This window comes from Rhizobium sp. N731 (assembly GCF_001664145.1).
Classification (GTDB): Bacteria; Pseudomonadota; Alphaproteobacteria; order Rhizobiales; family Rhizobiaceae; genus Rhizobium; species Rhizobium esperanzae.
Genome location: NZ_CP013601.1, coordinates 3590172 through 3702396, shown reverse-complemented (window position 1 = coordinate 3702396; position 112225 = coordinate 3590172). Strand labels below are relative to the sequence as shown.

Genomic DNA, 112225 nt, shown 5'->3' with positions numbered 1-112225 from the left:
GTCGCCGCAGTATAAACGAGCTCGTCGTTGATGGTGCTGTCGGTGGGATAATCGCGCCATATGACGCCGCCGATCATGGTTCCGACCAGATTGTCGCGCAGCTGGTGGGTGACCGTCGTCGTCAGCGCATGCGAGACGTAGCCGCTCTCGCCGGCGGTGGTCGAGGGCTGGATGCTCGTCTGCAGGTCGAGATTGACGTCGGTGCCGCGGATCGGCGACCAAAGCAGGCTCGCATCGAGCGTGGCCGTATCGATCGAGGCGAGCCGGCTGTCTTCGAAATCCGCCCTTTCGTAGCCGACGCCGACTTCACCCTTCAGCTTTTCGCCGAGGTCGACTTCGACGCCGGCCTTGGCGCCATAACTGTGGCCTGAACGCTCGTAACCGGCGGAATCGCGCGTCTCGTCATAGATCGTACGGCCGATCGTGGCCTCGATGAAGGGGATGAGCGCGGGCGACAACTCGTAGCCGACGCGACCGCGCAACGTACCGGTCGTCTGATTGCGATCGCTCAACGCCACGGTCGTGCCGTTCGCAAGCGTGGCGTCGGAATACATCGAACGGTTCAGTGCCAGCGCCGTCGTGCCGCGCAGGATGCCGAAATCGCGCTGGACGGAGGCGCCGGCGGTGAACTCCTGCACATCGGACTGCTGTGTGGCATCGGCGATGGCGTCGGGATCGTCCGTATCCTCGCGGTAGAAATTGTAGCCGGCCGTGAGGTGCGCCACCGTGTCGTCGGGAAGGTCCAGCCGGAGATGGCCGTTGACCTTGAAAGACGGCTGCTCCTCGCCTTCGCCGCTGATATTCCTCTGCCAGGCGCCTTCCGAGGTCACGGTCAGCTGGTGTCGTCCCCAGTCGGAGGTGAGCGTCGCGGCTGCGTCCGTTTCGAGGAAAGCGCGCCGCTGCCTGGTATTGCCGTCCTTGGTGGTCTCGGTGTTGATGCTTTGGGTCACGCTCGGACGGAGCACGAAGGTGCCGATCGGAATGCCGGGTGTTTCTGCCGTCGAGGCACTTTCGCCAGCCCTGCGGACCGGCGGCGTCTCGTCGATCCGCGCTTCACGGGTGTTCAGTCGGCGCATGTCCTCATCGAGGATGGAGCCGGTAATGTCGTCGCCGGATTGCGCGTCCGGTATGGCGGGCCTCTGGGCATCGTCCGCGTTTGCGGCCGCACTGTTTGCGGCCGGCGTGGCCGAACCGTCGCTCTCGTCATCGAGGCCGGTTTCGGATGCCGCGCCGGTCGTCGCGCGATTGTTCTCGGAGGATACCGCGCGGCTGGTCGCCGACTGCAACGTGGCGGACTGTGCGAGTGCCGCAGTCTGGCCGAACAGCAGTGTGCCGAACGCAGTAAAGCAGACGACACGCCTCATCGCGCGGAGCGGCGTCACACTGCTCGTCTGTTTTGGCTGGCCCATTCACTCGCCTGACATGCTTTCGGTTCTTACTCAAAGGTAAAGCCTTGTGGTTAATCATTCGTTGCTCGCGGCGGGCGCTGTTCACAATTCGGAAATGGTGCGGGGTGGACTTGGAAAGTGAAAAGGTCTAACGCATCTCCATGAACAGAAGAGCGATCAAACTCGTTGAAAACAGCGTGCTCGAATCGGCAAAACGCACGATAGAGACCGAGAAACGCGGTCTTGAAGCGCTCGAACAGGCCTTTGACAACGGACTGGCCGGTCCTTTCACCCGCGCCGTCGAGATCATCGGCGACATCTCCGGGCGGGTCATCGTTACCGGCGTCGGCAAGAGCGGCCATATCGGTACCAAGCTCGCGGCGACATTCGCCTCGACCGGCACCCCCGCCTTTTTCGTGCATGCGGCCGAAGCCAATCATGGCGATCTCGGCATGATCGCGCGCGATGACGTCGTCTTGGCGATTTCCAAGGGCGGCGAGAGCGCCGAGCTCAAGAGCATCATCTCCTACACGCGGCGCTTCTCCATTCCGCTGATCGCAATCACCTGCAGCGAACGTTCTTCGCTTGCTACGGCCGCCGATATCGTCCTTCTGGTGCCGAACGAGCAGGAGGCCTGCCCCAACGGCTTGGCGCCGACGACGTCGACGCTGATGCAGCTTGCGCTCGGCGATGCCCTGGCGGTGGCGCTTCTGGAGGCGCGGGGCTTTACCGCCACCGATTTCCACGTCTTCCATCCCGGCGGCAAGCTGGGTGCGAGCCTGATGCATGTCGCCGATATCATGCATATCGGCGAGAAGCTGCCGCTCGTTGCCAAGGGCACGCCGATGCCGGAGGCGATCACGGTGCTGTCGCGCAAGCATTTCGGCTGCGTCGGTGTGCTCGACGAGAACGGACGGCTCTGCGGCATCGTCACCGAAGGTGACATGGCGCGCAACCTGACGCGCAATCTTGCCAATCTTGCCGTCGACGACATCATGACGAAGACGCCGAAGACGGTGAAACCGACGATGCTGGCGACGGCGGCCCTGGCGCTGCTCAACCAGCACCACATTGGCGCCCTGATCGTCATCGACGAGGACAGCCGGCCGATCGGGCTGGTGCACTTCCATGACCTGCTGCGGATCGGCGTCGCCTGATCAGACCGGTTCGACCCGCAGGTCGCGGCCGTGACACGAGATCACCTTCACCTGTGTTCCAACGGGCAAATCAGGCCCCATTACCTGCCATAGCGTATCGTCGAGGCGGATGCGGCCGCGGCCCTCGCGGATCGGCTCCTGCAGCGTGGCGGTGCGTCCGACAAGACTTGCGCCGCGCTGATTGAGGAAGGGCTCGTCGGTCTCGGCGTTGCGCAGCGTCAGTCGGCGGCCGGCAAAGGTCGTGGCCACGGCCAGAAGCGCAAAAAGGATCGCCTGGATTTCCCAGATCCAGAAGGCGCTGTCCCAGAAGAGCAGCGACAGTGCGCCGACGATCAAGGCCGCGAGGCCGATCCAGACCAGGAAGAAACCGGGCACGATCATTTCGGCGGCGAGCAGCACGAGGCCTGCAACCCACCAGTTCCATGGGCCGAGTTCCGCGATGATCTTCGCCAGCATGGCTTATCGCTCCTGATCCGGATTGAAAGGATTGGGGGTCGGCGGATTGATTGGCGGCGTAGAGCGGATCGGCGCGGGACGCGGACGCGGCGGGGGAGGCGGTGGCGGATTGCCCGCGTCACCGAAGACTTCGCGGGCGATGGCGCCGATGCCGCCGAGCGAGCTCAGGATGGAAGAGGCTTCCATCGGCATCAGCACGATCTTGGAATTGGGCGCCGAGCCGACCGAGGCGAGCGCTTCGGTGTATTTCTGGGCGACGAAATAGTTGATCGCCTGAACGTCACCGGCGGCAATCGCTTCGGAGACCATCTTCGTCGCCTTGGCTTCGGCCTCGGCCAGTCGCTCGCGGGCTTCGGCATTGCGGAAGGCGGCTTCGCGCTGGCCTTCTGCCTGGAGGATCGCCGATTGCTTGGCTCCTTCGGCCCTGAGGATCTGCGCATTGCGCGCGCCTTCGGCCTCGAGAACCTGGGCGCGCTTTTCGCGCTCGGCCTTCATCTGGCGCGCCATCGCATCGACGAGGTCGCGTGGCGGCTGGATGTCCTTGATTTCGACGCGGGTGACCTTGATGCCCCAGGGCTGTACCGCCTCGTCGACGACGCGCAGCAGCCGGTCGTTGATCGCATCGCGGTTGGAGAGCAGTTCATCGAGATCCATGGAGCCCATGACCGAGCGGATGTTGGTCATGGTGAGGTTGAGGATGGCGTTTTCGAGGTGGGAGACCTGATAGGCGGCCTGGGCGGCATTCAGCACCTGAAAGAAGGCGACGGCATCGGCCGAAACCGAGGCATTGTCCTTGGTGATCACCTCCTGGGTCGGCACGTTCAGCACCTGCTCCATCACGTTCATGCGGGCGCCGAGACGCTCGATAAAGGGGGTGATGAGATTGAGGCCGGGCTCCAGCGTGCGGGTATAGCGGCCAAAGCGCTCAATGGTGTAGCGATAGCCCTGCGGCACGGTTTTGATCCCGGCAAAGAGTACCAGGATGACGAAGATGACCAGCACGATCACGACGATATCGAAACCGCCCAACAGCATGAAGAATTCCTCCCATCGGCGCATGCGCCCATACACTGATGTGGTGAGTTAGCATGTTCTTCGCGCGGAAGAAATGACCCACGGATGCACCACCTCCGAGGGAAAAGGCAGGTGGCGTCTCGGCAAGATTCTTCGGGCGAACCGGCGGGCGGGAAGGTCTGTCAGACCCAGCCCTGCAATTCGCGGCGGACGACCTTTTCCAGCACCTTCATGCCGTCCTCGCCGTCATTGAGGCAGGGGATATGCGTAAACTTCTCGCCGCCGTTCTCGTGGAAGGAATGGGCAGCCTGTTCGGCGATTTCCTCCAGCGTCTCCAGACAGTCGGAAACGAAGCCGGGATTGATGACGGCGATGCGCTTGATGCCGTCGTGAGCGAGCTTTTCCACTGTCTTGTCGGTGTAGGGTTGCAGCCATTCTTCCGGCCCGAAGCGGGACTGGAAGGTGACCATGAAGTTTTCCTGGGTCAGTCCGAGCCGTTCGCGCAGGAGCCGGCCGGTCTTTTGGCATTGACAGTAATAGGGGTCCCCCTGCTTGAAATAGGACATCGGGATGCCGTGGAAGGAGGCGAGCAGCATGTCCGGCTTCCAGTCGAGCGTCGCAAGATGCCTTTCGACGGACTGGGCGAGCGCCTCGATATAGGTCTCGTCGTCATGATAGTCCGGCACGGTACGCAGCGCCGGCTGCCAGCGCATCGAGAGCAGCTTCTGGAAGGCCTTGTCGTTCACGGTCGCGGTCGTCGCTGCCGCATATTGCGGATAGAGCGGAAAGAGCACGATGCGGTCACAGCCTTCCTCCTTCAGCGTCTCGATGCGTGAAGCGATCGACGGCGTGCCATAACGCATCGCCCAGTCGACCTTGACGTTGGCAAGATCGTGCAGGCGCTTGGCCATCAGTTCCGACTGGTTGCGCGTGTAGGTGCGGAGATAACTTTCGTTCTTCTCCTTGTTCCAGATCAGTTCGTAAGCCTTGCCGACCTTCTGCGGACGGGTGTTGAGCACGATGCCAAAGAGGATCGGATACCATTTCCAGGGCGACCATTCGATGACGCGGCGATCGGTCAGGAACTCCTTGAGATAGCGGCGCATCGAGGTGTAGTCGGTGCCGTCGGGCGTGCCGAGATTGACCAGCAGGACGCCGATCTTGCCTGATTTGATGGCTGGATGATCTGCCGGACGGAGTGAAATATCTGCTGTCATTCTGGCCCCAACGGTCGTTGTCTCGTCGGCTGATACGCAGCCTCGAGAACATGGTTCACCCTATAGAAAGAAAAGCCGGCCCGGGAAACCCCGAGCCGGCCGATGGTGTCGAGACAAATCGTCTTACTTTGCAGGAACCTGGATCTCCTTGCCAACCGTCAGGTGGCGCGGGTTCGGCTTGCCGTTGGCCTCCGAAAGCTTCCGCCACAGCGTGCCGTCACCATAGAAGGTCACAGCCAGATCCCAGAAAGTGTCGCCGGCCGCGATGACGTGAGTGGAAGGTGTTGTTGCGGCGGGTGCGGAGGCCGCCGGAGCCGGTTCCGTCGCGGGCGCGGGAGCTGCCGGTGTTGCCGGGGCTGGCGCGGCCGGGGCAGGCTCGGTGGCTGGTGCGGGTGCGGCCGGGGCAGGCTCGGCAGCCGGAGCGGGTGCAGCCGGGGCCGCCGGGGCAGGAGCTGGCTCAGTGGCCGGTGCAGGTGCCGCCGGCGCGGGAGCCGCCGGTTCGGCAGCGGGCGCCTGTGCCACGGTCGCGCCGATTTCGGTGACGCGGCCATCGGTATAGGGCTTATAAGGCGAATGCGCGGCGACGTAGTCGGCGGTCACGTCGGCAAGATCCGGGCCGTAATCGTAAGCATTCTTGCCTTCCTTGAAGATCGAATAGCCATCGCCGCCTGATCGCATGAAGTTGTTGGTGGCGATCTTGTAGGTCTTGGCCGGATCGATCGGCGCGAAATTGTCGCCCTCCTTCACCTGAACATCGCTGACGCGGCTGCCGACAGGCTTCGACTGGTCGAACGAGAACTTCAGGCCGGCGACCTGCGGGAAGCGGCCGGCGCCCTGATCGATCTGGCTGACGCCGTTTTCGAGCGCCTTGACGACGTCCGCGCCTGTGGCTTCGAAAGTGGCGAGGGTGTTCTGGAAAGGCAGCACGGTGATGACTTCGCCCTGGGTGACATCGCCGCCGTCGATAGACGCGCGCAGGCCGCCGCCGTTCTGAATGGCGATGGTGACACCCTGGTTCCTCGTGCGGTCAAGCATGGCGTCGGCCACCAGATTGCCCATCGAGCACTCCTTGACGCGGCAGACCTTGCGGTCGCCCTCGATAGGACTTTCGGAGGAGCCGATCACCTTTTTCCGCAGTTCCTCGATCGGTTTTGCCAGTTCGGCGACGCGAGCGACGACGGCCGGATCGGGTGTAAAGGACGAGTCGATCAGGATCGGGTCGCCCTTGGCATCCTTGACGACGCCATTATCGTCGAAATTGACGACGATTTCGCCGAGGTACTTGCTGTAAGAGGCGGCCTGGACGACCGGCACCTTATAGCCGCCGGGGTTGTCGACCATCGTCGGATACGGGCCTTCAGCCTTCGGGTCGGTATTGGAGAGCAGACTATGGGAGTGGCCGCCGACGACGACGTCGACATCCGGAATCTTGGCGATGAAAGCGAGATCACGGGGATAGCCGACATGGGTCAGCGCAATGATCTTGTTGACGCCCTGGCCCTTCAGGTCCTGGACGGCTGATGTGATCGTCTGAACGTCATCTTCGATCGTGACATTCGGGCCGGGGGAGGAGAGCTCTGGCGTATCGTTGGTGACGGCGCCGACGATGCCGATCTTCTGGCCTCCGACATCGAGCACCAGCGAAGGCTTGATGCGGTCGCCGAGCTTGGAGACGGCGCTCGCCTTGACGTTCGCCGTCACGACGGGGAATTGCACCTTGTCGAGGAAAGTCGCAAGCCCGTCCTCGCTGTCGTCGAATTCATGGTTGCCGACGGTCATGGCGTCGAACTTCATCAGGTTCAAAAATTCTGCTTCAGCCGCGCCCTTATAGGTGGTGTAGAACAGCGAGCCCTGGAAATTGTCGCCGGCATTCAGGAGAAGGACATTCTTGCCCGATAGCGCCTGGCGGCGCTGGTCGATCGCGGTCTTCAGGCGGGCGGCGCCGCCGAAGCATTCCTTCTTGCCTTCCTCCTCGGCCGAGCAGGTGGAATCGAATTTGTTGATTGACTCGATGCGTGAATGGAAATCGTTGATGTGAAGAATATTGAGTTCGTAATCGGCAAAGGCGGCGCCCGCGCTCAGCGCCAGCATGGACGCGGTCAAAAGACCGAAGCTGAAAGACTTCGTCATCCCTGTTCTCCTGATTGAGGCGAGAGATCCCCCTGATCCTCGCCGATCCCTATAGTGGTGCCAGGCGGTTTCCCGCGTGCCGATGTTTCAACAAACGACGCATGGCCGCAAGAGGGAAGCTGGGTTTGCAGCGGCGCTTTCCAAGAGGCCGCAAAACAAAAAAGCTCCCGAGTGGGAGCTTTCGCAGGGCCATATTGAAGCATTACAAACGACGTGTAAGCGTGAACTGCGAATTCGTTGCAGTCGTACAATTCAGCTGACTCATGCCGCTCAAGGCGCAATTAACAAGGGAAGTCGTCCGCTTAACATTCGAGTAAAGGTTTATCTGAATGATTCCGTCGGGGGTGGTTGTATATGTTCCCGACGCCATCTGCGTGTTCGTTCCGTCGCTGGTGCGGGTTACGAATTGTCCATTCGTGAAGGCGGAGGTCAAGCCGTTGGCATCCGTCCATTCGCCTTCAACAGAATTTGTTGCAGGCGGCGCGACTGCGATCGGTCGCTGTTGCGGTCCTGATGAAACGCAGGCGGCAAGAGTGGCCGCTGCACCGACAAGAACGAGACCAGTTCTGATTTTCATAAGGCTTCTCCCGGCGAATCGGCGTGGCGGTCACCCGCCAAGTTCGCGCAAAACATGGCGTGCGTCCGCCATGATGGCAAGGCTTGGAGCAGCGGGGGGCGGCATTTATACAGCCAGCGTTACAAAAATGCCCGCCTTGCGGCGGGCATTGTCAAAATCCTGTGAGGACGATTTTCAGCGAACGAGGACGTTCCTGAACTGCCAGGGATCCTTGGTGTCGATATCCTCGGGGAAGAGGCCAGGACGTCCGTCGAGCGGCGTCCAGTCGGTGTAGTGGCCTTCGACCGGGCCGAGATAGGGCATCTGCACTTCGAGGCAGCGCTTGTAATCGATCTCGTCGGCCTCGACGATGCCGGCCTTCGGATTTTCCAGCGCCCAGACCATGCCGGCGAGAACGGCGGAGGTCACCTGTAAGCCGGTGGCGTTCTGGTAGGGCGCGATGCGGCGGGTTTCTTCCAGCGACAGGCGCGAACCATACCAGTAGGCATTCTTCTCATGACCGTAGAGCAGGACGCCGAGTTCGTCGATGCCGTCCTCGAGCTCGTCCTCGTCAAGTACGTGGTGGACCGGCTGCGGGGTGCCGCCGTTGCCGAACATCTCATGCAGCGAGAGCACGGCGTCGTTGGCCGGATGGTAGGCATAGTGGCAGGTCGGACGGAAGGTGACTTCGCCCTCCTTGTCGCGGACCGTGAAATAATCGGCGATCGAGATCGACTCGTTGTGGGTGACGAGGAAGCCGTATTGCGGGCCGGGGGTCGGGCACCAGGTGCGCACGCGGGTGTTGGCGCCCGGCTGCTCCAGGTAGATCGCCGCCTTGTTGCCCTTCTTGTGCTTCTTGGCGTTCTTCGGCATCCACTGCTCGTGCGTGCCCCAGCCGAGTTCGGCCGGCTGCATGCCTTCGGAGATGAAGCCTTCGACGGACCAGGTGTTCCAGAAGACGTTGAGCGGCTTCGGATGCTTGGTGCGCTGGGTGTCGCGCTCGGCGATGTGGACGCCCTTGACGCCGACCTTCTTCATCAGCTTGGCCCAGCCTTCGCGATCGTGCTGGTCCGGTTCGTCGAATTTAACGCCGGTATCATGGGCGAGGTTGACGAGCGCCTGCTTCACGAACCAGGAGACCATGCCCGGGTTGGCGCCGCAGGTGGAGACGGCGGTGGCGCCGCCGGGGTTTTTCGCCTTTTCCTTGCGCACTGTCTCGCGCAGCGCATAGTTGGTGCGGTCGGCATTGCTCATGCCCTTGTCGAAATAGAAGCCGAGCCAGGGCTCGACGACCGTATCGATATAGAGAACGTCGAGCTTGCGGCAGAGCTTGATGATGTCGAGCGAGGAGGTGTCGACCGAGAGGTTGACGCAGAAACCCTGGCCTTCGCCTTTCGTCAGCAGGGGCTTCAGCAGCTCCTTGTAATTGTCCTTGGTGACATATTCCTGAATGTGGCGAACGCCGTGTTTCTTCAGGATCTCCATGTCGGAGGGTTCTTCACGCGGGTCGATGACGACCATCCGGCTTTTGTCGAATTTGAAGTGGCGCTCGATCAGCGGCAGGGTGCCGCGGCCGATGGAGCCAAAGCCGATCATTACGATCGGACCGGTAATTTCGGCATATACCGGGTGGTTCTTGTCCGTCATTCTTTTCTCCTGTGGAAGGGGACGAAGGCGATCAGCCTGAAGAATTCTTTTGAAATTGCCGCAGAAATTGCGAGGTGACCGGCTCTAACCACAAAACGGCGTCACAATAAAGAGTGTTGACCGGGAAAGGTCAAATATCGGGCGGGTGAGGCCGGCAGGCGACGGATCATCCGCCCCGCCTCTGCCAAAATCAGCGTTTCAGGATTTCCAGCCCTTCGACCGTCGTCGTCACCGCAAGCTCGGTGATGTCGTATTCGGCGACGCCGTGGATGGTGAAGGGATCGGCGGCGACATAGGCCTCGATTTCGGCGCGGTCGCCGATGGCGAGGATCGCGCCGCCGGTGCGCGGCACCTTGCGGCCGGAGGCGAGGAACCAGCCCTTGGCATAGCCCTCCTTCACCCAGGCCAGATGCGGCTCCATGTGCCTGTCGGCTTCGTCATTGGATTTGCGATAGGTGAGGGAGAGAATGAACATGATCAATTCCTGAGGAGATTGGCGCGGATCAGTCCGCGCAGCGAGTTGCCGACATAAAGCGTGCCGGCATCGAGATCGGCAAGTGTCACATGGCCGACGCGAGCCTTGCGCGCGCAAATGAGCTCGGTGCGCAGCACGCCAGCAAGCAGGCCGCAGGAGATCGGCGGAGTGCGCAGCATACCGGTCCCGTCATCCAGGAAGACGGAGGTGATGGTGCCCTCGCAGACCTCGCCGCGCTCGTTCAACAGGATGACTTCATCGGCCTCGTCGGGCCCATATTCGGCGCGCGCCGTCTCGTAGACGGCGCGGCGCGTGGTCTTGTGGCGCAGCAGCCTGTCGGTGGAAACGAGGCGGGTCTCGGCGATGCGGACCGTCCAGACAGCCTCCGGCGCCAGCGGCACGAAAGCCGCGCTCATTACCTCGATGCGGCCCTGCGCGTCGAAGGTCAGTCGGATGCGCAGCGGACCGGTAGATCGTGCAACGCCGTCCTCGAGCTTGGCAGCCGCCTCGACCGGCTGCGGAAAACCGAGGCGACGGGCGGAGCGGGAAAGCCGGGCCAGATGCAGGCGCAGACGGATGAAGCCTTCGCCGGGCTGCCAGCGCAACGTCTCGATCAGCGAGAAATCGGTCATCGCGCGATCCATTGGTCGCCCACGGCAAAGCGGGCCTTGAGCAGGCATTCCTCATATTCGGCTTCGGCGGTGGAATCGAAGACGATGCCGCCGCCGACATTGAAGACCGCCCTGCCACCGCCGAAAAGCGTGACGGTGCGGATGACGACGGAAAAACGCATGGCGCCGGTCGGCGAGATCATGCCGATCGCCCCACAATAGGCGTCGCGTGGGTCATCTTCGAGGGCGTGCAGGATTTCCATCGCCCGTATCTTCGGGGCGCCGGTGATCGACCCGCAGGGGAAGAGGGCGGCAAATATGTCGCGGATCGATAGGCCGGATCGAAGTCTGGCCTGCACATGGCTCACCATCTGGTGGACGGTCGGATAGGTCTCGACGTCGAAGAGCTTCGGGACATCGAGCGTGCCGACCTCGGTGATGCGGGAGATATCGTTGCGCAGGAGATCGACGATCATGCGGTTTTCCGCCTGCGTCTTGATATCAGCCCGCATGGCCGCGATGATTTCGGCATCCTCGGCGGCAGTAGCGCCGCGCTTTGCCGTGCCTTTCATCGGATGGGTTTCGATCCAGCCCTGTTCATCTGTGCGGAAGAAGAGTTCGGGTGAACGCGACAGGATGACCGGACCGCCGAGATCGACCAGTGCGCCGTATTTCACCGGCTGGCGTTCGATCAGCGACCAGAAGGCGGCACGGGGATCGCCGCTCCAGCGGGCTTCGATCGGCATGGTGAGGTTCGCCTGATAGGCGTCGCCGAGCCGCAGGTGCTGGTGAAGGCGGTCGAAACGCTCTTTATATATAGGGAAATCCCAGGCCGCCTTCGGGGCGGTGAGGAATTCCTCGTTTTCGAGACGCTGTTTCGGCTGGGCAAGTGGATGCGTGTCCGGCTGCGGTGCGTCGAAGACGCCGAAACAGAGGAGCGGCGTTTCCCGACCTTCTGCGGCAAAGGACGCGAGTTTTTCCTCGAAGAGATATCCGGCCTCGTAGGCCATGTAACCGGCAAGCCATTTTCCGTCGGCCCTGGCCTCTTCCATACGGGCGAGGCCGGCGAAGAATTCGCTGCGCGTCCGGGCAATGATGATCTCAGCCGGCTCGGCGAAAAGCATCACCTGGCCGGTCGCGTCGTCGCGGAAGAGGATATAGGGTTGATCGGCCACGCAACGCTTTCGGTTTGTTCTGCTCCTCATCACTCAAGATGCGATTGGGAGGGCGAGGTATTTTCTCTTCTCCCCACGGGGGAGAAGATGCCCGAAAGGCAGATGAGGGGGAGGAGCGAAGCGACGTCCTGAGCATATGCGAAGGACGGGTTCTGCTATGTCGTCCCCTCATCCGCCTGCCGGCACCTTCTCCCCTGTGGGGAGAAGGGACTCGTTGCCGCCTCTCCGCTCCTGGCGACGAGAATTCACGCTTTATCTAACGCTTCCAGCTCATCGATCAGGCCCTCGATCATCGACAGGCCCTGGCTCCAGAACGACGGATTGGTGGCGTCGAGGCCGAAAGGCTTCAAGAGTTCGGAGTGATGCTTGGTGCCGCCGGCCTTCAGCAGTTCGAAATACTTCTCCTGAAAGCCCTTCCCGGCCTTCTGGTAGACGGCATAGAGCGAATTGACCAGGCAATCGCCGAAGGCATAGGCGTAGACATAGAAGGGCGAATGGATGAAGTGGGGGATATAGGCCCAATAGGTCTCGTAGCCTTCTGAGATATTGATCGCCGGCCCGAGGCTTTCCGACTGGACGGAGAGCCAGAGCTCGCCGATGTCGTCGGCGGTGAGTTCGCCAGCCTTGCGAGCGGTGTGCAGCTTGCGCTCGAATTCGTAGAAGGCGATCTGGCGCACGACCGTGTTGATCATGTCCTCGACCTTCTGGGCAAGCATCGCCTTGCGCTCGCGTCTGTCGGTGGTCTTTTCCAGGAGCGCGCGGAAGGTCAGCATCTCGCCGAAGACGGATGCGGTTTCGGCAAGTGTCAGCGGCGTCTGGCACATCAGCGCGCCCTGCGCGCCGGCGAGAACCTGATGGACGCCGTGGCCGAGTTCGTGGGCAAGCGTCATGACATCGCGCGGCTTGCCCATATAATTGACGAGCACGTAGGGGTGAGCCGAGGGAACCGTCGGATGAGCGAAGGCGCCGGGCGCCTTGCCTGGGCGAACCGGGGCATCGATCCATTGCTCGTCGAAGAAGCGGCTGGCGATATCGGCCATCTCGGCGGCGAAATTGCCGTAAGCCGAGAGCACCGTGTCCTTCGCGTCCGACCAGGAGATCACGGCGCTCGACGTTTCCGGAAGGGGCGCGTTGCGGTCCCAGAAATTCATCTGCTCCATGCCGAGCCATTTCGCCTTCATTTTATAATAGCGGTGCGAAAGGCGCGGATAGGCTTCCCGGACGGCGGCGGCCAAGGCGTCGACAACCTCTCGCTCGACACGGTTTGCCAGATGCCTGGAGTCGGCGATATCCTCGAAGCCGCGCCAGCGGTCGGAGATATCCTTGTCCTTGGCAAGCGTATTGGTGATCAGCGTGAAGATGCGGATATTCGCCTTGAAGGTTTCGGCAAGCGCCATGGCCGCCTTGCGGCGCACGTCGGGATCCTTCTCCTGCAGCATGTTCAGCGCCACCTCGAGCGGCACTTTCTCGCCATCGATCTCATAGCGAAGTTCCGCCATGGTTTCGTCGAAGAGGCGATTGAAGGCGGAGGCCGATGTCATCGACTTCTCGAGGAAGAGCTGCTCCAGCCTGTCATCGAGCTGATAGGGCTTATCTTTCCTGAGGTCGATCAGCCAGGGGCGATAATGGCCGGCATCGGGGTCCTTGGCCATGCAAGTGTCGATGACGGCGTCGTCGATCCGGTTCAGCTCGAGCGCGAAGAACAGGAGATGACCGGAGAATTCGGTGATCTTTGCCTGGACGTCGCCGTAGAGCTTGCCGTTTGCCGGATTGGTGGTGTCGGAGAAATAAGTGAGGCCGGCAAAGGAGCCGAGGCGGCCCATGATATCGTCAAGCGCCTCATATTCCTTCAGCGCCGCGCCGATGCCTTCGGTGCCGGTCTTCGCTGCCGCTTCGGCGAGTTTGCCCTTCCACTTTTCTTCGAAAGCGATCGCGGCCTTGCCTGCCTTTTCCATGTCGGCGACGAAGGCGGTCGACGTGGCGGAGGGATAAAGATCCTGCAGCTTCCAGACCGGCAGGTCGCCGAGCGCCGGATCGGCCGCCGCCCCGGCTGGCGCTGCTGGCGAGAAAAAAAAGCCGGCGTGCAGGGGCTCGATTTTCATGGGCGCAATTCCTCTCCACTTTATCTCAGGTCTGTTTGAATAAGCGCGAGAAGGCCCCGCATCAAGGGGCTTTCGGCGCATAAAAGGCCTCGCTTCGGCACGAAATCGGCCCATCGTAATCGTTAAAATGCAATTATTTCTCAAAACTGGATGTTCAAGCCTTTCTGCCAGAGTGCGCTTCATGGTTTCGCATGAAGTGGAGCGACAATGACCGGTTACAATGAGCTCAAAGGAGCAGGGCAAATCCTCGTGGTCGAGGACGACCCGGTGCAGCGCCGTCTGCTCAAGAACGCTATCGAGCGTCACGGCCATGTCGTGCACCAGGCGGAAAACGGCCGGATCGGCCTGGAAATGGTCAAGCGCGACAGCACCCTTTTCAACGTCATCGTGCTCGACCTGATGATGCCGGAGATGACCGGCCTCGAATTCCTCGATGCACTGCACGAATTCGGCACGCAGATCCCCGTCATCGTGCAGACGGGTCAAGGCGGCATCGAGACCGTCGTGCAGGCGATGCGCGCCGGCGCCTTCGATTTCGTCGTCAAGCCGGTTTCGCCCGAACGCATCGCTACCTCGATCTCGAACGCGATGAAGCTCGACCAGCGCGAGGTGAAGGCGCGGGCCGGACGCCGGTCGCGCTCGGGCTCCGTCGGTTTCGACGACATCGTATCGGCCAGCCCGGCGATGATCCGTGTCATCGACCTCGCCCAGCGGGCGGCGCAATCCAACATCCCTGTCGTGCTCGAAGGCGAATCCGGCGTCGGCAAGGAGTTGGTGGCGCGCGCCATCCAGTCCGGCGGCGACCGCTCCAACAAGCCGTTTGTCACCGTCAATTGCGGGGCGATCCCGCATAACCTCGTCGAAAGCATTCTCTTCGGCCATGAGAAGGGCGCCTTCACTGGCGCGACCGAACGTCACATCGGCAAATTCATGGAAGCCGACGGCGGCACCATCTTCCTCGATGAGATCGGCGACCTGCCGCTCGAAGTGCAGGTGAAGCTGCTGCGCGCCGTGCAGCAGGGCGAGATCGAGACGGTCGGCGCGCGCACCGCGCATAAGGTCAATGTCCGGCTGATCTCGGCGACCAACAAGGATCTGATCGAAGAGGTCAAGAACGGCCATTTCCGCGAGGATCTCTACTATCGCCTCAACGTCTTCCCGATTACCATTCCGGCGCTGCGCAAGCGCAAGGAAGACATCCCGCATCTGGTGCGCGTCTTTACCGACCGCTTCTCCAGCGAACAGAAGAACGGCCGCCGCATGACCGTGAATTCAGGCACGCTGGCGCTGCTGACCGCCTATGACTGGCCGGGCAACATCCGCCAGCTCGAAAACGCGATCTTCCGTGCGGTCGTTCTCGCCGAAGGGCCGGAGCTGACGGAGGCGGATTTCCCGCAGATCGCCGCCCAGCTTCCGGAATATGAAGTGGTGGATCACCTGGCGCTCGTGGCCGACAATACCGGCCTCGACCCGGACGAGGCATATAGCGAAGAATACCGCACGCCGCCGGAGGTTCACCATCACCGCCTGTCCGAGGCCTCCGATAATGCAATCGCCAGCGTCAACCCCTCAGGCGACGTGCGCAAGCTTGCCGATGTCGAGGAGGAGCTCATCCGATTCGCGCTCAAATTCTATCGCGGACAGATGAGTCAAGTGGCGCGCAAGCTTGGCATCGGCCGATCCACACTTTATCGCAAACTCAAAGATTACGGCATAGACCCCGATAATCCCCAGAAAGATGCGGCTTAAGCCCTATTTATTAAGACTCAGGCAACCACGATTTGTTACTGATCATAAACCACTTGTTAGTGGCTCGTTCACTATGTAAAGAAAAGGTTGATCATGTGTGGCATTTTTGCCATCGTGTGACCGCATTTGACAGTCATCTGAGACAGTACGGGACATTGTCTGTCTGACGGGGATCGAGTTGCCGAATCTGAATGGGATTTCCAAGCCTTCGCGCTTGAGCTGGCGTTCTTTGTGCGCCGACATCTGCGGAAAGGCAGTGAGGACGGCGGCGGCCGCCCTTCTTGCGCTTGCGGTTTCCTCGCCGGTATTCGTTAGTACGCCTTCCGAGGCCGCGGGCGAAACCCGCAGCCTCAAGCTCTATTTCATCCATACCGGCGAAAAGGCCGTCATCACCTATAAGCGTAACGGCAAGTTCGACCCCAAGGGTCTGGAGCAGCTGAACCGCTTCCTCCGTGACTGGCGCAAGAACCAGCCGACGAAGATGGATCCGCGCCTGTTCGACCTGATCTGGGAAGTCTATCGCCAGAGCGGTTCACGGGACTACATCAATGTCGTCTGCGGCTTCCGCTCGCCGGCGACCAACGAGATGCTGCGCGGCCGCTCGCGCAATTCCGGCGTCGCCGAAAAGAGCCAGCACATGCTCGGCAAGGCGATGGACTTCTTCATTCCCGACGTCAAGCTTGCGACGCTCAGGGCCATCGGCATGAAGATGCAGATCGGCGGCGTCGGCTTCTATCCGAAATCCGGCTCGCCCTTCGTGCACATGGATGTCGGCGGCGTTCGCGCCTGGCCGCGCATGAGCCGCGACGAGCTCGTCCGACTTTTCCCGAACGGCAACACCATTCATATTCCAGCCGACGGCAAGCCGCTGCCCGGCTATCAGCAGGCGATGGCCGATTACAAGCGCCGCGTCAGTGGCACGCAGATCGAGATCGCCAGCGCTTCCGAATCGGCGCCGAAGCACAAGACGCTGTTTGCGGCGCTCTTCGGCGGCGGCGCGGACGAGCAGGAAGACGATACCGACGATTCGGCCCCGGTCGCCGTCGCCAAGGCAACGCCGCCGAAGGCCGAACCTGCTCCGGCCGAACCGCAGCAGGCCGAGGTCGCAGCCCTGAACGCGCCGGTGCCGCAGGTTCGCCCGGCCTTCAGCAACCAGCCGGCCGGCAGCGAAATGGCCAGCGCACTGGTGGCGCCGTCTTCGGGTAACGCCGCGCAGCAGGCCCTTGCCGCGGCGCTTCCGGCCGATCAGGCCCAGCCGCAGCAATTCGCCGATCTCAGCGCCTACAGTATTCCCGTTCCCTCGCTTCTCGGCCAGCGCCGCGCGCCGGGTGACGCCGAGGTCGCGTCGGTCGATCCGAATATGCAGAACGGAATGCCGGTTCCCACTCCGGTCGAGCGCCCTGCCGTTGCCGAAAATCTGCTTGCGGCGGCGGATGCCGATCCGGAAGCGGAGGCAGACGAGGCCGATCAGGATGGCGGCCTGTCTCCTGCCATCGCCGACGCGCTCGAACAGCAGAACAAGGATACGGAAAGCCAAGTCGCCTCGCATGAGCCTCAAATGAGCGTCGAGCAGGCAATCGCCGCCGCGATGCCGCAAAAGGCGGCCGCCGAAAAGCCGTCATTGCAGCTCGCTGCCTTGGCGCCGGCGACGAAATCGGCGAGCTTCGGTGACGCTTTCGATGCCCCGGCTGCCGAGAGCCCCGCGCCGCAGCCCCTTCCGGTCAAGGGCGGGCGCCCGACGCAGAAGGAAGCCGCAGCAGCCGATGCCAGCCGCACGACAGTGCGTACCGAGCCGAAGCTGACGCAGAAGATGATCTCGCAGTGGGCGCTGACCAATGCCCGTCTCGAAATGGCGTCCAAGCAGGTCAAGGCGCCGCGCTTCGTCAGCCAGACGATGCGCGCCCAACCGACCGCTGTCTATGCCGAGGGCTTCAACGTCAAGACCGCCTCGGTTGATCCGGCCCGCTTCAGCGGCACGGCCGTTAACTTCATGGAAGTGCACAAGTTCAACACGAACTGAGCCTGCCGATCTCGTCAGACCGAAAACCGCCGGAGTGATCCGGCAGTTTTTCTTCTGACTGTTTGAGCGGTTGGACAGTCAGTTGGACGGCCAGCAGGATCCGGCGTAAAAGAAAAGCCGCCGGAAGATCCGACGGCTTTTCGAAAGCAGCGATGTTGCCGAATCAGCCTTCCGGCGGCGCCTCGATCATGCCGAGTGCGTGCAGATAGGTGTCGAGGATTGCTTCCTCCTCCATGCGCTCCTGCTCGTCCTTCTTGCGCAGCGCCACGACCTTCTTCAGGATCTTGGTATCGAAGCCCATTCCCTTGGCTTCGCCATAGACGTCCTTGATGTCGTCGGCGATGGTCTTCTTTTCTTCTTCCAGCCGTTCAATGCGCTCGATGAAAGCGCGAAGCTGATCGCGGGCGACGCCATGAGCATCAGACATCGTGTTCTCCTGATTTTTCGGTGATCAATTCGGGATGCACGTGACTGCCGCGAAGCGGCGTCACGGTCAAGCCTGTTAAAGGCCAAGCGGACTATTTGTGTGGCTTGTTCAGCTCAAATGCCGCCTTTTGCACAGGTGAGGCCTCCTTCTGGTGGAGGTTCTTCCAGTCCTCATAGGGCATGCCGTAGATCATCTCGCGCGATTCGTCCCGGCTGACCGGAACGCCCTCCGCCTCGGCGGCCTCGCGGTACCAGTTCGACAGGCAGTTGCGGCAGAAGCCGGCCAGGTTCATCAGATCGATGTTCTGGACGTCACTGCGGTTACGAAGATGCGCGACCAGACGACGGAAGGCGGCGGCTTCGAATTCGGTCTGTTGTTCCTTGCTGAGCGCGGTCATCTCGCTCTCCTTTCATTCCGTGGGCGTCAGTAGGGGCCGGTGCGCGACGGATGGACGTCGTATTCGTGCAGGCCCGGATCGGCATTCATCGCTGTAAAAATCGGCGCCAGGCGCTCCGCCCATGCCGATATGCCGGCTTCATCCGCGATCAAATCCTGACGCACTTCGAGCAGGGCATGCGGGATGCCTGTCACCATGCAATGGCGGTACATGGTATCGCCCTTCAGAGCGCCGTCATAGGGTTCGTTGTCACCGACGACGAGATCGGGATCGGCGCGCAGCTTGTCGATCAGCGGGCCGACGGCGCGCCGGTCGCTGTCCCAAAGAACGGCGGCGTGCCAGGGTCGGGGAATGCTCTTCCACGCCGGCGTGAAAGAATGCAGCGACAGCACCAGCGGTGCCTTGCCGGTGCTATTTGCCACCGTGTCGATCGTGCCTGCGACGGCATCGTGGTAGGGGCGATGAAAGGCTTCGATCCGGTAATTCCATTCCTGCGGCGTGATCGGGTGATTGCCTGATATGACGGCGCCGTCCGAGATCTTCATGATCAGCGTCGGGTCATCCTCCCCGCGGTTCGGGTCGATCAGCAGGCGCGAGAAACCGCCGAGCACTGCCGGTATGCCGAGCCTCGCCGAAAGCTGTCGCGTCAGGCCCTCGATGCCGATATCGTAGGCGATGTGGCGGGCAAAGGCAGACTCGGGCAGGCCGAGCCTTTCATACCGGGCGGGAAGGCGGTTCATCGCGTGATCGGCGAGGATCACCATGCCTTTGTCATGTTTTCCAGGTAGGATTTCGAAGGATTGAAAGTCGTCCATGAAGGAATTTGCCGTTGGCCGTTGCGCAGTCGCGCCCAGTGATTGCATGCGCCCGCGACCGGTTCAAGCGCGACAGGCGAAGAGAGCGGATATGAGCCTCCGCGGGCAGTTATGAAAGGGAATATAATCGATTAGCATTGCGTTGACTTTCGGATGAGGGCGGCGCAAGAAGACACGGACATGAATAACCGTGGAGCTATTTGGGAGCCGTGTTGATTCAAGCCGCGCCAAGTTTCCTCACGCGGTCCGGACCGCTGGTCCGACTCGCCCTGTTTGCTCTTGCAGCCGCCATGCCGTTCTTCATCGCAGATGCCGCACGCGCCGATTTTCGCGTCTGCAACGGAACGCAAAATCTGGTTGGGGTGGCAATCGGATACAGGGCCAAGGACGGCTGGATCACGGAGGGCTGGTGGCAGGTGCCGGCAACGACCTGCGCCACGCTGATCGAGGGAGAATTGCAGTCGCGCTATTATTACCTCTACGCAGAGGACGCCGCCCGGGGAGGACGGTGGACGGGGGACGTGCAGATGTGCGTGGCGGAAAACGAGTTCAAGATCTCGGGTGTGCAGGATTGTTATGCCCGGGGTTACCAGAAGATGGGATTCAAGGAATATGACACGGGCCGCCAGGGCAGCTGGATGGTTCAACTCTCCGACACCCCAGGGACGCAAGAAAGTCAGAATTGATGAAGCGTAATCGCAAAATTAAAATCCTCGCCACCCTCGGGCCCGCCTCCGCCGAGGAATCGATGATCGAGAAGCTGCACCAAGCCGGTGCCGACGTCTTCCGCATCAATATGAGCCATGCGAGCCACGACCTGATGCGAACGCTCATCCAGCGCATCCGCTCGGTCGAGGCGCGCTCAGGCCGGCCTATTGGCATTCTCGCCGATCTGCAGGGACCGAAGCTGCGCGTCGGCAAGTTTACCGACAGCAAGGTCGACCTGAAACCCGGCCAGACCTTCACGCTCGACAACAATGAAGCGCTCGGCGACCAGAACCGCGTCTATCTGCCGCATCCCGAGATCCTGGAATCGGTGCAGCCCGGCCACCGCCTGTTGATCGACGACGGCAAGCTCGCCCTGCGCGCAGAAAAATGCGACGGCAAGAGCATCGTCACGACAGTTATTTCCGGCACGCGCATCTCCGACCGCAAGGGGGTCAGCCTTCCGGACACGCTGCTTGGCGTTGGTGCGCTGACCGACAAGGACCGGTCCGATCTCGACGCCGTGCTCGCGACTGACGATGTCGACTGGGTGGCACTGTCCTTCGTCCAGCGTCCGGATGACCTTGCCGAAGTGCGCAAGATCGCCCGCGGCCGCGTTGGTCTGATGTCGAAGATCGAAAAACCGCAGGCTCTCGAGCGCATCGAAGAGATCATCGAGCTTTCCGATGCTTTGATGGTCGCCCGCGGCGATCTCGGCGTCGAAATGCCGCTCGAATCGGTTCCCGGCATTCAGAAGCAGCTGATCCGCGCCTGCCGCCGTTCGGGCAAGCCGGTGGTCGTGGCCACGCAGATGCTGGAATCGATGATTTCGGCGCCGGTGCCGACGCGCGCCGAAGTCTCGGACGTCGCGACCGCCGTCTTCGAAGGCGCGGATGCCGTCATGCTCTCGGCCGAATCGGCCTCGGGCGATTATCCGGTCGAAGCCGTCTCGACCATGGCCTCGATTGCCACGGCCATCGAGCGCGAGCCGCATTATCCCGGCATTATCTATGCCCAGCGCGCCCAGCCGGAAGCAACCGGCGCCGATGCGATCTCGCTTGCCGCCCGACAGATCGCCGAGACGCTGAAGCTGTCGGCGATCGTCTGCTACACCTCGTCCGGCACGACGGGGCTTCGCGCGTCGCGCGAGCGCCCGCAGGTGCCGATCCTGGCATTGTCGCCGATCATCAAGACGGCGCGCCGGCTTGCCATCGTCTGGGGCTTGCATTGCGTCGTCACCCATGATGCGACCGATCTCGACGACATGGTTAACCGCGCCTGCCGCATCGTTGCCGACGAAGGGTTCGGCAAGCCGGGCGATCGCATCATCATCTCGGCCGGCGTGCCGCTCGGCACGCCCGGCGCCACCAACATGCTCCGCATTGCCTATATCGGTTCGGACGGCCAGAGCGGCATCTGATCCGATCGCATCCGTGATAAGGCCGCTGCCCAAAAGGCGGCGGGCTTTTTTCGTTCATGTGACGAGGCATTGCCAAGGGATGCGGCGCATGCAAGTCTTGATCCCGGGTTTGGAGGGATCACCATGGATGTCGTCACTCTTTTGGCCTTTGCGGCCGTTTCCTTCGTCGGTATCGCGACGCCGGGGCCGACAGTGCTGCTGGCGTTGACAAATGGTTCTCGGCATGGGCTGCGCCGCGCGATCGCCGGCATGGTCGGCGCGGTACTTTCGGATTTCGTTCTGATCGGCGCTGTGGCTGTCGGACTCGGCGCGCTGCTTGCGGCATCGGAATTCTGGTTCTCGATGCTGAAATGGGCGGGGGCTGCCTATCTCGCCTTTCTCGGCATCATGCTCTTGAGTTCGAAGGGCGCGATCGATGCGGCACTGAAATCCGATGAGGCCGCCATGAGATCGTCCTTTTCGATCGGGCTGAAGAGTTTCATGGTCGCGGCGACGAACCCGAAGGGCTATCTCTTCTTCTCCGCCTTTCTGCCGCAGTTCATCGATCCCGCCCAGCCGCAGACGGCGCAGTATATGCTGCTCGCCCTCGTCTTCGCTGCGCTCGATTTCATCATCATGTTCGGCTACGCTTTCTTCGGCTCGCAGGCGGTCCGTTTCCTGAAAACGTCAGGCGCCTTGTGGCTGGAACGGGCCTGCGGCGGCGCGCTGCTCGCCCTTGCCGGGTCGCTTGCCTTCTACCGCCGGGCAACGGCCTGATTCAAGGCCGAGGCAGGGATAGATGGCCGACTCGATAGGCCTGCGTATGCCTGCCGATCTCGGAAATCTCCCGCCATAGCCTGAAGCGGACGCGCGTCCATGTCGTCGGTTCGAAGCCGGAGATGGAGGCAAGTGCGCCTCTCGCCAGATCGGCTTCGGTTTCAGCGCTTTCGGCCCGGCGGAGATCGGCAAGCGACGCATAGTCTTGCGTCCGAAGGATATCGCGCGTGGCAAACCGGGACGCCGCAATGTCGGGCGAGACTTCCGCCTGCCACACAATCCAGGTACTCACCTCAGGCCAGCCGAAGGCGCCGGTGACTGCCTCGAAGCCCGGGCCGCAGAGGAAGTCGCTTGCTCCCTCCGGTCTCTGCCAGAGATAGAAAGGCGCGTAAAGATTGTCGCGGCTGCCGATCTCGTTCTTGCGGGCGCTGAGATAGGCCTTGAAGCCGAGATTGGGAAAGCCGTCGAGCAGCGGTCCTTTTTCGCGGATGCGGCGCTCGATGATCGACATGTCGTAATCGGCTGGCAGGGTGAAGCCGTATTGCATGGCCATCATGAGCGTTTCTCCACTGCACGCAGTCGCCAGTCCGGATCGGTCATCTGGGCGATGCCGACGCCGAAGGACCAGTCCTCAGACGCGCTGGTGCTGACGACGACCATTACGTCTTCTGACCGCAGGCCTGGCGATTGGGCCAGCAGCTCGGCAAGCCGCCGATACAGCGCTGCCTTCATCTCCGCCGTTCGCGGCCGGCCTATGGTGATCGAGATATAGACGAAATCGTCCGAGCGCGGGCCGGCGAGATAGCTGCGGTCGAAGATCAGCTCATTCTCGTCATGCTGATGGATGGCCTGGAAGCGGTCGTTCTCGGGCACATCGAAGGTCTCGACCAGTGCGCGCTGGACGTTGTCGGCAAGCGCTGCGAGATATTCTTGCGACTTGCCTTTGCGAAGAGAGATGCGGACGAAGGGCATTGGGATCTCCATGGTTCGGGCCGTCCGACGGCCTTGACAGCAGCATCATCGCAGCACACGATGATGCTGAAAATCAGAATTTCATGGATCAACTGTCCCAAAAAATGGAATGATACGATGCGGCGGACGATTTTCGATCTCGATGTGCTTCGGACCTTTTCGACCGGCATGGAACTCGGCAATTTCGCCAAGGCGGCGGAAAAACTCGGGCGTTCGACGTCAGCGGTCAGCGCGCAGCTGAAGAAGCTGGAGGAGCAGGCGGGCACGCCTATCTTCCGCAAGGCGGGCCGCGGGCTGGCGCTGACCGACGCCGGCGAAACGATGCTCGGTTATGCCAGACGGTTGCTGGATCTCAATGACGAGGCGGCGGCGGCCGTGCACAGCGGCGAGCTGGAAGGCTGGGTGCGGCTCGGTCTGCAGGAGGATTTCGGCGAGACCTTGTTGCCTGAGGTGCTCGGCCGTTTCGCGCGCGCCCACCCGAAGGTCCGCATCGAGGCGCGGGTGGTGCGCAATACCGAACTGCTCGAGCGGGTCACCTCAGGCAAGCTCGATCTGGCGCTTGCCTGGAGCGACGGGACGCTTTCGGCGCATTGCGAGCGCATCGGCGAGGTGCCGATGTGCTGGATCGGGCCTGCCGAGGGACAGCCCGGCTGGCATGTGGCAAGCGGCGAGCCGATGCCGCTTGCCTCGCTGGAGGCGCCGTGCCTGTTGCGCAGTGCGGCGACCAGGGCGCTCGACGCGGCGGGAATCTCCTGGCGGCTCGCCTTCGTCAGCCCCAGTCTCGGCGGCCTCTGGGCAGCGACGGCGGCCGGCCTCGGCTTGACTATCCGCACACCGATCGGCCTGCCGGCGAAGGTCCGGGCGCTCGCGCCAGAGGCAATCGGCCTGCCTGAGCTACCAAAGCTCGGTCTGGTGCTGCACAGAGCCGAAGCCGAGCTGCAACCGGCTGCGGCGCGGCTTGGCGCGCTGGTTCTACAGTCCGTGCATGGCGTGCTGCACGGGACGGCAGGCTGATATCTCGATTATCCCGCGAGCGCAGGGCCCGATCACCATGAAGCCGCTCTGATACTCAGCCGAAGCGTTCCAACGCCATGGCGAAGATGTCGGTATCGACATTGCCGCCGGAGGTGACGGCGACGACGGTATCGCTTTCCAGCGCCTCGCCATGGAAAAGAGCGGCGGCCAGCGCCACGGCGCCGCCCGGCTCGACGACGATCTTCAGCCTGACGAAGGCGAGCGCCATGGCGCGCAGCGCCTCGTCGTCGGTGACGACGATGCCGGCGCCGGCGAGGCGCTTCAAGATCGGAAAGGTGATGTTGCCGGGCTGCGGCGTGATGATAGCATCGCAGATCGAACCCGACATCGAGGCGTTGCGCTCGATCCTGCCGGAGGCGAGCGAGCGGGTGGTATCGTCGAAGTCCCTGGGCTCGCAGGGACGGACGCGAAAGCCGGGGGCGCTGGCTTCGAGGGCGAGCGCGATGCCGGACGTCAGTCCGCCGCCGCCGCAGGGAACGAGCACCTCGGCTTCCGTTACACCTTCTTCTTCCGCCTGTTCGGAGATTTCGAGGCCAGTCGTGCCTTGGCCGGCAATGACAAGCGGTTCGTCGAAAGGCTTGATCAGCGTCAGGCCGCGCTCGGCGGAGAGCCGGGCGCCGATTTCGTCGCGATCCTCATTGGCGCGGTCGTAGAGCACGACTTCGGCGCCGAAGGCGCGGGTGTTGGCGATCTTCAGCTTCGGCGCATCGCTCGGCATGATGATGACGGCGGGCACGCCGTGCAGCTTGGCGGCAAGGGCGACGCCCTGCGCATGATTGCCCGAGGAGAAGGCGATGACGCCGCGCGTGCGTACGGCCGAGTCGAGGCCGGAGACGGCAGACCAGCCGCCGCGAAACTTGAAGGAACCCGAATGCTGCAGGCATTCCGCCTTCACGAACAGGCGCCGGCCGGCGATCTCGTTCAGGAAGGGGGAGGAGAGAAGCGGCGTTCGGCGCGCGCGACCGCGCAGTCGAGCGCGGGCGGCAACAATCATTTCAATGCTGACCATTCGAGAATCGTCCTGCTTGCGGCGTCGCTCCTGCATAGGACGGGGCAAACGGTTTGTGAACGGTGACTTTGTCACCGTGACATGAATGACCATTGCGCCTATGCCCGGCGGCTCGCCGACCGTCAATAGCCGCCCGCCGAGCCTTCCGTCGCGCGGGCGTCCATAGCGCCGTTGTAACGAGCGCCGCCGCCCTTTTCGATGGTGGCAAGGCTTTTGCCGCCGACGAGGATGCCGGCGGCCTGACCCCAGAGCGGCGCATCGTTGCCGCCGTCGAAGCTATAGCCCATCGCCGCAAGCATCTTTTCCGTATCCGGCGAAAGCGCATAGGGCTCGAGATAGACCTTGTCTGGCTGCCATTGGTGATGAAACCGCGGCGCGTTGACGGCCTGGCTGATATCCATGCCGAAGTCGACGATATTCAAAATCGCCTCCAGCGTGATGGTGATGATGCGCGAGCCGCCGGGGCTGCCGATCACCATGAAGGGCTTGCCATCGCGGGTGACGATCGTCGGGCTCATCGAGGAGAGCGGCGTCTTCTTCGGAGCGATGGCATTGGCTTCGCCCTGAACGAGGCCATAAAGGTTCGGCACACCCGGTTTGGAAGTGAAATCGTCCATCTCGTTGTTGAGCAGAACGCCGGTGCCGGGTGCCACGACCGCCGCGCCGAAGGAGCCGTTCAGCGTATAAGTGACGGCAACCGCATTGCCCTCGTCGTCGATGATCGAATAATGGGTCGTCTCGTTGCTTTCCTTGCCGCCGAGCGGTTTCAGGTTGGCCGAAGTCCCGGCCTTGTAGGGATCGATCTTTGCTGCGATCTCCTTGGCGTAGCTCTTGTCGAGCATTTTCTCGACCGGGTTCTCGACGAAATCGGGATCGCCGAGCGCGGCGTTGCGGTCGACATAGGCGTAGCGCATCGCCTCGACCATCACATGCACGGTTTCAGCCGAGGCGTAGCCGAGATAGGAGAGCGGATAACCTTCGAGGACGTTGAGGATCTCGCAGATGATGACGCCGCCGGAGGAGGGTGGTGGCGAGGAGATGATGTCGTAGCCGCGGTAGTTGCACTCGATCGGCTTCAGCTCGCGGACGGTGTATTGCTCGAAATCCTCCTTGGCGAGGATGCCGCCCTTGGCCTGGCTCGCGTTTACGATCGCTTCGGCGGGCGCGGCCTTATAGAAGGCGTCGGGTCCTTTTTCCGAGATGGCCGCAAGGACCGCAGCGAGATCCGGCTGCGCAAGCTTTTCGCCGGAGCCATAGGGCTTGCCGTCCGGTTTCAGGAAAATCTTCGCCGCCGTCTCGTCCTTGGCAAGGCGCTTGGCGCTGCCGGCAAGGATCGCCGCGTCACCCTGTTCCAGCGTGAAGCCCTCCTTGGCGAAACGCAGCGCAGGCCCGATCAGGTCCTGGCGTGACCGGGTGCCGTATTTCTCGCGCGCCGTCTCGAAACCCATGACGGAGCCGGGGACGCCGACGGCGAGATAGCCGTCAAGGCTGGCCCGCGGCACGATATCGCCCTTTGCATCGAGATACATGGTCTTCGTCGCGGCGATCGGCGCGCGCTCGCGGAAATCGAGGAAGGTCTTGGTGCCGTCTTTCAGCCGGATGGTCATGAAGCCGCCGCCGCCGAGATTGCCGGCCGAGGGATAGACGACCGCCAGTGCATAACCGACGGCGACCGCCGCATCGACGGCGTTGCCGCCGCTCTTCAGCACCTCGACGCCGACATCGGTCGCCAGATGCTGGGCGGTGACGACCATCCCGTGTTCGGCTTCGACTGGCGCGGGCGATGCCGCGAAAGTCGCAGTCAGGCTCAGCGACAATGCCGATATGATGGAGATCGTCCCGATATGCAGGCGGCCCATGATTTCCCCTCCTATGGACAACAACGGAAAGACATATGGGGCTGCTGCGGCCCGCGGCAATGCGGGGAACAGGCTTTGTGCGAGGAAGCCGGCCGAATGTCCAACAGAGACACCGCCAGAGAGATCAACCGCCGTGGAGAGCGCCGGGCATGAGCGACGGCTGGATTTGGATCGCCTGATCGCGGAGAGAGGCGGCGAGCCGCTCTTCGGCGCGGCGGGCGGCCGCCTGGAGGTCGCGCGGCTCGCCGGCGATCTTTTCCATGGCGGCGATAGCGACGTCGGTGGCGAGATAATCCGGCTTATGGCCCACGCCGCCGACAGTCACGAGTTCGGAGCCTGCTATATCGCGGGCGAGGCCGCGCGAATGCAGGTGTTCCCAGACGATCTCGTCGCGGTCGCCTGTGATGATGACGGTCGGCGCGGTGATCTGCGAATAGAGCGGCGACTGCTCCTTCACATAGGCGAGCAGTCTTTTGAAATCGGCGGCATTGTTGTGGAAGGTGCGTGGCCGCAGCACCAGCGATGGGCCGGTTTTTTCGATGTAGTCGGCAGGGCGTGGATTGGGACGGAAGACATTCAGCGTGCCGCGCTCCAGCCGGCTCAGTCCAAGCGGAACGACGATGGCGTGGTTGAAGAGCCAACCGATGACCGGCACGGTTGCCACATGATAATACCAGTCGATGCCGCCGGGCCACGGATGGGTGGCGGGTGCGAGGAAGAGCAGACCGGCGGTCTTATCCGGATGGCGCAGTCCGAAGGCGGCGGTGATCGCACCGCCGAAGGAATGGCCGACGATGATCGCCTTCTCGATGCTGCGCTTTTCCATCAGTCGGGCGATTGCGTCGGCCTGGCCGGAGGGGACGGCGTTCTCAGGGCCGCCGCGTTCGGAATAACCGTGACCGGGACGATCGACGAACAGCATTTCCGCCCGGCCATCGAGCGGGGCGCGAAAGGCGACGAGCTGATCGAGCAGATTGCCGCTGGCGCCGTGAATGAAGACGAGGGCCGGCAGATCCGCATTTTGGGGACGCTCGACATGGACGGCGTTCATGCGATAGCCGCCGACATCCGTCAATTCGCCGATATTCGGATAGGTCTGTTCGAATTGCCGGGCCTTGTAAGAGGAGTAGCCCATAGCGGCGGCGAGCGGGGCGAGAAGAGCGGAAACTTCGGCAAGCATGATCTTAGCGGCGACGATCGATGGATTTTGCGGGGGATGGTCGTGTCAAATTCCCTCGACAGTTTCTAAAATTGTGCGCTCTGGCCGCAGGTCAAGCTCGGTGAGCCTGCTTCAGGTTCGATTGCCGGCCAGTTTTTCCGCAAGCATGTTGACCTGCTCCTGCGCGGTGCGATCGGCGGGATAGATATCGAGGAACCGTTCCCAGGCCTTCAGCGTCAATTGGTCATTGCCGGAATTGCTGAGGATCGCGGCCATACCGGAGAGCGCGCCGAAATGGCGCGGCTCGATATCCAGCACATGCTCGATGTCGGACATCGACTTGCGGTAATTGCCCATGACGAAATTCAGCGTGGCGCGGCGATTCCAGCTCTCGGCATAATCGGGTTTGAGGGCAATCGCCTCGTCGAGGAAATCGAGAGCGGCGGGATTGCGCTTTTCCTCGATCGCCTTGTCGGCCCATTGCATCAGCAGGTTCACGGTCGCACTGCCGGAATCATTCCATTCCAGACGAATTTCATTGGCGATGCTGCTGGCCTTGTCAGGATCACGCTCGCGCTTCAACTGACTGAAGAGCTGATCGAGACGCTGCTTCGGCGAACTACTGGCATCCCTCCGCTCGACAATGACGTTCTTTTCGGCCGCGGCGGCCGGAAACGGGGGGGTGGAAAGGATGAAGGCGAGCGGCAGCACCGCTGACGTACAAGCAAAAAAGCGCATGGCGGACATATTAGTCCGCCAGCGCCGAAGATCAAACAAATTAGACGTGATCACCGCAGCGACCACCGGATGTCCGTCGGCGCAATCTGCGCGGCGCACGATCCGGATGCGCAATCAGCCCTGACGAGCCTTGTAGCGCGGGTTCAGCTTGTTGATGATGTAGATGCGGCCCTTGCGACGAACCAGACGGTTGTCACGGTGACGAGCCTTGAGCGACTTGAGCGAATTCTTGATCTTCATTTTTCTGATCCGCGATCTCTATGGGGGAATTCACATTCGCCCGTAACTTTAACAATCAAAAGCGCGCCGTCGGGGCGCGCTCTTTAGGTGGGGGTGCAGATACCCCGTCACCTCCAGCGTGTCAACCACGTGACGGTGTTTTTCCCAAGCCGCACGGCCGTTTTCTCACTGCGAAACCGGCAATTTCGGCGCCAATGTCGTGACGTGACCCATTTTGCGGCCGGGGCGCCACTCGTTCTTGCCATAGAGGTGAACCAGCGTGTCGGGACGCTGCAGCCAGTCGCGAACGGCAAGGATATCGTCGCCGACCAGATTCTGCATGACGCAGTCGGAGTGCCGCTCGCCATTCCCGAGCGGCAGGCCGGCGACAGCGCGGATATGCTGCTCGAACTGGCTGACGACGCAGGCGGCTTCCGTCCAGTGACCGGAATTGTGGACGCGCGGCGCCATCTCGTTGGCGATCAGGCCGCCGTCGGCGAGCACGAAGAATTCGATGCCGATCACGCCGACATAGTTCAACGCGGCGAGAATCTTTTCGGCCGATCGACGCGCGGCCTCCGCTGTTGTCGCCGAGATTGCGGCCGGAACGGTCGAGGTGTGGAGAATGCCGTTGCGGTGGACATTCTCGGCGGGATCGAAGCAGACGACCGTACCATCCGCGGCACGCGCGGCGATGATCGAGACCTCGCGCTCGAAGGCGACGAAGCTTTCGAGGATGAGCGGTACGGCCCCGAGCGCGGCATAGGCGCCGTCAGGATTGTCGGCGGGCGAGCGGAAAACCTTCTGCCCCTTGCCGTCATAACCGAGACGGCGGGTCTTCAGCACGCCCTGGCCGCCGAAATCTTTCAGCGCGGTTTCGAGATCGGCCTGGCTGTCGACCGCATGAATGCGAGCGGTTGATATGCCGCAGCCGTTGAGGAAGCGTTTTTCGACGAGCCGATCCTGGGCGGCCTCGAGCGCCTTGGCAGGCGGATAGACGGCGATGCTTGCCGAGAGCGCTTCGGCGGCCGCGACGGGCACGTTTTCGAATTCGTAGGTGACGACATCGCAGGCGTCTGCCAGTTCGGCCAGCGCCGCCGGATCGTCATAGGCGGCGACGATCTGCCGGTTCGCCAGTTGGGCGGCGGGGCAGTCGAGCTGCGGCTCGAGGATGACAGTGCGGAAATTCAATCTGGCGGCTGCGATGGCCAGCATGCGGCCGAGCTGGCCGCCGCCGACAATGCCGATCGTTCCTATGGTCATTGGTCGTCCATTGGATATTCGGCGACGGCAACACTCTGGCGCTCGCGCCATTCGTCGAGCCGGTCGGCAATCTCTTCGTCGGAAAGGGCCAGCACGGCGGCGGCGAGAAGAGCGGCGTTGACCGCACCCGCCTTGCCTATGGCGAGGGTCCCAACCGGAATGCCGGCCGGCATCTGCACGATGGAAAGAAGGCTGTCCTGGCCGGACATGGTCTTCGACTGGACCGGCACGCCGAAGACCGGCAGCGGCGTCATCGATGCGGTCATGCCCGGCAGGTGTGCTGCGCCGCCGGCGCCGGCGATGATGACCTTGAAGCCTTCCGCACGCGCGCCCTTGGCGAAATTCATCATGCGCTCGGGCGTACGGTGCGCTGAGATGATGCGCGCATCATAAGCGATTTCCAGCGCTTCCAGCGTGTCAGCCGCGTTCTTCATGGTCTCCCAATCGGATTGGCTGCCCATGATGATGGCGACGAGTGGTCTATCTGTCATCCTGCGACCGTTCCTTTCAGGCAATGATATCGGGAACGATCTGGTCTTCCAGCTTGGAGAGCTTGTCCTTGATGACGAGCTTCTTCTTCTTCATGCGCTGGATTCGCAGAGCGTCGCATCCGGTCTCGATCATGGCGTTAATCGCAGCGTCGAAATCCTCGTGCTCCTGGCGCAGACGCGCCACCATGAGCCTGATTTCCGCCTGTTCCTGATCGGCCATATGCATTCCCCGTTATCGTCCTCGGACCTTGTCCGATCTGCCGATGATTTCCGCAAGCTCCTATCACCAAATACGGGTAACGGCTAGTTAGTCTTGATCATGAATTTGCCATCTCTTCTTCATCTTTTCGCCTTCGACAAGCCGTCAAAAATATGTCACAGTCCGCCCCGTTGACACCTTGATCCCCGACGACGATGGTCGGGGAAGGTAAGAGGAAGGAAGGGTCAAATGACAGTTGAAGCTCATCTTGAATCACTCCACAAAAAGCATGTCGCTCTTGAGGAGGAGTTGCATGCACTCAGAACAGCTCCCTCTATCTCCGATACTGAAATTGCCGAATGCAAGCGCCGCAAGCTGCGCATCAAGGACGAGATTCAGCGTCTCAAGTCATCCGTCCATTAATCTTCCCAAGGGTCGCCGGTCGATCATCTTGCGCAAGAGGTAAATCCATCCATTCCGCCTAAAATTTGCAAGAACCGGTGATTACACCAGAATTGCGCCAGCCCGATGCTTTGTGACGTCGCGGCTGGCGCGTTTGCGTCTGCTTGCAGCAAATGACGTTATAATGATTGCGTCCGGGGCGTTATGGGAGGTGCGGTCAGGCCCAGAACTGATCTAGCCACAGATTGAGCTTGTCAAAGCCGCGGTTGTTGACCGCATAGATGCGTTTCGTACCTTCCGAGGTCACGGAGACAAGATTGCTGTCGAGCAGTGCCTTCAGGTGCTGCGAGACAGCGGGACGACTGATCGGCAGGCCCTCGGCAAGCTCGTTGACGGTGCGCGGCGCGCGCCGCAATTCCTCCAGCAGAAAGCGCCGGTTCGGGTCGGCAATCGCAGAGAAAGGGTCCGTGTTCGACATGGCGGGAACGCTACGTCAAACCGGCCGTTGCAGCAAGGAAATTGTGCATTGCAGCGTGCTGCCGCGCTTACCAGCCGAGGCCCTCGCGCATGATCAGAAGGGCCGCGATCAGCGCCATCGTATACATGAAGGGATAAAAGATCTGCGGCTTCATGCGGCGCACGCACCAGGCGCCGGCAAGAGTGGCGAGCGGCGCGAAAGGCAAGAGCGTGGCGGAGGTCGCAAGGTTCTGTGTGTCGAGCTGGCCGAGGGCAAAGTAGGGAATGAGCTTGATGGCGTTGAGGATTGCGAAGAAGCGCACGCTGGTGCCGGTATATTCGCGCGGCTCCAGTTTGAGCGGTAGGGCATAGATCTGAAACGGCGCCCCGCCGGCATGGGCAACGAAGCTGCCATATCCGGAAAACGTCCCCCAGAGACCGGCGGCGACCGGCCGCTGTCCGCGCGGCGGGATCGTCTTGCCGGCGCCGGGGCCGAAATTGTTCCAGAAATAGCGCAGGCAGAAGAGGATCGTCACCGCGCCGATGACGACGCGCAGGACGTTGCCGGGAACGAGCGCCGAGGTCGCCCAGCCGAGGGCAATACCGAGAATTGCGCCCGGCAGCATGATCTTCAGTGTCGCCCAATCGCCATGCCTGCGCCAGATGACGAGCGAGATCATGTCCATGAAGACCAGGATCGGCAGCAGGATCGCCGCCGCTTCGAGCGGCGAGACGACCAGGGCAAGAAAGGGCAGGCCGATGAGCGACAAAGCGTCGCCCATGCCGCCTTTTGCGAGGCCGACGAGCAGAACCGCGGGCACGGCGGCGTAGTAGAATGACAAGTCCTGCGGCATGCTTTCGACGTCCTCCTCTTGCAAGCCTCCTCTAACGGAACTACTCACACAAAACGAGTGCGGATCCGTCCTTTCGAGAAGGGAATTCGCAGGAAACGGAAAGACCTCATGACCGAAGCCGAAAACCGCTGCCGCCTGGTGCTCATCGTCCCTGATATCGCCGACGCCGATGAACAGGCAAGGATCGTCGCCGATGCGCTGAAGGGCGGCGATGTCGCCTCCGTCATCGTGCCGCAATACGGGCTCGACGATGGCGCCTTCCAGAAACATGCCGAAAAGCTGGTGCCGGTGATCCAGGATGCGGGGGCCGCCGCGCTGATTGCAGGCGACAGCCGCGTGGCGGGACGGGTGAAGGCCGATGGCCTGCATCTTACCGGCAACGCGCAGGCACTGTCGGAGGCGATCGACAAACACGCTCCGAAGCTGATCGTCGGCGGCGGCAATGCCAGCGACCGGCACAATGCGCTGGAGATCGGCGAAGCCAGGCCGGATTATATCTTCTTCGGCAAGCTCGATGGGGATATCAAGCCGGAGGCGCATCCCAAGAACCTTGCGCTCGGCGAATGGTGGGCCTCGATGATCGAAATCCCCTGCATCGTCATGGGCGGCACCGATCCGGCGTCGGCTCTTGCCGTCGCCGAGACCGGAGCAGAGTTCGTGGCGCTGCGGCTGGCGGTCTTCGGGGAGCCCGGCCGAGCGCCGTCCATCGTTGCCGAGATCAATGCTCTGCTTGACGAAAAAGCGCCACGGTTTGAGGATTGAAATCCCGCTCATGCCGATCCTGCCCGCCCGCCCTTTGAAATATCTGCTTGCCAGCATAGTCGCCCTCACTGCGGGCGGGTCTGATATCGCCGTGGCGCAGGCATCGGACAGCGTCATCAGCCAGCCGGGTACTGCGCCGGCGTCAAGCTTTCGCACCGACCGGCTCACCAACGGGGATGTGAAGCCGTCGGACGGTGTCGGCGTTTTCGATCGCATGGGCGCGAAGCTGCCCGACCTCCCGCCCGAGAAGGATTACAAAGGGCCGATCGACGAGGCGTATGGCGCCTATCAGCGCGGATATTATCTGACGGCGATGGATAAGGCGCTGCCGCGCGCCCAGCTCGGCGATCCGGCGGCGCAGACGCTGATCGGCGAAATCCTCTCGCAAGGCCTCGGCGTCAAGAAGGATGTGAAAGGCGCTGCCTTCTGGTACGGCAAGGCGGCCGAAGGCGGCGATCCTGCGGCGATGTTCAAATATGCGCTGATGCTGATGGAAGGCCAGGGTGTGCCGCGCGATAAGGTCAAAGCCGACGACTATATGCGCAAGGCGGCCGAGGCCGGCAATCCTTCGGCCGAATTCAACTGGGCGCAGATTGTGGTCGCCGACAATCCCGGCGAAAAGGGGCTGAAGCTCGCGCTACCGTTCTACGAGAAATCGGCCGAACAGGGCATTGCGGATTCGCAATATGCCGTGGCGCAGATCTATGCGACGCTGAAGGACCTGCCGGAGGAAAAGAAGCAGCTCGCCCGCGAGTGGATGGCGCGCGCCGCGCGCGCCGGTTTCGACACGGCCGAGCTCGATCTCGGGATCTGGCTCGTCAACGGCGTTGGTGGCCCCAAGGATTACGTCAAGGGTTTCGAATGGCTGAAACTTGCCGCCAATGGCGGCAATGTCGTTGCGCAGAACAAACTCGCCCATCTCTACATCAACGCCATCGGCACGCCGCCGAATCCGATCGAGGCGGCGAAGTGGTATGTGCTGTCGCGCCGCGCCGGGCTTGCCGATCCGGCGCTCGAGGATTTCTATCTCGGGATCGAGGACGATCAGCAGAAGGCTGCGATCGATGCCGCCAACAAATTCCGGCGGCGATAGCCGCCGCGCGTTTCATTTTCTAAAGCATGTCGCGATCTTTCAGATTCGCATATCGTGCTTTCGGTCTTTGTTTTTCTGTATGTCTTTATCGCAAAACAACCGCTGCACAGCTTTGCGAGACATGCTCTAGAACAGCGCGTCGGCGAAAAGATCCTCGTCGTTTTCGGCTTTGGTGGTCTCGGCGGGCGCCGGAATGCTTTCCTCGCTCGCCGGGATGATGTCGCGATGAATGTTGCGCTCCTGGACCATCGTGTAGAGCTTGAAGATCTTACGGTCGAGCGGTGCGATGGCCTCCGCGAAATCGGAGATATCGGCGACATCGGTGCCGGCGACGTCTTCGAGCACATTGGCGCAGCGGGCAAGGACATCGCCGAGTTCGTGCTGAAAGTCGAGCTTGCCGATCAGCTGGCCGATCTTGGTGGCGACCTCGCGGCCGTTCTCGGCGAGCACCTTCAGCTCATTTTCCATGACATTAGCCGCGGAGCGGATGTTGCCGACGGCCGAGGTCAGGCTCTCGCCCAGTCCGCCGGCCGCGGCGTCCGTGGCGGGAGCCACGCGCCCGGCGGCGGCTTCGAGCGCCGGCAGGCCGTTGACGATGGCGTCGGCGGATTCATCGAGCTTGCCGGCGAAGATGCGCAGCTCGGCGGTGACGACATTGATCGATTTGCCTTCCTCTCCAAGCCGGCTGCAGCGCAGATTGGTGTTCAAAGCCATGTAATGGATGTCGGTCCTGACAACGCGGATGTTGGTGATGGCTTCGGAAAGCTTGGCGGCCGTGCCGATTGTCGAATGGCTTAGCTGGTCGGCCTGCCGGCTTGCCGCGTCGACCTGCTTGACGATCTCGTGGGCGGCGGAAACGCTGGATTCCAGTGCGCGCATGAAATTGCCGCCGGTTTCGCCGCTTTCAGTGCCCATTTGATCGCGCAGCTTGAGGATTTCCCGCATGTCGTGGTCGAAACTCGCAATCGTCTTGACGACGTTCTCCGAATCCCGCTGGAAATTGACGCACATGTCGCTCATCTGCGCCGCGGTCAGATGGTGAACGACATTCTGGAGACGCTGGCGCGCACCGGCGTCGAGCCTTGCGCCATCTTCGCCGGCGAGGAAATCTTCAAGCAGCGAAAAGGTTGCTTGTACATGCTCGATGCGCTGACGGGTGATATCGCCGATCTGCAGGGCCGACAGAGTCGAGCTGACCTTGCTCTGGACGCCGCGTGCAATCGCGCCGACCTCACGGGCGATGACGCCGAGGTTCTTGCGATGTTCGGCGATCTTGGCGGCATCATCGCGCAGGGCTCGGGCGACGGCGGGAACGGTATCGGCGTAGCCTTTGGAAACGCTGACGCCGAAGGAGGCGGCGAGTTTGACCTCTTTCTCGAGGCTGTCGAGATGGGCGGCGAAGCGATTGACCTCGTCGGTGCCCGAATAGATTCGTTCCAGGATCTCTTGAGCAAAGCCGGCGAATTCCGCAAGGCCGGCGCCGGTGATCTTGACGGTCACGGCAAAGGTTCTGAGATAACGCATCGTCTCCTGCATGTCGGCGACATGCTTGCGCAGTTCCCTGCCGGTTTGCGCCAACGAGATGAGCGCCTGCTGGCGATTTTCTTCGGTGACCGGCAATGCAGTCAGGCTTTCCACCGTGGCGCGGAGATCGGCGCTGGTATCGCTCGCCTCGTTGTCATCGAGTGCCTTGGCGACACTTTCGAGCGAATTCAGCAGGCGGTTGAGGACATCCATCACCGACAGCAGCACCGAGCCGCCCTCGAGAAAACGCTCCTCGACTTGGCAGCGGGCGGATTCCAGGGTCTGACTGATCTCCCGCCCCGATGTGTAGGCTGCAGCGTTGGATGTTACCAGAGCGTGTGCCACATTTATACCTTTTCTTAAAACGCAGGCCATTTGACTCTATTTCTACGGGCAGGATGGAAATGTCCGGTAAACGCGCCAAACTCGCCTGCGTTGTGATTAATGAAAGGTTTGAGACGAGGCGCCGGTGCAGCGCGTGGCCGAAAGGGACCATTTAAGATTCTGTTTTTACTTTATTTATCTCTAAACTTTCACAGAAAGATACAACTTATTCCAGATAAGAATTGGGAGTCGCGGATTGCGCCACACGTCGGCTTTCTACAACCGCTGTTTACGCTGCATTAACGCTGTCGTGAGAGTCCTCTTAGGGTCGTAAGTATTTCTCGGGCCCAGGAGGCTGCATTGGATGCTCAGAGCCAATATTATGAATCTATAAATTTACCGGGCGCACTAAGCATTCGCCATATGGCTGAACTACATTCCAAGCTTAGTGATGAATTTCATAGTAAAGATGACATTGTCGTCAGCATCATCGCTGACGCCGAAGCTGACCTGAGTTTCATTCAGCTTATCGAGGCAGCGCGTCGTCAAGCAAAATCTGACGGAAAGACGTTCAGACTTTCTTCTCCCGCCAGCGGCTCACTGCTGAAGGTACTTGAGCGCGCCGGTTTCATCGAATCCTTCGATCATGAAGACTTAAAGTTCTGGTTGCATAAAGAGGTGACATTATGAGTGCCAACATCCTGACCGTAGACGATTCCGCCAGCATCCGCCTGACTACAAAGGTCACGCTGACCAATGCCGGCTACAGCGTCACCGAAGCAGTCAACGGGGCGGAAGGGCTCATGGCGGCCAAGGGCAGCAGCTTCGATCTGATCGTGACCGATCTCAACATGCCTGTCATGGACGGGCTAACGATGATCGAGGAATTGCGCAAGCTGCCGGCGCAGGCCGGTGTTCCGATTATCTTTCTAACGACGGAATCCGACGCCGACCTCAAGGCACGTGCCAAGGCTGCCGGCGCGACTGGCTGGCTGACCAAGCCGTTCGACCCGGAAAGTCTCGTGAAGATCGTGAAGAAGGTCCTCGGAAGATGAGTACGCTCGACCCCGTCGCCGTATTCCGCATGGAGGCTGCCGAATGCCTCGAAGCGATCGAGGCCGGTCTTCTCGACCTCACTCACCAACTCGACAATAAGGATCTCGTCGACGCGGTATTTCGCGGGCTTCACACGCTCAAGGGATCGGGCGCGATGTTCGGTTTCGAGGCGCTCGCCGCCTTCACCCACCATTGCGAAACGGCCTTCGACCGCGTCCGAAAGGGCGAGGTCGCGGCGACCAGGGAACTCGTCGCCGCCGTTCTCGCCGCCCAGGACCATATGCGTGCCCTGGTCGAACAGCCCGACGCCGATCACGGCGACACCGGGCACAAGCTTCTGGCACAGCTGCAGGCGGCGGTCGGCGCCAAGGCTGCGGCGCCCGCCACAGCGACAGCCGCCGTCGCAGCGCCCGTGCAAGAGGCGTCGGCGAAGAAGGCGAAGAACAGCTGGCGCATCCGCTTCAGCCTGCCGGCCAATTCGATGGCCAACGGCACCAATCCGCTCGGTCTGCTGGACGAACTGCGCGATCTCGGCGAATGCACCGTGCGCGCCGACACTTCGACGATTCCGCCTCTCGACGAGCTCACGCCGACGGAACTCTATATTTCCTGGGATGTGACGCTGATGAGCGAGCAGGACCGTTCGGCGATCGACGACGTCTTCATCTTCGTGCTCGACGACATGGAACTCAGCGTCGAGGAGATCGACGGCGCGGTAGCGGCAACGGCCGCTCCGGCTGAAACAACGCCGCCGCCTGCCGCTGCCGCCTCAGCACCACCACCGCCTGTCCCGGCGGCCGCCGTGCCGGAATTCCGTCCCGTCGAAGCGGTTCCCGTCAAGCGTGAGGCACCCGCCGCCAGCCAGGCGAAGGCTGCCGAGAACGTGCGCGTCCCGGCAGAGCGCCTGGACGAACTGATGGACCGCGTCGGTGAGCTCGTGATCGCGCAATCGCGCCTCAGCCAGCTCGCCAGCGCCAGCACCGATATCGCATTGCGCTCGGTCTCGGAAGAAATCGAACGTCTGTCCGGCGAATTGCGTGACACGATGATGGTGCTGCGCATGGTGCCGGTTGCGACCCTCTTTTCCCGCTTCCGCCGCCTCGTCCACGATCTTGCCCGCGAGACCGGCAAGGTGATCGAACTGGTGATGGAGGGCGAGAGCACCGAGGTCGACAAAACGGTGATCGAGCGGCTGGCCGATCCGCTGGTGCACCTGGTGCGCAACTCGATCGATCACGGCCTCGAAGTGCCCGCCGACCGCCTTGCCGCCGGCAAGGCTAAGGCCGGCACGATAACGCTTTCGGCCCGTCAGGCCGGTGGCGAGGTGATTATCTCGATCAAGGACGACGGCCGCGGCATCAACCGTGAACGGGTCCGCGCCAAGGCGGAATCCTCCGGCCTTATTCATCCGGGCCAGCCGCTTTCGGACCCCGAGCTCTTGCAACTGATCTTTGCTCCCGGCTTTTCGACCGCCGCCGCGATCACCAATCTGTCCGGCCGCGGCGTCGGCATGGACGTGGTCAAGAAGACGGTCGAAGAGCTTCGCGGCGCAATCGATATCGTCAGCGTGCCCGGGCAGGGTTCGGAAGTGTCGCTGCGCATTCCGCTGACACTTGCCATTATCGACGGACTGCTGGTGCGTGTCGGCGCGGGCCGTTACGTCATCCCGCTTTCGGCCGTCGAGGAATGCCTCGAACTGTCGCTCGAGGAGGATCTGCGCTCGCGCGGCCGCAGCTTCATCTCGCTGCGTGACAGCCTGGTGCCGTTCCTGCGCTTGCGCGACCTTTTCCGCACCGGCACGAAACCCGACGTGCACCAGAAGGTCGTGGTCATTTCGACCGGCACGGAGCGCGTCGGCCTCGTCGTCGATCAGATCATCGGCGACCATCAGACGGTCATCAAGTCGATGTCGAAATTGCACAACGACGTGGCAACCTTTTCGGGTGCCACCATTCTCGGCGACGGCAGTGTCGCTCTCATTCTCGACGTCGGGCACCTGGTTGCCGCGGGTCAGCAACAGGAGGCGCAATTGCGGGTAGCAGGATGAATGCAACAGCAGCACTCGAACTCTTCGACAATCATTGGAGCTATGCCGAGGAAGTCGAGGTCCTGACTTTCGATCTCAACGGCGAGACCTTTGCGCTGGAGGCGGCCATCGTCCAGGAAATCCTGGACCTGCTTCCGGAGACGGCGGTGCCCGGAAGCAAGCCCTTCGTCGCCAGCGTCATCAATTTTCGCGGCAAGGTCATTCCGCTCGCCGACCTGCGTCTCGCCTTCGGGATGGAGGCGGCGGAGGCGACGATCGACAGCCGCGTCATCGTCATCGAGATCGATCTGCAAGGTGAGCCGACACTCGTCGGCCTCAGAACCGACAAGGTGAACGAGGTGACGACGCTCGCAAAAACCGCGAGCGAGGCGCCACCGAGCGTCGGCATGCGCTGGCGCGCCGACTACATCAACTGCCTGGTGAAGAGGGGTGGAGAGTTCATCATTCTCCCTAATCTGCAGGCGATTTTTTCAACGCGATATGACGCGGCGGGGGCCGTCAATTGACGGCGGATAAATCCAAGAGGGGTTTGGGATGATGAGACTGACAATCAAGACGAAACTGGTGACGGCGTTCACCTTTATTATTCTCATTTTGTTGGGCACTGCCGCTTATGGCATTTTCAGCCTTGGATCACTGAACGATACGATCGGCAATCTTCTTGCCGGCCCGGCAGCCCGCCTCGATCTTGCGCAGCAGATCAACATCGCGCAGCTCGAAGCCATCCGCCAGCAGAAGAACCTGCTCACTGCCCGTAGCGCCGATGAAGCGGCCGCGGCGATCGACAAGGGCAACCAGGCCCGCAAGGACTTCAGTGACGCCTTCAATCAAGTGCTGACGCTTGCCACGGAAGAAGGCAAGGCGCGCTGGGCTCGTATTGCCGAATTTTCGAAGTCATTCAACGCAGCCGACGACCAAATCCGTGACTACATGAAGACCGGCAACACGGAAGGTGCAAACAACGTCTCCATCACGACGGCGCGGGCCGTTGCCAACGATATCGACTCGACACTCGCCGAGATTCTGTCGCTTGAAAAGCAGCGCATGAAGGCCGCCGACGCCGATGCCGACGCGCAGTATGGGACGACACGCACGACGATGATCGCTGTCGCTGCCGTTGCACTGCTGATTGCCGCGATAACCGCCTTCTGGATCGCCAGCACGATCGGCAAAGGCCTCAGCCGCGCCAACACCGTGGTTCGCGAAGTGTCTGAAGGCGACCTGACGAAAATGGCCGAAATCACCAGCCATGACGAAATCGGCGAGCTTCTCGGCAATGTCAACATCATGATCGAACGCCTGCGGGGCGTCGTCGCCGATGCGATCTCGGCCGCCGAAAATGTTTCATCCGGCAGCCAGCAGCTTTCGGCAAGTTCCGAACAGGTGTCGCAGGGCGCCACCGAGCAGGCGGCTTCGGCCGAAGAGGCGTCAGCCTCGATGGAACAGATGGCCGCCAACATCAAGCAGAATGCCGACAACGCCGCCCAGACGGAGAAGATCGCCCGTCAATCCGCCAAGGATGCGGAAGCCAGCGGCGAAGCGGTAACGCGTGCTGTCGACGCCATGCGCACGATCGCGCAGAAGATCGGCATCGTGCAGGAGATCGCCCGTCAGACCGATCTGCTTGCCCTTAATGCCGCCGTTGAAGCGGCACGCGCCGGCGAACACGGCAAGGGTTTTGCGGTGGTCGCCTCGGAAGTGCGCAAGCTTGCCGAACGCAGCCAGTCGGCCGCAGCCGAAATCAGCTCGATGTCGAGCGATACCGTCAAGGCCGCTGCCGATGCCGGTGAGATGCTCGGCCGCCTGGTGCCGGACATCCGCAAGACGGCGGAACTCGTTTCCGAGATCAGCGCCGCCTGCCGCGAGCAGGATATCGGTGCCTCGCAGATCAACGAAGCGATCCAGCAGCTCGACAAGGTGACGCAGCAGAACGCCGGCGCCTCGGAGCAGATGTCGGCAACTTCCGAGGAGCTCGCCTCCCAGGCGGAAGAACTGCAGACCTCGATCGCCTTCTTCAAGGTCGATACGACGGGCAGCACGCGGCCCGGCGCCCAGAAGATGCCGGTGAACGGCTCGGCCAAGGTGGTCAAGGCCCCGGCCCGCAAGCCTGCGCCGCAGACCCAAAGCCAGGGCCGCGGTCAGACGGTATCGGCTCAGCAGCAGCGTCTCAAGGGCTTTGCTCTCGATATGTCGATGGGCGGTCCGGACGCCAGCGACGACGATTTTCGGGAAAGCGCGTAGGCGCTTCCGGGGGGACGCGCACAGCGTTTCCCCGGCGAGGCCTCTGAACGGCCTTTGCGCTCATCGGATATCTCGGGCCGCTCCGGTGGCCCGAGGCGGAAATATCCCCAACGCGTGTAGGCGTTGGCGCTGCGACCGATAGATGTCCGGCTGTCGGGAAGTGAATGTAGTCGCTTCCCTCTTTCAGACACATCACTCCGAAGTTCGGCGTTCCTTGGACCGGAACGTCTCTCCATCCGATCGTTTTGGCGCATAGAACGGGGTATCACATGCGTTTCAAGGTCGACAATGAGGGCGCGCGCCGTGATCGGGTGCCGACCGCAAAACCCACCGTCGCCAGCCAGCAGGCCCGCGTGAAGGGATTTGCCCTCGACATGTCAGTGGGCGGACCCGATACGATCGATGACGAGTTCCGGGGGAGCGCCTAGGCGCCCCTCTGGAGAAAAGCGCTTGAGCGCTATCTCCGTTCGCAACCGTCGCGGACCAAAACATGGCCCGCGACGCACGCTTCCGCCGCTCAAGGGGATGGGCGTGGAAGTCTATTCTAATCTCCGTGACAGGTTATCGCCTGACGGAATTGCTGCATGATGCCGCGCCACCTGGACCATATTTATTGCCTCGCTCTCAGAGAGGAATATTGAGATGCGTATTACGATCAAACTTAAACTCGCAGCCGCTTTCGGCTTTGTCATACTCTTGCTGGTGGGCAGCGCGGCCTATGGAATTTTGAGCCTCAGCTCACTGAACGACGCTGTCAGCGATCTTATTTCCGGTCCCGCAAAAAGGCTGGAACTGGCTCTGGAAGCCAAGACTGCCGAGCTCGATGCTGTCCGCTGGCAGAAGAATGCGCTTCTGGAAATGGATCCCGAAGCGGTCAAGAAGTACTATCTGAATTCGGCAAAAAGCGTGGATGAAATGCTCGCCCTGGCGACAAGCGGCCAACAGCTCGCAACCGCCGAAGCAAAGCCCACCTGGGACAGGCTGATCGAACTGGCCAAACGCTTCGGCGAAGAGTCCAGCAAAGTCGCCTCCATTCAGGAAAGCGGCGACCGGGCGGGGGCCACCGCATTCTCGCTGGGAGAGGTTCGCGCCCTCGTAGCGGAGCTGGAAGAGGTTTTTGAGAACCTCGTCACGCTGCAGCAGAAAGCGATGAAGCAGGCCGATAGCGACACCGACGATCTCTATAGTTCGACGAAAAACATGCTGATCGGTCTCGCAATCGGCGCTTCCTTTATCGCTTTTGCGGCTGCGTTGTGGATCGCGCTTGGCGTCAACAGCGGTCTGCGCAAAATCATGAGCGTTGCCAGCGCCGTCGCCATCGGTGACCTGAACCAAAAGGTCGAGATCAGGACCAACGACGAGATCAAGGATCTGGTCAACATGATCAACACCATGACGGACAATCTTCGCGTCACTGCCGATATTGCGGCGCGGATCGCCGACGGCGATTTGACGGTGTCCCCGAAACCGCTTTCGGAGAAGGATACGCTCGGTATTGCGCTGGAGCAGATGGTCGAGCGCCTGCGCGGCGTCGTCGGCGACGCGATCTCGGCGGCGGAAAACGTTTCGGCCGGCAGTCAGGAATTGTCTGCAAGCTCCGAGCAGGTGTCGCAGGGTGCCAGCGAACAGGCCGCCTCCGCCGAAGAGGCCTCCGCCTCGATGGAGGAGATGGCCGCCAATATCAAGCAGAACGCCGACAACGCCGCCCAGACGGAAAAGATCGCTCGCCAGTCGGCGAAGGACGCCGAGATGAGTGGTGAAGCGGTATCGCGCGCCGTGCAAGCGATGCGGACCATTGCCGAGAAGATCGGCATCGTCCAGGAAATTGCCCGGCAGACCGATCTACTCGCACTCAACGCTGCCGTGGAAGCGGCACGCGCCGGCGAACACGGCAAGGGTTTTGCGGTCGTCGCCTCGGAAGTGCGCAAGCTTGCCGAACGTAGCCAGTCGGCTGCAGCCGAAATCAGCTCGATGTCCGGCGATACGGTCCAGGCCGCTCAGGATGCCGGCGACATGCTCGGTCGCCTGGTGCCCGATATCCGCAAGACGGCTGAACTCGTTGCCGAAATCAGCGCGGCCTGCCGCGAACAGGATATCGGTGCTGGCCAGATCAACGAGGCGATCCAGCAGCTCGACAGGGTGACGCAGCAGAATGCCGGCGCCTCCGAGCAGATGTCCGCCACCTCGGAAGAGCTCGCGAGCCAGGCCGAAGAACTGCAGGCCTCGATCGCCTTCTTCAAGGTCGATACCACAAGCGACCACCAACCCCGCATGCCGGCTGCGAAAATGACTGTCCGCAGCTCGGCTCCCATCACCGGCCGCAAGCTCGGTGTCAGAAAACTGGCAGCCAACAGCGTCGCCGGCCAGCAAGCGCGGGCGAAGGGTTTCGCTCTCGATCTCTCCATGGGCGGTCCCGATGATGGGGACGCCGAATTCAAGGAAAGCGCCTGATCATGGCTCCGACATCTCTGGAAGCGCAATTCGTGACCTTCAGCCTCGGCGACGAAATTTTCGCCGTGCCGGTCGAGGTCGTGCGGGAAATCCTCGATTATGCGGAAGCTTTCAAAATTCCGAATGGTCCCGACTATCTGCTCGGCCTGCGCGATGTGCGCGGGCAGGGCGTGCCGACGATCGATCTTCGATTGAAACTCGGCATGACGAAGACCGAGCCGACGCCGCATACGAGGGTGCTCGTCCTCGACGTGCCGATGGAAAACCGGCTGCTCACTCTCGGCCTCGTCGCCGATCGCGTCTTCGAGGTCACGCCGTTCCGGCGTGACCAGATCGAGGCGGCGCCCGATATCGGCGTGCGCTGGCGCTCGGACTATATTGCAGGTGTCGTCCGCCGGGAAAACGGCTTCGTCGTCATCATCGATCTCGCGCGGCTTTTGTCGCGCGAGGACGCCTCGGCTCTGCAATCGGCCGCCTGACCCTGCATTAACGGAGTACTGCGTTCCATGAGTGTGGCAGCAATGGCGGAAACCCAATTGCCGGGCGATCGGATCAGCAAGCGCAATTTCGACAAGCTTGCCCGGTTCATCTACGACTATAGCGGCATCAAGATGCCGCCGACCAAGCTGACGATGCTCGAAGGGCGGCTGCGACGCCGCCTTCGTGCGACCAATCATTCGACCTTCGACGATTATTGCGAGTTCCTGTTCGATCGCGACGGGCTTGCCCAGGAAACCGTTTACCTGATCGACGTGGTGACGACCAACAAGACCGACTTCTTCCGGGAAGCCAAGCACTTCGAATACATGCAGACCGTGGCTTTGCCGGCGATCGCCAATAGCGGCGTGCGCACCATCCGCACCTGGAGCTCGGCCTGTTCTACGGGGGCCGAACCCTATACGATGGCGATGGTCCTGGCGGAATTCGCGGAAGGCCGCAATGATCTTTCCTATAGCGTGCTGGCCACCGATCTTTCCACCGACGTGCTGCAGACGGCGCGCCGCGGCATCTATCCGGAAGACCTGATTGCGCCCGTGCCGCACGACCTGCAGCGCAAATATGTGCTGGTCGCCAAGCAGCCGGGCCGCAAGGAGGTGCGCATAAGCCCGAAGCTGCGCAGCAGGGTGGGATTTGCACGGATGAACCTGATGGACGACAAATATCAGGTTGGCGACTTGATGAACGTCATCTTCTGCCGCAACGTGCTGATCTACTTCGACAAGCAGACTCAGGCGGGCGTGCTCAACCGCCTTTGCAATTGCCTGGCGAAGGGCGGCTACATGTTCATTGGCCACTCCGAGTCGATCACCGGTTTCGACCTGCCGCTGAAACAGGTTTCGAACACGGTGTTTCAGCGTATTTAGAGGCGTTTATGCGCAAGAAAATCCGCGTTCTCATCATCGATGATTCTGCCAGCGTCCGTCAGACGCTGGCCCATGTGCTGGAGCAGGATCCCGATATCGAGATCATGGCGGTGGCGTCCGATCCTTTCGTGGCGGCGCGCAGGCTGCTGGATGAGGTCCCCGACGTCATCACGCTCGACGTGGAGATGCCGCGCATGGACGGCATCACTTTCCTGCGCAAGCTGATGGCGCAGCGGCCAATCCCGGTCGTGATGTGCTCGTCGCTGACGGAGGCGGGTTCGCAAACGCTGATTCAGGCGTTGGAGGCGGGCGCCGTCGACGTCATCCTGAAATCGAAGATCGGCGCCGCCGACAGCCTTGCCGATGACGCCATGCGCATTCGCGAAGTCGTCAAGAGCGCCTCGCAGGCGCGGCTTTCGACCGTGCGCCGCGCTGCGGGAACCATTCGTTCCGCTTCCGCCGAAGGGCCGGCCAGGAAGCTGACGGCGGATGCCATGCTGCCGCCGCCGACGGGGCAGGCGATGGCGAAGACGACGGAGATGGTCGTCTGCGTCGGCGCCTCTACCGGCGGCACCGAGGCGCTGCGCGAATTCCTGGAGGAACTGCCGGCCAATGCGCCCGGCATGGTGATCGTCCAGCATATGCCGGAGAAATTCACTGCCGCCTTCGCCAAACGCCTGAACGGGCTCTGCGAGGTCGAAGTCAAGGAAGCCGTCGACGGCGATCCGGTGCTGCGCGGCCATGTGCTGATCGCGCCTGGTGATAAGCACATGCTGCTCGAACGCCAGGGTGCGCGCTATCATGTCAGTGTGAAGACCGGGCCGCTGGTCTCCCGCCACCGGCCTTCCGTCGATGTGCTCTTCCGTTCGGCGGCGCGTTCGGCCGGCTCGAACGCCATGGGGATCATCATGACGGGCATGGGCGACGACGGTGCGCGCGGCATGCTGGAGATGCATGAAGCCGGCGCCTACACGGTGGCGCAGGACGAGGCGAGCTCCGTTGTCTTCGGCATGCCGAAGGAGGCGATTGCCAGAGGCGGGGTCGGCCGCATTCTGCCGCTCGATCAGATCGCCCGCGAAGTCCTGATAACGCAGCAGAAGTTCTGAGGCCGGTTCCGGTTCCGATGGCAAATAAGACCGCGCTTTTCAAGCCTGCTGGCAGCCATGCGTGCCTCCCCTTGAAATTTCCGCGATTTTGTGGTCTTGAGGCCGCCAATCTTTGCAGCGCTGCCTGTCATGCATGTTCAGGGACATTTCCCGCCCCTGGCAGCGCGCGTCCCGTATCAGTCCCAAGGAAATGCGCAGATGGCCCGTTCAGCTCTTCTCAATGTCATGGTTCAGGCTGCCCTCAAGGCAGGGAAATCGCTGGGGCGTGATTTCGGCGAAGTGCAAAACCTGCAGGTTTCGGTGAAGGGACCGGGCGATTTCGTCTCCGCCGCCGACCGCAAGGCCGAGAAGATCGTCCGGGAAGAGCTGATGAAGGCGCGTCCGACCTATGGCTTCCTCGGCGAGGAAAGTGAAGAGATCAAGGGCACGGACGGCGCGCATCGCTGGATCGTCGACCCGCTCGACGGCACGACGAACTTCCTGCACGGCATCCCGGCCTTCGCCGTCTCGATCGCGCTCGAACGCAATGGCGAGATCGTTGCCGCCGTCGTCTTCAATCCGGCGACCGACGAACTTTACACTGCCGAGCGCGGCGGCGGCGCCTTCCTCAATGACCGGCGCCTGCGCGTCGCTGCGCGCCGCGTGCTGTCGGATTGCGTCGTCGGCTGCGGTGTGCCCGCGCTCGGCAAGCGCAATCACGGCAAGTTCCTGGTCGAGCTGCGCCACGTGATGGGCGAAGTGGCCGGCATCCGCCGCTTGGGCGCGCCGACCCTCGATCTCGCCCATGTCGCCGCCGGACGTTTCGACGGCTTCTGGGAGGCGGAGCTTGCGCCCTGGGACATGGCAGCCGGTATCCTGCTCATCCGCGAAGCCGGCGGCTTCGCCACCGATTGGGATGGCGGAACGGCCATTCTGGAGGGCGGCGCGATCGTCGCCGGGAACGAACACATCCATAAGGCGCTGATCGAGGTCATCAAGCGGCCGATCCCCGCCAAGTGAGCGCATGAAAAACCGGCTGTTGTAAAGTCACGGTTTTCGCCCCGGCATACTTCAATTCGGCACAATGTTGCTCTAGTCTCCGCCAGCAATGAGTTCGGAGGCTGCTGAACCTATGGAAAATGTGAATGTGGCGGAGATCGGCTCCACCGAAAAGACGGCCGGCGGTTATACCTACAGGCTCTCGAGCCCCATGCCCTTCCTCTGGACAATGCTGCTTTTCCTCGTCATTGTCGGGTTCATTGCCGCAATCCTCTTTCGGCAGACGCAGACCGCCTTCATGCACAACCCGGGCCTCAACGGCCTGATCCTCGGCGTTCTCGCAGTCGGAATCGTCCTTGTTTTCAATCACGTGCTGGCGCTTCGCCCCGAAGTGCGCTGGTTCAATTCCTTCCGCGCTGCGGGCAGCGCGGATAAGGTCAACCGTAACCCGCGACTGCTTGCGCCGATGCGGGCGCTGATCGGCAGCCGCAAGGCGTCGGTGGCGCTGTCGACGACGGCGCTGCGTTCGATTCTCGATTCGATCGCCACCCGCCTCGACGAATCGCGTGACGTTTCGCGCTACCTGATCGGCCTCCTGGTCTTCCTCGGCCTGCTCGGCACGTTCTGGGGTCTCATCGGCACGATCGGTTCGATCAGCGCCGTCATCCAGTCGCTCGATCCCGGCTCGAACGGCACGGGAGACGTGCTCTCGGCGTTGAAGGAGGGACTTTCTATGCCGCTTTCCGGCATGGGGCAGGCCTTCTCGTCGTCGCTGCTCGGCCTCTCCGGTTCGCTCATTCTCGGCTTCCTCGACCTGCAGGCCGGTCGCGCGCAGAATCGCTTCTATACGGAGCTGGAAAACTGGCTCTCCTCGGTTACCGACGTCGGCTCCGATCTTGCGCCGGCGCTCGACGCCGTTGCCGGGTCTTCTTCGGACGACATGCGCGCACTCTCCGAGTATCTGCGCAAAGTCTCCGAAGAAGGCGGTGTCGGCAACCAGCGCTCTGTCGCCGCCATGGCAAGCCTTGCCGAAGGCATTCAGGGTCTGGTCAAGAATATGCGCAACGAGCAGCAGATGCTGCGTGACTGGATCGAGGCACAGCAGGACGAGGCGAAAGCCATGCGCCGCACGCTCGACCGGCTGGCCGAGCGCATCGGCCTGCAGGAGCGGGGCGGCGAGCGGGCCGAGCGCCTGCGCGAGCGCACGAGCCATGCAGAAAAGAGTGAGGGCAAGTAAGCCATGGCACTTGCCCGCAACCGCCGCCGCGAACGCACGGTGGATTACTGGCCGGGCTTCGTCGATGCGTTGTCGACGCTGCTCATTTCGATCATGTTCCTGCTGACGGTCTTCGTCGTCGGGCAGTTTATCCTCAGCCGCGAAATCACCGGACGCGACGAGGTGCTCAATCGCCTCAATAGCCAGATCAACGAGCTGACGCAGCTTCTGGCGCTCGAAAAGGGCAGCAACCAGGATCTCCAGGATGCGGTCGCCAATCTGCAGGCTTCGCTCGCGACTGCCGAGGGCGACCGTTCGCGGCTTCAGGCGCTGCTGAACGCCGGTTCGGGCGGCCAGGATGCGGCGCAGAAGCGGATTGGCGCGATGACGCAGGAGCTCGACGCGCAGAAGCAGGTGAGTGAACGGGCGCTGAGCCAGGTCGAACTCTTGAATCAGCAGATCGCCGCACTCCGCAGCCAGATCGCCGCGGTCGAAGCGGCGCTGCAGGCATCCGAGGAGAAGGACCGGGTCTCGCAGACCAAGATCGCCGATCTCGGCAGTCGCCTCAACGTGGCGCTGGCCGCTCGCGTGCAGGAACTGAACCGTTATCGGTCCGACTTCTTCGGCCGGTTGCGTGAAATCCTGTCGGATCGCGAGAATATCCGCATCGTCGGCGATCGGTTCGTCTTCCAGTCGGAAGTGCTGTTTCCCTCGGGCGGCGCCGATCTCAACCCGGACGGGCAGACGGAGATGGCGAAGCTCGCCGCCGCTCTTCTCGATCTCGCCAAGGAAATTCCCCCGGAGATCAACTGGGTGCTGCGTGTCGACGGCCATACCGACAATGTGCCGCTCGCCGGGACCGGCCGCTATCGCGACAACTGGGAACTCTCCTCAGAGCGCGCGATTTCGGTCGTCAAGTTCCTGATCGGCCATGGCGTGCCGGCCGACCGGCTGGTTGCCGCCGGCTTCGGAGAGTTCCAGCCGATCGCGCCGGGCGATACGCCGGATGCGCGCGCCACCAACCGGCGCATCGAGCTGAAGCTGACCGAGAAATGATCAACCTGGCGAGGCTTGGCGCACCTGCTCTAGAGCGGTTCAGGTTTTCACGGAAGCGCTGAACCGCTCTAAGCGTTTGTTTTACGCAATTCCGGACGGAAAACCGCTTCGCACTTTTCCTGGATTTGCTTCCAGCCGGCTGGCGAGGAAGTCGCGCACGGCGGGACTATCGCTGAGACCAATCGCCGTCATATAGGCATCGGCCGCCGCGATATCGTCGCCGGCGTGCGCCAGAAGAAAGGCGCGAACGGCCCAGTAGGGCTGATAGGCCGCGACGTCACGCGGATCGAGTGTGTCGAGCCGCTCCAGGCCGGCGGCCGCGCTCACCGCCCTGCCGATCACCGCAGCCTGGCTGACACGTGCGCCGAGCGTCGGCTTCATTGTCACGAGTGCGGCGTAGAGCGTCGTCAGCGCCTGCCAGTCAGTCGCTCCCGAAAACCGCCGCGCTGCATGCACGGATTGGATCGCTGCCTGGCACTGGAAGGGACCGAAACGGTCGAAACCTCCGGCCCTGCGCAGCAGCGCATCCGCTTCCGCAGTCATGGTCGCATTCCAGACCGCCGTATCCTGCTCGTCCAGCGGCACGTATCGGCCGTTGCGGTCGCGCCGCGCGCTGCGGCGGGCTTCGCAATGAAGCATGAGGGAAAGGAGACCAATCGCTTCCGGCTCGTCGGGCAATACCGTGAGAAGCGCGCGGCCGAGCCAGATGGCCTCGCCGGCGAGCGAATGGCGCTCCTCCTCACCGTCGAGGCCGTCCCAGCCGAGGCCGTAGGCGGCGTAGATCGCTGAGAGAACGGCGGTGAGGCGCCCCGATAGAGCGGGGCCGGGGGGAATGGCGAAAGGAATGCCGGCTTCGCGGATCTTCACCTTGGCCCGCACCAGCCGCTGGCTCATCGCTTCCGGTGACACGACGAAGGCCCGGGCGATGGTTTTCGCCTCGATGCCGAGAACCGTCTGCAGCATCAGCGCAGTATGCACCGACCTATCGATGGCGGGATGGGTGCAGGCGAAAAGCAGTTTCAGCCGCTCATCGGGAAAGACGGATTTTCCGGCCTCGTTCATGCGTTCCTCCGCTTCCTCGAAGGCAAGCGATATCGTCGCCTGTGCGTTGGCCTGGACGGAGCGGTGGCGGGCCGCCTGCATGAGGTTGCGGCGTGCGGCGACCATCAGCCAGGCTTCAGGATTATCGGGGACGCCGCGTTCCGGCCAGACGCGCAGGGCCGCAGCCAGGGCTTCCGACAACGCGTCTTCCGCTGCCGGCACGTCGCGCGAGCGGGCGGCGAGAAAGGCGACCAGCTTACCGTAGGATTGACGCGCCACCTGTTCGGCGGCGCGTCCGGCATCGGGGGGCATCGCAGCCTCACATCTGCAGGCGCGGGCGCACTTCGACCGAGCCCTTGTCGGAGATCGGGACGCGCGTCGCCCATTCGAGGGCGGTGTCGATATCGGGGACCTCGATCAGGTAAAAACCGCCGAGCTGTTCCTTGACCTCCGGATAGGGGCCGTCTTGAACGTCGTGATCCTCGCCCTTGCGCCGCACGATCGTCCCGGTCTCAGGGCTCGTCAACCCGGCGCCGGCGATCACGATTCCTGCCTGGCCGATCGCCTTGATGTAGGCCATCCAGCCGTCGCGATAGACGGGATCACCGCGCCGGGCGAAATCTTCGGGGGCTTCGCGAATGATGAGGGCATATTGCATGGCAAACTCCTGATCTCATTGTTGGCGTTGATCCAGGCGTCCGGATGTCGGAGAAGGATATCCCGAAAGTCGTGACGCCGGCGGAGCGGCTCAGCCGTTCCGAGACAATGAGGCGCGGCCAACGGTCATTTCGACACGGGTTTCAAAAAATATGCGAAAAAGTGAAACGGCGCATGAGCTCACAAGCAAACAGGCCGGGCTCGAAGGCGCCGGCTTTGCTCGCGAATGCGGCAAGGCAGAGCGGCGTTCAAGCCGCTGCTGCCGCCTTGATCAGGCTTCGGCCTTGGTCTGGTCTACGATGTCGGCGCCGGGCGAGTTCTTCTTGATGGATTCGATGGCGTTCAGGGCGGACGCCTTCGCCTTGTAGCCTTCGGAACTGAACATGGTTTCGCCGTTCGATGCCTTGAATCGGAAACGGAACTCGCCTGATTTATCCTTGTAGACTTCGAATTTATACATTGATGTCTCCCAAAATGCTGAATTCCAACCATCAGCATGGCGGAGGCTAGACCAAAATGGTGAGCTTTTCCACCACCTTAATTAGAAGTGAATTACACTTGCCGCAGCTTCCATCGGATGCAAGCGAGGCGAGCGGCTACATAGACCCGGCGTCACTCCATCTGGATGTTCGCGTCCTTGACGACCGGTCCCCATTTGGCGAGCTCGGCTTTCACATGGGCGGCGAGTTCCTCCGGCGTCGAGCCGACGATGGTGGCGCTGAATTCCTTCATGCGTTCGGCAACGGCCGGGTCTTTGAGTGCCTTGTTCGCCGAGGCGTTGAGGCGCGTCACCACCTCGTTCGGCGTGTTGGCCGGGGCAAAAAGCGCGTTCCAGGTATAGGTCTCGTAGCCCGGTATGCCCGACTCGGCGATCGTGGGCACATCGGGGAAGGAGGGCGCGCGCTCGGCGGTCGTCACCGCCAGCGCCCGCAGCGTGCCCGCCTTGATGTGGCTGGAGGAGGAGGGCAGGTTGTCGAACATGATCGGCACCTGGTTGCCGATGACATCGTTCAGTGCCGGACCGGCGCCCTTATAGGGGATATGCTGCATGCTGACGCCGGCCATGGACTTGAAGAGTTCGCCGGAGAGATGCAGCGGCGTGCCGTTGCCCGACGAGGCGTAACTATATTTGTCGGGCTCGGCTTTCAGCAGCGCGATCAATTCCGGCACTGTCTTTGCCGGCAGTTCCGGATTGACGACGAGCACGTTCGGCACGATGACGAGCAGCGAGACCGGCGCGAAATCCTTCTCCGGGTCGTAGGGAGTCGATTTCAGGATCAGCGGATTGAGGGCATGGGTCGCGACGGTGCCCATCAGAATGGTGTAGCCGTCAGGCTCGGCTCGGGCGACGTTGCCGGCGCCGAGATTGCCGCCGGCGCCGGCGACGTTCTGGACGATCACCTGCTGGCCGAGATCTTCCGACATCTTCTGCGCGACGATGCGGGCGACGACATCGGTCGAGCCGCCGGCCGCGAAGGGCACGACCAAGGTGATCGCGCGATCGGGAAAATCCTCGGCCACAGCAGAGCTGCCGAACCCCACCATTGCAGTCAGACCAAGAGCGAGCGCGAGGCTCGTGCGTCGCGTCATGTTGGAAAGCGCCATTCCTATCTCCTCCCACGATTTCTACGGCAATCCCCACCCAGGGGCATGAAGAGGGTAGGGCAGGAGGCGGGAAAGACAACCGCGGCGAGGTGCAGCGGAACCAGACTTTAGTCTCGTGCGACCAGAGGCGCCTGCCGGCTATTGGCTGCGAGCACATCCTCGTTGGCGGCATCGAACTGCAGCCGGGCGAGGCGGGCATAGATGCCGCCGTGGCGGATGAGGCTCTGATGCGTGCCCTCCTCGACGACGCGGCCCTGATCCATGACGAGGATGCGGTCGGCCTTCAGCACGGTTGCGAGGCGATGGGCGATGACGAGCGTCGTGCGGCCGTCGACCAGGCCGTCGAGCGCCTTCTGCACCAGGGTCTCGCTTTCGGCGTCGAGGGCAGAGGTCGCCTCGTCGAGCAGCAGTACGGGCGCGTTCTTCAGGATGGCGCGGGCAATGGCGATGCGCTGGCGCTGGCCGCCGGAGAGGGTGACGCCGCGTTCGCCGACCTCGGTCTCATAGCCCCTCTCCAGCCGGGCGATGAACTCGTCGGCCTGGGCGGCAAGGGCTGCGGCGCGGACCTCGTCACGCGAGGCGCCGGGGCGGCCGAACGCGATGTTGTCATGGATCGATGCGGCAAAGATGGTGACGTCCTGCGGCACGATGGCGATGCGCTGGCGCAACTCGTCAGGTGTGGTCAGTCGGGCATCGACACCGTCGATCGCCACGCTGCCCTGCTGCGGATCGTAGAAGCGCAAGAGCAGCGAAAAGACTGTGCTCTTGCCGGCGCCGGAGGGGCCGACAATGGCGACCGTTTCGCCCGGGGCAACGGCGAAGCTCAAGCCATGCAAGGCAGATTTGCCGGGGCGCGAGGGATAGGCGAAATGCACGTCGGAAAACTCGACGCGGCCGCGGCTGGGCGAAGGGAGAGCCTCGGGGTTGGCGGGGGCTGATATCGGCGACACCTCGTCAAGAAGTTCGGTCAACCGGTCGGCGGCGCCGGCCGCCTGCGAAAGTTCGCCCCAGACCTCCGACAGCGCGCCGAGCGACCCCGCGGAGATCACGGCGTAGAGCAAGAACTGACCGAGCGTGCCGGCAGACAGCGTGCCGGCCAGCACGCTGTGGGCGCCGACCCAGAGCACGGCGACGACGCTGCCGAAGATCAGGGTGATAGCGATGCCAGTCAGCAGGGCACGCGAGCGGATGGCGGCGCGGGCGGCGTCATAGGCAGATTCGACGGCGCCACCGTAGCGCGCCGCTGCAGCATCCTCGCCATTGAAGGCCTGCACTGTGCGGGTCGCGGCGATCGTCTCGTTGGCGAAGGCGGACGCCTCGGCAAGCGTATCCTGGGCGGCGCGGGAACGCCTGCGCACCGAGCGGCCGAAGGCGACGAGCGGGAAGACGATCAGCGGGATCGCCCCGATGACGAGGCTCGAAAGCTTCGGCGAGGTGACGACCATCATGCCCATGGCGCCGAGACAGAGGATGAGGTTCCTGAGCGCCACCGAGGCGGTGGCGCCGACGGCGGACTTGATCTGCGTCGTGTCGGCGGTCAGCCGCGAGACAATTTCGCCGGACTGGTTGACGTCGAAGAAGGAGGGCGACAGCCGCGTCACATGGGCAAAGACGTCGCGACGAAGATCGGCGACGATGCGTTCGCCGATGGTGATAACGAAATAATAGCGCAGCGCGCTGGCGATCGCGAGCACGAGGGCCATGACCATCAGCATGGCGAAGTAGCTGTTGATGAAGCTGCCGTCGGACTGGGTGAAGCCATGATCGATCATGCGGCGCACGGCAAGCGGCAGGGCCAGTGAGGTGATGGCGGCAAGCGCCAGTGAAATCAGCGCGCCAGCCACCAGCCCGCGATAGCGCATGACATAAGGCGCCAGCCTGCCAAGCGGCCGCAGCGACCGTCTCTTGTTTTCCTCAGCCCGTGCCTGTTCTGCCAAATCGTCTCCGATCGCCTGCAGGACCCGCTAATGCGGCCTGTTGGCTCTTGTTATCCCGGCGTCCTTCATGTATAGGCACCGCATCCTAATGGGAAGCCGTAGCCATCGCGACTGCGGCTTCATTTATTCAATCGGTTCGTTGGTCGCAACTGCATGCGGCAAATTGAACTCCGGTATCGCAGGAAGATTGTTATGAAGGCAGGCATCCATCCCGACTATCACACGATCAAGGTAGTCATGACCGATGGCACCGAATACGAAACCCGCTCGACCTGGGGTTCGGAAGGTGCTGTCATGAACCTCGAAATCGATTCCAAGTCGCATCCGGCCTGGACGGGCGGCAACCAGCAGCTCATGGACCGCGGCGGCCGCGTATCCAAGTTCAACAAGCGTTTCGGCGGCCTCGGTCTCTAATCGCTTTTGATTGACGAAATTTCGCAAGGAGCCCGGTTCTGCCGGGCTTTTTTGCGTTGGCAGAACGGTGCGCAGCGGCAACAAAAAACCGGCCGCGCACCGCGCAGCCGGTCCAAATGGATTTCGCAGATCTGGTCAGTTGTTGCCGAAGGCCGTCTGCAGCAGGGAAAGCTGCGCCTGGACGCTGTTCTGATTGTCATGAACGATCACGGCTTCGGCCGGACGATAGATTTCGCGATCCAGCAGCGCGATGCGGTTCTGCAAGCGCAGGGAGCGCTCGACGAGGTCACGGAAGGATTCCGGCAGATCGCCCCAGCCGGGTGCCGCACGGTCGACGTTGAAGCCGTCGAGGCGGACCTTGTTCTTCTCGGCCAGCACCTGGTCGCGCGACATCTCGCCATTGTTGACGGCGCGCTGCAGCAGCAGCCACGAGGCCATCTGCATCAGGCGGGTGGTCAGCCGCATCGATTCCGCGGCGTAGAGGACGGATGCCATGCGCGGCAGAACCTTGGAGGCTGCGCGGCCTTGGCCGTCGAGATAGGCGGCGGTCTCTTCGACCAGCGACATGCCTTCGGCATAGAGTGCCTTGAACTGTGAGGATGCAGCCGCGCGGCCCGCAAAACTGATCGTGTTCAATCCAACTTCCGACATCGCAATAGTCCCTGTTGCACGCAGCTACTTATGGTCAGGTAACGCCGGGTTTGACGGAAAAGTTTCCGCGTCCGGTCTTTATGACTTTAAGATGGTATCATTAGCGCAAATGCGCAAGCCGTTTCTTAAGAAAGGGTTAATCTCCACAGTTTCATGGAAATGCGCCGGCCGCAGCAAAAAGAAGAGCCGCAAAAGCGGCTCTCAAGGTAAAACAGGGAGAAAAATCAGACCAATTCACCGCGTGGAAAACTGTCTGAGACCCAGAGAAAATCTGGATGAATATAGTAATACCTTATAAAGCTTAATATTTTATTAACATTGTGCTGAATGAAGACTTGAGGCTGGCTCATCTTGCCAGCCATGGTCTTGTTTTCTGAGGTTTTTGCCGGTCACGATCGGAAGAAGCTTTCCGCCGCCTGTCGTCCGGAGGCCTTGCGGGCGACCTCGGCTTCCAGGCGGGCAATCTCGCTCTTCAGCAATTCCACCCGCGCCTTCAGCTCATCCACGGAAAGCATGGAGAGATCGGTGCCGATCTCATGGGCGGTTTTCTTCTGCGGCCGGTCGTCATCGATAAAGCTCATCGGTTCTCCTCCTTTTGCTGCAGGCAGCATGATGGCGAAAAATACGGTTGATGCGGAAGGGAAATCTAGGCCGATCCGGCCTAAACCACCCATGTCCTGAGCCTCCCGTTCATGAGTGACGGAAAAACCGCAGCGCAGTTCTGCGGGGCGCTCTATCCGAACTTTACAGCAGGATCGCCGCTTTCGGGAGACTTGCCGGTGCCGCGATCGGCCAGCGACATGCTTTCCGGCGTCAGCATCGGCGATGTGCCGGTCGGGATCGTCGTATAGGCATCGCGGTCGCTGGCCGGGACGGCAGCGCGGATGCGGCTTCTGACAATGGCATAACCGGTGATCAGCACATGGGCGACGGCGGTGACCAGGAAAAGCGCATGCGGGGTGATCGCCGACATCACGGGGCCGCCGAGCGTCGGGCCGATGACGGTGCCGATGCCGTAAAGGAGGAGCAGGCCGCCGGAGACCTTGACGAAATCCTCCGATGCCGCGAAGTCGTTCGCGTGAGCGACGGCGATCGGGTAGAGCGTATTGGCCACCGCGCCGTAGAGGACAACCAGTCCGATCAGCAAGGCGGGCGATGTCGGATGGAGCATGAAGATCAGCAGGCCGGCGAGGGCCGCGATCGCCGACATGGCGGCGAGCACGTAACGCCGGTCGATCCGATCGGAAAGCCGGCCAGCCGGCAACTGCATCATAGCGCCGGCGAAGATGGTGGCGCTCATCATGATGGCGATGCTGGTGTCGGAAAGACCGGCGCCGGCGCCGAAGACGGCGCCCAGCGTGCCATAAGCACCGTTAGCGATGCCGACGAGCAGGATGCCGAGGCAGGAGACAGGCGAATTGCGGTAGAGCGCCGGCAGGTCGAGGCGCACGGCCTTCAGCGGCTGCGGCGAGGCTGCGGTCGAAAGCGTGGTCGGCAGCATGGCGATGCAATAGAAGATGCCGCAGATCATGAACAGCACCGGCGTGCGCACATCCTCGAGCGGGATCATCATCTGACCGCCGACAACGCCGAGCAATGTGATGCCGATATAGAGCGAGAAGATCGCACCGCGGCTCTCGTTGCTGGCGCGCTCGTTCAGCCAGCTTTCGATGATCATCGACGTGCCGGCGGTGGAGAAGCCAGTGACGGCGCGCAGCACCACCCACCAGACGGGGTGGATGATGATGCCACTCACCAGCGCGATGATGGCGATAATCGAGATGAAGCCGGAGAAGGCGCGCACGTGGCCGACGCGGCGCACCAGTTTCGGCGCCACCAGGCAGCCGATGACGAAACCCGCGGCCCATGAGGTGCCAAGCAGGCCGAGCGTCGTCGTCGCATAGCCTTCGAGATTGCCACGCACCGGAAGCAGGATGCCCTGCAGGCCGTTGCCCATGAAAAGGAAGAGCGTGCCAAAGAGCAACGCGGCGACGGACAACAGATTTCTCTTCATTTCCCCAGACTCGGTCTCAGCGATTGTAAACGGACATAAGGCAAGACCTGCGTCTGCCCGGCCTCAAGATGATTGATTGTGCCCCGGAATCTCTTTACGGCGTGTCGGATCCTGTGTTCGCGCGGAAAAATGTCCGTCCTGTGACATTCCGAAAAATGGAAAAAATAAAGCATGACAAAGCTGATAGCCTTGCTGCTCATCCTTGCCATGGCGATACAGGTGATCAAGCCGCTCGGCTTTCCCGGCCTCCGGCGGCGCATGGATTTCTGGAAGATCGCGCTGATCGCCTTCGGCGTCTGGGCCCTGGCGCTTTTGTCGCGCGACTTCCTGATGTGAGCTCGCACCAAGCGGGACCGTCAGTCCTGCAGGATGATTTCTCCGCGCATGACGGAAACGCAGCGTCCCGAGATGACAACATCGGCGACGACCCCGCCGGATTTCACGACATCGAGGGCAATGATACTGCGGCGGCCCATTTCGACGCCTTGTTCGATGGTGATGCGGACATCCATATCGGCGTCCGGCGCAAGCGACACCAGATAGGCGCCGAGGGCGGCCGAAGCGCTGCCGGTTGCCGGGTCCTCGGGCACGTTGTCGAGGGGCGCGAACATGCGAGCGCGAATGTTCCATGGATTATCGGCCGACCTGGCATAGACGAAGAGCGAAAAGTCGTGGCCGCTCGTCGTCTGACGGCCTGCGGCTGCTTGGAAACCGGCAAGGTTCGGGCGGGCGGCGGCCAGGCTTTCCAGCCCCTTCAATTCGGCGACGGCGAAGTTCAGGCCGACCGAGGCAAAGACCGGCGCGTGGGTAGTGGTGACGATGACGCCCGGATCGAGAGAGATGCAACGGCCAACGGTTTCCTCGGCAATGGTATCGCCGACCGTCAGCGGCTGCGGCGCGCGGATGGCGGCGGCCGCGACATTTCCGCCGCTGCGTTTCAAATCCACTTCGACGATGCCGGCCTTTTCCTCGAACCGGAATTTTTCACCGACCGGTCTGCCGAAGAGTTCTGCCTGCTGCCCGAGCACATAGGCGGTGCCGACATTCGGATGGCCGGCGAAGGGGATTTCCATCGTCGGGGTGAAGATGCGCACGCGGGCCGAATTCCGTGGATCTTCCGGCGGCAGGACGAAGGTGACTTCGGAATAGTTGAATTCGGTGGCGATCTTCTGCATCGCCGCATCGCTCAAGCCGCGCGCATCCGAGATGACCGCAAGCGGATTGCCCTCGAAACGGGTGGAGGTGAAGACGTCGACCGTGAGGTAGGAGAGGGTGTTCATGGCGGCTCCCGTTGTGGCAAGCCGCTATGAGTAAGCATGGTTTTTAAGGGAATGAAGCGGTTTCTTGTCGCCGTGACAATGAGAGGGTAAGAGTCTTGCGCGGCCGCACTTATTGTCCACGCAACTTCCCCGGTGGCGATGGGGAGGACTGCGTCTCTCCAGTCTCCTTATTCCTGTGCTCCTCAGGGCTTCGCGCAAGGGATGTCACAGGAATCCAGCCACGGCGCGTCCGCGCCGTGAGTGAATCAATACTTCAGGGAAAAGAGCCGATCGCGCCCAACGACTTGGGCGCATTGGATTCCTGTGACATCCCTTGGGCGAAGCCCTGAGGCGCACAGAAATGAGGGAAGCGAGGGGATTGGCGGGAGCGGCAACGCTGCGTTCGCCGCTCCCGCCCGGATCCCAAGTCACAATCAGGCGGCCTGTTCCAGGTCCTTCTTCCAGCTGCCCTTGGCGGCGAGGCTGTTCATCTCGGCGCGGTGGGTGAATTCGCGCTGGCCGGCGGCGACATTTTCCGGCTTGCCGTTCCAGGCCTTGAGGGCGCTGTCCTGCAGGGCGCGGCCATAGGAGAAGGTGACGAGCCAGGGCAGGTCAAAACCATTGATCGCGGAAAGATGCGCGGTCGCCTCTTCCGTGGTCTGGCCGCCGGAGAGGAAAGCGATGCCGGGAACCGCAGACGGGACCGTGCGCTTCAGCACTCGGACGGTCCGCTCGGCAACTTCCTCGACCGAAGCCTTGCGGGCGTTCTTGCCGTCGATGACCATATTGGGCTTCAGGATCATGCCTTCGAGGCTGACGCGGGCTTCGGCCAATTCCTCGAAAACGATCTGAAGCGTGGATTCGGTCACTTCGGCGCAGCGGTCGATATCGTGGTCGCCCGGCTTGCCGTCCATCAGGCATTCCGGCTCGACGATCGGTACGATCTTGGCTTCCTGGCAGAGAGCCGCATAGCGGGCGAGCGCCTGCGCGTTGGCACGGACCGAGCCGCGGGTCGGCAGCGAGGACGAGATGGCGATGACGCCGCGCCACTTGGCGAAACGGGCGCCGGCTTCATAATAGCGGGCAAGGCGCTCGCCAAGGCCGTCGAGGCCTTCGGTGATGGTTTCGCCGGGGAATTTGGCCATCGGCTTGGCGCCGGTATCGACCTTGATACCGGGAATGGAACCGGCAGCGCGGATGATGTCGACGAAAGGCGTGCCATCGGCCGCCTTCTGGTAGAGCGTCTCCTCGAAGAGAATGACGCCGGAGATATATTTCTTCATCGCCTCGTCGGAGCGGAATAGCATCTCGCGATAGTCGCGACGGCTAGTTTCGGTCGATTCGAGATTGATCGTGTCGAAACGCTTCTTGATGGTGGAGGTCGATTCATCTGCCGCAAGCAGTCCTCGGCCGCCCGCAACCATCTGCACTGCAATGTCTTCCAGTCGTTCGCTCATTCGATCTCTCCACAGCGTTAAACATCGGCGGTTTAAGAATATAGGACGGCGATAACAGAAGTTTATAGTGAGGAAAATGGAAGGCTAAGTCATTGAAACGATTGAAATCAATTCAATCGTTTGAAAAAATGGGATTTTTTTCAGCTCTCGGGCAAAAGACCGCGGAAGGCGTCTCGCCACCGCGGTCTATCCACATGTAAAACCTGCCAAATTGCCTTAGCGGCGCCGCACCGCCCATTGCAAGGTGCGACGCCGAATGCTCTTTTTCGCGCCAAGGCGCTCGGTCTTATCCGGCGGCGTTGAGGACGGCGACGCCAGGAAGTTCCTTGCCTTCCATCCATTCGAGGAAGGCGCCACCGGCGGTCGAGACATAGGTGAAATCGTCGGCAACGCCGGCATGGTTGAGTGCCGAGACGGTATCGCCGCCACCGGCAACCGAGGTGAGCTTTCCGGCTGCAGTGCGCTCAGCGGCATATTTCGCGGCAGCGACCGTTGCGGCATCGAAGGGCTCGATTTCGAAGGCGCCGAGCGGACCGTTCCAGACGAGTGTTGCGGCACGCTCGATCCAGGCGTTGATAGCTTCGACCGATTTAGGCCCGACGTCGAGCACCATGGCATCGGCGGGAATGGCGTTGATATCGACCGTCTCATTGGCGGCACCCGCCTTGAACTCGCGGGCGACGACGCCGTCTTCCGGCAGGATGATGGCGCAGCCTGATGTTGCGGCCTCGATCATGATCTGCTTGGCGGTTTCAGCAAGATCATGCTCGCAGAGCGACTTGCCGACATTGGTGCCACGCGCGGCGATGAAGGTATTGGCCATGCCGCCGCCGATGACGAGTGCATCGACCTTCTTCACAAGATTCATCAAAAGATCGATCTTGGTCGAAACTTTGGCGCCGCCGACGATGGCGACGACGGGGCGGGCGGGATTGCCGAGACCTTTTTCCAGCGCTTCCAGTTCGGCCTGCATGGTGCGGCCGGCATAGGACGGCAGGTGATGGGCAAGGCCTTCGGTGGAAGCATGGGCGCGGTGGGCGGCAGAGAAGGCGTCGTTGACATAGATATCGCCGTTGGCGGCGAGAGCCTTGGTGAAATCAGGATCGTTCTTTTCCTCGCCCTTGTGGAAGCGGGTGTTTTCCAGCAGCAGAATATCGCCATTATTCATTCCGGCAACGGCGGAGGCGGCGGCTTCGCCGATGCAGTCGGAGGCCGTCAGCACCGCGTGATCGAGCACCTCCTTGACGGAAGGGGCGATCAGCGACAGCGAGAGATCCGGCGACGGACCGTCCTTCGGCCGGCCGAAATGGGCAAGCAGGATCACCTTGGCGCCCTTGCCTGACAGTTCGAGGATCGTCGGCGCCACACGCTCGATGCGCGTCGTATCGGTGACCTTGCCGTCCTTGACCGGGACGTTGAGGTCGACGCGGATGAGCACGCGCTTGCCGCTGATGTCAGAAAGATCGTCGAGGGTCTTGAAAGAAGGCATGGGGAAGATCCAGTCTTGGTTGGCGGAAGTCGCGCCGACCATAGCAAGGATCATTCGAGACGCAAGGCGTTCAACGGCCGTTTTCGCGTCTGGCTTCGTCGCCTCCGGCCGATGCTTTCGGCATGGTTTCGGAGGCCGCCGCTTCGCGGTTGCGGCGTCCGTTCAACCTATTGTGGATGCGCTGGATAATGTCCTTGAGATTGATGAAGATCGGCAGGGTGGTGGCCGGTTCGACCGCTTCGAGCGACATGCCGACGGAGGTGACGTGGTCGTGCTCGTCGAGATCGCGGACGATGAGGATGATCGAGCCGAGACGGACGCGGTCGGCATAATCGGCCTTGCCGCCGAGGCGCTGCCGCATCAATTCCGCAATCGTCAGGCCTTTCTCGGATTCGTTGAGCAGGCCGGGCCCATAGGCGGCATCGAGATCGGCGGCAGGGCGGGCGGGCGAGAGCGCGAAGGCGCCGAAGAATTCGGCATCATCCTCATCGACAGGCGCACGGCTGGCGAAGAGCCGGTCGAGCAGGCGGGAATAGCTCGGCACGATGAAGAGATAAACCAGATCGTTTTCGCGCAGCCGCCCGGCATATTGATAACGCATTGACTTGCCGTCGCGGATGACAAGCGACGGGGTGGCCCAGCGTGGAATGCGCTCGCCGCGCAGCACCGGACTGTCCTTGATGACTCGGTAGGAGAGCAGTTCATGGTTGGCGGCGCCCGGAAGGTCGACCTCGACCTTGTCGACGGCGCCGATGCGCGGCGGAATGATCAGGCCGAGCTTCTTGGCGATCGGCTTGATCGTCCAGCCCTGGACGAGCAGGGAGACCAACACGATGATGAAGGCGGTGTTGAAAAAGAGCTGGCCGTTTTCCAGGCCGCCGAGGATGGGCATGATCGCAAGCAGAATGGAGACGGCACCGCGCAGGCCGACCCAGGCGACGAAACCGATCTCCTGCTGCGTATAATCGAACGGAAGCAGCGACAGCCAGATTGCCAGCGGGCGGGCAATGAAGATCAGGAAGAGGGCAAGCAGGATCGCCGGCACGATGATGGCGGGAAATTGTGATGGCGTGGCGAGCAGGCCGAGCACCAGGAACATGATAATCTGCGCCAGCCAGGTCATGCCGTCCTGAAAGCGTTTGATGGTGCCGAGTGCCTGCATTCGCCGGTTTCCGGCGTAGATGCCGGCGACATAGACGGCGAGGAAGCCGCTGCCGCCGACCGCACCGGCGAAGGAGAAGACGAGAAGGGCAAGCGCCAGCACGAAAATCGGCGTCAGGCCGCGATCGGTGTCGAGCCTGCTGACGATCAGCACGATCATCATGCCGCCGAGCAGACCGAGGATGACGCCGAGCCCCATCTGCTGCACGAACATGGCGAACATGCCGATATTGATGCCGGCATAACGCTCGCCGCTCGCCAGGACCTCGACGAGGGCGATGGTGAGGAAGATCGCCATCGGATCGTTGGTGCCGGATTCGACTTCCAGCGTCGAGCGCACCTTGTCGCGGATGTTGATGCCGCCGATGCGTAGCAGGAAGAAGACGGCGGCGGCATCAGTCGATGCGACGATCGAACCGAGCAGCAGGCCTTCGAGCCAGGTGAAGTTCAACAGCCACATGGCAGCGACGGCAAAGAGCGAGGCGGTGATCAGAACGCCGACCGAGGCGAGCGTCAAAGAAGGCACTGCTGCGAGCCGAAAGGCCTGCATCGGCGTGCCGAAGCCGGAATCGAACAGGATGACGGCGAGCGCAATAGAGCCGAGAATATAGGCGAGATAGTTGTTGCTGAATTCGATACCGAGCCCGTCGACGCCGGCGGCAAGGCCGATCATCAGGAAGAGGAGAAGCAGCGGGGCGCCGAAGCGGAAGGCGAGCAGGCTCGAAAAAGCGGCAAGAAGCACGAGCGCCGTCGCGACCAGCACTACGATATAAAACGCTTCCATGCCCACCCCTTTCCATCGAATGCTTCGCGAACACGGCCACCCCGGGCCGATCCGCCTTGTCTCAACCCCTCCACCAGGCGCGTCGATGCGTCAGTAAACGGCAAAACGGCACAGAAGGGTAGGCCTTGCGGCTTAACCTCGTCTCGTGCTGCATCATGCTGCTGAACGGCTGCCGGACGGCCACCGACACGGAAATGCTACGGGAGAAACTCTCTACAAAGAATGTATAAGAAAATCAGGCAAGAGCAGGGCGAAAGGCAGGAAGATCGATTTTTCCTGCGGGTATCCGCAAACCGCAGCAGGATAGACACATTCCTTCATGCGGCCCGTCAGAACACTGCCTGAAGTATGATGACGGCGAGGAACGAAAGACCGATGAACGCGGCAACCCGGATGGCCAGACGATTAGCCTTTGCCAACACGGCGGGTTTGACGTCCCGCTTGGGGTGAAACCGCTGCCGCCGCTTGAGGGTGGTTTGGGACAAGCGTTTTTGAGCCTCTGCCATTTATCGCCTCCACTTGGATCATCTCAGCCATTGTGCAGCGTTATTGCATTTCCTCAGTTTATCACGCTTGGCCAGCGGATTGCCAACCGTGATTCCGTTCTTCGGCCGCAGCGAACCCGTCGCTTCGAAATGGCTTTCACGGTCAGTCTTCGGTGTCCTCGCCCTCGTCGGTCAGGTCTTCGACCGGCACCAGGAAAACGACGAACTCATCGTCGATGGTCCTTTCCGGATCGTCATCGAATTCATAGGCGTGTTCGACTTCGCTGGCTTCCTCAGCCGTCGCTTTGCGCAGGCTGAGCGTCGCCTTCCGGTCCCACAGGGGCTTGCCCTCGGATTCTAGAATGGTCAGGTCGTCGCGAAAATCTTCCGCTTCGAAGAAATGCGTCGCTTCCTCATGGTTCTTCGAGCGAAAGCTGGCGACGGCGCGGCCGGCGATTTCAATGGTAAAGTAATCCATCCATCCCTCTTTATCTCCTCCGGATGGCAACACGGCCCCGGGGGTCATCAACGATGCCATGACTGGCTTCACACGCCTATAACAAAAACGGCCCGGTTTCCCGGGCCGTTCATGATTTTCAATGATCCACCGCTCAGATGAGCTTGGCGAAAGCCACGGCCGTGTCCGACATGCGGCTGGAGAAGCCCCACTCGTTGTCGTACCAGGACAGGACGCGCACGAAGTTGCCTTCCATGACCTTGGTCTGATCGGTCGCGAAGATCGAGGAGTGGCTGTCGTGGTTGAAGTCGCGGGAGACGAGCGGCTCGTCGGTGTAGCCGAGGATGCCCTTCAGCTTGCCGTTGGAGGCAGCCTTGATGGCTTCGTTGATTTCGCCGACCGTGGTGGCCTTCTTGGAAACGAACTTGAAGTCGACGACCGAGACGTTCGGGGTGGGAACGCGGATCGAGGTGCCGTCGAGCTTGCCCTTGAGGTGCGGCAGCACGAGGCCGACGGCCTTGGCGGCGCCCGTCGAGGTTGGGATCATCGAGAGAGCGGCAGCGCGGGCGCGATACAGATCCTTGTGCATCGTGTCTAGCGTCGGCTGGTCGCCGGTGTAGGAGTGGATCGTCGTCATGAAGCCGTGGTCGATGCCGACGGCGTCGTCGAGAACCTTGACGACAGGCACCAGGCAGTTGGTGGTGCAGGAGGCGTTGGAGATGACCATGTGCTCCTTGGTGAGCTGGTCATGGTTGACGCCGTAGACGACGGTGAGATCGGCGCCGTCGGCGGGAGCCGAGACGAGGACGCGCTTGGCGCCGGCCGTCAGATGGGCGGCGGCCTTGTCGCGGGCGGTGAAGATGCCGGTGCATTCCATGGCAATGTCGACGCCGAGTTCGCGGTGCGGAAGCGTTGCCGGATCCTTGATCGCGGTAACCTTGATCGGCTTGCCGTTGCCGACGGTGATCGTGTCACCTTCGACCTTCACTTCGGCCGGGAACTTGCCGTGGATCGAGTCGTAACGCAGCAGATGGGCATTGGTCTCGACCGGGCCGAGGTCGTTGATGGCGACGACCTCGATGTCGGTGCGGCCGGATTCGACGATAGCGCGGAGGACGTTACGGCCGATGCGGCCGAAACCATTGATGGCAACCTTGACTGTCATGTTCATTCACTCCCGATAGAATAGGGCCCGATAGGCCGGGCGGCCTGGAATTGAGGAGATGGAGAGCGCCTCAAGGCGCCCTCTTTAAAGCTTTGCTTCGGCAGCCGCAACGACGGCGTCGGCGGTGATGCCGAAATGCTTGTAAACGTCCTTGACCGGACCGGACGCGCCGAAGCTCTTCATGCCGATGAAAGTGCCTTCCGGTCCGATGAAGGCGTCCCAGCCCTCGCGGACGGCGGCTTCGACGGCGATCTTGACCGGGGAGTTGCCGAGCACTTGCTTGCGATAGGTTTCCGGCTGTTCGAAGAACAGTTCGGTGCAGGGCACCGAGACAACGCGGACCGAAACACCCTTGGCTTCAAGGGCTGCGCGGGCGGCCACGGCAATTTCGACTTCCGAGCCGGAAGCGAAGATCGTCACCTTGGCGTCGGCATTGCCGGCGAGCGTATAGGCGCCCTGTTCGCAGAGGTTCTTTTCGCTGTATTCGGTGCGGGCCGGGCTGAGGTTCTGACGCGTCAGGGCAAGGCCCGACGGACGGTTGTGGGTCTTGATGGCGATTTGCCAGCATTCCGCCGTTTCCGTGGCGTCGGCTGGACGGAAGACCAGCAGGTTGGGGATGGCGCGCAAGCCGGCGAGCTGTTCGACGGGCTGGTGCGTCGGGCCGTCTTCTCCGACGCCAATCGAGTCATGCGTCAGAACGTGGATGACGCGGATGCCCATCAGTGCAGCGAGGCGGATCGGCGGGCGGCAATAATCCGAGAAGATCAGGAAGCCGCCGCTATAGGGAATGAGGCCGCCATGCAGCGCAATGCCGTTCATGGCGGACGCCATGCCGTGCTCGCGGATGCCCCAGTGCACGTAACGGCCGGCGAAATCCGTCGGCGTGATCGAGTGCATCTGGCTGGTCTTGGTGTTGTTCGACGGCGTCAGGTCGGCGGAACCGCCAAGCGTCTCCGGCACGAAGCCGTTGATGATCTCCAGCGCGTCTTCGGATGCCTTGCGGGTTGCGACCGTCGGCCTAGTCTCGGCCAGCTTCTTCTTATATGCGCTGATCGCGGCATCGAAACCTTCCGGCAGGTCGCCTGCCATACGGCGGGAGAATTCCGCTCTGACCGGCGATCTGGACAGAGTTTCTTCCCATGCCTTGACGACATTGTCGGAACGGGTGCCGGCTGCGCGCCATGCATCGAGAACGTCCGAGGGAACGACGAAGGGCTCGTAATCCCAGTTCAGCGCCCTACGGGTGGCGGCGATCTCGTCGGCGCCGAGCGGGCTGCCGTGAACCTTGTGGCTGCCGGCCTTGTTCGGGGCGCCGAAGCCGATCACCGTCTTGCAGGCGATGAAGGTCGGGCGATCAGACTTGTGGGCGGCCTCGATTGCATCGGCGATGGCGGCCTGATCGTGGCCATCGATCTCGATCGTATTCCAGTGAACGGCCTTGAAGCGGGCGATCTGATCGGTCGAGTCCGACAGCGAAACGGCGCCGTCGATGGTGATCGAGTTGTTATCCCAGAAGAGGATCAGCTTGTTGAGCTTCAGGTGGCCGGCAAGGGCGATGGCTTCATGGCTGATGCCTTCCATCAGGCAGCCGTCGCCATTGATGACATAGGTGTAGTGGTCCTGGAGATCCGCACCGAATTCGTCGCGCAGCTTGCGTTCGGCGATCGCCATGCCGACGGCATTGGCGATGCCCTGACCGAGCGGGCCGGTGGTGGTCTCGATGCCGGTTGCGTGGCCGTATTCGGGGTGGCCGGCGGTCTTGGAGCCGACCTGACGGAACTGCTTCAGGTCCTCGATCGTCATGTCGGGATAACCGGTCAGATACAGCAGCGAATAGAGCAGCATCGAGCCATGGCCGGCCGACAGCACGAAGCGGTCGCGGTTCGGCCAATGCGGCTTCTTGGGGTCGAAGCGCAGATATTTGGTGAACAGGACCGTCGCCACGTCAGCCATGCCCATCGGCATACCAGGGTGGCCGGAATTCGCCTTTTCAACGGCGTCCATGGCGAGGAAACGGATCGCGTTCGCCATCCGGTCGTTTTGTTGGAGAGAGGTCATAGCTTTTCTGCAAGCTCCGGGTGTCGGGGGATGGCCTCGAGCCTCCAAGACCATCGAGTGAAAGCGGCTGACACATAGCAGTTGGGGCTGGCGAGTCAATCAATGGCGGGCCAAATCCCAGCGGCCTGCGGCAATTTTTTGACATTTGATCGCGCGACTTTACAAAAGACCAAACCGGCGCGGCGGGCCTGCCCAACACGTTCATCCACAGGTAGGCAGGCTGCCGGGTGACGGGATTTATTGACGGGCCGTTGGCGAGCTGCATATCCTCTTGAAATCACAAGATCGGCAGATGTGGCCGATTCGCAGGTCCTGCACGGGAATCGGAAAGGCATGATGCCCACAGGCAAAACCATGGAAGCAGCGCTCGACGAATTGAGACAGGCGATTTCGAGTCTCGAAAACGCCGTCGACATGCGCATCGAGCGTCAGCGAGAGCAGGGTGAGATCGAGGGCGAGGTGCGACGTGTGCATGCCGACCGCTCCCGTCTGGCCCAGGAGCTCGACCAGGCCGAATTTCGCGCCAACCGGCTGGAAGAGGTCAATCGTGAGGTATCGCGGCGGCTGGTGACGGCCATGGAGACGATCCGCGCGGTTCTGGACCGCTGATGAGAGAGAATTTGATATGGCGCAAGTGACGGTAACGATCGACGGCAAGGCCTATCGCATGGCCTGCGAGGAAGGGCAGGAGGATCATCTGACCGATCTCGCCACCCGTTTCGACCGCTATGTCGGCCATCTCAAGGGCCAGTTCGGTGAGATCGGCGATCTCAGGATCACCGTCATGGCCGGCATCATGATCATGGATGAGATTGCCGAGCTGACGCGCCGCATCGCGGGGCTGGAAACTGAGCTGGAGTCGCTGCGCGGCAACCGCGACACCGTGCTTGCCGCGACCGCCCGCACTGAGGAAACGCTGGCGGCGGCGCTCGGCGAGATTTCGAGCCGCATTCGCGGCATCACCGACAAGCTGAATGGCCGGGCCGCTCCCGAACTCAATTGATGTCAATTAAATAAAAACGGGCTGTCGTCGCCACTGGCGCGTCGATGCAAACGACCTTATATATCGCGATGCGGTCTGCGCCTCTCGACAGGAACCACAATCCCTGGGGCCATACTCGATCCAAAGGGAGCTGTCCCTGTCCGGGCTCGTGGGCCTGGACACACGGTGCCCACCTACGTTTGTAGGCGCCCAGGATCGTAAACATCCATCGGTCGTCGTGGATCGCACCTTTTCCTTTCATCATCGACGAAGACGCTGGATCACGGGCAAACGCGGCTCGCGCGTCCGCCCCTTGTGGCGCGCAGTTACTTCTTCAACCCGGGAAGCGTCACCTGGAAAACCTGGAACATGGTGTCCACGTCGGCGCCGCCGTCAGCCTTATAGGCGGCCCCCACCTGAAAGCCATCTTGCGTCAGGAAGTCGTTGTCGTTGGCGACGAACAGGAAGTAATCGTCCGGCAGCTTCGGGTCGAGGACACTTGCCAGACCCATGGCTTCCCATTTTTCCGATAGATCGTTCCTGTCGTTCGGCGCACCGTTGTGCAGGCCGAAGCGGCCAAGCTCTGCCTCGTCGTTGAGGTCGATAAACGGCGTCAGCGTCGCCGGCGTCAGCGACGGGTCGAGGACACCTTTCGGTGCGACCGCCTTGCCGGCGTCGAAATCGCTGCCGGCGATATCGGTCGCGGCGGATAAGTCGACGATGTCGATCTTGCGATACAGAGATTTGTCCCCCTTCACGCCCTGGCCGTTGCCGCTGTCACGGGCAAGCATCAGGAAGGTCTTGTCGGAAAGGGCGACGATCTCGCTCTCGGCGGCGATCGTCGTCTTGCCCTTGGCGTCCTTGAAGACCGGCAGCGGCACGACATATTCGTGCACCAGCTTCAGATGATCGGGATCGGCGGCGTCATAGATCATGGCGCGGGTATTCTGGCGGGTCGAGCCGGAATCGCCGCCGTCCTGGCGGGCCGCCGACTGCAGTACGGCAACGATAAACTTGCCGTCGGGCGTCATTGCCATGCCTTCGAGACCCTGGTTGTTCTGGCGGCCTGTTTCGGGGTCCTTCGGATCGGGAGCGGACCCGCCGGGACCGGGATTGTTTGAGGCGAAGCTCAGCGCGCCCTTGCGCATCGGCAGAAGCGCCTTGGGCGGCTGGGTGGCTGAAAGCAAGTGGCCATCGGCAGAGAAGCGATAGATATAGGGGCCGTATTCGTCGCTGACGAACATAGTGCCGTCGCCCATGCGGATGATCGCCTCATCGTCGAGGGCGATCTTGCCGTTCGCCGCCTGCGGCAGCGGCGGGAAGTTGCCCGCAGCGGCGCGGACGCCGGATTCCGGGTCGAGACCGGTCGTGTTCACGCCCTTGTCGTCAACAAAGAGCATGGAATCGACGAGTTTCGCCTCGACGCCCGATTGCTCCTTGCCGGCCTCGGGGGCCGCGCCTGGCGCGGTCGGGGTCAGAATGATCGAGAGGGTGTTCAGGCGCGGGTGGTAGTCGACAGTGCCGGCGACATTGTAACCACGGTCGGGCAAAAGGTAGAGCATGCCCTTATAGCTGGCGCCATCCCGACTCCAGGCGGCGGCGTCGATCGCCATGCCGGAGCCGGAGCCGAAGGTTTCACCGAATTTGTCGCGCTGGTTGGCCGGAATGCGGCCGACGCCGACCAGGCCCTTATTGACGAAACCGGCGGAATTCTCCGCCCTTGCCATGGCGGGAATGGCGGCGGATGCCGCGAGAACTGCGGCGAACAGCCGCGTTGCATATGGTCTGACGTTCTTCATGAAATAGCCTCTCGGTCAAAAGCGTTCCTGCAACGGTTCCCGCCCGCAAGCTGGACACCGTTTCGAATGACATTCCTCGGCTTCGGGATCGATTCCTCAGAACGGAACACGCCCGGATTTCGCCCCCTATCCCGGCTAAACGTCTAGGATGGGATCGTGATAACTGGATGACACCCTCAGAGCCTGCAATCAGCTCATTGCCCTAATCGACCGGATAGGGTCCTTCGGCGAACACTTCCTCGTGGTAGCCCTTGGAGCCGACATCGATCGCCAACGGGCTTCGCCATTCGCGGCGCTCGCGCAGGCAATCGACCACGAAGCGGAAATCATAGCGCGGCTGCCAGCCAAGTTCGCGCCTTGCGCGTTCGTTGACGTAGACGCGATCGAGCGTCGGGAACATTTTCCAGCCGCATTCGGCGTAAAGGGTGTTCGCACCTGGAAACAGCCGCTCGACGACAGCAGGCGCGTCACGCCTGAGCTCAGCGACGTCGCCCGGTAGAAAGGGCGTCGTGGCCGAGATGATATAGCGGCCGAAGCCGATTGCCGGTGCCTTTTCGAGCGCCAGCAAATGAGCGCCGACCACGTCGCTGATATCGACGCGGCGATGAAGCAGCTCGTTGGCCTGCGCATTTTCCGCCGAATAGCTGTTGCGAATCTCGCGATCGTCATCGCTTTCGGGAAAGAAGCGCGACGTCCTGAGGATGACAACAGGCAGGCGGGATTTGCGGGCGAAGAGTTCCGAGATTCCTTCGGCAGCGAGCTTCGTCACGCCATAGATATTCTTCGCGACAGGAAGCACGTCCTCGGTGACCCAAGCCGCGGGTTCGCCGGCGACCGGCGTCAGTGCCGCGCCGAAAGCGCTGGTGGTGCTGGTGAAGACGAAGCTTGCAACGCCCGCGGCGGTCGCCTCTTCAAGCAGGTTCAGCGTGCCGCCGACATTGGTGTCGAGGAAATCGCGATTGCCATGGGTCGCCACATGCGGCTTGTGGAGCGTGGCGGCATGGATGACGTGGCTGATGCCCGACATCGCTCGCCTGATGAAACCGCGGTCACCGATGGAGCCGACCATATCGGTAAAAGCCGATGGCTTGATGTCGATGCCGCGCGCCCACCGGCTCTGAGCTCTCAAGCTGCGCATCAGCGCCTCGCCGAGGTGGCCGGCGCTTCCCGTCACCAATATCGTCATCGCGTCGTCTCCTGGCCCCATTCGCGGCAGAGGCTACAAAAGACCGGCATTTGCGGACAACGCATAAATTATGCAGGAGGGTGCAGGAAAGCTGCAGGCTTCGCGACGGTGGTGACGAGACGGCCAGCGCTGCCGTCGGAAAGCCTGATCCGCTCCCAGGTGACGCGGCCGGGGGCAATCGGCAGGCGCACATTGCCGTTGGCGCCGGTATCGAAGGTCAACGATAGCAGCCTGCCCTCGTGCCAGCCGCACTCCTCCAGAGACTGTTCGGCGGCAGCGATCTCGGCGGAGGCGTAGGAGAAAAGAGAGCGGCCGAGAAAAGCGCTGAGCGGTGCGCGCCATTCCGCCTGCCGCGGTCGGGAAGCAGACAGCAGCCGATGGGTGCCATCGCAGATCAGATGCACTGGCCGGACGGAATCCTCGACCAGCCGCTTTAAAGCCGCATCGGCCGCAGCATATTGCGGCGAGGCGAAAATCCGTTCCAGCTTGACGGCTTGGTCGGGCGAGGGAGCAAGCTGGCCGCGCTCCCAGCGCGAAACGGTCGCCTGGTTGACCTCGAGGAGTTCCGCGAGGTGCTGCTGCTTGATGCTCCGCAGCAACCGCATGCGGCGTATGCCGGCTCCTGATATCGTCATTTGTCCTGAGCTCCCACGCTTCTTTTGCCAGGATAGGAGTTCGGCGGGCCGCAAGGCAAGCCGACCCTCACGCCGGAGCATTGTTCCGGCTAATCTAATCTTCGAGATCGCTTCTCAGCCGATCGAGGATCGACAGGGCGTGACCTGCATAGGCGCTGATCCAGCGGTCGTAGATGTGCTTGATCGGCAGGCTGTTCAGGTGGTTCCAGCGTTCGCGGCCCTCCTTTCTGGCGACGATCAGATCCGCTTCCTCAAGCACCTTCAGATGCTGCATCACCGTGCAGCGGTCCATGTCCGGAAACATTTCGCAAAGCGTCCCGGTCGTGCGGGGCGCGTCCTTGAGCAGATCGAGAATCTCGCGGCGGCGATGATGTGCCAGTGCCTTGAAAACGGGGTCGTCTTTCGATTCGCTTGACATGTTATGTTTTTATAACATAATGATGTCAGGTACAATGGAGAAGAGGAGAAGTATCATGTCTCTCGGAATCCGCGTTTCCGGCCGGATCGGCCGTCCCGTTGCCGAAGTGTTCGATGCCGTCGTCAACCCGAAGAAGCTCAGCAGCTATTTCACCACGATCGGCGGGGCGAGTGCCCCTCTCGTTCAAGGCACGACGGTAACCTGGTGGAAAGATGCGCCGGTCGAGGTTGTCGAGCTTGTGCCGGAAAGCCGCATCGTGCTTCGCTGGGACGGCGGCACTGCTGAGGACAAGACAAGGTATAAGACGCTGGTGGAGATGAATTTCAAGCCGCTGGAGGATGGCGGCACGTTGGTGACGATTGCCGAGAACGGCTGGCGCGAGGACGAGGCCGGCCGGCGCGGCAGCTATCTCAACTGCGAAGGCTGGACACAGATGCTTTGCAGCATGAAGGCCTTCGTCGAATACGGCATCAATCTGCGCGAGGGCATGTATCTCAGCGAGATGAAGGGCGAGCCGGCCAGCGCCCCGGATATTTGACGAGGCCCGACTCGAAGGAGATCGGCGGCCGACCGCCAGACTTTGCTTGCCTGTCACACTGCGGGTGCTAATTTCCGGAGTCGATACTTCATCTCGGTTTCCAGGAGATTCATTATGCAGCTTGGTATGGTCGGTTTGGGCCGCATGGGCAATTATATGGTCCAGCGCCTGATGCGGGGCGGTCACGAATGCGTCGTCTACGACACCAGGCCGGAAAGCGTTGCCGATCTCACAGGTCTCGGCGCGACCGGCAGCGCTTCGCTGGAGGAATTCGTCTCGAAGCTCACGCATCCGCGTGCTATCTGGCTGATGCTGCCGGCGGCGATCGTCGACAAGGTGCTGGCAAGCTTGGTGCCGCTGCTGCAGAACGGCGATATCATCATCGATGGCGGCAATTCCTACTATCATGACGACATCCGCCGCGGCGCTGAGCTCATCACCAAGGGCATCCATTATGTTGACGTCGGTACGAGCGGCGGCGTCTTCGGCCTGGAGCGCGGCTATTGCCTGATGATCGGCGGCGAAAAGGGCATCGTCCAGCACCTTTCGCCGATCTTCGCAACGCTCGCGCCCGGGGCCGGCACGACGGAAGCCTCACCGAACCGCAGCGCTGATGCGGCTGCAGCCAGCACCGCGGAACAGGGCTACCTGCATTGCGGCCCGCATGGCGCCGGCCATTTCGTCAAGATGGTGCATAACGGCATCGAATACGGGCTGATGGCCGCCTATGCCGAAGGCCTCAACATCTTGAAACGCGCCAATATCGGCGCTGCCTCGCATGAGGCCGATGCGGAAACCGCGCCGCTCGCACATCCCGAACATTTCCAATACGACTTCAATCTGCAGGATGTCGCGGAAGTCTGGCGCCGCGGCAGCGTCATCACCTCCTGGCTACTCGATCTCACCGCCGATGCCCTGCATGTCGACCCCGCACTTTCGAAATATGCCGGCCGCGTCTCGGATAGTGGCGAGGGCCGCTGGACGATCATGGCGGCAATCGACGAAAGCGTGCCGACCCCGGTGCTCAGTGCCGCGCTCTACGGCCGCTTCTCCTCGCGCGACAATGACGAGTTCGCCAACAAGGTGCTGTCGGCAATGCGTGCGGGCTTCGGCGGCCACGTGGAAAAGCCGGCGCCGAAATCTTGAGGATCAGGGCTTTCCTTGTCGCCCCGACGAGGAAAGCCGTTTCGCAATTTTCCTGGAATTGTCCTAGCCATAGGTATGGTTTTCCTACCGCTTGCTGGCGGCTACGGTCACGAGTATCCATTGCGGAAAGGGAAATGTCGGGGCTGCTTCCATTCAAGCGGCCGACACTCCATTGGAGGGCGGTCATGGGACGTGGCACGGCGGCGGGCTTGAAGGCCGCCATATTCGGCATCCTGGCATTCGTTGCGCTTTTCTCGGCGGCGTCGCCCGGCTTTTCCCAAACGCCTGCGCAAACGCCGGCTGCAAATACCCCGCCGGCGCAGGTGCGTGAAATGATGCAGCTCATGCAGGCGCCGGAGGTCAAGCAGTGGATGGCGACGCAGATGGCAGCACCTTCTGCGGCCGATTCGGTTAGCCAGAACCAGATGTCGGTTCTTTCAGGCCTGCTGCAGCATGCCCGCCGGCATGTATCGATGGTGTCCGACGCCGCGATGACTTTGCCCTCACAGATCGGCAATGCGTCCTCACTGTTTTTCGGTGAGCTCGCCGCCACCGGCTGGAGCCGGATGATCGCGCAATTCCTGGCGATCTTCCTGCTCGGGGCCATCGTCGAAAGCATCGCCGGCTATGCCTTCCGCCGTCGCCGCCGGCGTCTGGCTCAGATGGCCGGCATGCATCTGACGTCACGCGTCGTACCGGCTCTCATTTTCGCCGCGGCAACAATGCTCGCGCTGTCCAGTCTCGGCTGGCCTCCGCTCAGCCAGAGCGTGGCGATCCTCTGCGCCGTCGCGCTCATCGTCCAGCGTTTCACGATTTGCCTGGGCGGCGTCTTGGTCGATCTCATCGGGCTGGCGCGGGCCGAGGAAGAGCGGCAAGGCGTGATCGTTCCGATCATGCCGTCACGCGCCGTCGCGCTCTTCTGGTATCGCCGCTCCGCGATTTTCGTGATCTATTTCATGCTTGGCTGGGCGGCGATCCAGTCGATGGAGCCGCTCGGCTTTTCCCCGAGCGCCCGGCTCTTCGTCGGCTATATCCTCGGCATCGGGCTGCTGCTGATCGCCATCGAAGCTGTCTGGTCGCGGCCTCAGAAGGACGAGAAACGCGGACACGGGATTTCCTGGGCGCTCACCGTTTATTTCCTGTTGCTCTGGGGGCTGTGGGTCACCGGATTCAACTGGCTGCTCTGGCTCGGCATCTATGTGCTGATGCTGCCGCGGGTGCTCGCCGTCTCGACGATTGCAGTGAAATCGCTGCAGCAGACCGAAGCAAGCTTCCTTGCTACGCGCCGTATTGCCACCGTATTGCTCGACCGCGGCGTCAGGGCGCTGATTATCGCATTCGCGGCCATCTGGCTCGGCCAACTGCTCGGCGTCGGCGCCGACACGATGGCAGCCGGCGACAAAATGGTCGATAAGATCGCGCGCGGCGTCATTGGCGGAATCGTCATCCTGCTTGCTGCTGATCTGCTCTGGCACGTCGTCAAAGCCTATATCGACGGCAAGCTGCTCGGCATGCCCCTGGACGGCGGCGCGACGGATGAGGAAAAGGCTAAACATGCGCGGTTCCAGACGCTGCTGCCGATCTTCCGCAATATCCTTGCCGTGGTCATCGCCGTCATTGCGGCTCTCATGGTGCTCTCGGGTCTCGGCATCGAGATCGGCCCATTGATTGCCGGCGCCGGCGTCGTCGGCGTTGCTGTGGGTTTTGGCGCCCAGACGATCGTCAAGGATGTCATCAGCGGCATGTTCTATCTGTGGGACGATGCTTTCCGTGTCGGCGAATATATCGAAAGCGGCAGCCACAAGGGCGTCGTCGAGGCCTTCAGCCTGCGTTCGGTGAAGCTCCGGCATCATCGCGGGCCGCTGACGACCGTGCCGTTCGGCGAACTTGGCGCGGTGAAGAACCTCAATCGCGATTGGACGATCGACAAGATCAGCCTCAACGTCACATACGACACCGATCTCGTCAAAGCGAAGAAGGTGATCAAGCAGATCGGTCAGACCCTGCTCGAAAACCCGGAATTCGGCCCGCACATCATCGAAACGCTGAAGATGAAGGGTGTCGAGCAATTCGGCGAATTCGCGATCGAGATCCGTCTGTCGATGATGACGAAGCCTGGCGAACAGTTCGTTATCCGCCGCAATGCACTGGCAATGATTCGCAATGCCTTCAAGGAAAACGGCATCGAATTCGCCGTGCCGACGGTGCAGGTGTCCGGTGATCGCGCGGCGGAGGTGGATGCCGCCGCGGCGCGCTACGCTGCGCATGCACGGGCCGGCGGCGAGCCGGCTGCGTGAACCACCTTACATCGCCCCGGCAGCTGCGGTGAGCAGGCCGCCGATGATGGCCATGTTGCTTTTCCAGCTGTTGATGGCGCTGTCGCGGGCTGTGCCTTCCATGTCCCAGAAATTCAGCAGCATCACGGAGGCGGCAAGCGTGAAGATGATGAGGCCGAACGCCGCCGCGGCGACGAAGAGACCCAGCATCAGCAGGAGACCGGCGGCAATTTGAAAGACGCTGCCGGAAATCAATACCCATTTCACAAAAGGTATGCCGCGGGCTTCGATGGCGTCGGTTATCGGCACGATGACGAAAAAATGATGGATGCCGGCGGCAACGAAAAAACCGCCGAGCAGCAATCTGCCGAGGATGAGGATCACGAAGGCCAGGTCATCCTGCATGTCTAACCCTACTCTCGCGTTTCAAATCCTCGTCATCACCGCAAACTCTTCGCAAGCTTACGAAAATGCAATGTGCCAATACAGTTTGCCTGCGCAAATTCGCCCCAATTGAGGATGATTGAGGCGCAGACGGCGGGGCTGGGGTAGCGGCGGCATGGCTTCATAGAGCTTATATGCCTGTCATGCTACGTCTTCGAAAAATGATTCCCGCCAAGTTTGGAAATTGCGCAGGTACGAGATGTCGGGTCACGGCAATTTGGAAGAGATGGAAGCGGCGGACGGGTTTTCTTTAGGCGCGCTTTTCAGACGCTACAGGACGCCACTGACGGCAGCCGCGACACTCGTTGTCTTCTGCCTCGTCGGTTATGCGATCATGCAGCTCACCAACGAGGTTCGCTATGATGATGTCGTCGGTGCGCTCGCAGCGACCAGGCCGAGCGCCATCCTGCTGGCGCTGTTCTTCACCGCACTCAGTTTCCTATCCCTCGTTTTCTACGACCTCAACGCCATCGAATATATCGGCAAGAAGCTGCCGTTCCCGCATGTGGCGCTGACGGCGTTCAGTGCCTATGCGGTCGGCAATACCGCCGGTTTCGGCGCCCTTTCGGGCGGCGCGATCCGCTACCGCGCCTATACGCGCCTCGGTCTTTCGCCGGACGATATCGGCCGGATCATCGCCTTCGTCACCCTGTCCTTCGGTCTCGGGCTTGCCGGGGTCGCGGCGATCGCCCTCATTATCATCGCCAGCGAGATCGGGCCGCTGATCAGTGTCAGCGCGTTCCTTCTCCGGCTGATTGCCGGCTCGATTATTGCCATTCTCGGGGCTGTCATGATCATCGGCCGCGAAGGCCGCGTGCTCGATCTCGGTGCGGTGGCAATCCGCCTGCCGGATTCGCGCACTTGGTCACGGCAATTCCTGGTGACGGCGTTCGATATCGCCGCCTCGGCCTCGGTGCTCTACGTGCTCTTGCCACAGACGGCGATCGGCTGGCCGGCCTTCCTGGCCGTCTATGCGATCGCCGTCGGTCTCGGCGTGCTCAGCCACGTTCCGGCCGGGCTCGGCGTGTTCGAGACCGTGATTATCGCCTCGCTCGGCAGCGCGGTGAATATCGATGCGGTGCTCGGATCGCTGGTGCTCTACCGGCTGATCTATCATGTGCTGCCGCTGTTGATCGCCGTGCTCGCGGTGTCCGCGACGGAACTGCGCCGTTTTGTCGATCATCCGGCCGCCTCCAGCGTCCGGCGCATCGGCGGACGGCTGATGCCGCAGCTGCTGTCGACCTTGGCCCTGCTGCTCGGCGTCATGCTGGTGTTTTCGAGCGTTACACCGACGCCGGATCAGAATCTGGAATTTCTGTCCAACTATCTGCCTCTGCCGATGGTCGAAGGCGCGCACTTCCTCTCCAGTCTGCTCGGATTGGCGCTGGTGGTCGCCGCGCGCGGCCTGGGGCAGAGGCTCGACGGCGCCTGGTGGGTAGCGGTGTTCTCGGCCCTTGCGGCATTGACCTTGTCGCTGTTGAAGGCGATTGCGCTGGTCGAGGCGGCTTTTCTCGCTTTCCTCATCTTCGGGCTCTTCGTCAGCCGACGGCTCTTCACCCGGCATGCGTCGCTGCTCAACCAGGCGATGACGGCGTCCTGGCTGATGGCGATCGCGGTCATCGTCGTCGGCGCCGTCGTCATCCTGCTCTTCGTCTATCGCGATGTCGAATACAGCAACGAACTCTGGTGGCAGTTCGAATTTACCGCCGAGGCGCCGCGGGGACTGCGCGCCCTGCTCGGCATCACCATCATCTCGTCGGCGATCGCCATTTTCAGCCTGCTCCGGCCGGCGACCTTCCGGCCGGAGCCGGCGACGGAGGAGGCGCTGACGCGCGCCGTCGACATCGTCAGGAGGCAGGACAATGCCGACGCCAATCTGGTGCGCATGGGCGACAAGAGCATCATGTTTTCGGAAAAAGGTGACGCCTTCATCATGTACGGCCGGCAGGGCCGTTCATGGATCGCGCTGTTCGACCCGGTTGGCGATCATCGTGCCGTGCAGGAACTCGTCTGGCGCTTCGTCGAAGCGGCGCGGGCCGCCGGATGCCGCGCCGTCTTCTACCAGATCTCGCCGGCGCTGCTTTCCCATTGCGCCGATGCCGGCCTCCGCGCCTTCAAGCTCGGCGAACTGGCGGTGGCCGACCTCCGAACCTTCGAAATGAAAGGCGGCAAATGGGCGAATCTGCGCCAGACGGCGAGCCGAGCCCAACGCGACGGGCTGGAATTCGCGGTAGTCGAATCCGAGGACGTGCCTGATATCATCGATGATCTCGCTGCCGTTTCCACGGCCTGGCTCGAACATCACAATGCCAAGGAAAAAGGCTTCTCGCTCGGTTCGTTCGATCCCGATTATGTTTCATCGCAACCGGTCGGTATCCTGAAGAAGGATGGCAAGATCGTCGCCTTCGCCAATATCCTCGTCACCGAATCCCGCAAGGAGAGCACGATCGATCTCATGCGTTTCTCTCCGGACGCGCCGAAGGGCTCGATGGACTTTCTCTTCGTGCAGATCATGGAGTATCTGCGCGGTCAGGGTTTCACTCACTTCAATCTCGGCATGGCGCCACTCTCCGGCATGTCGAAACGCGAGGCGGCACCCGTCTGGGACCGCATCGGCAGCACCGTCTTTGAGCACGGCGAGCGCTTCTACAACTTCAAGGGCCTTCGGGCATTCAAATCCAAGTTTCATCCGCACTGGCAACCGCGCTATCTTGCGGTTTCCGGAGGGGGCAATCCGATGATCGCGTTGATGGACGCGACGTTGCTGATCGGGGGCGGATTGAAAGGGGTAGTGAGAAAATGATCAGGACAATCCTTCTTGCCACGGCATGCGCCTGCATGCTCGCGGCCGCACCGGCTCATGCTGCCGAGGAAACCACGCAGAGCTTCGAAAGCGGGCTCATTCCGTCGCCGCACATCTTCTTGCCGGAAGGCGAGGTGAAGGGCACGGTGATGCTGATCTCGGATGCCGCCGGCTGGGGCGATTACGAGAAGGCCGAGGCCGACAGGCTGGTTTCCGAAGGCGCCGTCGTGATCGGTGTCGACTTTCCTTCCTATATCCAGGCGCTCGACCGCTACGATGTCAGCCTCAATGACGGGTGCCTCTACACGGTCTCGGATATCGAATCGCTGAGCCAGCAGGTGCAGCGTGCGACCGGCAACAACGCCTATCATCTGCCGATCGTCGCCGGCATCGGCGAGGGCGGGGCCTTGGCGCTGGCAATTGCAGCGCAGACACCGGATGCGACGATCGGTCAGACGCTCGCCGTCGATCCGAAGGCCGGCATCCCGCTGACCAAGGAACTTTGCACGCCGGCTTCGAAGAAGGCGGTTGGCGGCCGCATGGTCTACGGGTTGAGTGACGGCGCGCTGCCGGACCCCGTTATTTCGGTCTTCACGCCCAACGCCGACAAGGATGGCAGGGCGCATGCCGAAGCGCTGAAGAAAGTCCATTCCGCGATCGAGATCCGCGATTCCACCGACGACGCGCAGACGGTCTTTGCCGATACGCTCGATGACCTCGTCACCGCCTCGGGCGCCTTCGGCAATCCGCTCGGCTTGCCGCTGGCGATCCTCGAGGCCACCCCCACCCTGGATACGATGGCGGTGATCTATTCCGGCGACGGAGGCTGGCGAGACATCGACAAGGAAGTCGGCGGCACCCTGCAGAAGGAAGGTATTCCCGTCGTCGGTGTCGATTCGCTTCATTATTTCTGGTCGGAGCGCAAGCCGGAGGAGACCGCCGGCGATCTTTCGAAGATCATTGATTTCTACCGCAAACAGTGGAAGGTGAAGCATGTGCTGCTCGTCGGTTATTCCTTCGGCGCCGACGTCGTGCCCGCGACCTATCAGCTGCTGAAACCGGCCGAGAAGTCCGCGGTGGCGCAATTGTCGCTGCTGTCGCTCTCGCACCAAGTCGACTACGTCATCTCCGTTCTCGGTTGGCTCGGCCAGAAGACGGAAGGGGCGGGAGGCGATCCGGTCGCCGATTTGAAGAACGTCGATCCCAAACTCGTGCAATGCGTCTACGGCAAGGACGATGACGACGACGTCGCCTGTCCGGCGCTGAAGGATAGCGGCGCCGAGGTCGTCGAACTGCCCGGTGATCATCACTTCGATGAGAATTACGATCTTCTCACCAAGACGATCATCGACGGACTGAAGAAGCGGCTGCAAGATTAGAGCAGCATCGTGCTTAGAGCCTTGGTTAGATTGAAGCATTCTGTTGGCTCAAATGGAGTCGGATTGTCGACCGGCCGGCGCGCGTCGTAGCCCAGCTCTACGGCCAAGCCGGCCCGTTTCAGCCAACCCTCCCGCAGATTTGCCAAGCAAATCTGCAAGACTTGGGAAGCGCCGGACGCACTGATCGCTTCGCCACGGCGAAGCGGTGCGGCCGGTGGGCTGGGCATGTTTCCGCCAGGATCAGAGGCGATCGGCTCGGACGTACCTTGGGTATGCCCGTCGCCAATCGCCTCTGCCCTGACGAAAACCTGCTCCGGCAGAATGCTTCAATCTAACCAGGTAAGGCTCTCTAACGTGCCAGCATCTCCTCGCTCCAGCCAAGCTCGGCGACTTCCTTACCCCGAAACCGCGCGTCGTCGGCGACGATGAATTCATCGAGTTGCGGCGGAGCGACGCCGGTGCCGGAAAGCATCGCGTGCACCTGGCCGCGATGATGGGTCTGGTGCTGGAAGAGATGGGCGAGCACGTCGTCCATGCGCTCCTCCTGAATGCGGTCGCCGCGACGGAGCCTGACGGTCGAGACCAGCCCCTCCGGGCTCAGGGCCTCACAGAGCACCGTCAGGCGGAGGTCGACCGCCGCCTGCGCTGCGCTCAGCGATGCTATGTCGTCGAAGGGTTCTTCGATCTCGAAGGCCTGGTAGCCAAGCGTGCCGCCTTCCATGCCATCGACATAGAACCAGTCGACCGTGATGATGTGGTTCAAGGTTTCCTTGATCGAGGGGAAGAAGCCAGTGCGCGGCGCTTCGAATTCGCCAGGTTTCAAGGCTGCGCAAGCGCGCAACAGACGGTGGTTGGCAAGGGCGTTGTTATAGGCAAGTTTGCGAAAGACCCTGACGGGATCGACGGTCGACATCGGCGGCTTTCCTCTCAAGCGCTTGCGGAATGTTTGCGTCAGTCATCAAGATTGCCGTCGCGCCAGACGAGATGACGCGGTGCTGCCGGCAGGTTCTCGATTTCCTGGGCAATGAAATAGGGCGGGATATCGAGCGCGGTCAGGGCTGTGCGCGTCGCGGCAACCCATTTGAATTCGAGATGGTTGTCGCCGTCTTCGACGCGATGGACGATCTCATGCGGCCGAAAGGGAAATTCGGGTGGGATTTCCATCAGATAATAGAAGCCGAGTTCATGCCAGTCGCGCTGTTCGCAGTGGAAAAAATTCTCGACGGTCCAGAGGAGGCGCGAGACTGTGACGTTGAGGCCGAGTTCCTCCATCATCTCCCGTTTCAGCGTTTCTTCCGAGGTCTCGCCGATTTCCGCCGTTCCCCCTGGAAAAGTCCAGAAGGGCTCGTGCACGGCGCGATGAACGAGCACATGGCCATCGCGAAAGGCGAGGCCGGCGAAGCGATGGTTGAACGTTGAGCGCCCACAGTCAGGCGGATGTGGGTGCGCTTGCTCATGTCATTCTTATCCGAGATCGATTACGACGATTTCCGGCGGCACACCGAAGCGGACCGGCGCGATGGAGCACCCGAGGCCGCCGGACACGATGATATTGCGCCCCTCCTCGACGATATGGCCATAGGCGTAGCGATTGCCGTAGTGCGAGGGGACGATCGGTGAACGGCCGAAGAAGCGGATCTGTCCACCGTGGGTGTGACCCGAGAGCGTCAGCGAGACGCGCTCGGGCACGCGAGGAAAGATATCGGGCTCATGGGCAAGCAGGATGACGGGGGCGTCATCGGTGACCTGAGCCATCGTTCCATCGAGATCGTCGAGGCCGGTCATGCGCGTGCGGCCCCATTTCCTGCCGGGCAGCAGCGCCAGCTGATCTTCGAGCCCTGCGAGCCAGAAGCCGCGGCCATCCTTATCGAGCCGGACGGCGCGGTTGCCGTAGACAGGGATGCCCACATCGGCAAGCGCCCGGTGTCCGAAGGTTTCCACCCCGCCGTTGTTCTGGGCGGTCCTGTCCTCCCACCAGTCATGGTTGCCCATGATTGCATGGACGCCGAGCGGGGCTTGCAGAGTTGCGAGCGCCTTCGACCATTGGCTCGAATGCACATATTGCGTCACCATGTTCATGCCGGCGGCGTAATCGCCGAGCAGGACGGTCACGTCGCCTTCGAGTTCATTAGCCCGGTGGCAGATCGAGGTAATGCGGTTTGCCGACATCCAGGGTTCGCAGGCATGGATATCGGCGAGCGCGACGACGCGGAGCTTCAGCCCCGGCGTCCATCCCGGCGGCGTCAGCCGGTAACGGGCGATGCCCAGTCGCGCCAGCGGTTCATAGGCGAAGGCGTAACCGCCGAGCGACATAACACCTGCGATACCGCCGCCGACAAGCTTGAAAAATCCGCGGCGGGTGATCACTCAGTCGTCCTCCTGGAACAGCCGGAACTGCGCAGCCTCCATTTCCTTGGGCGGTTGCATTCCGAGATGTTTCCACGCGATTGCGGTCAGAACACGGCCGCGCGGCGTGCGCTGAATGAAACCCTGCTGGATCATGTAAGGCTCGATGATGTCCTCGATTGCGTCGCGCGGTTCCGACAGGCCGGCGGCGATGGTTTCGATACCGACCGGGCCGCCGCCGAAATTGACGGCGATCATGTTGAGGTAACGCTTGTCGAGCTGATCGAAGCCGACATTGTCGACGAGCAAGCGGGTCAGCGCCTCGTCGGCGATCTCGCGGGTGACGGCTTCCGCCCTTGCCACCTCGGCGAAATCGCGCACGCGCCGCAGCAGCCGGCCGGCGATGCGTGGCGTGCCGCGGGCGCGTCTGGCGATCTCGCGCGCACCTTCTTCGGTCATCGGCAGGTTCATCAGCCGCGCGCCGCGGCGCACGATCAGTTCCAGTTCTTCGACGGTATAGAAGCTCAGGCGCACCGGGATGCCGAAGCGGTCGCGCAACGGCGTCGTCAGCAGGCCGAGGCGGGTGGTCGCCGCCACCAGGGTGAATTTCGACAGATCGATTTTCACCGAGCGGGCGGCAGGGCCCTCGCCGATGATGAGGTCCAATTGGAAATCTTCCATGGCCGGATAAAGGATTTCCTCCACCGCCGGATTGAGGCGATGGATTTCGTCGATGAAGAGCACATCGCGCTCCTCGAGATTGGTGAGCAGTGCGGCGAGATCGCCGGCCTTGGCGATAACAGGGCCTGACGTCGAGCGGAAATTGACGCCGAGTTCCTTCGCCATGATCTGCGCCAGCGTCGTCTTGCCGAGACCGGGCGGACCGACGAAAAGCACATGGTCCAGCGCCTCGCCGCGGTTCTTCGCAGCCTCGATGAAGACCTTGAGATTGGCGCGCGCTTCCGCCTGACCGGTGAATTCGTCCAGCGATTGCGGGCGCAGGGTAATGTCGAGATCTTCGCCCCGCTTTTCCGGCGATATCAGGCGGGCGGGTTCGCTCATGCTCTTATTCCGTTTTGAAACCTGTCACAGCAATACACCAAAAAACGGTCGCCTCGATATCCAACCGTCGTTTTTCCGGGCTTCACCGCGCCAACTCCTTCAATCCCAGCCTGATCAGCTTAGCGCTGTCTGCGCCGTCGCCGGCCGTCTTCATCGCCGCCGCAACTGCATTGGCCGCCTGGTCTCTGCTGTAACCGAGGTTGGTCAGCGCGGAGACCGCATCGGCGACCGGCGCGGCCGCGACACCTTCGCCGAGTTCCTGCTTGAGGGCGATATTGATCGCTTCCCCGGCAAAAGCCGGCGCCCGGTTCTTGAGCTCGGTGACGAGGCGCATCGCCACTTTCGGGCCGACGCCCGGCGCGCGGGAAACGGCGGCGCGGTCCTGCAGGGCAATCGCATTGGCGAGTTCGCCCGGCGTCAAGGTCGAGAGCACGGCAAGCGCGACCTTGGCGCCCACGCCTTGAACGCTTTGGAGCAGGTTGAACCACTCCCGCTCCAATGCAGTCATGAAGCCGAAGAGCTTCAACTGATCCTCGCGCACATATGTCTCGATGAACAGCACGCAGGCCTCGCCGGCCGAGCCGAGCTTGGATAGGGTGCGGGCGGAGCAGTGGGCGACGTAGCAGACGCCGTGCACATCGACGAGCACATAGTCTTCGCCGATCTCGTCTATGGTGCCTTTCAGCTTGCCGATCATGGGGCGTGGTCTCTCAAGGGTGCGTTTCGGGCGTGATAAGTTCAACGGAGGGGAAATAAGATCGGTATCCGCCGGGGTTGCGGGTCAAAATCTTGTAGCCCCTTATCGTCGCATGGGCGCCGATGAGGAAGTCGGGCAATATCTGTTCGCGCCGTCCGCCGGCGCGACGGTAAAGCCGGAAGGCTTGAGCTGCGGCGAAGACAGCCGGCCAAGGCAGGTTCTCGCGGCGGAATTCATCCTGCGGAAGCAGTTGCTCGACTTCATCCATATCGTCGTAGCGAACGGAAAATTCGGAATAGATGATCGGATTTATGAGGATCGGGCCATCTCTGAAGACGTCGAGCATTTTTCGACGCGACCAACCGTGCCAGTCCGAACCGGCCACAGCCAGATCGACGAGTATGTTTGTATCGACAAGCGTTGCCATCAGCGATCACGGGTCATCGACATGAGGTCTTCGGCATCAATCGCCTGGTCGCCGGTGCCTTCGAGACGGCGGATCGTCTGCAGGAAACGGTCGAGCCGGCCCCGATCCTCGATCTCCTGCTTGCAGTTCTTCGGCGAGAGAACCAGCTTGCCGTTCTCGATCGAGAAGATGACCTCGCTGTTGGCCTCGATGCCGGCAAGCTCTCTGAGATCGCGAGGAATGGTGACCTGGCCTTTGGACGTGACGCGCATCTTGCTGCTCCTTCGAAGTAAGAATTATCCTTACTGTTGGAACAAGTCAAGAACAGATTACCCGGCCAGTGCTTGCCGCATTCGGTTGCTGCCGCGATTGTGGGCATGGCAGATGGCGATCGCCAGGGCGTCGGCGGCATCGTCGCCCTTGAATTCGACTTTCGGCATCAGGATCTTCAACATCATGTGAATCTGATGTTTTTCGCCATGGCCGACGCCGATGACGGCCTTCTTGACGGCGTTCGGCGCATATTCGGAGACGTGCAGACCGGCGCGCGCCGGCACCAGCATGGCGATGCCGCGGGCCTGGCCAAGCTTGAGGGTCGCCACCGCATCCTTGTTGACGAAGGTCTGTTCGACGGCGGCCTCATCCGGCTTGTAAGCGTGGACGACCTCCGCCAGGCCGTCATGCAGCTGGCAGAGGCGGGAGGCGAGATCCATGTCTCCGTCGGAGGTCACGGTTCCCGAGGCTACAAACCGCAGGGAATTGCCCAGCGTGTCGATGATTCCCCAGCCGGTGCGGCGAAGTCCTGGATCGATGCCGACGATGCGAATCGTATTTTGCATGGTTTAACCTATAGCGACTGCGAAATAACTGCCATCGATATGTGAACAAAACAAAAACCTTCTCGAATAAGCCGCTCCATTTACCGCGAATTAAAACAGATGCTTGAATTCTAGTGTCAAATACGAAGGGGATCTCGTGTCGCAAAGAGATAAGCCCCCGAGGTTCTGTTTGAAGATCGGTCGATCAGGCTCATGCCGCCTGCCCGCGCCGGCAGACGCGTTCAGAAGGGGTTCGTCGTACATGGCTCAGAGATTTCAATCCCTGTCCTTCAAGGTCATTGCCACATTCATCCTGATGACCGTGCTGTCGATCGCGGTGATCGACGTGCTCGCCTATTTCGCCAGCAGCCGCATCTCAGACGAGCAGGCGCTGAAGGCCAAGGAGAGCGTGCTGATCTTCCGCGGCGACATGCTGCAGGACCAGCTGGCGCAGCTCGAGAACCAGGCCAATTCCATTGCCCGCATCGAGGCGCTGCAGATGTCGATCACCAGCCTGAAGAGCGGCTGGAAGACCATCGAGAAGACCTCCGGCGATGCCCGCGCCGAGCTGAAGAAAGTCTTCATCACGGCCAATCCCAACCCGGCCGATCAGCGCGAGAAGCTGATGAAGCCTGAAGCGCCGAGCGGCTTTTATTATTCGAACCATGAAAAGACGCAGGGCGAAGTCGCCCGCGACCTCGAAGACACTGCTTTCAGCGATCTCTTGATCGCCGATCTCGATGGTTCCGTTCTCTATTCCTACAAGAAGGAAGACGACTTCGCCGAGAATCTGAAGTCGGACGCCTGGAAGACGACCGGCGCTGGCATCGCCTTCGCCAAGGCGATCGAGAATACCGCCAAGGCGACCGATGATGCCGCACCGACAGGCTTTTCCGGGCTCCGCGTCGATGCGGCCAGCGGCAGGTCGGCGATCTTCTATGCCGTGCCGATCGTCAAGCTCGGCGCGGCCAAGGGCATCATCCTGTTCAAGGTGCGTGACGACATCGTCGCCAGCATCCTGGCAAAGGGGATTGTTCAGGGCAGCACCGCGCGGGCGGCGATCGTCTCTGCCGATGGTTCAGCGATCGGTCTCGATGCGAGCGGCAAACTTGCGACGCTCGATGCCGCTCCCTTCACCTTCATCAAGGACGCGCTTGCCAGTTCGGCGATGACGGTGGCCGATTTCAACAGGACGGACGGCTCAGCGCGCGCCTATGTCCGCGGCATCGATTATCGCGGCGACCGCTTCCTCGTGGTCGAAAGCGTGCTGCTCAGCGAACTCAATGCCGGCTCGCTGGAGATCGCCACTTTGCTGACGATGATCGGCATCGGCGTGCTCGTCGTCATGGCGATCGCCACCGGCCTCGTCACCAATTTTCTGTTCTCGCCGCTTGCGCGGCTTGCCGGCGTCACGCGCGATGTCGCCGATGGCAAGCTCAACACCGAGATCGGCAGCCTGAGCCGAAAAGATGAGATCGGCACGATGGCCAACGCGCTTGCCCGCTTCCGGCAGTCGCTGATCGAAGGCCGCGAACTGGAAGCCGCCAGCGAAGAGACACGCCTACAGGCCGAGCAGGACCGCCAGCAGAACCTTGCCGAGCGCGAGGCAGAGGCGAAGACGCTGCAGCAGGTGGTGGAGGCGATCGATGAGGGCCTGCATCATCTGGCGAACGGGGATCTCGCCTATCAGATCGATCGGCGCTTCCCGAACGAGCTCGAAAGCCTGCGCATCAATTTCAACGAAGCGCTCGCGACGCTGAGCGAAACCATGACGGCCATCGGCGGCAACTCGATGGCGGTGCGGGCCAGCTCCGAGGAGATGCGTACCGGCGCCGACGAGCTTGCCGGGCGCACCGAGCGCCAGGCCGGCTCGATCACCGAGACGGCGAATGCAATCAGCGCCATCACCCAGTCCGTCCGCCGGCAGATCGAGCGGGCCGAACAGGCCGAGCGGATCGCCCGCGACGCCAAAAAGGAGACGACCGGCTCCGGCCAGATCATGCGTGAGACGATCGCGGCCATGGAGGCGATCCAGACCTCCTCACGCCAGATCAACACGATCATCTCCGTCATCGACGACATCGCCTTCCAGACCAACCTTCTGGCGCTCAATGCCGGTGTCGAGGCGGCGCGCGCCGGTGAATCGGGCAAGGGCTTTGCCGTCGTCGCCATGGAAGTCCGGGAGCTCGCCCAACGCTCGTCGAGTGCGGCCAAGGAAATTTCCAGCCTGCTGCAGAAGTCGACGCATGAGGTCGAAAGCGGCGTCGCGCTCGTCGAAAAAGCGGGCGTTGCGTTGACGGGCATCGGCGCCCATGTCGAGGCGATCAATGGGCAGATCAACGAGATCATGGAATCGACCCGCGAGGAGGCCACTACGCTGCGCGAGATCAACAACGCCGTGGCCGAACTCGACGCGATGACGCAGCAGAACGCCTCAATGGTCGAGGAGACGACGGCGGCGATCCACCGGCTGGCGACGGAAGCTTTGGAAATGGACCGCCAGCTCGGCAATTTCACGCTGCCGCAGGGGCATTACCCGCCGAGCGCCGAGTTGCATGTATTGCGCCGTCACCGGTGAGGCGTCGCTTGCGATATTCGACAAGGGCCGCCGTCGCGCGGCCCTTTTGTTTGCCTGCACGGTTTGGAATGGGGGGGCGCCAACCTACATAGACGGCATCGTTCAACTGCCCGGCAGGTTTCCATGGTTCCCTTTTCCATACTCGACCTTTCTCCCGTTGCCGAAGTCAGCACCGTGCGCCAGTCGCTCGAAAGCTCGGCGCGAATGGCTCAGAAGGCTGAAGAATTCGGCTACAAGCGTTTCTGGCTTGCCGAGCATCACGGCATGCCTGGCATCGCCAGTGCGGCGACCGCCGTTGTCATCGGGCATGTCGGGGCCGCAACAAAACGCATCCGCATCGGTTCCGGCGGTATCATGCTGCCCAACCATTCGCCGCTCGTCATCGCCGAACAGTTCGGCACGCTGGAGGCGCTCTTTCCCGGCCGTATCGATCTTGGGCTCGGGCGGGCGCCGGGAACGGATATGCGCACGGCACAGGCGCTGCGGCGCAACCTCGAGGCCGGCGCGAACAGTTTCCCGAACGACGTAGTGGAATTGCAGCAGCTTCTCGGCACTCCGGTCGAGAATCAGGGGATCCTTGCGGTCCCCGGCAATGGTTCGCATATCCCGATCTGGCTGCTCGGCTCCAGCCTCTACAGCGCCCAGCTTGCGGCGATGCTCGGGCTTCCCTATGCCTTCGCCTCGCATTTTGCCCCTGATATGCTGCTCGACGCCATCGCGATCTACCGCGACCGCTTCCAGCCCTCGGCAACGCTCGACAAGCCCTATGTGATGGTCGGCGTCATGGGCGCGATGGCGGCGACGGACGAGGAGGCGCGCTATCATTTCACCTCCGCCGAGCAGCAGTTCGTCAACTTGCGCCGCAATGTCCGCGGTCCGTTCCCACGTCCGGTGACGGATATGGAGGCGTTCTGGTCGCCGATGGAGAAGATGAACGTCGAACACACGCTGCGTTATGCTGTTGTGGGATCACCGGAGACGGCAGAGGCAAAACTGACGGCGTTTCTCAAGGAAACGCAGGCCGACGAGGTGATCATCTCCATGCCGATCCATGATATCGAGGCGCGGCTGAGATCGGTGGAACTATTCGCGGGCCTGGGAAACTTCATGCGCGTGCCCGCGTAGGGGTTCGCAACGCGCGGCTCGGCACAAAAAACCCGGCGTCGCGGCCGGGTTTTTCATGAAACATCATTTTGAAGTCAGGCCGAGAGCTTGGCCAGCACTTCTTCCGAGACCTCGAAGTTAGAATAGACGTTCTGCACGTCGTCATCATCTTCCAGGCTGTCGATGAGCTTCATCAGCGACTGGGCTTTTTCTTCGTCCACCGGCACATTGTTCTGGGCACGCCAGACGGCCTTGACGGTTTCGGCTTCGCCGAGCCCGGATTCCAGTGCTTTCGAGACTTCGCCGAGGGCTTCGAAGGCGCAGGTGATGTAGTGGCCCTCTTCGTCGGTCTCTACGTCGTCGGCGCCGGCTTCGATCGCGGCCTCCATGACCTTGTCGGCGTCGCCTGCGGAAAGCTTGTAGGTGATTTCGCCGACATGGTCGAAGGAGAAGGACACGGAGCCGGTCTCGCCGAGAGCGCCGCCGGCCTTGGTGAAGATCGAGCGGACGTTGGAGGCGGTGCGGTTGCGGTTATCGGTCAGGGCCTCGACGATGATCGCCGTGCCGCCCGGACCATAGCCCTCGTAGCGGACTTCGTCGTAGTTTTCGCCATCGGCGCCGGCTGCCTTCTTGATGGCGCGGTCGATATTGTCCTTCGGCATGGACTGGGCCTTGGCGTTCTGGATCGCCAGGCGAAGACGGGCATTCATCGTCGGGTCGGGCAGGCCGGCCTTGGCGGCAACGGTGATTTCGCGCGCAAGCTTGGAGAACATTTTCGACCGCACGGCATCCTGACGGCCTTTGCGATGCATGATGTTTTTAAACTGTGAATGGCCAGCCATGGCACCCCTGTTCACGTCTCATTGTTCGGAATGGGGCGCCTTATAAGAGCGAAACCGCACCTGTTCAAGGGAAAAGCAGTTCGGAACAAAGGCGAGGGGATGACGTTTCAACCGAACTCCATTCAATGGAAAGGAACGGTCATGGCAAGTCTCAGCGAGGCGCGGGAGCAACCAGCACGTCAGCTTTGGGATCAGGTCAACGGTGTTCATGCCGGCATGCTCGGTATTTCCGGGCTTGATATGCACATGCAGCCGATGGCGCCGCATGCCGACCCGACCACCAACACGATCTGGTTTTACACCAAGACCGACGCCGACATCGTTCGCGCCATCAAGCCCGGCAGCCGCGCGCATTTCTGCGTGATCGGCAAGGATCACGACTATCACGCCTGCCTGTCCGGCGTGATCGAGGTGCGTAACGACCCTTCCAAGATCGAGGAATATTGGAGTTCGATGGTTGCGGCCTGGTATGACGGCGGCAAGAAAGACCCGAAACTCACCATGCTTTCGCTGCATGTCGATGACGCCGAGATCTGGGTTTCGACAGGCAGCACGCTGAAATTCGGCTGGGAGATCGCCAAGGCCAATCTCGACGACGACAAAATGCCCGACGTCGGCGTCAAACGCCACCTGCAGTTTGCCTGACTGCGCAAGGCTTGAAGGAACCCGCCGGAACTTCTTACTGCACGCCTTTCATGACGTAGATCAGCGGCTTCTTCGGCAGCGTGCGCATGGAGACGGTGATGCTGTCATCGGGCGCATAAGCGACATCGAAGTCCTTGCCGAACATAGCGACGAAAGCACTGACCGGCGGGCCGCGGCGGTGCATCGGCAGGATCAGTGACGAGCGCAGCCGCTTGATGACACGGCTCATGCTGTCGGCGCCCATGGTCAGGCCGCCGTCGACCGGCACCATGACGACGTCGAGGCGGCCGATCTCGGTATAATGGGTATCCGTCAACTCGTAATGCAGATGGCCGAGATGGCCGATGCAAAGGCCGGCAATTTCGAAGACGAAAATCGAGTTTCCATTCTGCTGCGAGCCGCCGAGGCCATTGCTGAAGCGGATATCCGTGGCGATGTTGCGGATATGGGCGTCGCCGACCACAAGATCGATCTTCGCGGCCTCGCCGGGAACATCGCTCCAGCCATGCAGCACATGCTTAATGCCCGGTTCAGGCGTCAAGGTGAAATGGGTTGTATGAGCCTTGTTCATCGTTACGACGTCTGGAAGCGCTGCCGGCCGGTACCAGCCGTTATAGTCGGTCGCGATGATGATGCCGGCAGGTGTTTCGATCTCGAAAGTGGAGTGGCCGAGGAAGGTGAATTTGACGTCCTCGCCCTCGGAGACGGCAGGCGCGACCGGCTGGGCGCCGGAATAGCTGGCAAAGGTCGCCTTGGGGAGGGTCTGCGCGATCGCCTGACACTGGCTGACGGGCGCTCGCTGTTGCTGCGCCCTTGCTGCAGGGCCCGACACGGTAAAGGCGGCAAGGCATGCGATCGCGAGAACAAGACGTTGCGGCTTCATGCCACCCCTCCGGCGCTTTCACGAGAAGGCGGGAGAATGCGGCAAGAGGACGCAGCGGTCCAGACCGGGGATGCTCACAATCGTGTGTGGGGTCTGTGTCGAGGCAGGCCTTACCGCCAGAACTCCGGCACGGTCTCAGCCAGGCGCGGCCCGAGCCGGAGCGGCGCGATCTTTTCGGCCAGTCCCGTCGCGTCGGAAATCTCGACGCCGACGCCGCAGATCGTCGCCGGGCCGCTCGCCGCTTCCATGCGGCCCTTCGGCATCTTGGAGATGAAGCGGTTGAGCGGCTCCTCCTTGTCCATGCCGAGCGAGGAATCGTAATCGCCGCACATGCCGGCATCCGACATATAGGCCGTGCCGCCGTTCAGGATCTGGGCATCGGCAGTCGGCACATGGGTATGGGTGCCGACGACGAAGCTGGCGCGGCCGTCGACGAAATGGCCGAAGCATTGCTTCTCGCTGGTCGCTTCCGCGTGGAAATCGAAGATGATCGCATCGGCCTGCTCTTTCAGCGGGCAGGCGTCGAGGATCGCTTCGGCCGATTTGAAGGGATCGTCGAGCTCCGGATGCATGAAAACGCGGCCCATGACGTTGGCGACGAGCACGCGCGCGCCGTTCCGGGCATAGAAGAGGCCGGAGCCGCGGCCGGGCGTGCCTTGGGGATAGTTGGCCGGCCGCAGAAACTGATCGTGGCGCCCCGCAAAGGCGACCGCTTCCTTCTGGTCCCAGACGTGATTGCCGGTGGTCACCACATCGGCGCCGGCATTGATCGTTTCCAGAAAGATGTCCTCGGTGATGCCGAAACCGCCGGCGGCATTCTCGCCATTGACGACGACGAAATCGAGCCGGAGGTCGGAGATCAGGCCGGGGAGGCGGTCCCAGACCGCCGTGCGTCCCGTCTTGCCCACCATGTCACCCAAAAAAAGCAGCCGCATTCCCTATCCAATCCAAGAGGCAAAAAAGCGCAGGCCGCTTTCTGTCAGGATGGCATCCAGGCTTATGTCATGCGGCTCGTCGGGCACATGTGCCACTTCCTGGCAGTCGAATGCAATGCCGATCAGCTTGGGATGCAGGCCTTTCTCTCTGAGTCGGCTGATGGCGCGGTCGTAGTAGCCGGCGCCGTAGCCGATGCGATGGCCTCTGACATCGAAGGCCGAAAGCGGCACCAGCATGATCTCGGGGTCGAGGATAACGGCGTGCTCGGCGGGACCGACAGTACCGAAACCGGTCGCGATAAGCGGTGCGTCTTCCGCCAGCTCACGAAAGACGATGGTCTGCTTGTCGAGGATCGCCGGAACGCAGAGCCGCGCGCCGCGTGCTGCAAAGCGCGCCATCAGCGGCCTGAGATCGGCCTCCGACCGGATCGGCAGGAAGCCGGAGATGATGGTGCCTGGCTCGAAGGCGACCGCCTCGCCGGCGTGATCGGCCATTGCGAGGCTTTTGGAGGTGCGCTCTTCAGGAGCAATGGCGTCGCGGGCGGACAGCCGTTCGTTGCGTAACTGCGCTTTCAGTTCTTTTGCGGTCATTCGATCTGCCGGATTGAGAGGTTCGGCCGAGCATAACCGGCCGGAGACCCGATGCAAATGCCGGCTGCGACAGGGCTGCGCCCGTTTCACGTCGTATCGGTCTACGGTTGCCGATCGTCGGACGAGGATGCCTATCGATCCTGCGCGGATTCGTGTCGCGGCGACACCGGCAGCGCGGCGGCCAGCCGCCGCATCGTTTCCTCGAACAGAGGAGCTCCACCTGGCAGCCAGCCGAGCGCACGGATTTTGGCCGTGTTCATCGGATTGAGGGCAGCCTTGTCGGCGGTGGGCGGCAAGGCGTGAGGACAGCTCGTTTCACGGCGAATAGGCGCGAGAATGCCCTGCGTATCGACTGTTATGTCCGATATGTTGAAGACCTCGCCGGAAACGCGGGTGCTTTCCGTCTCCAGCATCAGCCGCACCGCGCGGCCGAGGTCGCGGCCATGAACCTCCGTCCCGGCGCGAGCAGCGACAGGCCGGCCGGCGAGATAGTCGGCGATGAGATCATCCCATTTGCCCGGCGTGAGATCGCCATAGACACCGGTCGCCCTCAGGCTTACGCCGGCAAAACCCGGCGCCGAGAGATGGGTAAGCGCACCTTCCGCGTCGAGTTTGATCTGGCCGTAGAGCGTCTCCGGCTTCGGCGGCATCGTTTCGACAAGCTCGGTTCCCGGCGGGTGGTCGCCATAGGCAGCGCGGCTGGACAGGAAGACGCAACGGCGCGTGCCGGCGCGTTTGGCCGCTTCGAAAAGCCGGACCGTGCCGTCGAGGTTCAATCTGTGGAAGCTCTTGGGATCGTCGCCCTCGCCGCCGCGATATTTGCCGGAAACATGGCTGAAGGCGGCGTGGACGAAGAAATAGGCGTCGTCGAAGACGTCGATCGGATCCTTTTCGGGATCGAGGGAGAGTGCTGCGAACTCGACCGGGCGTGAGAAGAAGCGGGGTAGCGGCGCTCGGCGCCCACCGACAATCACCTGATAGCCGGCGGCGAGCAGCTCCTCGACGACGTACCGGCCGACGAGACCCGTTCCCCCGGATACCAATACTTTCATGCCGTCCCTTCCGGATTTTTCAGCGCCGTGATCTCGGGCATATCGCCGCTCTCGTGTAAACGGTGCCATAGATCGATCAAGGGTTGTAGCTGTTTTGCCTTAGGATGATCCTTTTCCCACGGTTTTTCATATTGGTAGTGCACGATCGAAATGCTCTTCCAGTCCCAAAGCTCCGGCATGGTGAACCATACATATTGCAGCATGTTGAAATAGACTGGTAGGCCGTGCCATTCCGGGAAGAACGCTTCGAGAAAGGTCTGGTCTGTGCGTCGCCAGAAGGCATCCGGCCCGTCGAGGCGTTCGAGCATTTTTCGGAATGTGTCATGCGAGGGCTTGGCGACGAAGACGCCGGAGTTCATCCGGTGAAAATCGGCGAGGCTTTCGTAGACGTTGGGAGCGGCGGAAAACTCCGGATAGAGGAAGAGCTTGTCGATGTTCTTCAGCACGAGGGCGTCGGCATCGATGAAGACGCAGCGCTCGTATTCGACGAGCTGCCAGAGCCTGAGCTTGCAGAAATTGTCGAGCGGCGAATGGAACTCCGGCTTGCGGCCTTTGGTGAATGGGGCGGCGGAATGGAGATGGCCGCGGGCGTGGCGCTCGTTGAAGGCATCGGAGAGCGGCAGGTGCTCGACCTGGATCAGGCGGCAGTCGAGGGTCTTGAGCGGGGCGAGAGCGGCTGCGTCGACGCCGCCGGTGTGGAGGACGACGACGTCGGCGCTGGTGCCGGTGCGGCGCAGAGACCGGGCGAGGGCGGTGGCGCCCATCGCGTAGTCAGCGTTGGTGATGAGGGTGACGTAGGCGAAGGCGGGCGAGCGGTTCATCGGGTTCGACTGCCTCGATATGTCTTGCTCCGGCGGAGGAGAGACGGCAAGGCGTTGCTGCATGCCTCTTTTCCCCAGCGGGGAGAAGGTGCCGGCAGGCGGATGAGGGGGTGAGCGCCGACAGGAGCGAATGCGCTGAGCGCGAGCGAAGGGCAATGAAGGGCGTGCCGTGTGGCCCCCTCATCCGACCCTCCGGGCCACCTTCTCCCCGCTGGTGAGGAGAGGGAGCAAGCCGCGGCCTTTCTAGCCTTCGTCATCGCTCAGCACTCATGACACCGACTTCAGCCGCTTGCCTTCCGGATCGGGGTTGATCATCGCGGCAATGTCCTTGGTCCAGGCTGAGACGGCCGGCACGCGGGAGCGGTCGACGCGATAGGCGAATTTCTTCGCCACGTCGACGATCTCGCCCAGCAGGCCGGCTTCCAGCGTGGTCGGTTCGAGGCCAAGGTCGAGAAACTTTTCGTGCCGGACGATCAGCTCGTTTTCGGCGGCCTCCTTGCGCGGGTTGGGCAGCCAGGCGATCTTGGCGCCGCTCATCCTGGCGATCATCTCGGCCAGGTCGCGCACCCGGTAGGTTTCCGTCATTTGATTGAAGATCTCGACGCGAGCGCCGCGGGCGGGCGGGTTGTTTAGCGCCAGCTCGATACAGCGCACTGAATCCTGGATGTGGATGAAGGCGCGGGTCTGGCCGCCGGTGCCATGCACAGTCAGCGGATAACCGATTGCTGCCTGAATGAGGAAACGGTTCAGCACAGTGCCGTAATCGCCGTCATAATCGAAACGGTTGATCAGCTGCGCGTGGCGGCGTGTCTGTTCGGTATGCGTGCCCCATACGATGCCCTGATGCAGGTCGGTGATCCTCAGGCCGTCATTCTTTGCGTAGAACTGGAAGAGCAACTGATCCAGGCACTTGGTCATGTGGTAGATCGAGCCCGGATTGGAGGGGTAGAGTATCTCCTGGCTGACCGTTTCGCCGTCCGCAGTCTCGATGCCGACCGGCAGATAACCTTCGGGAATAGCAGCTCCGACCGTCGAATAGCCATAGACGCCCATGGTGCCGAGATGGATCAGATGGGCGTCGAGGTTCAGCTCCGTCAGCGCGTTCAGCAGGTTGTGCGTGGCGCTGACATTGTTGTTGACTGTGTAGTTCTTGTGGCGGTCGCTCTTCATCGAATAGGGCGCGGCGCGCTGTTCGGCGAAATGGATGATGGCATCCGGCCGGTGTTCCGAAAGCCATTTCTTCAGAAGCTCGTAATCCCTAGCGAGATCGATCAGATTGAAGTGGATCCGGCGTCCTGTTTCGGCATGCCAGATGCGCGTGCGCTCCTGGATCGAATCCATCGGTGTCAGCGACTGAACGCCAAGTTCGGTGTCGATCCAGCGGCGCGAGAGATTGTCGAGGATATGGATGTCATGACCGGCATCGGAGAGATGCAGCGACGTTGGCCAACCAATGAAACCGTCTCCGCCCATAACCGCAATCTTCATCGCATCGTCTCCTGATCGGTCGCTCATTATCGGGAATAGTTAGGAATTATGACAATCATTCAATGCCTGGCGGCGGCGCATTCAATGCTTGCCTGCCGGGCATTCAATGCTTGCCTGTCGCGAAGCGTTGCGCCAAAGAGGGCACCGCAGTTTGGAGAAAATTATGACGGAACGCCCTTTTTCCATTTCGGGAGAGCTGACGGAGGCCGGACATCGCCTCGTCCAGCGGGTCTATTATGAGGACACGGATTTCTCCGGCCTGGTCTATCACGCCCGCTACCTGCATTTCCTCGAGCGCGGCCGTACCGACTATCTGCGCTGCCTTGGTGTCGAACAGCGCGAGCTCGTCAGCGCCGACGAGGAAGGCCTCGTCTTCGTCGTCCACCGCATGGAGATCGACTTCAAGAGCCCGGCGCGCATGGATGACGTGCTGACGATCCTGACGCACACGGAAAAAGCCGGTGGCGCCAAAATGGTGCTCAACCAGCAGATCCGCTCGGGCGAAACGCTGCTGATCGCGGCCAAGGTGATCATCGCCGTCATCAACGCCAAGGGACGGCCGCGGCGGCTGCCGGAAACGCTTGCGGCAAAATTCCTGGAAGGCAGCACGCCGCTATAGCGTCGAATCGGCTGAAATTCGGCTTGTAAAAACTTGACCTTTCTGTGAAGGAATTCCTGCGCCGCAGGATGAGCGCTCTTCGGCCGCCGGATAATGCTCCGGTCAAGTAATCCAGGAATAAAATCTCCCGAATACAGGCTTGCTGTCATAGTCCGGCACTAACGATCTATTAACCATAATAGTGTCTTACTGGGAAAGTCGGAGTTTGTGCGGTGCACGCCTTCCTTTGACCAAATTTGACGGCAAGAAGGCGGAAGAAGAGCTTGGAAGCTTGACCAGGGCTTTGGGCGGCGGTCGCCGGACACTTCTTGCGAGATCATTTTGTGCCGCCCGGTCCAGCACCGGGCGTTTGGATTCGGGGATTTTGGATCAATGGAACAAGTAGGATTGGCAGCAGCCACGACGGACGTCAGCCTCTGGTCGCTTTTCATGCAGGCCGGCATCGTCGTCAAGCTCGTCATGCTCGGGCTCATCGCAGCCTCTGTGTGGACCTGGGCGATCGTCATCGACAAATACCTGGCCTATGGCCGCGCACGGCGCCAGTTCGACAAGTTCGAACAGGTATTCTGGTCGGGCCAGTCGCTGGAAGAACTCTATCGTTCCCTGTCGGAGCGCAACAACACCGGCCTGGCGTCGATCTTTGTTGCCGCCATGCGCGAGTGGAAGAAATCCTTCGAACGCGGCGCCCGCTCGCCGATCGGCCTGCAGATGCGTATCGACCGCGCCATGGACGTGACGCTCGCCCGTGAAACCGAATATCTCGGCGCCCGTCTCGGGTCGCTGGCAACGATCGGTTCGGCCGGTCCGTTCATCGGCCTGTTCGGTACCGTCGTCGGCATCATGACCTCGTTCCAGGCGATTGCCGGTTCGAAGTCGACCAATCTCGCGGTCGTCGCCCCCGGTATCGCCGAAGCGCTGCTTGCCACCGCGATCGGCCTTGTCGCCGCTATCCCGGCGGTTATCGCCTATAACAAGTTCTCCGCCGATGCCGGCAAGCTCTCGGCGCGCATGGAAGGCTTCGCGGACGAGTTCTCCGCCATACTTTCGCGCCAGATCGACGAGAAGCTGCAGCCGCGCGCTGCTGCTCAGTAACCAACGGAGTATACTGACATGGGTATGGCTGTTGGAGGCAATGGCGGCGGGGGCGGCGGACGCCGCCGTCGCGGCGGTCGGAACAAGGCCGTCATTTCCGAAATCAACGTGACGCCGCTCGTCGACGTCATGCTGGTGCTCTTGATCATCTTCATGGTCGCTGCACCGATGATGACGGTCGGCGTGCCGATCGACCTGCCGGAAACGCAGGCCAAGGCGCTGAATTCCGAGACGCAGCCGATCACCATCTCCGTCAAGAATGACGGCGAGGTTTTCCTGCAGGAAACGCCGATCCCGGCGGCCGAGATCGCCGCCAAGCTCGAGGCGATCGCCACTACCGGCTATAACGAACGTATCTTTGTGCGCGGCGACGCGACAGCGCCCTACGGCGTCATCGCCGACGTCATGGCGCGCATCCAGGGCGCCGGCTTCAAGAATATCGGCCTGGTGACGCAGCAGAAGAAGGACCAATAGCGTTCAAGATGAAGACCAGCGTCGTCACATCTGCTGTTCTGCACTGCCTGGTGCTGACCTGGGCGATGGTATCGCTCAGCGCTCCGGAATCCTTCAAGGTGGAGGATTTCGAGGCGATGCCGGTCGATCTCGTGCCGGTGGAATCCATTACCCAGCTGCAGCAGGGCGACAAGAAGGCTCCGAAGAAGGAGACCTCCGCGCCGGTGCCGACGACGCGGCCGCCGATCGCGCAGCCGGCCGAAAATGCCGGCGACAACAATGTCGACCTGAAGACGCCGCCGGTGCCGAACGCCAAGCCCAGCAACAGCGAGGCCGCCGCCGCCAATTCCAGCGAAAAGCCGCTGCCGCAGGTCGATCCCAAGCCGAACGACGTCAAGGAAGTCAACAAGGAAGAGACCGAGGCCGAGCAGCCGAAGGAAGTTGCTTCGATTCCGCCGCCGAAGCCGGTCGAAGTGACACCGCCGAAGCCTGAGGAAAAACCGCCGGAAGAACAAGCCAAGCCTGAGGAACCGCCGAAGCCGGATGCGGAAGCATTGCCGGACAAGGTGCCGACACCGGTCGTCAAGCCGCAGGTAAAGCCGCCGGAACCGCAGAAGCCTGCCGAAAAGCCGCCGGAAAAGACTCCAGATCAGCCGAAGGCTGCGGAAGCGCCGACGGACAAGAAGAAGGCTGACAAGAAGCAGGAAGTGGCGAAATCGGCTTCTTCGATGAAGAGCGACTTCAATGCGGACGAGATTTCGGCCCTGCTGAACAAGACCGATCCTTCCGCCGGCGGCGCCAAGCGCTCGACGCAGGAAGCATCGCTGGGGGCTAAGAAGAGTAACGGCGGCTCGAAACTCAGTCAGAGCGAAGAAGATGCAATGCGCAGCCTGATCGAGGGTAATTGGCTGATCACTCCGGGGATGGAAGGCCTTTCCGGCATGGTCATCAAGGTGCACATGAAGCTCGACAGGGACGGCAACATTATCGGCCAGCCCGAAGTTGAGTCGTCGGGCGGCAGCAGCAGCGATTCCACACGCCGTGCGTTGGAAAGCGGGGCCTATAGAGCTGTTATGAAATCCGCGCCCTTCACGACGCTTCCGAAGGACAAGTACGACGCCTGGAACGAGTTCGATCTCAACTTCGATCCTAGCAGCATGGGAATCTAGATGCTGATGGATCTGTCCTATGGCAAGAAATCGGTGACGGCTGTCGTGATGCTCAGTGCGATTCTGACCTGTGCGCTTGATGCGTCAGCACAATCGACTGGAATAGCGATTTCCGACAAACCGGCCGCAGAGTTGCACCAGGCGGTCGCCTCTCATTTCAATGCTCCTCCAGAGCTGTGGGGACCAGGCAAAGTCGTAATCGAGATCCACCTAAGGCTTGACGACACGGGCGAAATCGTCGGTTCGCCTGAGGTGACGGCTGCAGGCGGTAGCGCAGCCACTCGGAAAAGCCTGTCGGCCGCGGCTCTTCGCGCGGTGTTGCGTTCGTCCCCGTTCACCATGCTTCCGAAAGAAAAATACGAGTCCTGGAGGGAAGTCGTCCTGCGCTTCGAATCCGGCGATGCGACTCCATAGATGCTGAAAGGCTGTTTGGTATGATGAAGTGTTCCTTTTTCCGCGCTATTTTGGTTGCAGTCGGTCTGATGACCGCTGCCGTCTTCGCGACGCCGGCCAATGCGCTGGTCACGCTCGACATCCGAAAGGGCAACGTCCAGCCGATGCCGATTGCAGTGACCGACTTCCTGCAGGGCGACATGGGCGCGCAGGTCTCGCAGGTCATCGCCGCCGATCTGCAGCGTTCCGGTCTGTTTGCGCCGATCAACAAGAGCGCTTTCATCGAGAAGATTTCCAACCCGGACGCTTCGCCGCGTTTCGAAGATTGGAAGGTGATCAATGCGCAGGCGCTGGTCACCGGCCGCGTGACGCAGGAGGCAGACGGGCGCCTTCGCGCCGAATTCCGCCTCTGGGATCCGTTCGCCGGCCAGCAGATGACCGGCCAGCAATTCTATACGCAGCCGGAGAACTGGCGGCGTGTCGCCCACATCATCGCCGATGCGATCTATAAGCAGATCACTGGCGAAGAGGGCTATTTCGACACCCGTGTCGTCTTCGTCTCCGAATCCGGTACCAAGCAGCAGCGTAAGCGGCAGCTGGCGATCATGGACCAGGACGGCTTCAACGTGCGGACGCTGACCGACGGCAGCGACCTCGTGCTGACGCCGCGCTTCTCGCCGAGCCGGCAGGAAGTCACCTACATGTCCTTCGCCAACCAGCAGCCGCGCGTCTATCTGCTGCAGCTCGAAACGGGGCAGCGCGAAGTCGTCGGCAACTTCCCCGGCATGACCTTCTCGCCGCGTTTCTCGCCGGATGGCCAGAAGGTGATCATGAGCCTTCAGCAGGAAGGCAATTCCAACATTTACACCATGGACCTGCGCTCGCGCACGACGACACGGCTGACTTCGACGGCGGCGATCGACACCTCGCCCTCCTATTCGCCGGATGGTGCGCGCGTCAGCTTCGAAAGCGACCGAGGCGGCAAGCCGCAGATCTATGTGATGAACGCCGACGGCTCCGGCCAGACCCGCATTTCCTTCGGCGACGGCTCTTATTCGACGCCGGTCTGGTCGCCACGCGGCGATCTCATTGCCTTCACCAAACAGTCCGGCGGCAAGTTCTCGATCGGCGTAATGAAGCCGGATGGCTCGGGTGAGCGCATCCTGACGTCCGGCTTCCACAATGAAGGCCCGACCTGGGCGCCGAACGGCCGTGTGCTTATGTTCTTCCGCCAAGCGGCAGGCGCGGGTGGCCCGCAACTCTATTCGATTGATCTGACCGGTTATAACGAGCAGCTTGTGAAGACGCCGAGCTATGCTTCCGACCCGGCCTGGTCGCCGCTGCTGGAGTAGCGAGTGCATCAATGCCTTCATGTCGCCTCAAAGTCGTGGAAACCGGGCGATACGGGACAAATCAGTAAATTGTTAACCATAATCTTTGAGGGGCGGTTAACCGAGTGCGGTTACTGTCCGGAAACCCTGATGAACTCGCAAGGAGACCGGCCATGAGCCGAATTCATACCCCGGCACTGAGCCGCATGCAGAATTTCGCCCGCAACCCCGTCATGATCGCGCTCGTCGCCGGTCTCGCGCTTGCGGGTTGCGCCAACAAGAAGAACGGCGGCATGCCGAACAGCGCCGGCGACATGGGTCTCGGCGCAGGCGCCGCGACGCCGGGCTCGACCCAGGACTTCACGGTCAATGTCGGTGACCGCATCTTCTTCGACACCGACTCCACGTCAATCCGCGCCGATGCCGCTCAGACGCTCGACCGTCAAGCACAGTGGCTCGGTCGTTACCCGAACTATCAGATCACCGTTGAAGGCCATGCCGACGAACGCGGCACCCGCGAATACAACCTCGCACTCGGCGCCCGTCGCGCTGCTGCCACCAAGGACTACCTCGCTTCCCGCGGCGTTCCAGCGCAGCGCATGAAGACGATTTCCTACGGCAAGGAACGTCCGGTCGCTGTCTGCGACGATATTTCCTGCTGGTCGCAGAACCGCCGCGCGGTCACCGTGCTCGGCGGCGCCGGCATGTAATTTCCAGTTATAATTGGTTTTATAGAGGCGGTCCCATCAGGGGCCGCCTTTTCTTTTTGACCACACTTTGGCCAGACTCCGTTGCTTTTTGACAGCAATTGGAAAAATCTCCTGTTCGTGCCTCAAGGCGCGAAGAATCACTGGGACAGGACGATACATATGAAGAAACTTGTCGTGGCAGGCATGCTGTGCCTGGCGGCTATGACCGGCAGTGAACGAGCGGCTTATTCGGCCTCGTTCTTCGGGCTGCATCTCGGCGGCCGATCCGCGGAGCAGCAGCCGGCCCCTCCCGTCGTCAAGGTGCAGAGCGGGGATGCGGAAATCCGCGTGCAGCAGCTCGAAGACCAGATGCGGCAGCTGAACGGTCGGATCGAGGAGATGAGCTACCAACTCCTGCAGATGCAGGAGACGATCCGCAAGCAGCAGGAAGACAATGAATTCCGCTTTCAGCAGCTCGAAAAAACCGGTGCCGGCGGCGGTGGCGCCAAGGCTCCCGTCAAGAAGAGCGAGACAGATGCCGCTCCTGCCGCGTCCGGCAGCGACGACGTCGCCAGAGTGATTCAAGCACCGCAGGGGGCCGAAACGGCTCCCTCCACCGATGTGCCTGATAATACCGGCCTCGGTCAGCCGCCGAAGCAGCTCGGCTCGATCGACTTCGACCAGAATGGCAACGCGATCGGCGGTACCGTCGACGAAAAAGCCACCATCGGTTCCGGCCCGATTCCCAATGCCAACAGCGGCACGCCACAGCAGACGGCCTCGCTTGGGAGCGAGTCGGACCAGTACAAGTCAGCCTACGGCCATGTGCTGTCAGGCGATTACGGCACGGCCGAGCAGGAATTCAACCAGTACATCGCCCGTTACCCGAGCAGTGCGCGGGCGGCGGACGCCAATTTCTGGCTCGGCGAAGCGCTCTATTCGCAGGGCAAATACAACGAGGCGGCCAAGACTTTCCTCAACGCACATCAGAAGTACAGCGGCTCGGAAAAAGCGCCGGAAATGCTGCTGAAGCTTGGCATGTCGCTTGCGGCCCTCGACAATAAGGAGACGGCCTGCGCGACCCTGCGCGAAGTCTCGAAGCGTTACCCGAAGGCGTCACGCGCCGTGATAAGCAAGGTTGCGAGCGAACAGAAACGCCTCGCCTGCTGAGGTCTTCCGGAATGTCTCCGGAAGCCGCATCGCCTCGAGAGGCTGTCCTTCAGTTTCTCGCATCGCTCCGAAGTCCTGCGCGTATTCTCGTCGCGGTCTCGGGCGGCAGCGATTCCAGCGGCCTGCTTCTCCTCCTCGATGAAGCCGTGAAGGCCGCGCCCCATCTTGAAATTTCCCTTTGTGCTGCGACCGTTGACCACGCGCTGCGCGCCGGCTCCGCAGACGAGGCGCGAGAGGTCGCAGCCTTCTGTGCATCCCTCGGCATTCCCCATATGATTGCTAGATGGCAGGGCGAAAAGCCGAAAACCGGCATCATGGCCGCTGCCCGCGAGGCCCGTTACAGCCTTCTGGCCGAGGCAGCGGAAGCGCTCGGCGCCAGTCTCATTGCCACCGGTCATACGGTGGACGACCAGCGCGAAACGCTGCTGATGCGCGGGATGCGAACAGAGCAGTTGTCGAGCGGTATCGCCGACGCGGTGCTCTTCGACCGGCGCTTGTGGGTCCTGCGGCCGCTTCTTTTTGCCACGCGGGCGGAAATCCGCGCTTTCCTGCGGGCGCGGGGCGTGCGGTGGATCGACGATCCGAGCAATGAGGATACCAAGTACGAGCGTGTGCGGATGCGCCGGCAGCTATCTGCCGATCCTGCGGCGGAGACTGATATTCGCGCAGCCTGGGAAGAGCGGCTCACTCTGTCGTCTCGCGCCGCCGAATGGCTGGATCGTCATTTCCAGCTTCACGGCGGCGTGCTTGGGCAGGTGATGCCCGAGGGGTTGCGGCAGGACCGTGCGGTCCTCGGTTATACGCTCGGCCGTCTGACGGCGGTGTTCGGCGGGCAGCCGTTCGTGCCGGGCAGGGTGCAGATGGACCGTATTCTCGCATTCGCCTCCGGCAGCGGGCCGGGACGGATGACCGCCGGCAGGGTAGTGTTCGATCTCAGGCGCGACGGGCTTTATCTGGGACGGGAGAACCGGGGGATAATGCCGCTGGTATTGCGGCCGGGGGAGGCTGGAGTTTGGGATGGGAGGTTCCGTGTTGAAAACCGGTTAGGAACGACCATGAGGGTGGAAGCTCAGGCCACGCGCTCCTCCCTCATTCCTGTGCCCGTCACAGGAATCCAGCCACCGCGCGTCGGCGCGGTGAATGGCTCATCGATGCGTAACGAGTCTTCTGCGCCCAAGGACTTGGGCGCACTGGATTCCTGTGACGAGCACAGGAATGAGGGAGGGTGGGGCAAGCATCTTCCCAAGGCGGCATGGAAACGCGCAATCGCCTCGGCGCCTGCCTTATCCTCAGATGGAGCCTATTTATCCCCGGAATCCGCTTCAATGGTTGAACTGACGCCCTATTTCGCGCCCTTCGACCGCTTTTTGACACGATTTGATTTCATCTTTGCCGATAGGCTTTCGGCGGTTTTCGCGATGGCGCCCTATGCGGGGCTGCCTTTAAGAAGTATTGACGGAAAAACCATCTGACTTGGGGGATTGCCTTGGCAATAGCGCGGCGCAACCCTATGTTAGAACCTAATAAGACGGTCGCCATGAGGCGGCTGTTGCAGTGCTGGGGAGTTCAATGAACCCTAACTTACGTAATTTCGCATTGTGGGCGATCATCGCGCTTCTGCTGATCGCCCTTTTCAGCATGTTTCAGACGGCGCCGGCGCAGACGGGCTCCCGCGATATTCCTTATTCGCAGTTTCTGCGTGAGGTTGATGCGGGCCGTGTGAAGGAAGTCGTGGTCACGGGCAACCGTGTCTCCGGAAGCTATGTCGAAAATGGCTCCACCTTCCAGACCTATTCGCCTGTCATCGACGACAGCCTGCTCGATCGCCTGCAGCAGAAGAATGTGCTGGTTTCCGCCCGTCCCGAAACGGATGGTTCTTCGGGTTTTTTGAGCTATCTTGGCACGCTGTTGCCGATGCTTCTCATTCTCGGCGTCTGGCTGTTTTTCATGCGGCAGATGCAGGGCGGCTCCCGCGGCGCGATGGGTTTCGGCAAGTCCAAAGCCAAGCTGCTGACGGAAGCGCATGGCCGCGTGACCTTTGAAGACGTCGCCGGCGTCGACGAGGCCAAGCAGGATCTCGAGGAAATCGTCGAATTCCTGCGTGATCCGCAGAAGTTCCAGCGTCTCGGCGGCAAGATCCCGCGCGGTGTGCTGCTGGTTGGCCCTCCGGGCACCGGTAAGACGCTGCTCGCCCGCTCGGTCGCCGGCGAAGCCAACGTGCCCTTCTTCACCATTTCCGGTTCCGACTTCGTCGAAATGTTCGTCGGCGTCGGCGCAAGCCGCGTACGTGACATGTTCGAGCAGGCGAAGAAGAATGCGCCCTGCATCATCTTCATCGACGAAATCGATGCCGTCGGCCGTCATCGCGGCGCCGGTCTCGGCGGCGGCAATGACGAACGCGAGCAGACGCTGAACCAGTTGCTCGTTGAAATGGATGGCTTCGAGGCGAATGAAGGCGTGATCCTGATCGCCGCCACCAACCGCCCTGACGTTCTCGATCCCGCACTGCTGCGTCCCGGCCGTTTCGACCGCCAGGTCGTGGTGCCGAACCCGGATATCGTCGGCCGCGAGCGCATCCTCAAAGTGCATGCCCGCAACGTTCCGCTGGCGCCGAATGTCGACCTCAAGGTTCTCGCTCGCGGCACGCCCGGTTTCTCCGGCGCCGACCTCATGAACCTCGTCAACGAAGCCGCTCTCATGGCTGCCCGCCGCAACAAGCGCGTCGTCACCATGCAGGAGTTCGAGGACGCCAAGGACAAGATCATGATGGGCGCCGAGCGCCGTTCCTCGGCAATGACCGAAGCGGAAAAGAAGCTCACCGCTTATCACGAGGCCGGCCACGCCATCACGGCGCTCAACGTCGCCGTCGCCGATCCGCTGCACAAGGCGACGATCATTCCGCGCGGCCGTGCGCTCGGCATGGTCATGCAGCTTCCCGAGGGCGACCGCTACTCGATGAGCTACAAGTGGATGGTTTCACGCCTCTGCATCATGATGGGCGGCCGTGTCGCCGAAGAACTCACCTTCGGCAAGGAGAACATCACTTCGGGCGCGTCTTCCGATATCGAGCAGGCCACCAAGCTTGCCCGCGCCATGGTCACGCAATGGGGCTTTTCCGATCAGCTCGGTCAGGTCGCTTATGGCGAGAACCAACAGGAAGTCTTCCTCGGTCACTCGGTTTCGCAATCGAAGAATGTTTCGGAAGCCACCGCGCAGAAGATCGACAATGAAGTGCGACGCCTGATCGACGAAGCCTATACCCAGGCCCGCACGATCCTGACGGAAAAGCACGACGAATTCGTCGCCCTTGCCGAAGGTCTGCTTGAATACGAGACCTTGACCGGTGATGAGATCAAGGCGCTGATCCGCGGTGAGAAGCCCTCCCGCGATCTCGGCGACGATTCGCCGCCGAGTCGTGGATCGGCCGTTCCGAAGGCCGGCGTGCGGCCTGCCACCAAGGGTGATGAGCCCGAAGCCGGTCTCGAACCGCAGCCGCATTGAGCTGCGAGACGATCTCGAAAACAGGCCGGATTTCCGCTATGGGAGATCCGGCCTTTTTCATTGGTAACGGGATATAATCATTTTTCTCGCTAATTTACGTGCCGATTGCCGCAATTTGTGGCATTCCGCTGAAGAGAAGCAAGCATGAATCACGCTCCTGGACTGACGACAATCCACTGAAGCCGGATTTGCTTGGAACGATGCGCTGCCTTGAATGGCGCGCCAAAGCGCAGGAGTGCAGATGAAAAGACGCTATTTCGGTACGGACGGTATTCGCGGTCAATCCAACGTCTTTCCGATGACGCCGGATCTTGCCATGCGGGTCGGCATCGCCGCCGGCACGATCTTCCGCCGGGGCAACCACCGTCATCGCGTCGTGATCGGCAAGGATACCCGACTTTCCGGCTATATGCTTGAGAACGCCATGGTGGCAGGCTTCACGGCTGCGGGTCTCGACGCCTTCATTCTCGGCCCGATCCCGACGCCTGCCGTCGCCATGCTGACGCGTTCGCTGCGCTGCGATATCGGCGTGATGATCTCCGCTTCGCACAATCCTTATGAAGATAACGGCATCAAGCTTTTCGGTCCCGACGGCTACAAGCTGTCGGACGACATCGAGGCCGAGATCGAGGACCTGCTCGAAAAGGACCTGAACGCGCAGCTTGCCAAGTCGGACGATATCGGCCGTGCCAAGCGCGTCGACGGCGTGCATGACCGTTATATCGAACATGCCAAGCGTACGCTGCCGCGCGACGTGACGCTGCAGGGACTGAGGGTCGCGATCGATTGCGCCAACGGTGCTGCCTACAAGGTGGCGCCCGCCGTGCTCTGGGAGCTCGGCGCCGATGTCGTTACCATCGGCAACGAACCGAACGGCACCAATATCAATCTCAATTGCGGTTCCACCAGCCCCGTCGCATTGCAGAAGAAAGTCGACGAGGTTCGCGCCGATATCGGCATCGCGCTCGACGGCGACGCGGACCGCGTCATCATTATCGACGAGAACGGTTCGATCGTCGACGGCGACCAGCTGATGGCCGTCATCGCCGAGAGCTGGGCCGAGAGCCAACAGCTGCGCGGCAACGGCATCGTCGCCACTGTCATGTCCAATCTCGGGCTCGAGCGTTTCCTCGACGAACGCGGCATGGCGCTTGCCCGCACAAAGGTCGGCGACCGCTATGTTGTCGAGCATATGCGCCAGCACAATTACAATGTCGGCGGCGAGCAATCGGGACACATCGTGCTTTCGGATTACGGAACGACGGGCGACGGTCTGGTCGCGGCGCTGCAGATCCTCGCCGCGGTCAAGCGCACCGGCCGCACCGTCAGCGAAGTCTGCCGCCGCTTCGAGCCGGTGCCGCAGCTCCTGCGCAATGTCCGCATCAGCGGCGGCAAGCCGCTGGAGGATATTCAGGTACAGAAGGCGATCGCCGATGCCGAAGCCGAGCTCGCCAGAAACGGCCGCCTCGTCATCCGGCCTTCCGGCACCGAGCCGTTGATCCGCGTCATGGCCGAGGGCGACGACCGCGCCCAGATCGAGCGCATCGTCAACGAGCTGATCGGCACGATCTCGAATGTCCGGACCGCTGCCTGACCCTGCGAGAACAAACAATCAAAAGGCCGGTGCGTGAGCGCCGGCTTTTTTTACTGCGCACATCGGTGGTGTCTATCTCCCCTCAAACCATTTCACGAGGCGGTCGATCTTCTGTTTCATGCGACTGAGATGCTTGAAATCAAAGTAAACAAGCGTGGTTAAGCAGCTTTTAACGTTTCCAATTCATTATCCATGCAAAGCGTATCAGATTGGCAGCGACTGAGCTGCCGACGCAACGGGATTTTGGAGTGAAATCCATGAAAAGAAGCTTGTCTGGCATCTTCGCCGCATTCTTGATAGCGACAAATGCCTATTCTGCGGATCTCGCCCCTGCCGAGCCCATTCCGGAGCAGCCGCCGGAGGTGACCGTCAGCGAAGCGACCGGCTGGTATCTGCGCGGCGATGTCGGTTATGCCTTCACAGACCTGCGCGGCGCGCGTTATTTCCAGGGCAGCAATGCCACGGAGGTCGATTTCGACGACGCCGATCTCGATGACGCATGGACGGTTGGCGGCGGTGTCGGTTACCAGATCAACAGCTATCTGCGCACCGATCTGACCTTCGACTATCTCACCCAGGCGGATTTCAAGGGCTCGACATCCGGGCAGTGCGGCTTCCCGCTGGTGGATTGCACCTCGCGCGATCGCTCTTCGCTGACCGCCTATACGCTGCTGGCCAACGCCTATGTCGATCTCGGCACCTACGGCTATGTGACGCCGTATGTCGGCGCCGGTATCGGCGGTTCCTACGTCAAATGGAAAAACCTGCGCAACGTCGCCTGCGCCGATGACGGCAGCTTCTGCGACGATGAGGTCACCCATGGCGGCAGGGGCAACTGGCGCTTCACCTATGCACTTATGGCCGGCGCCTCGATCGACGTGACCTGCAACATCAAGGCCGACGTCGGCTACCGTTACCTGCATATCGACGGCGGCAACATGTTCGGCTATGCCGAAAACGGCGGCCCGGGCCGCGACAGGGGCCTCAGCGCACATGAAGCCCGCGTCGGCGCCCGCTACCTCTTCGGTGGCTGCGCCCAGCCGGTCGCCTACGAGCCGGCGCCGGAAATCCCGCTGCAGCAGCCGGTCTACAAGTAGGGCCGGTCAACCATCGCGTCAGAAAGCCGCCCTCGTTCCTGGCGGCTTTTTCATTTTCGCCACCTTGCCTGCGTCAAAATATCTACAGCTTGCGACACTTCGATCTTGACTATGACGCTTCCGATCCATACACACGGCGGCGGGACACCCTTCCCCAACGAAGGGCTTTCTATCTGAGAGGATAGCATCATGGCGAAGACCGCAAAGCCGGACATCCGTCCGCACAATACTCATTTTTCTTCTGGCCCCTGCTCGAAGCGCCCCGGTTGGTCGCTCGAGGCCCTTTCCGACGCGGCCCTCGGCCGTTCGCACCGCGCGAAGGTCGGCAAGGCCAAGCTCAAGCAGGCCATCGACCTTACCCGTGAAATTCTCGAAGTGCCGGCGGACTACCGCATCGGCATCGTGCCGGCTTCCGACACCGGCGCCGTCGAAATGGCGCTCTGGTCCCTGCTCGGCGAACGCGGTGTCGACATGCTCGCCTGGGAAAGCTTCGGCGCCGGCTGGGTCACCGATGTGGT

General features: G+C 61.8%; 110 protein-coding genes, 1 other RNA gene and 1 pseudogene (2 of these 112 only partly in view). 49 read left to right on the top strand and 63 right to left on the bottom strand.

Annotated features, from left to right (window positions below):
* Positions 1-1409 carry the 5' portion of an outer membrane beta-barrel protein gene (locus tag AMK02_RS18035; protein ID WP_064804916.1) on the bottom strand. The gene continues 130 nt to the left of window position 1, outside the view, so the window shows 1409 of its 1539 coding nt (coding positions 1-1409); its start codon is at positions 1407-1409; its stop codon lies beyond the left edge, outside the window.
* Positions 1410-1549: 140 nt separating this feature from the next.
* Here AMK02_RS18035 and AMK02_RS18030 point away from each other — a divergent pair, with 140 nt between their 5' ends.
* Positions 1550-2545, top strand: a complete 996-nt coding sequence (locus tag AMK02_RS18030) for a KpsF/GutQ family sugar-phosphate isomerase (RefSeq protein WP_064804914.1) — start codon at positions 1550-1552, stop codon at positions 2543-2545.
* Here AMK02_RS18030 and AMK02_RS18025 read toward each other — a convergent pair whose 3' ends face one another.
* From AMK02_RS18025 to AMK02_RS17985, 10 genes are all read right to left on the bottom strand, one after another.
* Complete coding sequence (locus AMK02_RS18025) at positions 2546-3001, bottom strand: NfeD family protein (protein ID WP_064804913.1); 456 nt, start codon at positions 2999-3001, stop codon at positions 2546-2548.
* 3 nt (positions 3002-3004) lie between these two features.
* On the bottom strand, positions 3005-4036 hold the full coding sequence (locus AMK02_RS18020) for an SPFH domain-containing protein (protein ID WP_064806329.1): 1032 nt from the start codon (positions 4034-4036) through the stop codon (positions 3005-3007).
* Between the two features lie 161 nt (positions 4037-4197).
* Entirely contained in the window at positions 4198-5232 is a 1035-nt protein-coding gene (hemH, locus tag AMK02_RS18015; protein ID WP_064804911.1) for a ferrochelatase, read from the bottom strand.
* 123 nt (positions 5233-5355) lie between these two features.
* A complete protein-coding gene (locus AMK02_RS18010; protein WP_064804909.1) occupies positions 5356-7362 on the bottom strand; it encodes a bifunctional metallophosphatase/5'-nucleotidase in 2007 nt (668 codons plus the stop codon).
* A gap of 202 nt (positions 7363-7564) precedes the next feature.
* Positions 7565-7939, bottom strand: coding sequence for a hypothetical protein (locus AMK02_RS30265; protein WP_082929682.1), 375 nt, complete (start codon positions 7937-7939; stop codon positions 7565-7567).
* Positions 7940-8113: 174 nt separating this feature from the next.
* Positions 8114-9565, bottom strand: a complete 1452-nt coding sequence (locus AMK02_RS18005) for a homospermidine synthase (RefSeq protein ID WP_064804907.1) — start codon at positions 9563-9565, stop codon at positions 8114-8116.
* A gap of 190 nt (positions 9566-9755) precedes the next feature.
* A complete protein-coding gene (locus AMK02_RS18000; RefSeq protein ID WP_064804905.1) occupies positions 9756-10040 on the bottom strand; it encodes a YciI family protein in 285 nt (94 codons plus the stop codon).
* Between the two features lie 2 nt (positions 10041-10042).
* Complete coding sequence (locus AMK02_RS17995) at positions 10043-10672, bottom strand: aminotransferase class IV family protein (protein ID WP_064806327.1); 630 nt, start codon at positions 10670-10672, stop codon at positions 10043-10045.
* The gene (locus AMK02_RS17990) at positions 10669-11856 is read right to left on the bottom strand and encodes an aminodeoxychorismate synthase component I (RefSeq protein ID WP_064806325.1); all 1188 of its coding nucleotides are present in this window, start codon (positions 11854-11856) and stop codon (positions 10669-10671) included. Before AMK02_RS17990 ends, AMK02_RS17995 begins: the two co-directional genes overlap by 4 nt.
* Positions 11857-12071: 215 nt before the next feature.
* Positions 12072-13928, bottom strand: a complete 1857-nt coding sequence (locus AMK02_RS17985; RefSeq protein ID WP_064804903.1) for a M3 family oligoendopeptidase — start codon at positions 13926-13928, stop codon at positions 12072-12074.
* A gap of 207 nt (positions 13929-14135) precedes the next feature.
* On the opposite strand from AMK02_RS17985, the gene AMK02_RS17980 reads away from it, so the two are divergent.
* Both AMK02_RS17980 and AMK02_RS17975 read left to right on the top strand, forming a co-directional pair.
* Entirely contained in the window at positions 14136-15677 is a 1542-nt protein-coding gene (locus AMK02_RS17980) for a sigma-54-dependent transcriptional regulator (RefSeq protein WP_064804901.1), read from the top strand.
* 178 nt (positions 15678-15855) lie between these two features.
* Positions 15856-17697 carry a DUF882 domain-containing protein gene (locus AMK02_RS17975; RefSeq protein ID WP_064804899.1) on the top strand — a complete coding sequence of 614 codons (1842 nt, stop codon included), beginning with the start codon at positions 15856-15858 and terminating at the stop codon, positions 17695-17697.
* Between the two features lie 163 nt (positions 17698-17860).
* On the opposite strand, the gene AMK02_RS17970 is transcribed toward AMK02_RS17975, so the two are convergent.
* The 3 genes from AMK02_RS17970 to AMK02_RS17960 all read right to left on the bottom strand — a co-directional run bounded on the left by AMK02_RS17970 (position 17861) and on the right by AMK02_RS17960 (position 19336).
* Positions 17861-18124 carry a DUF2312 domain-containing protein gene (locus AMK02_RS17970; protein ID WP_008533181.1) on the bottom strand — a complete coding sequence of 88 codons (264 nt, stop codon included), beginning with the start codon at positions 18122-18124 and terminating at the stop codon, positions 17861-17863.
* A 91-nt stretch (positions 18125-18215) separates the two neighbouring features.
* On the bottom strand, positions 18216-18521 hold the full coding sequence (locus tag AMK02_RS17965; protein WP_064804897.1) for a DUF1244 domain-containing protein: 306 nt from the start codon (positions 18519-18521) through the stop codon (positions 18216-18218).
* 26 nt (positions 18522-18547) lie between these two features.
* Positions 18548-19336 (bottom strand): N-formylglutamate amidohydrolase, encoded by a 789-nt coding sequence (locus AMK02_RS17960; protein ID WP_064804895.1) that lies wholly within the window; start codon positions 19334-19336, stop codon positions 18548-18550.
* A gap of 200 nt (positions 19337-19536) precedes the next feature.
* On the opposite strand from AMK02_RS17960, the gene AMK02_RS17955 reads away from it, so the two are divergent.
* From AMK02_RS17955 to AMK02_RS17945, 3 genes are all read left to right on the top strand, one after another.
* A complete protein-coding gene (locus tag AMK02_RS17955) occupies positions 19537-20022 on the top strand; it encodes a DUF1036 domain-containing protein (protein WP_011426762.1) in 486 nt (161 codons plus the stop codon).
* On the top strand, positions 20022-21461 hold the full coding sequence (gene pyk / locus AMK02_RS17950; protein ID WP_064804893.1) for a pyruvate kinase: 1440 nt from the start codon (positions 20022-20024) through the stop codon (positions 21459-21461). The genes AMK02_RS17955 and pyk overlap by 1 nt, the downstream gene beginning before the upstream one ends.
* A gap of 123 nt (positions 21462-21584) precedes the next feature.
* On the top strand, positions 21585-22217 hold the full coding sequence (locus tag AMK02_RS17945; RefSeq protein WP_064804891.1) for a LysE family translocator: 633 nt from the start codon (positions 21585-21587) through the stop codon (positions 22215-22217).
* 1 nt (position 22218) lies between these two features.
* On the opposite strand, the gene AMK02_RS17940 is transcribed toward AMK02_RS17945, so the two are convergent.
* Positions 22219-22773 carry a DUF4865 family protein gene (locus AMK02_RS17940; RefSeq protein WP_064804887.1) on the bottom strand — a complete coding sequence of 185 codons (555 nt, stop codon included), beginning with the start codon at positions 22771-22773 and terminating at the stop codon, positions 22219-22221.
* Entirely contained in the window at positions 22770-23189 is a 420-nt protein-coding gene (locus AMK02_RS17935; RefSeq protein WP_064804885.1) for a tautomerase family protein, read from the bottom strand. The genes AMK02_RS17940 and AMK02_RS17935 overlap by 4 nt, the downstream gene beginning before the upstream one ends.
* Positions 23190-23306: 117 nt before the next feature.
* Between AMK02_RS17935 and AMK02_RS17930 the strand changes: the two genes are divergently transcribed.
* Positions 23307-24203 carry a LysR substrate-binding domain-containing protein gene (locus AMK02_RS17930; RefSeq protein WP_064806323.1) on the top strand — a complete coding sequence of 299 codons (897 nt, stop codon included), beginning with the start codon at positions 23307-23309 and terminating at the stop codon, positions 24201-24203.
* Between the two features lie 55 nt (positions 24204-24258).
* Here the strand turns inward: AMK02_RS17930 and AMK02_RS17925 are convergent, their stop codons facing one another.
* The 8 genes from AMK02_RS17925 to AMK02_RS17890 all read right to left on the bottom strand — a co-directional run bounded on the left by AMK02_RS17925 (position 24259) and on the right by AMK02_RS17890 (position 31182).
* The gene (locus tag AMK02_RS17925) at positions 24259-25233 is read right to left on the bottom strand and encodes a threonine ammonia-lyase (protein ID WP_064804883.1); all 975 of its coding nucleotides are present in this window, start codon (positions 25231-25233) and stop codon (positions 24259-24261) included.
* A 122-nt stretch (positions 25234-25355) separates the two neighbouring features.
* Entirely contained in the window at positions 25356-27092 is a 1737-nt protein-coding gene (ggt, locus tag AMK02_RS17920; RefSeq protein ID WP_064804882.1) for a gamma-glutamyltransferase, read from the bottom strand.
* 124 nt (positions 27093-27216) lie between these two features.
* Positions 27217-28272: an alpha/beta fold hydrolase gene (locus tag AMK02_RS17915; protein WP_064804880.1), complete on the bottom strand. Its 1056-nt coding sequence runs from the start codon at positions 28270-28272 to the stop codon at positions 27217-27219.
* A 111-nt stretch (positions 28273-28383) separates the two neighbouring features.
* Positions 28384-28998 carry a tetratricopeptide repeat protein gene (locus AMK02_RS17910; RefSeq protein WP_064804878.1) on the bottom strand — a complete coding sequence of 205 codons (615 nt, stop codon included), beginning with the start codon at positions 28996-28998 and terminating at the stop codon, positions 28384-28386.
* Between the two features lie 105 nt (positions 28999-29103).
* Complete coding sequence (gene ykgO, locus AMK02_RS17905; RefSeq protein WP_003582204.1) at positions 29104-29229, bottom strand: type B 50S ribosomal protein L36; 126 nt, start codon at positions 29227-29229, stop codon at positions 29104-29106.
* A gap of 165 nt (positions 29230-29394) precedes the next feature.
* On the bottom strand, positions 29395-30471 hold the full coding sequence (locus tag AMK02_RS17900; protein WP_064804876.1) for a 5-(carboxyamino)imidazole ribonucleotide synthase: 1077 nt from the start codon (positions 30469-30471) through the stop codon (positions 29395-29397).
* Entirely contained in the window at positions 30468-30962 is a 495-nt protein-coding gene (gene purE / locus AMK02_RS17895) for a 5-(carboxyamino)imidazole ribonucleotide mutase (RefSeq protein ID WP_064804874.1), read from the bottom strand. The genes AMK02_RS17900 and purE overlap by 4 nt, the downstream gene beginning before the upstream one ends.
* 16 nt (positions 30963-30978) lie before the next feature.
* Positions 30979-31182 carry a YdcH family protein gene (locus AMK02_RS17890; RefSeq protein ID WP_010028538.1) on the bottom strand — a complete coding sequence of 68 codons (204 nt, stop codon included), beginning with the start codon at positions 31180-31182 and terminating at the stop codon, positions 30979-30981.
* 228 nt (positions 31183-31410) lie between these two features.
* Here AMK02_RS17890 and AMK02_RS17885 point away from each other — a divergent pair, with 228 nt between their 5' ends.
* Positions 31411-31584 carry a YdcH family protein gene (locus AMK02_RS17885; RefSeq protein WP_064804872.1) on the top strand — a complete coding sequence of 58 codons (174 nt, stop codon included), beginning with the start codon at positions 31411-31413 and terminating at the stop codon, positions 31582-31584.
* Positions 31585-31780: 196 nt separating this feature from the next.
* Here the strand turns inward: AMK02_RS17885 and AMK02_RS17880 are convergent, their stop codons facing one another.
* Positions 31781-32041, bottom strand: a complete 261-nt coding sequence (locus AMK02_RS17880; RefSeq protein WP_003552646.1) for an ArsR/SmtB family transcription factor — start codon at positions 32039-32041, stop codon at positions 31781-31783.
* Between the two features lie 67 nt (positions 32042-32108).
* Positions 32109-32873 (bottom strand): sulfite exporter TauE/SafE family protein, encoded by a 765-nt coding sequence (locus AMK02_RS17875; protein WP_064804870.1) that lies wholly within the window; start codon positions 32871-32873, stop codon positions 32109-32111.
* A gap of 108 nt (positions 32874-32981) precedes the next feature.
* On the opposite strand from AMK02_RS17875, the gene AMK02_RS17870 reads away from it, so the two are divergent.
* A complete protein-coding gene (locus tag AMK02_RS17870) occupies positions 32982-33635 on the top strand; it encodes a thiamine phosphate synthase (protein ID WP_064804868.1) in 654 nt (217 codons plus the stop codon).
* 10 nt (positions 33636-33645) lie between these two features.
* Positions 33646-34728, top strand: coding sequence for a tetratricopeptide repeat protein (locus AMK02_RS17865; protein WP_064804866.1), 1083 nt, complete (start codon positions 33646-33648; stop codon positions 34726-34728).
* A gap of 126 nt (positions 34729-34854) precedes the next feature.
* Here AMK02_RS17865 and AMK02_RS17860 read toward each other — a convergent pair whose 3' ends face one another.
* The gene (locus AMK02_RS17860) at positions 34855-36597 is read right to left on the bottom strand and encodes a chemotaxis protein (protein WP_082929681.1); all 1743 of its coding nucleotides are present in this window, start codon (positions 36595-36597) and stop codon (positions 34855-34857) included.
* A 339-nt stretch (positions 36598-36936) separates the two neighbouring features.
* On the opposite strand from AMK02_RS17860, the gene AMK02_RS17855 reads away from it, so the two are divergent.
* The 13 genes from AMK02_RS17855 to AMK02_RS17800 all read left to right on the top strand — a co-directional run bounded on the left by AMK02_RS17855 (position 36937) and on the right by AMK02_RS17800 (position 50091).
* Entirely contained in the window at positions 36937-37266 is a 330-nt protein-coding gene (locus tag AMK02_RS17855) for an STAS domain-containing protein (RefSeq protein WP_064804863.1), read from the top strand.
* Positions 37263-37631, top strand: coding sequence for a response regulator (locus tag AMK02_RS17850; protein ID WP_064804861.1), 369 nt, complete (start codon positions 37263-37265; stop codon positions 37629-37631). Before AMK02_RS17855 ends, AMK02_RS17850 begins: the two co-directional genes overlap by 4 nt.
* On the top strand, positions 37628-39679 hold the full coding sequence (locus tag AMK02_RS17845) for a chemotaxis protein CheA (RefSeq protein WP_064804859.1): 2052 nt from the start codon (positions 37628-37630) through the stop codon (positions 39677-39679). The genes AMK02_RS17850 and AMK02_RS17845 overlap by 4 nt, the downstream gene beginning before the upstream one ends.
* On the top strand, positions 39676-40185 hold the full coding sequence (locus tag AMK02_RS17840; protein ID WP_064804857.1) for a chemotaxis protein CheW: 510 nt from the start codon (positions 39676-39678) through the stop codon (positions 40183-40185). The genes AMK02_RS17845 and AMK02_RS17840 overlap by 4 nt, the downstream gene beginning before the upstream one ends.
* Positions 40186-40216: 31 nt before the next feature.
* The gene (locus AMK02_RS17835) at positions 40217-41920 is read left to right on the top strand and encodes a methyl-accepting chemotaxis protein (protein ID WP_064806321.1); all 1704 of its coding nucleotides are present in this window, start codon (positions 40217-40219) and stop codon (positions 41918-41920) included.
* Between the two features lie 269 nt (positions 41921-42189).
* Positions 42190-42348 carry a hypothetical protein gene (locus AMK02_RS31785; protein ID WP_189637026.1) on the top strand — a complete coding sequence of 53 codons (159 nt, stop codon included), beginning with the start codon at positions 42190-42192 and terminating at the stop codon, positions 42346-42348.
* 214 nt (positions 42349-42562) lie between these two features.
* A complete protein-coding gene (locus AMK02_RS17830) occupies positions 42563-44371 on the top strand; it encodes a methyl-accepting chemotaxis protein (protein ID WP_064804856.1) in 1809 nt (602 codons plus the stop codon).
* A gap of 2 nt (positions 44372-44373) precedes the next feature.
* Positions 44374-44850 carry a chemotaxis protein CheW gene (locus AMK02_RS17825; RefSeq protein ID WP_064804854.1) on the top strand — a complete coding sequence of 159 codons (477 nt, stop codon included), beginning with the start codon at positions 44374-44376 and terminating at the stop codon, positions 44848-44850.
* 27 nt (positions 44851-44877) lie between these two features.
* The gene (locus AMK02_RS17820; RefSeq protein WP_064804852.1) at positions 44878-45735 is read left to right on the top strand and encodes a CheR family methyltransferase; all 858 of its coding nucleotides are present in this window, start codon (positions 44878-44880) and stop codon (positions 45733-45735) included.
* Between the two features lie 8 nt (positions 45736-45743).
* A complete protein-coding gene (locus AMK02_RS17815) occupies positions 45744-46841 on the top strand; it encodes a protein-glutamate methylesterase/protein-glutamine glutaminase (RefSeq protein ID WP_064804850.1) in 1098 nt (365 codons plus the stop codon).
* Between the two features lie 198 nt (positions 46842-47039).
* Positions 47040-47840 carry an inositol monophosphatase family protein gene (locus tag AMK02_RS17810; RefSeq protein WP_064804848.1) on the top strand — a complete coding sequence of 267 codons (801 nt, stop codon included), beginning with the start codon at positions 47040-47042 and terminating at the stop codon, positions 47838-47840.
* Between the two features lie 112 nt (positions 47841-47952).
* The gene (locus AMK02_RS17805; protein ID WP_064804846.1) at positions 47953-49056 is read left to right on the top strand and encodes a MotA/TolQ/ExbB proton channel family protein; all 1104 of its coding nucleotides are present in this window, start codon (positions 47953-47955) and stop codon (positions 49054-49056) included.
* A 3-nt stretch (positions 49057-49059) separates the two neighbouring features.
* Positions 49060-50091 (top strand): peptidoglycan -binding protein, encoded by a 1032-nt coding sequence (locus AMK02_RS17800; RefSeq protein WP_064804844.1) that lies wholly within the window; start codon positions 49060-49062, stop codon positions 50089-50091.
* A gap of 81 nt (positions 50092-50172) precedes the next feature.
* On the opposite strand, the gene AMK02_RS17795 is transcribed toward AMK02_RS17800, so the two are convergent.
* The 5 genes from AMK02_RS17795 to AMK02_RS17775 form a co-directional block, all read right to left on the bottom strand.
* Positions 50173-51444, bottom strand: coding sequence for an RNA polymerase sigma factor (locus tag AMK02_RS17795; RefSeq protein WP_064804842.1), 1272 nt, complete (start codon positions 51442-51444; stop codon positions 50173-50175).
* A gap of 7 nt (positions 51445-51451) precedes the next feature.
* Positions 51452-51790 (bottom strand): YciI family protein, encoded by a 339-nt coding sequence (locus tag AMK02_RS17790; RefSeq protein WP_011426731.1) that lies wholly within the window; start codon positions 51788-51790, stop codon positions 51452-51454.
* A 270-nt stretch (positions 51791-52060) separates the two neighbouring features.
* A complete protein-coding gene (locus AMK02_RS17785) occupies positions 52061-52249 on the bottom strand; it encodes a YegP family protein (RefSeq protein ID WP_064804840.1) in 189 nt (62 codons plus the stop codon).
* A 152-nt stretch (positions 52250-52401) separates the two neighbouring features.
* Positions 52402-53394 (bottom strand): Bug family tripartite tricarboxylate transporter substrate binding protein, encoded by a 993-nt coding sequence (locus tag AMK02_RS17780; protein WP_064804838.1) that lies wholly within the window; start codon positions 53392-53394, stop codon positions 52402-52404.
* A gap of 107 nt (positions 53395-53501) precedes the next feature.
* Complete coding sequence (locus AMK02_RS17775) at positions 53502-55331, bottom strand: ABC transporter transmembrane domain-containing protein (RefSeq protein ID WP_064804837.1); 1830 nt, start codon at positions 55329-55331, stop codon at positions 53502-53504.
* Positions 55332-55523: 192 nt separating this feature from the next.
* Between AMK02_RS17775 and rpmE the strand changes: the two genes are divergently transcribed.
* A complete protein-coding gene (gene rpmE / locus AMK02_RS17770) occupies positions 55524-55745 on the top strand; it encodes a 50S ribosomal protein L31 (protein ID WP_009990270.1) in 222 nt (73 codons plus the stop codon).
* Positions 55746-55880: 135 nt separating this feature from the next.
* On the opposite strand, the gene rcdA is transcribed toward rpmE, so the two are convergent.
* The 3 genes from rcdA to AMK02_RS17755 form a co-directional block, all read right to left on the bottom strand.
* The gene (gene rcdA, locus AMK02_RS17765; protein WP_004679442.1) at positions 55881-56396 is read right to left on the bottom strand and encodes a protease adaptor protein RcdA; all 516 of its coding nucleotides are present in this window, start codon (positions 56394-56396) and stop codon (positions 55881-55883) included.
* Between the two features lie 389 nt (positions 56397-56785).
* Entirely contained in the window at positions 56786-56977 is a 192-nt protein-coding gene (locus AMK02_RS17760; RefSeq protein WP_016737189.1) for a DUF1192 domain-containing protein, read from the bottom strand.
* Positions 56978-57129: 152 nt separating this feature from the next.
* The gene (locus AMK02_RS17755; RefSeq protein ID WP_004679449.1) at positions 57130-58410 is read right to left on the bottom strand and encodes an MFS transporter; all 1281 of its coding nucleotides are present in this window, start codon (positions 58408-58410) and stop codon (positions 57130-57132) included.
* Between the two features lie 171 nt (positions 58411-58581).
* On the opposite strand from AMK02_RS17755, the gene AMK02_RS31780 reads away from it, so the two are divergent.
* A complete protein-coding gene (locus AMK02_RS31780; protein ID WP_012485131.1) occupies positions 58582-58746 on the top strand; it encodes a hypothetical protein in 165 nt (54 codons plus the stop codon).
* 20 nt (positions 58747-58766) lie between these two features.
* On the opposite strand, the gene AMK02_RS17750 is transcribed toward AMK02_RS31780, so the two are convergent.
* The 8 genes from AMK02_RS17750 to tkt form a co-directional block, all read right to left on the bottom strand.
* A complete protein-coding gene (locus AMK02_RS17750; protein ID WP_064804835.1) occupies positions 58767-59690 on the bottom strand; it encodes a PhzF family phenazine biosynthesis protein in 924 nt (307 codons plus the stop codon).
* 413 nt (positions 59691-60103) lie between these two features.
* Complete coding sequence (locus AMK02_RS17745; RefSeq protein ID WP_064804833.1) at positions 60104-61126, bottom strand: class I fructose-bisphosphate aldolase; 1023 nt, start codon at positions 61124-61126, stop codon at positions 60104-60106.
* Positions 61127-61412: 286 nt separating this feature from the next.
* The gene (locus AMK02_RS17740) at positions 61413-62615 is read right to left on the bottom strand and encodes a phosphoglycerate kinase (protein ID WP_189636978.1); all 1203 of its coding nucleotides are present in this window, start codon (positions 62613-62615) and stop codon (positions 61413-61415) included.
* A gap of 70 nt (positions 62616-62685) precedes the next feature.
* Positions 62686-64560 carry a potassium/proton antiporter gene (locus AMK02_RS17735; RefSeq protein WP_064804829.1) on the bottom strand — a complete coding sequence of 625 codons (1875 nt, stop codon included), beginning with the start codon at positions 64558-64560 and terminating at the stop codon, positions 62686-62688.
* 329 nt (positions 64561-64889) lie between these two features.
* Positions 64890-65066, bottom strand: a complete 177-nt coding sequence (locus tag AMK02_RS31775) for a hypothetical protein (RefSeq protein WP_176439455.1) — start codon at positions 65064-65066, stop codon at positions 64890-64892.
* 142 nt (positions 65067-65208) lie between these two features.
* Positions 65209-65523: a hypothetical protein gene (locus tag AMK02_RS17730; protein ID WP_064804827.1), complete on the bottom strand. Its 315-nt coding sequence runs from the start codon at positions 65521-65523 to the stop codon at positions 65209-65211.
* 133 nt (positions 65524-65656) lie between these two features.
* The gene (gene gap, locus AMK02_RS17725) at positions 65657-66667 is read right to left on the bottom strand and encodes a type I glyceraldehyde-3-phosphate dehydrogenase (protein ID WP_064806319.1); all 1011 of its coding nucleotides are present in this window, start codon (positions 66665-66667) and stop codon (positions 65657-65659) included.
* A gap of 84 nt (positions 66668-66751) precedes the next feature.
* On the bottom strand, positions 66752-68725 hold the full coding sequence (gene tkt, locus AMK02_RS17720) for a transketolase (RefSeq protein ID WP_064804826.1): 1974 nt from the start codon (positions 68723-68725) through the stop codon (positions 66752-66754).
* A 333-nt stretch (positions 68726-69058) separates the two neighbouring features.
* On the opposite strand from tkt, the gene AMK02_RS17715 reads away from it, so the two are divergent.
* The 3 genes from AMK02_RS17715 (at position 69059) to ssrS (ending at position 69956) form a co-directional block, all read left to right on the top strand.
* Positions 69059-69334 (top strand): DUF4164 domain-containing protein, encoded by a 276-nt coding sequence (locus AMK02_RS17715; protein ID WP_011426717.1) that lies wholly within the window; start codon positions 69059-69061, stop codon positions 69332-69334.
* Between the two features lie 16 nt (positions 69335-69350).
* A complete protein-coding gene (locus tag AMK02_RS17710; RefSeq protein WP_064804824.1) occupies positions 69351-69728 on the top strand; it encodes a cell division protein ZapA in 378 nt (125 codons plus the stop codon).
* Between the two features lie 69 nt (positions 69729-69797).
* Positions 69798-69956, top strand: a non-coding RNA gene (gene ssrS, locus AMK02_RS17705) — 6S RNA.
* A gap of 77 nt (positions 69957-70033) precedes the next feature.
* Here the strand turns inward: ssrS and AMK02_RS17700 are convergent.
* The 4 genes from AMK02_RS17700 to AMK02_RS17685 all read right to left on the bottom strand — a co-directional run bounded on the left by AMK02_RS17700 (position 70034) and on the right by AMK02_RS17685 (position 73745).
* Entirely contained in the window at positions 70034-71506 is a 1473-nt protein-coding gene (locus AMK02_RS17700; protein ID WP_064804822.1) for an esterase-like activity of phytase family protein, read from the bottom strand.
* Positions 71507-71708: 202 nt separating this feature from the next.
* Positions 71709-72692, bottom strand: coding sequence for an NAD-dependent epimerase/dehydratase family protein (locus AMK02_RS17695; RefSeq protein WP_064804820.1), 984 nt, complete (start codon positions 72690-72692; stop codon positions 71709-71711).
* A gap of 68 nt (positions 72693-72760) precedes the next feature.
* A complete protein-coding gene (locus AMK02_RS17690; RefSeq protein ID WP_064804818.1) occupies positions 72761-73327 on the bottom strand; it encodes a helix-turn-helix domain-containing protein in 567 nt (188 codons plus the stop codon).
* Between the two features lie 94 nt (positions 73328-73421).
* The gene (locus tag AMK02_RS17685) at positions 73422-73745 is read right to left on the bottom strand and encodes an ArsR/SmtB family transcription factor (RefSeq protein ID WP_064804816.1); all 324 of its coding nucleotides are present in this window, start codon (positions 73743-73745) and stop codon (positions 73422-73424) included.
* Between the two features lie 55 nt (positions 73746-73800).
* Here AMK02_RS17685 and AMK02_RS17680 point away from each other — a divergent pair, with 55 nt between their 5' ends.
* The 3 genes from AMK02_RS17680 to AMK02_RS17670 all read left to right on the top strand — a co-directional run bounded on the left by AMK02_RS17680 (position 73801) and on the right by AMK02_RS17670 (position 77726).
* Positions 73801-74283, top strand: a complete 483-nt coding sequence (locus tag AMK02_RS17680) for an SRPBCC domain-containing protein (RefSeq protein WP_064804814.1) — start codon at positions 73801-73803, stop codon at positions 74281-74283.
* Positions 74284-74397: 114 nt separating this feature from the next.
* The gene (gene gnd, locus AMK02_RS17675) at positions 74398-75429 is read left to right on the top strand and encodes a phosphogluconate dehydrogenase (NAD(+)-dependent, decarboxylating) (protein ID WP_064804812.1); all 1032 of its coding nucleotides are present in this window, start codon (positions 74398-74400) and stop codon (positions 75427-75429) included.
* Positions 75430-75614: 185 nt separating this feature from the next.
* Complete coding sequence (locus AMK02_RS17670) at positions 75615-77726, top strand: mechanosensitive ion channel family protein (protein WP_064806317.1); 2112 nt, start codon at positions 75615-75617, stop codon at positions 77724-77726.
* A 6-nt stretch (positions 77727-77732) separates the two neighbouring features.
* On the opposite strand, the gene AMK02_RS17665 is transcribed toward AMK02_RS17670, so the two are convergent.
* Entirely contained in the window at positions 77733-78110 is a 378-nt protein-coding gene (locus AMK02_RS17665; RefSeq protein WP_064804810.1) for a DoxX family membrane protein, read from the bottom strand.
* A 238-nt stretch (positions 78111-78348) separates the two neighbouring features.
* Here AMK02_RS17665 and mprF point away from each other — a divergent pair, with 238 nt between their 5' ends.
* Both mprF and AMK02_RS17655 read left to right on the top strand, forming a co-directional pair.
* The gene (gene mprF, locus AMK02_RS17660; RefSeq protein WP_064804808.1) at positions 78349-80952 is read left to right on the top strand and encodes a bifunctional lysylphosphatidylglycerol flippase/synthetase MprF; all 2604 of its coding nucleotides are present in this window, start codon (positions 78349-78351) and stop codon (positions 80950-80952) included.
* Positions 80949-82331 carry a virulence factor family protein gene (locus AMK02_RS17655; protein WP_064804806.1) on the top strand — a complete coding sequence of 461 codons (1383 nt, stop codon included), beginning with the start codon at positions 80949-80951 and terminating at the stop codon, positions 82329-82331. Before mprF ends, AMK02_RS17655 begins: the two co-directional genes overlap by 4 nt.
* Before the next feature lie 349 nt (positions 82332-82680).
* On the opposite strand, the gene AMK02_RS17645 is transcribed toward AMK02_RS17655, so the two are convergent.
* From AMK02_RS17645 to ruvC, 8 genes and pseudogenes are all read right to left on the bottom strand, one after another.
* Positions 82681-83244 (bottom strand): DinB family protein, encoded by a 564-nt coding sequence (locus tag AMK02_RS17645; protein WP_064804802.1) that lies wholly within the window; start codon positions 83242-83244, stop codon positions 82681-82683.
* 38 nt (positions 83245-83282) lie between these two features.
* Positions 83283-83788: pseudogene (locus AMK02_RS17640) on the bottom strand (NUDIX hydrolase).
* Positions 83789-83795: 7 nt separating this feature from the next.
* Positions 83796-84698, bottom strand: a complete 903-nt coding sequence (locus AMK02_RS17635) for a metallophosphoesterase (RefSeq protein WP_064804800.1) — start codon at positions 84696-84698, stop codon at positions 83796-83798.
* Positions 84699-85739, bottom strand: coding sequence for a Holliday junction branch migration DNA helicase RuvB (gene ruvB / locus AMK02_RS17630; protein ID WP_037141201.1), 1041 nt, complete (start codon positions 85737-85739; stop codon positions 84699-84701). It lies immediately after the preceding gene.
* Between the two features lie 82 nt (positions 85740-85821).
* Entirely contained in the window at positions 85822-86436 is a 615-nt protein-coding gene (gene ruvA / locus AMK02_RS17625) for a Holliday junction branch migration protein RuvA (protein ID WP_004669783.1), read from the bottom strand.
* A gap of 13 nt (positions 86437-86449) precedes the next feature.
* The gene (locus tag AMK02_RS17620) at positions 86450-86863 is read right to left on the bottom strand and encodes a type II toxin-antitoxin system VapC family toxin (RefSeq protein ID WP_064804798.1); all 414 of its coding nucleotides are present in this window, start codon (positions 86861-86863) and stop codon (positions 86450-86452) included.
* Positions 86863-87114, bottom strand: a complete 252-nt coding sequence (locus AMK02_RS17615; protein ID WP_010004698.1) for an AbrB/MazE/SpoVT family DNA-binding domain-containing protein — start codon at positions 87112-87114, stop codon at positions 86863-86865. The genes AMK02_RS17620 and AMK02_RS17615 overlap by 1 nt, the downstream gene beginning before the upstream one ends.
* 57 nt (positions 87115-87171) lie before the next feature.
* Positions 87172-87681, bottom strand: coding sequence for a crossover junction endodeoxyribonuclease RuvC (gene ruvC, locus AMK02_RS17610; RefSeq protein ID WP_004669780.1), 510 nt, complete (start codon positions 87679-87681; stop codon positions 87172-87174).
* Between the two features lie 241 nt (positions 87682-87922).
* Here ruvC and AMK02_RS17605 point away from each other — a divergent pair, with 241 nt between their 5' ends.
* Together AMK02_RS17605 and AMK02_RS17600 are read left to right on the top strand one after the other, a co-directional pair.
* On the top strand, positions 87923-90238 hold the full coding sequence (locus AMK02_RS17605; RefSeq protein ID WP_064804796.1) for a methyl-accepting chemotaxis protein: 2316 nt from the start codon (positions 87923-87925) through the stop codon (positions 90236-90238).
* A 123-nt stretch (positions 90239-90361) separates the two neighbouring features.
* Positions 90362-91363, top strand: a complete 1002-nt coding sequence (locus AMK02_RS17600; RefSeq protein ID WP_064804794.1) for an LLM class flavin-dependent oxidoreductase — start codon at positions 90362-90364, stop codon at positions 91361-91363.
* Between the two features lie 74 nt (positions 91364-91437).
* Here AMK02_RS17600 and AMK02_RS17595 read toward each other — a convergent pair whose 3' ends face one another.
* Positions 91438-92184, bottom strand: coding sequence for a YebC/PmpR family DNA-binding transcriptional regulator (locus AMK02_RS17595; RefSeq protein WP_064804793.1), 747 nt, complete (start codon positions 92182-92184; stop codon positions 91438-91440).
* Positions 92185-92325: 141 nt separating this feature from the next.
* Between AMK02_RS17595 and AMK02_RS17590 the strand changes: the two genes are divergently transcribed.
* Complete coding sequence (locus tag AMK02_RS17590; protein ID WP_042118987.1) at positions 92326-92829, top strand: pyridoxamine 5'-phosphate oxidase family protein; 504 nt, start codon at positions 92326-92328, stop codon at positions 92827-92829.
* A 34-nt stretch (positions 92830-92863) separates the two neighbouring features.
* Here the strand turns inward: AMK02_RS17590 and AMK02_RS17585 are convergent, their stop codons facing one another.
* The 6 genes from AMK02_RS17585 to AMK02_RS17560 all read right to left on the bottom strand — a co-directional run bounded on the left by AMK02_RS17585 (position 92864) and on the right by AMK02_RS17560 (position 98599).
* Positions 92864-93712 carry an MBL fold metallo-hydrolase gene (locus AMK02_RS17585; protein WP_064804792.1) on the bottom strand — a complete coding sequence of 283 codons (849 nt, stop codon included), beginning with the start codon at positions 93710-93712 and terminating at the stop codon, positions 92864-92866.
* A gap of 110 nt (positions 93713-93822) precedes the next feature.
* The gene (locus tag AMK02_RS17580) at positions 93823-94647 is read right to left on the bottom strand and encodes a TIGR00282 family metallophosphoesterase (RefSeq protein ID WP_064804791.1); all 825 of its coding nucleotides are present in this window, start codon (positions 94645-94647) and stop codon (positions 93823-93825) included.
* 3 nt (positions 94648-94650) lie between these two features.
* Entirely contained in the window at positions 94651-95238 is a 588-nt protein-coding gene (locus AMK02_RS17575) for a 5-formyltetrahydrofolate cyclo-ligase (RefSeq protein ID WP_064804790.1), read from the bottom strand.
* 131 nt (positions 95239-95369) lie between these two features.
* Positions 95370-96290, bottom strand: a complete 921-nt coding sequence (locus AMK02_RS17570; RefSeq protein ID WP_064804788.1) for an NAD-dependent epimerase/dehydratase family protein — start codon at positions 96288-96290, stop codon at positions 95370-95372.
* Entirely contained in the window at positions 96287-97111 is an 825-nt protein-coding gene (locus AMK02_RS17565; RefSeq protein WP_064806315.1) for a glycosyltransferase, read from the bottom strand. Before AMK02_RS17565 ends, AMK02_RS17570 begins: the two co-directional genes overlap by 4 nt.
* A 267-nt stretch (positions 97112-97378) precedes the next feature.
* Positions 97379-98599, bottom strand: a complete 1221-nt coding sequence (locus AMK02_RS17560) for an NAD-dependent epimerase/dehydratase family protein (protein ID WP_064804786.1) — start codon at positions 98597-98599, stop codon at positions 97379-97381.
* A 163-nt stretch (positions 98600-98762) separates the two neighbouring features.
* On the opposite strand from AMK02_RS17560, the gene ybgC reads away from it, so the two are divergent.
* The 13 genes from ybgC to AMK02_RS17495 all read left to right on the top strand — a co-directional run.
* Positions 98763-99218, top strand: a complete 456-nt coding sequence (gene ybgC / locus AMK02_RS17555) for a tol-pal system-associated acyl-CoA thioesterase (protein WP_004671619.1) — start codon at positions 98763-98765, stop codon at positions 99216-99218.
* Between the two features lie 372 nt (positions 99219-99590).
* Positions 99591-100310 carry a protein TolQ gene (gene tolQ, locus AMK02_RS17550; RefSeq protein WP_004671617.1) on the top strand — a complete coding sequence of 240 codons (720 nt, stop codon included), beginning with the start codon at positions 99591-99593 and terminating at the stop codon, positions 100308-100310.
* Positions 100311-100328: 18 nt separating this feature from the next.
* Positions 100329-100784: a protein TolR gene (gene tolR, locus AMK02_RS17545; RefSeq protein WP_003566333.1), complete on the top strand. Its 456-nt coding sequence runs from the start codon at positions 100329-100331 to the stop codon at positions 100782-100784.
* 8 nt (positions 100785-100792) lie between these two features.
* Positions 100793-101932 (top strand): hypothetical protein, encoded by a 1140-nt coding sequence (locus tag AMK02_RS17540; protein ID WP_064804785.1) that lies wholly within the window; start codon positions 100793-100795, stop codon positions 101930-101932.
* On the top strand, positions 101933-102346 hold the full coding sequence (locus AMK02_RS17535) for a hypothetical protein (RefSeq protein ID WP_064804783.1): 414 nt from the start codon (positions 101933-101935) through the stop codon (positions 102344-102346).
* Between the two features lie 20 nt (positions 102347-102366).
* Positions 102367-103677 carry a Tol-Pal system beta propeller repeat protein TolB gene (gene tolB / locus AMK02_RS17530; protein ID WP_064804781.1) on the top strand — a complete coding sequence of 437 codons (1311 nt, stop codon included), beginning with the start codon at positions 102367-102369 and terminating at the stop codon, positions 103675-103677.
* Between the two features lie 152 nt (positions 103678-103829).
* Complete coding sequence (gene pal / locus AMK02_RS17525) at positions 103830-104366, top strand: peptidoglycan-associated lipoprotein Pal (protein WP_064804779.1); 537 nt, start codon at positions 103830-103832, stop codon at positions 104364-104366.
* Positions 104367-104525: 159 nt separating this feature from the next.
* Positions 104526-105515: a tol-pal system protein YbgF gene (gene ybgF, locus AMK02_RS17520; protein WP_064804777.1), complete on the top strand. Its 990-nt coding sequence runs from the start codon at positions 104526-104528 to the stop codon at positions 105513-105515.
* Positions 105516-105526: 11 nt separating this feature from the next.
* Entirely contained in the window at positions 105527-106987 is a 1461-nt protein-coding gene (gene tilS / locus AMK02_RS17515; protein WP_064804775.1) for a tRNA lysidine(34) synthetase TilS, read from the top strand.
* Positions 106988-107084: 97 nt separating this feature from the next.
* The gene (gene ftsH / locus AMK02_RS17510; protein ID WP_064804766.1) at positions 107085-109016 is read left to right on the top strand and encodes an ATP-dependent zinc metalloprotease FtsH; all 1932 of its coding nucleotides are present in this window, start codon (positions 107085-107087) and stop codon (positions 109014-109016) included.
* 241 nt (positions 109017-109257) lie between these two features.
* Positions 109258-110610: a phosphoglucosamine mutase gene (gene glmM / locus AMK02_RS17505; protein ID WP_011426682.1), complete on the top strand. Its 1353-nt coding sequence runs from the start codon at positions 109258-109260 to the stop codon at positions 110608-110610.
* 257 nt (positions 110611-110867) lie between these two features.
* Positions 110868-111707: an outer membrane protein gene (locus AMK02_RS17500; RefSeq protein WP_064804764.1), complete on the top strand. Its 840-nt coding sequence runs from the start codon at positions 110868-110870 to the stop codon at positions 111705-111707.
* A gap of 189 nt (positions 111708-111896) precedes the next feature.
* A protein-coding gene (locus AMK02_RS17495) for a phosphoserine transaminase (protein WP_064804762.1) crosses the window boundary here: on the top strand, positions 111897-112225 show its 5' portion. It continues 850 nt past the right edge of the window; 329 of the gene's 1179 nt are visible here — the first part of the coding sequence; the start codon lies at positions 111897-111899; its stop codon lies beyond the right edge, outside the window.

Excerpts from the sequence above, each read along its gene's own strand:
- AMK02_RS18030 (WP_064804914.1), top strand. The coding sequence starts at position 1,550 with ATGAACAGAAGAGCGATCAAACTCGTTGAAAACAGCGTGCTCGAATCG.
- AMK02_RS18025 (WP_064804913.1), bottom strand. The coding sequence starts at position 3,001 with ATGCTGGCGAAGATCATCGCGGAACTCGGCCCATGGAACTGGTGGGTT.
- AMK02_RS18020 (WP_064806329.1), bottom strand. The coding sequence starts at position 4,036 with ATGCTGTTGGGCGGTTTCGATATCGTCGTGATCGTGCTGGTCATCTTC.
- hemH (WP_064804911.1), bottom strand. The coding sequence starts at position 5,232 with ATGACAGCAGATATTTCACTCCGTCCGGCAGATCATCCAGCCATCAAA.
- AMK02_RS18010 (WP_064804909.1), bottom strand. The coding sequence starts at position 7,362 with ATGACGAAGTCTTTCAGCTTCGGTCTTTTGACCGCGTCCATGCTGGCG.
- AMK02_RS30265 (WP_082929682.1), bottom strand. The coding sequence starts at position 7,939 with ATGAAAATCAGAACTGGTCTCGTTCTTGTCGGTGCAGCGGCCACTCTT.
- AMK02_RS18005 (WP_064804907.1), bottom strand. The coding sequence starts at position 9,565 with ATGACGGACAAGAACCACCCGGTATATGCCGAAATTACCGGTCCGATC.
- AMK02_RS18000 (WP_064804905.1), bottom strand. The coding sequence starts at position 10,040 with ATGTTCATTCTCTCCCTCACCTATCGCAAATCCAATGACGAAGCCGAC.
- AMK02_RS17995 (WP_064806327.1), bottom strand. The coding sequence starts at position 10,672 with ATGACCGATTTCTCGCTGATCGAGACGTTGCGCTGGCAGCCCGGCGAA.
- AMK02_RS17990 (WP_064806325.1), bottom strand. The coding sequence starts at position 11,856 with ATGAGGAGCAGAACAAACCGAAAGCGTTGCGTGGCCGATCAACCCTAT.
- AMK02_RS17985 (WP_064804903.1), bottom strand. The coding sequence starts at position 13,928 with ATGAAAATCGAGCCCCTGCACGCCGGCTTTTTTTTCTCGCCAGCAGCG.
- AMK02_RS17980 (WP_064804901.1), top strand. The coding sequence starts at position 14,136 with ATGACCGGTTACAATGAGCTCAAAGGAGCAGGGCAAATCCTCGTGGTC.
- AMK02_RS17970 (WP_008533181.1), bottom strand. The coding sequence starts at position 18,124 with ATGTCTGATGCTCATGGCGTCGCCCGCGATCAGCTTCGCGCTTTCATC.
- AMK02_RS17965 (WP_064804897.1), bottom strand. The coding sequence starts at position 18,521 with ATGACCGCGCTCAGCAAGGAACAACAGACCGAATTCGAAGCCGCCGCC.
- AMK02_RS17960 (WP_064804895.1), bottom strand. The coding sequence starts at position 19,336 with ATGGACGACTTTCAATCCTTCGAAATCCTACCTGGAAAACATGACAAA.
- pyk (WP_064804893.1), top strand. The coding sequence starts at position 20,022 with ATGAAGCGTAATCGCAAAATTAAAATCCTCGCCACCCTCGGGCCCGCC.
- AMK02_RS17945 (WP_064804891.1), top strand. The coding sequence starts at position 21,585 with ATGGATGTCGTCACTCTTTTGGCCTTTGCGGCCGTTTCCTTCGTCGGT.
- AMK02_RS17940 (WP_064804887.1), bottom strand. The coding sequence starts at position 22,773 with ATGATGGCCATGCAATACGGCTTCACCCTGCCAGCCGATTACGACATG.
- AMK02_RS17935 (WP_064804885.1), bottom strand. The coding sequence starts at position 23,189 with ATGCCCTTCGTCCGCATCTCTCTTCGCAAAGGCAAGTCGCAAGAATAT.
- AMK02_RS17930 (WP_064806323.1), top strand. The coding sequence starts at position 23,307 with ATGCGGCGGACGATTTTCGATCTCGATGTGCTTCGGACCTTTTCGACC.
- AMK02_RS17925 (WP_064804883.1), bottom strand. The coding sequence starts at position 25,233 with ATGGTCAGCATTGAAATGATTGTTGCCGCCCGCGCTCGACTGCGCGGT.
- ggt (WP_064804882.1), bottom strand. The coding sequence starts at position 27,092 with ATGGGCCGCCTGCATATCGGGACGATCTCCATCATATCGGCATTGTCG.
- AMK02_RS17915 (WP_064804880.1), bottom strand. The coding sequence starts at position 28,272 with ATGCTTGCCGAAGTTTCCGCTCTTCTCGCCCCGCTCGCCGCCGCTATG.
- AMK02_RS17910 (WP_064804878.1), bottom strand. The coding sequence starts at position 28,998 with ATGTCCGCCATGCGCTTTTTTGCTTGTACGTCAGCGGTGCTGCCGCTC.
- ykgO (WP_003582204.1), bottom strand. The coding sequence starts at position 29,229 with ATGAAGATCAAGAATTCGCTCAAGTCGCTCAAGGCTCGTCACCGTGAC.
- AMK02_RS17900 (WP_064804876.1), bottom strand. The coding sequence starts at position 30,471 with ATGACCATAGGAACGATCGGCATTGTCGGCGGCGGCCAGCTCGGCCGC.
- purE (WP_064804874.1), bottom strand. The coding sequence starts at position 30,962 with ATGACAGATAGACCACTCGTCGCCATCATCATGGGCAGCCAATCCGAT.
- AMK02_RS17890 (WP_010028538.1), bottom strand. The coding sequence starts at position 31,182 with ATGGCCGATCAGGAACAGGCGGAAATCAGGCTCATGGTGGCGCGTCTG.
- AMK02_RS17885 (WP_064804872.1), top strand. The coding sequence starts at position 31,411 with ATGACAGTTGAAGCTCATCTTGAATCACTCCACAAAAAGCATGTCGCT.
- AMK02_RS17880 (WP_003552646.1), bottom strand. The coding sequence starts at position 32,041 with ATGTCGAACACGGACCCTTTCTCTGCGATTGCCGACCCGAACCGGCGC.
- AMK02_RS17875 (WP_064804870.1), bottom strand. The coding sequence starts at position 32,873 with ATGCCGCAGGACTTGTCATTCTACTACGCCGCCGTGCCCGCGGTTCTG.
- AMK02_RS17870 (WP_064804868.1), top strand. The coding sequence starts at position 32,982 with ATGACCGAAGCCGAAAACCGCTGCCGCCTGGTGCTCATCGTCCCTGAT.
- AMK02_RS17865 (WP_064804866.1), top strand. The coding sequence starts at position 33,646 with ATGCCGATCCTGCCCGCCCGCCCTTTGAAATATCTGCTTGCCAGCATA.
- AMK02_RS17850 (WP_064804861.1), top strand. The coding sequence starts at position 37,263 with ATGAGTGCCAACATCCTGACCGTAGACGATTCCGCCAGCATCCGCCTG.
- AMK02_RS17845 (WP_064804859.1), top strand. The coding sequence starts at position 37,628 with ATGAGTACGCTCGACCCCGTCGCCGTATTCCGCATGGAGGCTGCCGAA.
- AMK02_RS17840 (WP_064804857.1), top strand. The coding sequence starts at position 39,676 with ATGAATGCAACAGCAGCACTCGAACTCTTCGACAATCATTGGAGCTAT.
- AMK02_RS17835 (WP_064806321.1), top strand. The coding sequence starts at position 40,217 with ATGAGACTGACAATCAAGACGAAACTGGTGACGGCGTTCACCTTTATT.
- AMK02_RS31785 (WP_189637026.1), top strand. The coding sequence starts at position 42,190 with ATGCGTTTCAAGGTCGACAATGAGGGCGCGCGCCGTGATCGGGTGCCG.
- AMK02_RS17830 (WP_064804856.1), top strand. The coding sequence starts at position 42,563 with ATGCGTATTACGATCAAACTTAAACTCGCAGCCGCTTTCGGCTTTGTC.
- AMK02_RS17825 (WP_064804854.1), top strand. The coding sequence starts at position 44,374 with ATGGCTCCGACATCTCTGGAAGCGCAATTCGTGACCTTCAGCCTCGGC.
- AMK02_RS17820 (WP_064804852.1), top strand. The coding sequence starts at position 44,878 with ATGAGTGTGGCAGCAATGGCGGAAACCCAATTGCCGGGCGATCGGATC.
- AMK02_RS17815 (WP_064804850.1), top strand. The coding sequence starts at position 45,744 with ATGCGCAAGAAAATCCGCGTTCTCATCATCGATGATTCTGCCAGCGTC.
- AMK02_RS17810 (WP_064804848.1), top strand. The coding sequence starts at position 47,040 with ATGGCCCGTTCAGCTCTTCTCAATGTCATGGTTCAGGCTGCCCTCAAG.
- AMK02_RS17805 (WP_064804846.1), top strand. The coding sequence starts at position 47,953 with ATGGAAAATGTGAATGTGGCGGAGATCGGCTCCACCGAAAAGACGGCC.
- AMK02_RS17800 (WP_064804844.1), top strand. The coding sequence starts at position 49,060 with ATGGCACTTGCCCGCAACCGCCGCCGCGAACGCACGGTGGATTACTGG.
- AMK02_RS17795 (WP_064804842.1), bottom strand. The coding sequence starts at position 51,444 with ATGCCCCCCGATGCCGGACGCGCCGCCGAACAGGTGGCGCGTCAATCC.
- AMK02_RS17790 (WP_011426731.1), bottom strand. The coding sequence starts at position 51,790 with ATGCAATATGCCCTCATCATTCGCGAAGCCCCCGAAGATTTCGCCCGG.
- AMK02_RS17785 (WP_064804840.1), bottom strand. The coding sequence starts at position 52,249 with ATGTATAAATTCGAAGTCTACAAGGATAAATCAGGCGAGTTCCGTTTC.
- AMK02_RS17780 (WP_064804838.1), bottom strand. The coding sequence starts at position 53,394 with ATGGCGCTTTCCAACATGACGCGACGCACGAGCCTCGCGCTCGCTCTT.
- rpmE (WP_009990270.1), top strand. The coding sequence starts at position 55,524 with ATGAAGGCAGGCATCCATCCCGACTATCACACGATCAAGGTAGTCATG.
- rcdA (WP_004679442.1), bottom strand. The coding sequence starts at position 56,396 with ATGTCGGAAGTTGGATTGAACACGATCAGTTTTGCGGGCCGCGCGGCT.
- AMK02_RS17760 (WP_016737189.1), bottom strand. The coding sequence starts at position 56,977 with ATGAGCTTTATCGATGACGACCGGCCGCAGAAGAAAACCGCCCATGAG.
- AMK02_RS17755 (WP_004679449.1), bottom strand. The coding sequence starts at position 58,410 with ATGAAGAGAAATCTGTTGTCCGTCGCCGCGTTGCTCTTTGGCACGCTC.
- AMK02_RS31780 (WP_012485131.1), top strand. The coding sequence starts at position 58,582 with ATGACAAAGCTGATAGCCTTGCTGCTCATCCTTGCCATGGCGATACAG.
- AMK02_RS17750 (WP_064804835.1), bottom strand. The coding sequence starts at position 59,690 with ATGAACACCCTCTCCTACCTCACGGTCGACGTCTTCACCTCCACCCGT.
- AMK02_RS17745 (WP_064804833.1), bottom strand. The coding sequence starts at position 61,126 with ATGAGCGAACGACTGGAAGACATTGCAGTGCAGATGGTTGCGGGCGGC.
- AMK02_RS17740 (WP_189636978.1), bottom strand. The coding sequence starts at position 62,615 with ATGCCTTCTTTCAAGACCCTCGACGATCTTTCTGACATCAGCGGCAAG.
- AMK02_RS17735 (WP_064804829.1), bottom strand. The coding sequence starts at position 64,560 with ATGGAAGCGTTTTATATCGTAGTGCTGGTCGCGACGGCGCTCGTGCTT.
- AMK02_RS31775 (WP_176439455.1), bottom strand. The coding sequence starts at position 65,066 with ATGGCAGAGGCTCAAAAACGCTTGTCCCAAACCACCCTCAAGCGGCGG.
- AMK02_RS17730 (WP_064804827.1), bottom strand. The coding sequence starts at position 65,523 with ATGGATTACTTTACCATTGAAATCGCCGGCCGCGCCGTCGCCAGCTTT.
- gap (WP_064806319.1), bottom strand. The coding sequence starts at position 66,667 with ATGACAGTCAAGGTTGCCATCAATGGTTTCGGCCGCATCGGCCGTAAC.
- tkt (WP_064804826.1), bottom strand. The coding sequence starts at position 68,725 with ATGACCTCTCTCCAACAAAACGACCGGATGGCGAACGCGATCCGTTTC.
- AMK02_RS17715 (WP_011426717.1), top strand. The coding sequence starts at position 69,059 with ATGATGCCCACAGGCAAAACCATGGAAGCAGCGCTCGACGAATTGAGA.
- AMK02_RS17710 (WP_064804824.1), top strand. The coding sequence starts at position 69,351 with ATGGCGCAAGTGACGGTAACGATCGACGGCAAGGCCTATCGCATGGCC.
- AMK02_RS17700 (WP_064804822.1), bottom strand. The coding sequence starts at position 71,506 with ATGAAGAACGTCAGACCATATGCAACGCGGCTGTTCGCCGCAGTTCTC.
- AMK02_RS17695 (WP_064804820.1), bottom strand. The coding sequence starts at position 72,692 with ATGACGATATTGGTGACGGGAAGCGCCGGCCACCTCGGCGAGGCGCTG.
- AMK02_RS17690 (WP_064804818.1), bottom strand. The coding sequence starts at position 73,327 with ATGACGATATCAGGAGCCGGCATACGCCGCATGCGGTTGCTGCGGAGC.
- AMK02_RS17685 (WP_064804816.1), bottom strand. The coding sequence starts at position 73,745 with ATGTCAAGCGAATCGAAAGACGACCCCGTTTTCAAGGCACTGGCACAT.
- AMK02_RS17680 (WP_064804814.1), top strand. The coding sequence starts at position 73,801 with ATGTCTCTCGGAATCCGCGTTTCCGGCCGGATCGGCCGTCCCGTTGCC.
- gnd (WP_064804812.1), top strand. The coding sequence starts at position 74,398 with ATGCAGCTTGGTATGGTCGGTTTGGGCCGCATGGGCAATTATATGGTC.
- AMK02_RS17670 (WP_064806317.1), top strand. The coding sequence starts at position 75,615 with ATGGGACGTGGCACGGCGGCGGGCTTGAAGGCCGCCATATTCGGCATC.
- AMK02_RS17665 (WP_064804810.1), bottom strand. The coding sequence starts at position 78,110 with ATGCAGGATGACCTGGCCTTCGTGATCCTCATCCTCGGCAGATTGCTG.
- mprF (WP_064804808.1), top strand. The coding sequence starts at position 78,349 with ATGTCGGGTCACGGCAATTTGGAAGAGATGGAAGCGGCGGACGGGTTT.
- AMK02_RS17655 (WP_064804806.1), top strand. The coding sequence starts at position 80,949 with ATGATCAGGACAATCCTTCTTGCCACGGCATGCGCCTGCATGCTCGCG.
- AMK02_RS17645 (WP_064804802.1), bottom strand. The coding sequence starts at position 83,244 with ATGTCGACCGTCGATCCCGTCAGGGTCTTTCGCAAACTTGCCTATAAC.
- ruvB (WP_037141201.1), bottom strand. The coding sequence starts at position 85,739 with ATGAGCGAACCCGCCCGCCTGATATCGCCGGAAAAGCGGGGCGAAGAT.
- ruvA (WP_004669783.1), bottom strand. The coding sequence starts at position 86,436 with ATGATCGGCAAGCTGAAAGGCACCATAGACGAGATCGGCGAAGACTAT.
- AMK02_RS17620 (WP_064804798.1), bottom strand. The coding sequence starts at position 86,863 with ATGGCAACGCTTGTCGATACAAACATACTCGTCGATCTGGCTGTGGCC.
- AMK02_RS17615 (WP_010004698.1), bottom strand. The coding sequence starts at position 87,114 with ATGCGCGTCACGTCCAAAGGCCAGGTCACCATTCCTCGCGATCTCAGA.
- ruvC (WP_004669780.1), bottom strand. The coding sequence starts at position 87,681 with ATGCAAAATACGATTCGCATCGTCGGCATCGATCCAGGACTTCGCCGC.
- AMK02_RS17605 (WP_064804796.1), top strand. The coding sequence starts at position 87,923 with ATGGCTCAGAGATTTCAATCCCTGTCCTTCAAGGTCATTGCCACATTC.
- AMK02_RS17600 (WP_064804794.1), top strand. The coding sequence starts at position 90,362 with ATGGTTCCCTTTTCCATACTCGACCTTTCTCCCGTTGCCGAAGTCAGC.
- AMK02_RS17595 (WP_064804793.1), bottom strand. The coding sequence starts at position 92,184 with ATGGCTGGCCATTCACAGTTTAAAAACATCATGCATCGCAAAGGCCGT.
- AMK02_RS17590 (WP_042118987.1), top strand. The coding sequence starts at position 92,326 with ATGGCAAGTCTCAGCGAGGCGCGGGAGCAACCAGCACGTCAGCTTTGG.
- AMK02_RS17585 (WP_064804792.1), bottom strand. The coding sequence starts at position 93,712 with ATGAAGCCGCAACGTCTTGTTCTCGCGATCGCATGCCTTGCCGCCTTT.
- AMK02_RS17580 (WP_064804791.1), bottom strand. The coding sequence starts at position 94,647 with ATGCGGCTGCTTTTTTTGGGTGACATGGTGGGCAAGACGGGACGCACG.
- AMK02_RS17575 (WP_064804790.1), bottom strand. The coding sequence starts at position 95,238 with ATGACCGCAAAAGAACTGAAAGCGCAGTTACGCAACGAACGGCTGTCC.
- AMK02_RS17570 (WP_064804788.1), bottom strand. The coding sequence starts at position 96,290 with ATGAAAGTATTGGTATCCGGGGGAACGGGTCTCGTCGGCCGGTACGTC.
- AMK02_RS17565 (WP_064806315.1), bottom strand. The coding sequence starts at position 97,111 with ATGAACCGCTCGCCCGCCTTCGCCTACGTCACCCTCATCACCAACGCT.
- AMK02_RS17560 (WP_064804786.1), bottom strand. The coding sequence starts at position 98,599 with ATGAAGATTGCGGTTATGGGCGGAGACGGTTTCATTGGTTGGCCAACG.
- ybgC (WP_004671619.1), top strand. The coding sequence starts at position 98,763 with ATGACGGAACGCCCTTTTTCCATTTCGGGAGAGCTGACGGAGGCCGGA.
- tolQ (WP_004671617.1), top strand. The coding sequence starts at position 99,591 with ATGGAACAAGTAGGATTGGCAGCAGCCACGACGGACGTCAGCCTCTGG.
- tolR (WP_003566333.1), top strand. The coding sequence starts at position 100,329 with ATGGGTATGGCTGTTGGAGGCAATGGCGGCGGGGGCGGCGGACGCCGC.
- AMK02_RS17540 (WP_064804785.1), top strand. The coding sequence starts at position 100,793 with ATGAAGACCAGCGTCGTCACATCTGCTGTTCTGCACTGCCTGGTGCTG.
- AMK02_RS17535 (WP_064804783.1), top strand. The coding sequence starts at position 101,933 with ATGCTGATGGATCTGTCCTATGGCAAGAAATCGGTGACGGCTGTCGTG.
- tolB (WP_064804781.1), top strand. The coding sequence starts at position 102,367 with ATGATGAAGTGTTCCTTTTTCCGCGCTATTTTGGTTGCAGTCGGTCTG.
- pal (WP_064804779.1), top strand. The coding sequence starts at position 103,830 with ATGAGCCGAATTCATACCCCGGCACTGAGCCGCATGCAGAATTTCGCC.
- ybgF (WP_064804777.1), top strand. The coding sequence starts at position 104,526 with ATGAAGAAACTTGTCGTGGCAGGCATGCTGTGCCTGGCGGCTATGACC.
- tilS (WP_064804775.1), top strand. The coding sequence starts at position 105,527 with ATGTCTCCGGAAGCCGCATCGCCTCGAGAGGCTGTCCTTCAGTTTCTC.
- ftsH (WP_064804766.1), top strand. The coding sequence starts at position 107,085 with ATGAACCCTAACTTACGTAATTTCGCATTGTGGGCGATCATCGCGCTT.
- glmM (WP_011426682.1), top strand. The coding sequence starts at position 109,258 with ATGAAAAGACGCTATTTCGGTACGGACGGTATTCGCGGTCAATCCAAC.
- AMK02_RS17500 (WP_064804764.1), top strand. The coding sequence starts at position 110,868 with ATGAAAAGAAGCTTGTCTGGCATCTTCGCCGCATTCTTGATAGCGACA.